The 112,503-nt window shown below is 69.8% G+C and carries 101 protein-coding genes, 1 tRNA gene and 1 other RNA gene (2 of these 103 running past the window's edge); 60 read left to right on the top strand and 43 right to left on the bottom strand.

All coding sequences use genetic code 11. The features are described from left to right. Nucleotides 1-468, top strand: a protein-coding gene (locus tag MMSR116_RS13145; protein ID WP_085988008.1) for an IS5 family transposase (it extends 338 nt beyond the left edge of the window). Within the gene, nucleotides 1-468 belong to an annotated coding region that runs on past the window's edge; the region does not span the whole gene. Between the two features lie 631 nt (nucleotides 469-1,099). Here MMSR116_RS13145 and MMSR116_RS13140 read toward each other — a convergent pair. After that, nucleotides 1,100-2,500, bottom strand: a complete 1,401-nt coding sequence (locus MMSR116_RS13140) for a hypothetical protein (RefSeq protein ID WP_083920180.1) — start codon at nucleotides 2,498-2,500, stop codon at nucleotides 1,100-1,102. A 179-nt stretch (nucleotides 2,501-2,679) separates the two neighbouring features. Continuing rightward, the gene (locus tag MMSR116_RS13135; RefSeq protein ID WP_244625655.1) at nucleotides 2,680-3,933 is read right to left on the bottom strand and encodes a polysaccharide biosynthesis/export family protein; all 1,254 of its coding nucleotides are present in this window, start codon (nucleotides 3,931-3,933) and stop codon (nucleotides 2,680-2,682) included. A 1,011-nt stretch (nucleotides 3,934-4,944) separates the two neighbouring features. On the opposite strand from MMSR116_RS13135, the gene MMSR116_RS13130 reads away from it, so the two are divergent. Next, nucleotides 4,945-5,021: transfer RNA gene (locus tag MMSR116_RS13130), tRNA-Pro, on the top strand. Between the two features lie 26 nt (nucleotides 5,022-5,047). Further along, on the top strand, nucleotides 5,048-5,359 hold the full coding sequence (locus MMSR116_RS13125; RefSeq protein ID WP_010682687.1) for an ETC complex I subunit: 312 nt from the start codon (nucleotides 5,048-5,050) through the stop codon (nucleotides 5,357-5,359). Nucleotides 5,360-5,363: 4 nt separating this feature from the next. Here the strand turns inward: MMSR116_RS13125 and MMSR116_RS13120 are convergent, their stop codons facing one another. The 3 genes from MMSR116_RS13120 to MMSR116_RS13110 form a co-directional block, all read right to left on the bottom strand. Then, nucleotides 5,364-5,822 (bottom strand): nucleoside deaminase, encoded by a 459-nt coding sequence (locus MMSR116_RS13120; RefSeq protein WP_010682688.1) that lies wholly within the window; start codon nucleotides 5,820-5,822, stop codon nucleotides 5,364-5,366. 50 nt (nucleotides 5,823-5,872) lie between these two features. Beyond that, a complete protein-coding gene (locus MMSR116_RS13115) occupies nucleotides 5,873-6,940 on the bottom strand; it encodes a spore photoproduct lyase family protein (RefSeq protein WP_010682689.1) in 1,068 nt (355 codons plus the stop codon). A gap of 136 nt (nucleotides 6,941-7,076) precedes the next feature. Further along, nucleotides 7,077-8,087, bottom strand: a complete 1,011-nt coding sequence (locus MMSR116_RS13110; protein ID WP_010682690.1) for an NAD-dependent epimerase — start codon at nucleotides 8,085-8,087, stop codon at nucleotides 7,077-7,079. 493 nt (nucleotides 8,088-8,580) lie between these two features. Here MMSR116_RS13110 and MMSR116_RS13105 point away from each other — a divergent pair, with 493 nt between their 5' ends. From MMSR116_RS13105 to MMSR116_RS13095, 3 genes are read left to right on the top strand one after another with little or no spacing between them, the layout of a single operon-like run. Next, a complete protein-coding gene (locus MMSR116_RS13105; RefSeq protein ID WP_010682691.1) occupies nucleotides 8,581-9,288 on the top strand; it encodes a glutathione binding-like protein in 708 nt (235 codons plus the stop codon). Nucleotides 9,289-9,295: 7 nt separating this feature from the next. Further along, entirely contained in the window at nucleotides 9,296-9,871 is a 576-nt protein-coding gene (locus tag MMSR116_RS13100) for an NUDIX domain-containing protein (RefSeq protein WP_010682692.1), read from the top strand. After that, nucleotides 9,868-10,809, top strand: a complete 942-nt coding sequence (locus MMSR116_RS13095) for an inositol monophosphatase family protein (RefSeq protein ID WP_010682693.1) — start codon at nucleotides 9,868-9,870, stop codon at nucleotides 10,807-10,809. The genes MMSR116_RS13100 and MMSR116_RS13095 overlap by 4 nt, the downstream gene beginning before the upstream one ends. A gap of 332 nt (nucleotides 10,810-11,141) precedes the next feature. Here MMSR116_RS13095 and clpB read toward each other — a convergent pair whose 3' ends face one another. Beyond that, nucleotides 11,142-13,766, bottom strand: coding sequence for an ATP-dependent chaperone ClpB (clpB, locus tag MMSR116_RS13090; protein ID WP_010682694.1), 2,625 nt, complete (start codon nucleotides 13,764-13,766; stop codon nucleotides 11,142-11,144). Between the two features lie 198 nt (nucleotides 13,767-13,964). Here clpB and MMSR116_RS13085 point away from each other — a divergent pair, with 198 nt between their 5' ends. Beyond that, a complete protein-coding gene (locus tag MMSR116_RS13085; protein ID WP_010682695.1) occupies nucleotides 13,965-14,735 on the top strand; it encodes an MOSC domain-containing protein in 771 nt (256 codons plus the stop codon). 153 nt (nucleotides 14,736-14,888) lie between these two features. Here MMSR116_RS13085 and MMSR116_RS13080 read toward each other — a convergent pair whose 3' ends face one another. Continuing rightward, nucleotides 14,889-15,479: a c-type cytochrome gene (locus tag MMSR116_RS13080; protein WP_010682696.1), complete on the bottom strand. Its 591-nt coding sequence runs from the start codon at nucleotides 15,477-15,479 to the stop codon at nucleotides 14,889-14,891. After that, a complete protein-coding gene (locus tag MMSR116_RS13075; RefSeq protein ID WP_010682697.1) occupies nucleotides 15,476-16,747 on the bottom strand; it encodes a PQQ-dependent sugar dehydrogenase in 1,272 nt (423 codons plus the stop codon). Before MMSR116_RS13075 ends, MMSR116_RS13080 begins: the two co-directional genes overlap by 4 nt. Before the next feature lie 546 nt (nucleotides 16,748-17,293). On the opposite strand from MMSR116_RS13075, the gene MMSR116_RS13070 reads away from it, so the two are divergent. Beyond that, nucleotides 17,294-17,947 carry a protein-L-isoaspartate O-methyltransferase family protein gene (locus MMSR116_RS13070; RefSeq protein WP_010682698.1) on the top strand — a complete coding sequence of 218 codons (654 nt, stop codon included), beginning with the start codon at nucleotides 17,294-17,296 and terminating at the stop codon, nucleotides 17,945-17,947. A gap of 78 nt (nucleotides 17,948-18,025) precedes the next feature. Here the strand turns inward: MMSR116_RS13070 and MMSR116_RS13065 are convergent, their stop codons facing one another. Genes MMSR116_RS13065 through MMSR116_RS13055 form a run of 3 tightly spaced genes read right to left on the bottom strand, consistent with a single transcriptional unit; the run spans nucleotide 18,026 to nucleotide 21,253 of the window. Further along, a complete protein-coding gene (locus MMSR116_RS13065) occupies nucleotides 18,026-19,495 on the bottom strand; it encodes a flavin-containing monooxygenase (RefSeq protein ID WP_010682699.1) in 1,470 nt (489 codons plus the stop codon). Beyond that, a complete protein-coding gene (locus MMSR116_RS13060; protein ID WP_010682700.1) occupies nucleotides 19,492-20,400 on the bottom strand; it encodes an alpha/beta hydrolase in 909 nt (302 codons plus the stop codon). The genes MMSR116_RS13065 and MMSR116_RS13060 overlap by 4 nt, the downstream gene beginning before the upstream one ends. Before the next feature lies 1 nt (nucleotide 20,401). Beyond that, the gene (locus tag MMSR116_RS13055; protein WP_010682701.1) at nucleotides 20,402-21,253 is read right to left on the bottom strand and encodes an SDR family NAD(P)-dependent oxidoreductase; all 852 of its coding nucleotides are present in this window, start codon (nucleotides 21,251-21,253) and stop codon (nucleotides 20,402-20,404) included. Between the two features lie 158 nt (nucleotides 21,254-21,411). Here MMSR116_RS13055 and MMSR116_RS13050 point away from each other — a divergent pair, with 158 nt between their 5' ends. Beyond that, nucleotides 21,412-22,002, top strand: coding sequence for a TetR/AcrR family transcriptional regulator (locus tag MMSR116_RS13050; protein WP_039892614.1), 591 nt, complete (start codon nucleotides 21,412-21,414; stop codon nucleotides 22,000-22,002). A 57-nt stretch (nucleotides 22,003-22,059) separates the two neighbouring features. After that, entirely contained in the window at nucleotides 22,060-23,307 is a 1,248-nt protein-coding gene (locus MMSR116_RS13045) for a NupC/NupG family nucleoside CNT transporter (RefSeq protein WP_010682703.1), read from the top strand. A 4-nt stretch (nucleotides 23,308-23,311) separates the two neighbouring features. Here the strand turns inward: MMSR116_RS13045 and MMSR116_RS13040 are convergent, their stop codons facing one another. The 3 genes from MMSR116_RS13040 to pqqA (MMSR116_RS13030) form a co-directional block, all read right to left on the bottom strand. After that, nucleotides 23,312-24,238 (bottom strand): class I SAM-dependent methyltransferase, encoded by a 927-nt coding sequence (locus MMSR116_RS13040; protein WP_039892615.1) that lies wholly within the window; start codon nucleotides 24,236-24,238, stop codon nucleotides 23,312-23,314. 187 nt (nucleotides 24,239-24,425) lie between these two features. Beyond that, nucleotides 24,426-24,515, bottom strand: a complete 90-nt coding sequence (gene pqqA / locus MMSR116_RS13035) for a pyrroloquinoline quinone precursor peptide PqqA (RefSeq protein ID WP_007559223.1) — start codon at nucleotides 24,513-24,515, stop codon at nucleotides 24,426-24,428. An 82-nt stretch (nucleotides 24,516-24,597) separates the two neighbouring features. After that, nucleotides 24,598-24,687: a pyrroloquinoline quinone precursor peptide PqqA gene (gene pqqA / locus MMSR116_RS13030; RefSeq protein ID WP_007559223.1), complete on the bottom strand. Its 90-nt coding sequence runs from the start codon at nucleotides 24,685-24,687 to the stop codon at nucleotides 24,598-24,600. Between the two features lie 434 nt (nucleotides 24,688-25,121). Between pqqA (MMSR116_RS13030) and mgtE the strand changes: the two genes are divergently transcribed. Continuing rightward, entirely contained in the window at nucleotides 25,122-26,492 is a 1,371-nt protein-coding gene (mgtE, locus tag MMSR116_RS13025) for a magnesium transporter (protein ID WP_010682706.1), read from the top strand. 12 nt (nucleotides 26,493-26,504) lie between these two features. On the opposite strand, the gene MMSR116_RS13020 is transcribed toward mgtE, so the two are convergent. The 4 genes from MMSR116_RS13020 to paoA form a co-directional block, all read right to left on the bottom strand. Then, on the bottom strand, nucleotides 26,505-28,046 hold the full coding sequence (locus MMSR116_RS13020; protein ID WP_010682707.1) for a class I adenylate-forming enzyme family protein: 1,542 nt from the start codon (nucleotides 28,044-28,046) through the stop codon (nucleotides 26,505-26,507). 250 nt (nucleotides 28,047-28,296) lie between these two features. Beyond that, the gene (locus MMSR116_RS13015) at nucleotides 28,297-30,519 is read right to left on the bottom strand and encodes a xanthine dehydrogenase family protein molybdopterin-binding subunit (RefSeq protein ID WP_010682708.1); all 2,223 of its coding nucleotides are present in this window, start codon (nucleotides 30,517-30,519) and stop codon (nucleotides 28,297-28,299) included. Between the two features lie 21 nt (nucleotides 30,520-30,540). Continuing rightward, on the bottom strand, nucleotides 30,541-31,515 hold the full coding sequence (locus MMSR116_RS13010; protein ID WP_010682709.1) for an FAD binding domain-containing protein: 975 nt from the start codon (nucleotides 31,513-31,515) through the stop codon (nucleotides 30,541-30,543). 10 nt (nucleotides 31,516-31,525) lie between these two features. Beyond that, nucleotides 31,526-32,176, bottom strand: a complete 651-nt coding sequence (paoA, locus tag MMSR116_RS13005) for an aldehyde dehydrogenase iron-sulfur subunit PaoA (RefSeq protein WP_039892352.1) — start codon at nucleotides 32,174-32,176, stop codon at nucleotides 31,526-31,528. 297 nt (nucleotides 32,177-32,473) lie between these two features. Here paoA and MMSR116_RS13000 point away from each other — a divergent pair, with 297 nt between their 5' ends. From MMSR116_RS13000 to lptB, 9 genes are all read left to right on the top strand, one after another. Further along, the gene (locus tag MMSR116_RS13000; protein ID WP_039892353.1) at nucleotides 32,474-33,304 is read left to right on the top strand and encodes an aldo/keto reductase; all 831 of its coding nucleotides are present in this window, start codon (nucleotides 32,474-32,476) and stop codon (nucleotides 33,302-33,304) included. Nucleotides 33,305-33,442: 138 nt separating this feature from the next. Beyond that, nucleotides 33,443-34,459 carry a quinolinate synthase NadA gene (gene nadA, locus MMSR116_RS12995; RefSeq protein ID WP_039892617.1) on the top strand — a complete coding sequence of 339 codons (1,017 nt, stop codon included), beginning with the start codon at nucleotides 33,443-33,445 and terminating at the stop codon, nucleotides 34,457-34,459. Next, complete coding sequence (locus MMSR116_RS12990) at nucleotides 34,456-35,979, top strand: L-aspartate oxidase (protein ID WP_039892354.1); 1,524 nt, start codon at nucleotides 34,456-34,458, stop codon at nucleotides 35,977-35,979. Before nadA ends, MMSR116_RS12990 begins: the two co-directional genes overlap by 4 nt. After that, complete coding sequence (nadC, locus tag MMSR116_RS12985) at nucleotides 35,976-36,848, top strand: carboxylating nicotinate-nucleotide diphosphorylase (RefSeq protein ID WP_010682714.1); 873 nt, start codon at nucleotides 35,976-35,978, stop codon at nucleotides 36,846-36,848. Before MMSR116_RS12990 ends, nadC begins: the two co-directional genes overlap by 4 nt. Before the next feature lie 161 nt (nucleotides 36,849-37,009). Continuing rightward, the gene (locus tag MMSR116_RS12980; RefSeq protein WP_010682715.1) at nucleotides 37,010-38,998 is read left to right on the top strand and encodes a potassium transporter Kup; all 1,989 of its coding nucleotides are present in this window, start codon (nucleotides 37,010-37,012) and stop codon (nucleotides 38,996-38,998) included. Between the two features lie 133 nt (nucleotides 38,999-39,131). Further along, the gene (gene htpG / locus MMSR116_RS12975; protein ID WP_010682716.1) at nucleotides 39,132-40,964 is read left to right on the top strand and encodes a molecular chaperone HtpG; all 1,833 of its coding nucleotides are present in this window, start codon (nucleotides 39,132-39,134) and stop codon (nucleotides 40,962-40,964) included. 221 nt (nucleotides 40,965-41,185) lie between these two features. Further along, entirely contained in the window at nucleotides 41,186-41,944 is a 759-nt protein-coding gene (gene lptC, locus MMSR116_RS12970) for an LPS export ABC transporter periplasmic protein LptC (RefSeq protein WP_010682717.1), read from the top strand. Beyond that, a complete protein-coding gene (locus MMSR116_RS12965; RefSeq protein WP_010682718.1) occupies nucleotides 41,941-42,615 on the top strand; it encodes an LptA/OstA family protein in 675 nt (224 codons plus the stop codon). Before lptC ends, MMSR116_RS12965 begins: the two co-directional genes overlap by 4 nt. 8 nt (nucleotides 42,616-42,623) lie before the next feature. Further along, entirely contained in the window at nucleotides 42,624-43,481 is an 858-nt protein-coding gene (lptB, locus tag MMSR116_RS12960; RefSeq protein ID WP_010682719.1) for an LPS export ABC transporter ATP-binding protein, read from the top strand. 99 nt (nucleotides 43,482-43,580) lie between these two features. Here lptB and MMSR116_RS12955 read toward each other — a convergent pair whose 3' ends face one another. Next, the gene (locus MMSR116_RS12955) at nucleotides 43,581-44,732 is read right to left on the bottom strand and encodes a DHH superfamily phosphohydrolase (RefSeq protein WP_010682720.1); all 1,152 of its coding nucleotides are present in this window, start codon (nucleotides 44,730-44,732) and stop codon (nucleotides 43,581-43,583) included. A gap of 199 nt (nucleotides 44,733-44,931) precedes the next feature. On the opposite strand from MMSR116_RS12955, the gene MMSR116_RS12950 reads away from it, so the two are divergent. The 5 genes from MMSR116_RS12950 to MMSR116_RS12930 all read left to right on the top strand — a co-directional run bounded on the left by MMSR116_RS12950 (nucleotide 44,932) and on the right by MMSR116_RS12930 (nucleotide 49,487). Next, complete coding sequence (locus MMSR116_RS12950) at nucleotides 44,932-46,245, top strand: MFS transporter (RefSeq protein WP_039892620.1); 1,314 nt, start codon at nucleotides 44,932-44,934, stop codon at nucleotides 46,243-46,245. A gap of 258 nt (nucleotides 46,246-46,503) precedes the next feature. Continuing rightward, entirely contained in the window at nucleotides 46,504-47,607 is a 1,104-nt protein-coding gene (locus MMSR116_RS12945) for a helix-turn-helix transcriptional regulator (protein WP_010682722.1), read from the top strand. An 83-nt stretch (nucleotides 47,608-47,690) separates the two neighbouring features. Next, entirely contained in the window at nucleotides 47,691-47,891 is a 201-nt protein-coding gene (locus MMSR116_RS12940; protein WP_010682723.1) for a glycine zipper 2TM domain containing protein, read from the top strand. A gap of 222 nt (nucleotides 47,892-48,113) precedes the next feature. Beyond that, nucleotides 48,114-48,644, top strand: coding sequence for a GNAT family N-acetyltransferase (locus MMSR116_RS12935; protein WP_039892362.1), 531 nt, complete (start codon nucleotides 48,114-48,116; stop codon nucleotides 48,642-48,644). A 216-nt stretch (nucleotides 48,645-48,860) separates the two neighbouring features. After that, on the top strand, nucleotides 48,861-49,487 hold the full coding sequence (locus MMSR116_RS12930; RefSeq protein WP_010682725.1) for a DUF2147 domain-containing protein: 627 nt from the start codon (nucleotides 48,861-48,863) through the stop codon (nucleotides 49,485-49,487). A 7-nt stretch (nucleotides 49,488-49,494) separates the two neighbouring features. Here MMSR116_RS12930 and MMSR116_RS12925 read toward each other — a convergent pair whose 3' ends face one another. Next, the gene (locus tag MMSR116_RS12925) at nucleotides 49,495-50,718 is read right to left on the bottom strand and encodes a serine hydrolase domain-containing protein (protein ID WP_010682726.1); all 1,224 of its coding nucleotides are present in this window, start codon (nucleotides 50,716-50,718) and stop codon (nucleotides 49,495-49,497) included. Nucleotides 50,719-50,798: 80 nt separating this feature from the next. Next, entirely contained in the window at nucleotides 50,799-51,305 is a 507-nt protein-coding gene (locus MMSR116_RS12920) for a DUF427 domain-containing protein (protein ID WP_010682727.1), read from the bottom strand. A 115-nt stretch (nucleotides 51,306-51,420) separates the two neighbouring features. Here MMSR116_RS12920 and otsB point away from each other — a divergent pair, with 115 nt between their 5' ends. The 4 genes from otsB (at nucleotide 51,421) to MMSR116_RS12900 (ending at nucleotide 53,942) form a co-directional block, all read left to right on the top strand. Then, the gene (gene otsB, locus MMSR116_RS12915) at nucleotides 51,421-52,164 is read left to right on the top strand and encodes a trehalose-phosphatase (protein ID WP_010682728.1); all 744 of its coding nucleotides are present in this window, start codon (nucleotides 51,421-51,423) and stop codon (nucleotides 52,162-52,164) included. A 77-nt stretch (nucleotides 52,165-52,241) separates the two neighbouring features. Continuing rightward, the gene (locus MMSR116_RS12910; RefSeq protein WP_010682729.1) at nucleotides 52,242-53,249 is read left to right on the top strand and encodes a glucokinase; all 1,008 of its coding nucleotides are present in this window, start codon (nucleotides 52,242-52,244) and stop codon (nucleotides 53,247-53,249) included. Nucleotides 53,250-53,316: 67 nt separating this feature from the next. After that, the gene (locus tag MMSR116_RS12905) at nucleotides 53,317-53,559 is read left to right on the top strand and encodes a type II toxin-antitoxin system Phd/YefM family antitoxin (protein WP_010682730.1); all 243 of its coding nucleotides are present in this window, start codon (nucleotides 53,317-53,319) and stop codon (nucleotides 53,557-53,559) included. Continuing rightward, nucleotides 53,556-53,942: a type II toxin-antitoxin system VapC family toxin gene (locus MMSR116_RS12900; protein ID WP_039892364.1), complete on the top strand. Its 387-nt coding sequence runs from the start codon at nucleotides 53,556-53,558 to the stop codon at nucleotides 53,940-53,942. The genes MMSR116_RS12905 and MMSR116_RS12900 overlap by 4 nt, the downstream gene beginning before the upstream one ends. A gap of 78 nt (nucleotides 53,943-54,020) precedes the next feature. Here the strand turns inward: MMSR116_RS12900 and MMSR116_RS12895 are convergent, their stop codons facing one another. Further along, complete coding sequence (locus MMSR116_RS12895; protein ID WP_010682732.1) at nucleotides 54,021-55,493, bottom strand: MFS transporter; 1,473 nt, start codon at nucleotides 55,491-55,493, stop codon at nucleotides 54,021-54,023. A gap of 158 nt (nucleotides 55,494-55,651) precedes the next feature. Here MMSR116_RS12895 and MMSR116_RS12890 point away from each other — a divergent pair, with 158 nt between their 5' ends. Together MMSR116_RS12890 and MMSR116_RS12885 are read left to right on the top strand one after the other, a co-directional pair. Further along, entirely contained in the window at nucleotides 55,652-55,942 is a 291-nt protein-coding gene (locus MMSR116_RS12890; protein WP_244625653.1) for a hypothetical protein, read from the top strand. A 442-nt stretch (nucleotides 55,943-56,384) separates the two neighbouring features. Beyond that, nucleotides 56,385-57,326 (top strand): 2-hydroxyacid dehydrogenase, encoded by a 942-nt coding sequence (locus MMSR116_RS12885; RefSeq protein WP_010682734.1) that lies wholly within the window; start codon nucleotides 56,385-56,387, stop codon nucleotides 57,324-57,326. Between the two features lie 24 nt (nucleotides 57,327-57,350). Here the strand turns inward: MMSR116_RS12885 and MMSR116_RS12880 are convergent, their stop codons facing one another. Beyond that, nucleotides 57,351-58,244: a LysR substrate-binding domain-containing protein gene (locus tag MMSR116_RS12880; protein ID WP_010682735.1), complete on the bottom strand. Its 894-nt coding sequence runs from the start codon at nucleotides 58,242-58,244 to the stop codon at nucleotides 57,351-57,353. 110 nt (nucleotides 58,245-58,354) lie between these two features. On the opposite strand from MMSR116_RS12880, the gene MMSR116_RS12875 reads away from it, so the two are divergent. From MMSR116_RS12875 to MMSR116_RS12860, 4 genes are all read left to right on the top strand, one after another. After that, nucleotides 58,355-59,107, top strand: a complete 753-nt coding sequence (locus MMSR116_RS12875; RefSeq protein ID WP_010682736.1) for an SDR family NAD(P)-dependent oxidoreductase — start codon at nucleotides 58,355-58,357, stop codon at nucleotides 59,105-59,107. Between the two features lie 161 nt (nucleotides 59,108-59,268). Then, nucleotides 59,269-61,230, top strand: coding sequence for a hypothetical protein (locus MMSR116_RS12870; RefSeq protein ID WP_010682737.1), 1,962 nt, complete (start codon nucleotides 59,269-59,271; stop codon nucleotides 61,228-61,230). 28 nt (nucleotides 61,231-61,258) lie between these two features. Continuing rightward, nucleotides 61,259-62,107 (top strand): oxidoreductase, encoded by an 849-nt coding sequence (locus tag MMSR116_RS12865; RefSeq protein WP_010682738.1) that lies wholly within the window; start codon nucleotides 61,259-61,261, stop codon nucleotides 62,105-62,107. A 420-nt stretch (nucleotides 62,108-62,527) separates the two neighbouring features. Further along, nucleotides 62,528-66,010 (top strand): AsmA-like C-terminal region-containing protein, encoded by a 3,483-nt coding sequence (locus MMSR116_RS12860; protein WP_010682739.1) that lies wholly within the window; start codon nucleotides 62,528-62,530, stop codon nucleotides 66,008-66,010. Nucleotides 66,011-66,274: 264 nt separating this feature from the next. Here the strand turns inward: MMSR116_RS12860 and MMSR116_RS12855 are convergent, their stop codons facing one another. Together MMSR116_RS12855 and MMSR116_RS12850 are read right to left on the bottom strand one after the other, a co-directional pair. Beyond that, the gene (locus MMSR116_RS12855) at nucleotides 66,275-68,410 is read right to left on the bottom strand and encodes a S9 family peptidase (RefSeq protein WP_051072123.1); all 2,136 of its coding nucleotides are present in this window, start codon (nucleotides 68,408-68,410) and stop codon (nucleotides 66,275-66,277) included. A gap of 384 nt (nucleotides 68,411-68,794) precedes the next feature. Next, nucleotides 68,795-69,535: a GyrI-like domain-containing protein gene (locus MMSR116_RS12850; RefSeq protein ID WP_010682741.1), complete on the bottom strand. Its 741-nt coding sequence runs from the start codon at nucleotides 69,533-69,535 to the stop codon at nucleotides 68,795-68,797. 197 nt (nucleotides 69,536-69,732) lie between these two features. Here MMSR116_RS12850 and dapF point away from each other — a divergent pair, with 197 nt between their 5' ends. Both dapF and mtaB read left to right on the top strand, forming a co-directional pair. After that, on the top strand, nucleotides 69,733-70,620 hold the full coding sequence (gene dapF, locus MMSR116_RS12845; protein ID WP_010682742.1) for a diaminopimelate epimerase: 888 nt from the start codon (nucleotides 69,733-69,735) through the stop codon (nucleotides 70,618-70,620). After that, a complete protein-coding gene (gene mtaB / locus MMSR116_RS12840; RefSeq protein ID WP_010682743.1) occupies nucleotides 70,620-71,846 on the top strand; it encodes a tRNA (N(6)-L-threonylcarbamoyladenosine(37)-C(2))-methylthiotransferase MtaB in 1,227 nt (408 codons plus the stop codon). The genes dapF and mtaB overlap by 1 nt, the downstream gene beginning before the upstream one ends. A 179-nt stretch (nucleotides 71,847-72,025) precedes the next feature. On the opposite strand, the gene MMSR116_RS12835 is transcribed toward mtaB, so the two are convergent. Further along, a complete protein-coding gene (locus tag MMSR116_RS12835; protein WP_158168876.1) occupies nucleotides 72,026-72,700 on the bottom strand; it encodes an RluA family pseudouridine synthase in 675 nt (224 codons plus the stop codon). A gap of 57 nt (nucleotides 72,701-72,757) precedes the next feature. Here MMSR116_RS12835 and ftsY point away from each other — a divergent pair, with 57 nt between their 5' ends. Then, nucleotides 72,758-74,098, top strand: coding sequence for a signal recognition particle-docking protein FtsY (gene ftsY / locus MMSR116_RS12830; RefSeq protein WP_010682745.1), 1,341 nt, complete (start codon nucleotides 72,758-72,760; stop codon nucleotides 74,096-74,098). A gap of 126 nt (nucleotides 74,099-74,224) precedes the next feature. Further along, nucleotides 74,225-74,833, top strand: coding sequence for a septation protein A (locus MMSR116_RS12825; protein WP_010682746.1), 609 nt, complete (start codon nucleotides 74,225-74,227; stop codon nucleotides 74,831-74,833). Between the two features lie 3 nt (nucleotides 74,834-74,836). On the opposite strand, the gene MMSR116_RS12820 is transcribed toward MMSR116_RS12825, so the two are convergent. From MMSR116_RS12820 to MMSR116_RS12810, 3 genes are read right to left on the bottom strand one after another with little or no spacing between them, the layout of a single operon-like run. Then, complete coding sequence (locus MMSR116_RS12820) at nucleotides 74,837-75,451, bottom strand: DsbE family thiol:disulfide interchange protein (protein ID WP_010682747.1); 615 nt, start codon at nucleotides 75,449-75,451, stop codon at nucleotides 74,837-74,839. After that, on the bottom strand, nucleotides 75,448-75,591 hold the full coding sequence (gene ccmD / locus MMSR116_RS12815) for a heme exporter protein CcmD (protein ID WP_010682748.1): 144 nt from the start codon (nucleotides 75,589-75,591) through the stop codon (nucleotides 75,448-75,450). Before ccmD ends, MMSR116_RS12820 begins: the two co-directional genes overlap by 4 nt. Before the next feature lie 10 nt (nucleotides 75,592-75,601). Further along, nucleotides 75,602-76,399: a heme ABC transporter permease gene (locus MMSR116_RS12810; RefSeq protein WP_039892369.1), complete on the bottom strand. Its 798-nt coding sequence runs from the start codon at nucleotides 76,397-76,399 to the stop codon at nucleotides 75,602-75,604. A 1,090-nt stretch (nucleotides 76,400-77,489) separates the two neighbouring features. On the opposite strand from MMSR116_RS12810, the gene MMSR116_RS12805 reads away from it, so the two are divergent. The 3 genes from MMSR116_RS12805 (at nucleotide 77,490) to MMSR116_RS12795 (ending at nucleotide 79,397) form a co-directional block, all read left to right on the top strand. After that, the gene (locus tag MMSR116_RS12805; RefSeq protein WP_010682751.1) at nucleotides 77,490-78,197 is read left to right on the top strand and encodes a class I SAM-dependent methyltransferase; all 708 of its coding nucleotides are present in this window, start codon (nucleotides 77,490-77,492) and stop codon (nucleotides 78,195-78,197) included. A gap of 175 nt (nucleotides 78,198-78,372) precedes the next feature. Further along, a complete protein-coding gene (locus tag MMSR116_RS12800; RefSeq protein ID WP_010682752.1) occupies nucleotides 78,373-79,047 on the top strand; it encodes a hypothetical protein in 675 nt (224 codons plus the stop codon). A gap of 38 nt (nucleotides 79,048-79,085) precedes the next feature. Beyond that, on the top strand, nucleotides 79,086-79,397 hold the full coding sequence (locus tag MMSR116_RS12795) for a hypothetical protein (RefSeq protein WP_010682753.1): 312 nt from the start codon (nucleotides 79,086-79,088) through the stop codon (nucleotides 79,395-79,397). 9 nt (nucleotides 79,398-79,406) lie between these two features. Here MMSR116_RS12795 and MMSR116_RS12790 read toward each other — a convergent pair whose 3' ends face one another. Beyond that, nucleotides 79,407-80,150, bottom strand: coding sequence for a tRNA1(Val) (adenine(37)-N6)-methyltransferase (locus MMSR116_RS12790; protein ID WP_010682754.1), 744 nt, complete (start codon nucleotides 80,148-80,150; stop codon nucleotides 79,407-79,409). Further along, a complete protein-coding gene (locus tag MMSR116_RS12785; protein ID WP_039892370.1) occupies nucleotides 80,150-80,374 on the bottom strand; it encodes a DUF2007 domain-containing protein in 225 nt (74 codons plus the stop codon). The genes MMSR116_RS12790 and MMSR116_RS12785 overlap by 1 nt, the downstream gene beginning before the upstream one ends. A gap of 168 nt (nucleotides 80,375-80,542) precedes the next feature. Between MMSR116_RS12785 and MMSR116_RS12780 the strand changes: the two genes are divergently transcribed. Beyond that, nucleotides 80,543-81,562: a polyprenyl synthetase family protein gene (locus MMSR116_RS12780; protein ID WP_010682756.1), complete on the top strand. Its 1,020-nt coding sequence runs from the start codon at nucleotides 80,543-80,545 to the stop codon at nucleotides 81,560-81,562. A gap of 10 nt (nucleotides 81,563-81,572) precedes the next feature. On the opposite strand, the gene MMSR116_RS12775 is transcribed toward MMSR116_RS12780, so the two are convergent. Further along, the gene (locus MMSR116_RS12775) at nucleotides 81,573-82,442 is read right to left on the bottom strand and encodes a protein-L-isoaspartate O-methyltransferase family protein (RefSeq protein WP_010682757.1); all 870 of its coding nucleotides are present in this window, start codon (nucleotides 82,440-82,442) and stop codon (nucleotides 81,573-81,575) included. A 40-nt stretch (nucleotides 82,443-82,482) separates the two neighbouring features. After that, nucleotides 82,483-82,911 (bottom strand): MarR family winged helix-turn-helix transcriptional regulator, encoded by a 429-nt coding sequence (locus MMSR116_RS12770; RefSeq protein ID WP_010682758.1) that lies wholly within the window; start codon nucleotides 82,909-82,911, stop codon nucleotides 82,483-82,485. A gap of 140 nt (nucleotides 82,912-83,051) precedes the next feature. Between MMSR116_RS12770 and MMSR116_RS12765 the strand changes: the two genes are divergently transcribed. Both MMSR116_RS12765 and MMSR116_RS12760 read left to right on the top strand, forming a co-directional pair. Further along, nucleotides 83,052-84,869 carry a chloride channel protein gene (locus MMSR116_RS12765; protein ID WP_010682759.1) on the top strand — a complete coding sequence of 606 codons (1,818 nt, stop codon included), beginning with the start codon at nucleotides 83,052-83,054 and terminating at the stop codon, nucleotides 84,867-84,869. A 68-nt stretch (nucleotides 84,870-84,937) separates the two neighbouring features. Then, nucleotides 84,938-85,348 carry a hypothetical protein gene (locus MMSR116_RS12760; RefSeq protein WP_244625652.1) on the top strand — a complete coding sequence of 137 codons (411 nt, stop codon included), beginning with the start codon at nucleotides 84,938-84,940 and terminating at the stop codon, nucleotides 85,346-85,348. 19 nt (nucleotides 85,349-85,367) lie between these two features. Here MMSR116_RS12760 and MMSR116_RS12755 read toward each other — a convergent pair whose 3' ends face one another. The 3 genes from MMSR116_RS12755 to MMSR116_RS31865 all read right to left on the bottom strand — a co-directional run bounded on the left by MMSR116_RS12755 (nucleotide 85,368) and on the right by MMSR116_RS31865 (nucleotide 86,704). Then, nucleotides 85,368-86,240, bottom strand: a complete 873-nt coding sequence (locus tag MMSR116_RS12755) for a 4-(cytidine 5'-diphospho)-2-C-methyl-D-erythritol kinase (protein WP_010682761.1) — start codon at nucleotides 86,238-86,240, stop codon at nucleotides 85,368-85,370. 66 nt (nucleotides 86,241-86,306) lie between these two features. Beyond that, nucleotides 86,307-86,546 (bottom strand): hypothetical protein, encoded by a 240-nt coding sequence (locus tag MMSR116_RS31870; RefSeq protein WP_039892371.1) that lies wholly within the window; start codon nucleotides 86,544-86,546, stop codon nucleotides 86,307-86,309. Then, nucleotides 86,531-86,704, bottom strand: coding sequence for a hypothetical protein (locus tag MMSR116_RS31865; protein ID WP_244625651.1), 174 nt, complete (start codon nucleotides 86,702-86,704; stop codon nucleotides 86,531-86,533). Before MMSR116_RS31865 ends, MMSR116_RS31870 begins: the two co-directional genes overlap by 16 nt. A gap of 167 nt (nucleotides 86,705-86,871) precedes the next feature. Between MMSR116_RS31865 and MMSR116_RS12745 the strand changes: the two genes are divergently transcribed. Together MMSR116_RS12745 and MMSR116_RS12740 are read left to right on the top strand one after the other, a co-directional pair. Then, on the top strand, nucleotides 86,872-88,026 hold the full coding sequence (locus MMSR116_RS12745) for an aminotransferase class V-fold PLP-dependent enzyme (protein WP_010682762.1): 1,155 nt from the start codon (nucleotides 86,872-86,874) through the stop codon (nucleotides 88,024-88,026). Between the two features lie 218 nt (nucleotides 88,027-88,244). Then, the gene (locus MMSR116_RS12740; RefSeq protein ID WP_010682763.1) at nucleotides 88,245-89,477 is read left to right on the top strand and encodes a hypothetical protein; all 1,233 of its coding nucleotides are present in this window, start codon (nucleotides 88,245-88,247) and stop codon (nucleotides 89,475-89,477) included. Nucleotides 89,478-89,494: 17 nt separating this feature from the next. Here MMSR116_RS12740 and MMSR116_RS12735 read toward each other — a convergent pair whose 3' ends face one another. The 3 genes from MMSR116_RS12735 to MMSR116_RS12725 form a co-directional block, all read right to left on the bottom strand. Then, nucleotides 89,495-90,634: a GNAT family N-acetyltransferase gene (locus tag MMSR116_RS12735; protein WP_010682764.1), complete on the bottom strand. Its 1,140-nt coding sequence runs from the start codon at nucleotides 90,632-90,634 to the stop codon at nucleotides 89,495-89,497. Between the two features lie 5 nt (nucleotides 90,635-90,639). Beyond that, a complete protein-coding gene (locus MMSR116_RS12730; protein ID WP_010682765.1) occupies nucleotides 90,640-91,629 on the bottom strand; it encodes a sterol desaturase family protein in 990 nt (329 codons plus the stop codon). Nucleotides 91,630-91,861: 232 nt separating this feature from the next. Next, the gene (locus MMSR116_RS12725) at nucleotides 91,862-93,133 is read right to left on the bottom strand and encodes a glycosyltransferase family 4 protein (protein ID WP_010682766.1); all 1,272 of its coding nucleotides are present in this window, start codon (nucleotides 93,131-93,133) and stop codon (nucleotides 91,862-91,864) included. A 100-nt stretch (nucleotides 93,134-93,233) separates the two neighbouring features. Between MMSR116_RS12725 and MMSR116_RS12720 the strand changes: the two genes are divergently transcribed. Together MMSR116_RS12720 and MMSR116_RS12715 are read left to right on the top strand one after the other, a co-directional pair. Then, the gene (locus MMSR116_RS12720) at nucleotides 93,234-94,439 is read left to right on the top strand and encodes a DUF1972 domain-containing protein (RefSeq protein ID WP_010682767.1); all 1,206 of its coding nucleotides are present in this window, start codon (nucleotides 93,234-93,236) and stop codon (nucleotides 94,437-94,439) included. After that, nucleotides 94,436-95,677, top strand: coding sequence for a cellulase family glycosylhydrolase (locus MMSR116_RS12715; protein WP_010682768.1), 1,242 nt, complete (start codon nucleotides 94,436-94,438; stop codon nucleotides 95,675-95,677). Before MMSR116_RS12720 ends, MMSR116_RS12715 begins: the two co-directional genes overlap by 4 nt. 7 nt (nucleotides 95,678-95,684) lie before the next feature. Here MMSR116_RS12715 and MMSR116_RS12710 read toward each other — a convergent pair whose 3' ends face one another. Both MMSR116_RS12710 and MMSR116_RS12705 read right to left on the bottom strand, forming a co-directional pair. Continuing rightward, complete coding sequence (locus MMSR116_RS12710) at nucleotides 95,685-97,013, bottom strand: VpsF family polysaccharide biosynthesis protein (RefSeq protein ID WP_244625649.1); 1,329 nt, start codon at nucleotides 97,011-97,013, stop codon at nucleotides 95,685-95,687. Continuing rightward, nucleotides 97,010-99,115, bottom strand: coding sequence for a GumC family protein (locus MMSR116_RS12705; RefSeq protein ID WP_039892374.1), 2,106 nt, complete (start codon nucleotides 99,113-99,115; stop codon nucleotides 97,010-97,012). The genes MMSR116_RS12710 and MMSR116_RS12705 overlap by 4 nt, the downstream gene beginning before the upstream one ends. A 274-nt stretch (nucleotides 99,116-99,389) precedes the next feature. On the opposite strand from MMSR116_RS12705, the gene MMSR116_RS12700 reads away from it, so the two are divergent. From MMSR116_RS12700 to MMSR116_RS12670, 7 genes are all read left to right on the top strand, one after another. Next, complete coding sequence (locus MMSR116_RS12700; RefSeq protein ID WP_010682771.1) at nucleotides 99,390-100,958, top strand: glucosamine inositolphosphorylceramide transferase family protein; 1,569 nt, start codon at nucleotides 99,390-99,392, stop codon at nucleotides 100,956-100,958. A 108-nt stretch (nucleotides 100,959-101,066) separates the two neighbouring features. Next, a non-coding RNA gene (ssrS, locus tag MMSR116_RS12695) (6S RNA) lies at nucleotides 101,067-101,223 on the top strand. Next, nucleotides 101,213-101,824: a 5-formyltetrahydrofolate cyclo-ligase gene (locus tag MMSR116_RS12690; protein ID WP_010682772.1), complete on the top strand. Its 612-nt coding sequence runs from the start codon at nucleotides 101,213-101,215 to the stop codon at nucleotides 101,822-101,824. The genes ssrS and MMSR116_RS12690 overlap by 11 nt, the downstream gene beginning before the upstream one ends. A gap of 3 nt (nucleotides 101,825-101,827) precedes the next feature. Next, on the top strand, nucleotides 101,828-102,646 hold the full coding sequence (locus tag MMSR116_RS12685) for a TIGR00282 family metallophosphoesterase (RefSeq protein ID WP_010682773.1): 819 nt from the start codon (nucleotides 101,828-101,830) through the stop codon (nucleotides 102,644-102,646). A gap of 200 nt (nucleotides 102,647-102,846) precedes the next feature. After that, nucleotides 102,847-103,824 carry a MotA/TolQ/ExbB proton channel family protein gene (locus tag MMSR116_RS12680; RefSeq protein WP_010682774.1) on the top strand — a complete coding sequence of 326 codons (978 nt, stop codon included), beginning with the start codon at nucleotides 102,847-102,849 and terminating at the stop codon, nucleotides 103,822-103,824. Then, nucleotides 103,824-104,837, top strand: a complete 1,014-nt coding sequence (locus MMSR116_RS12675; RefSeq protein ID WP_010682775.1) for a peptidoglycan -binding protein — start codon at nucleotides 103,824-103,826, stop codon at nucleotides 104,835-104,837. Before MMSR116_RS12680 ends, MMSR116_RS12675 begins: the two co-directional genes overlap by 1 nt. Before the next feature lie 239 nt (nucleotides 104,838-105,076). After that, nucleotides 105,077-105,541, top strand: a complete 465-nt coding sequence (locus MMSR116_RS12670; protein WP_010682776.1) for a methyl-accepting chemotaxis protein — start codon at nucleotides 105,077-105,079, stop codon at nucleotides 105,539-105,541. 288 nt (nucleotides 105,542-105,829) lie between these two features. On the opposite strand, the gene MMSR116_RS12665 is transcribed toward MMSR116_RS12670, so the two are convergent. Beyond that, the gene (locus MMSR116_RS12665; RefSeq protein ID WP_010682777.1) at nucleotides 105,830-107,671 is read right to left on the bottom strand and encodes an ABC transporter transmembrane domain-containing protein; all 1,842 of its coding nucleotides are present in this window, start codon (nucleotides 107,669-107,671) and stop codon (nucleotides 105,830-105,832) included. A 243-nt stretch (nucleotides 107,672-107,914) separates the two neighbouring features. Between MMSR116_RS12665 and rpmE the strand changes: the two genes are divergently transcribed. Both rpmE and MMSR116_RS12655 read left to right on the top strand, forming a co-directional pair. Beyond that, nucleotides 107,915-108,163, top strand: coding sequence for a 50S ribosomal protein L31 (rpmE, locus tag MMSR116_RS12660; protein WP_010682778.1), 249 nt, complete (start codon nucleotides 107,915-107,917; stop codon nucleotides 108,161-108,163). Between the two features lie 306 nt (nucleotides 108,164-108,469). Next, nucleotides 108,470-109,831 (top strand): diguanylate cyclase domain-containing protein, encoded by a 1,362-nt coding sequence (locus tag MMSR116_RS12655; RefSeq protein WP_010682779.1) that lies wholly within the window; start codon nucleotides 108,470-108,472, stop codon nucleotides 109,829-109,831. 12 nt (nucleotides 109,832-109,843) lie between these two features. On the opposite strand, the gene MMSR116_RS12650 is transcribed toward MMSR116_RS12655, so the two are convergent. Then, nucleotides 109,844-110,374, bottom strand: coding sequence for a DUF1465 family protein (locus MMSR116_RS12650; protein ID WP_010682780.1), 531 nt, complete (start codon nucleotides 110,372-110,374; stop codon nucleotides 109,844-109,846). Between the two features lie 457 nt (nucleotides 110,375-110,831). Here MMSR116_RS12650 and MMSR116_RS12645 point away from each other — a divergent pair, with 457 nt between their 5' ends. Together MMSR116_RS12645 and MMSR116_RS12640 are read left to right on the top strand one after the other, a co-directional pair. Next, complete coding sequence (locus MMSR116_RS12645) at nucleotides 110,832-112,130, top strand: L,D-transpeptidase family protein (protein WP_010682781.1); 1,299 nt, start codon at nucleotides 110,832-110,834, stop codon at nucleotides 112,128-112,130. A gap of 190 nt (nucleotides 112,131-112,320) precedes the next feature. After that, nucleotides 112,321-112,503: the 5' portion of a calcineurin-like phosphoesterase C-terminal domain-containing protein gene (locus tag MMSR116_RS12640; protein ID WP_010682782.1), read on the top strand. It continues 1,473 nt past the right edge of the window; the window shows 183 of its 1,656 coding nt (coding positions 1-183); it begins with the start codon at nucleotides 112,321-112,323; the stop codon falls past the right edge of the window.

The following is a 112,503-nucleotide window of genomic DNA, read 5'->3' as shown; positions in this document are numbered from 1 at the left end:
GGCTCTGCCACGGGCCCGAACCCGACGGATCGGGGCAAGCCGGGCACGAAGCGCCACCTCGTCACCGACGCGCGCGGCACGCCGCTCGGCTTCTGCCTGAGCGGCGCCAACCGACACGACAGCGTGATGATGGCCCAGACCCTCGACGCCATCCCGCCCCTGCGCAACGGGCGGCGCGGACGCCCGCGGCATCGTCCGGACAAGTTGCACGCGGACAAGGCCTATGATGCCAAAGCACGACGCCGGGAGTGCCGGGCGCGCGGGATCGTGCCGCGGATCGCGCGCAAAGGCATCGAGAGCAGCGAGAGGCTCGGGCGTCACCGCTGGGTCGTCGAGCGGACCCATGCCTGGTTCAACCGCTTCCGCCGCCTGCCCATCCGCTACGAGCGGCGCGGCGACATCTACGAGGCCTTCACAACCCTGGCCGCGAGCCTCATCACCCTCAAGCAGATCAAACGGTTCTGTTAGGCGCTCTTAGAGGTACGGCCGCTTCCAAGCCACCGAGCCTCAGCCCCGCTTGCGCCCGATCCGCCATCATCCACTTCGCCTCGTGCGTCCCTCGACGCGTGTCCCATCCTCCGCTTGGAGTGGGTGCTTGTCCGCGTGCCGGACCGATGCAAGGGGGGAAACCGGCGCCGCAAGCGCGCGTCGTGCCGGGGACCAGGGGCCGCTTCAGGGTTGGTCGTGTAACGGCGTTGTGGCTACGCATGTGGGTCTAAACACTGCCGCCGAGCGCGCCGGACCGGGCCAACGCTGGCAGAGACCGACCGTGACGACGGATGGTGAGGGCCTTCGCTTCGAAGACACGCTCCCGCCGCCTGATCCGCGACTACGACCCCTGACCACCACCTTGGCCACTTTGCCTCGTCGCTGTCAGCGTTCTGCTCCGGTTCAGGGCTGCTAAGTTTGCACACGTCCATGATAAGCTTGAATTTCAAGCCTGGACCCATGGAGACGGATCGATTTACGGGCGACCTATTGTTTGCCATTTACAGACAGGATGCGATGTACTGACTGTATTAAGCTGAGCCGATGAGGAACGGCAAACTTAATAAGATCCATCAAAAGTCCGGCTCTAGATTTTTTGTCTTAAAAATTATTATAGTTGATAAGCAGAAGCCATGCCATGGCTCGCCTCTTGCCGATCATAAGAAGCAGAACATGCGCAGCCAGCAAACACATAAAATAACAATCCCAAATCAACAGTCGTGCCAGATATCATGGCTCCGAATATCAATGAGATGCATCCCACTCTGGCCGCAGCGCGAATGTCGCCGGTATAACTGCGTGGGATTTCGTCTACATTGCGAAAAACTGAAACTAAAAACAACACATAGAAAATTGCTCCCGGGATCCCGACTTGGGAAAGTACAGCCAGCGGGAAACTCGAAGCACGACTGGTTCCTAAGCCGACCCCCAAGCCTCCAGAGTCGAAAAGGTTACGCAAGGCATAAGTGTTCCAAGTCCCGCGTTCGGCACCCGACTGGGTTGTGCTTTTGCTTATGACGAGTGTATCAACATAATCATATATCGCCGATCCCACGCCATCGATTGATAAAACAAGTACTATACAGATAATGAGCAATAGGGGGCAGGCGATAACAGTGGCAGCACTGAAGCGATCTTGTAGGCGGGTGCTGCATCGCATGAAAGCTATCATGTATAAAATTGATGCCACCATCGCCGACCCGACCAGTCCGGTCGATGATGTTGAGAGCACAATAAATAAAAGCGAAGATAATGCTAAAAGACCCGAAATTAGCGGCTTGCGTCCATAGAGAAATAAAGTCCCTGTGAAGCCGAACACACCAAGGGTGATCCAAGCGAAGGCGGATGCCTCGGTATAAGACCCGATGATCCGCCTCATGTTTCCCACGGTTTCGTCATCATGAAAAGTATACTGCGCGTTGCGTATAAATTTTAGTGCGTCCTGTGTTCCCGTTGCGGCGGTAATAACATCAATAAGTCCGAAGCAAATGTCGGCCAAACAGAAGGCGATGAGTGCCTTCGTAACCGTATCGATGCCTTCTCTCGTCGATCCCACGGCCGCGATTATCGTGAAGCATACTATGTTCCCCAGCATATAAATGGATTGATTAAGATTGCTCGATACGGGACCGAGTGGAACAGTTCCCTCGCTTGTCGGCAAGTTGGATGACGCGCCAAGGGGTATGATCTGAGTTTGACCGGCGAACAGTCGCGGCATGATATAACTGCTCGCGACGCCGTATAAAAACAGGCATAGCAGCCAGAATCCTGGCTCCGGAAATCGAAGTTGATTGAGAACTTTCGCGCAAACATCCCGATAGGATAAATTTGCGAGAACCAGAAATATCAGAAAAACATGGGCCGGTGCGATACCTGTGCTCCCAAACAGAATTGCCGCCGCCGAACCGAGAACGCAAACAACCAAGAACGCGATTACTATTGCCCGCGTGCCCAATAATAAGCAGATAAGGCCCAGGATAAATGTGATGGCCCCAATCGGCTCTATGCTCATATCGCATAGGCCCGCAAAATTTGAACGCTTGGTTGCGGCTGAGATTCGTCTGGGACGTGGCGCTGTGGCATAGTCCAAAAAACCCACTGAACGCGGCAATCTGCCTTAAGATTGGCTGACATGCGTTAAGATTGATAGAAAATTGAATATTGCTTGTGTCTATTTACTAAAATTCGCCGTCATGGAATTGTGTTCTCAGTGGCTCGGCGAGTGACTTCAGTTGAATACGTGCCGCTGCGACCGGGACTAACGCCGCCCGTCGACCGGCTGGGTGACGTCGCCACCATTGGCGTCTCGGTCATCTGGTTTGTCTGCGCGCCACGACCACGTTGAAGGCTGACCTTGACGACATCGCCAGGCTCCACGGATGTGTCCTCCGAGACGACCCAAGTCTTCGCGGCACCGTCAATGCCGCGGGTGATCTCAAAGCGGGCCACCGTATTGCCGAAAGCGTCGCTGGTGCTGCTGAGCATTTGCGATTCGGCGTTGCTCAAAAGGTTCTCGGCTGTGCGCGCTTTCTCTTCGTTCAGTGCCAACTTCTGGCGCGTCTCCGCGGCTTCGGACAGCGCTTCACGTCGGAAGCGAGCCCGCAGATCAATGATGTCGCGCTCCGCGCGGGCTAGGCTCTGTTGCGCCCGCAACATTGCCACTTGAACGTCAAGTCGGTTGCTCTCAAATGACGCTTGGCTTTGCTGCGCGGCCAGTCTCCGCGGCGCTATGCTTAAGCCTTTCGACACAAGATCGCTCACTAGATTGAGTTCGCTTTGACTCAGTTCAAGCTGACGATCGAGCGTCTTTGATTTGCTCTCTAGCACTGTCAATTCAGATTTGAGGGTATCGATATTCCTCTGAATCGCGAGAACCTCTGCTTTAGTAGCATTCCGCCGCGTCTCAAAAATAAGTTGCTCGTCGCGGATGGCTTGAGCCACTCTTGTCTTGTCGGAATTATTTTTGAGTTCCTCCGCAATCGTGATTGTATCTGCTCCAGCGATCTCTGCATCGAGGCGTTCGAGTCTCGTGATCAGCGCAACCCTTTCGGCGGCTAAGGTTTGCGTTTCTCCGCGCGAGGTCAGGGCATTGCGTTGCATGGCCAATGGATCGGAGCCGCGAACAAAGCCCTGCGCGGTGCTGACGGCTTGGATCACGGTCAACCCAGGCTGATACTCATACTTGCCGGGTTGTTGAACGGCGCCAGTGATGTAAAATGGCCGATACGTCGCCACTTCGACCGATGCGGCAGGCCTTTCTGCGAGATCGGCGGCTTGTTTGAGCGCGACGCCGATCGCAGTCGCAAGATCGCCTGGCGTTCCACCTTCGGCTTTGATTTGGCCAATAATTGGAAGTGAGACAGTCCCGTCTGCCGCAACTAAAAATTGGCCATTGAGCGCGACCCAGGAATAGGCCTCGCCAGTGTTTCGGCGCAAGTCATACACTCTGATATTGATACGATCTTGCGGGCCGAGAAGATAACGACCCGGAGTTTCGCCAGCAACGACACCATGAGTGCAGATTATACTTGCACAGTAGAATGCAAAAACTCGAGGCCACAAAGACATAAAATTCTCCTCGTTCTTAACGAAATTTTAGCGATAAAGCAGCGGCAGTGCAAACTTTCTACACCCGGAACAGGTGAAAATTCGGCTACCATCATCTTACAACATGTTAATTGACGATCATATTTAGCCGCAGTCTTTCGGTTTTGGAGAGGCCGTCAGCGATCCATAATCGAGCGCCTCGATGCTCATCCGAGCTAAGACTCTAACACTCCGCACGGATCCATAACCAGCGGCCGATAGTAGCCATGAGCTAGACAGGTGTGTGGCAAGGCGGAGCAATCGATGCGGGGAATGATGTGGCGGTCGTCCACAGAGCTGCGCCCGATCATGGATCAGCGACCACGTCGCCCCCGCGTCGTGCTGCGGCGAGGCAGTTGCGGCACGTCCTACGCGGCGATGCGAGCGCGCATCCGCTGCGTGGTAGCCCCGGGGATGAGCGTAGGGACGCGCTGCGTTGTTCCCGACCACGCGCTTGTGCTTCGCGAGCAGCTTCTCATCCTGGATAAGTCGAACGATCGATGGGTTGTAGTCGCGGGAAAAGGGGGAGGGGGATGAGCCGTGCTTCCGCCGCCTCGATCGCCTCTCGCACGCCTGCCACCGTGTGCCTTCAAGGTTGTCTTGGATGATTCTATAGCCATACCCTGGCAGCGGAGCCACGGTGTCATCAACGTAGACGCGACAACGGCCGCCGTTCGCTCGGCCGACAACCATCCCGGGCATCGGCGCACTCAGCGCGACCGCACAGCCTGTGGAAGCGCCGGATCCTTCATCGCACCGCTCGGTCTGACCAGCCACCATTCGTTTCCCGTGTGTTCCAAATTCACCGCATCGGCGCAGTTGCGCCGGAACAGCCAAAGCGTTAGGCCTCTTGGCCCTCTATGAGGGTGTCGGGGTGTGGCGCAGTCTGGTAGCGCACCTGGTTTGGGACCAGGGGGTCGTAGGTTCGAATCCTATCGCCCCGACCATTCTTTCAGGAGCTTGTCGACCGCAGATGCCGAGCGCCCGCATCTTCCGACCGTCCCGCGATGCCACGCAGTCCGGCCTCGCCCGGACCAAGCAGTGGATCCTGGAATTCGACCGGACCAGCCCGCGCGAGATCGACCCCTTGATGGGCTGGAACGGCTCGTCCGACATGCTGCAGCAGGTGCGCCTGGAATTCGACACCGAGGACGAGGCGGTGGCCTACGCCAAGCGCGAGGGTATCGCCTACCGGGTCGAGCAGCCGGCCAAGCCCGCCGCCCGCAAGGGCCTCTCGTACTCGGACAATTTCAAGTTCAACCGCACGGCGCCCTGGACGCATTGAGGCGTCATCGTTTCCGTCGCGCCGCCCAGGCGGCGTAGGGCGACTCGCCCGCGGGCCGGACCTGGCTCAGACGCATCGGCTGCGACTCGAGGGGCTGGCAGAGTTCGGCGTAGATCGCCGCGCTGCCGGCGTCGTGCCGCTCGGCCTCCTCGGCCGAGTAGGCGAAGTAGCCCCGCTTGAAGCCGGCGAGCCGCATTGCCGCATGGCACATGGGGCACGGGCGCCCGCTCGCGTACATCACGCAATCCGAGAGGTCCCGGCGTCCGAGGAGCCGGCTAGCCTCGCGCAGGGCCACCATCTCGGCATGGGCGCTGGGGTCGTTCGTGGCGTGCACGGTATTGGCCGCGCGCACGAGGATCCCTCCGTCGCGCACGATCACCGCGCCGTACGGGGACCCTCCGACCGCGACATTCGCCTCGGCGAGGGCCACGGCTTCCTGGATGTAGGTCTCGTGCGTGGCCATGACGACGCTCTCCCTCCGCTGGCGCTCCAACGCCGCGCGGGACCGGGAGTTCAGAACGCGTAGCGCACTGTGCAGTAAGGCATGGTCTCCGCGAGCAGGGCCTTGAACCGGCCGAGCCACCGGCCCTTCCAGCCCGTCCGGTAGCGCAGGTTGGTGCCGCCGCCCTGCGAGACCTTCGCTTCCTGGATATCCGGACGCCAGAGGAAATCCTCCGCCCGCGGATGCCAGCCGAGATTCACGGCGTGGAGATCCGCGTTGTGGGTCAGCATGATGATCTCGCACTTGAGCTGCGCCTTGGCGGCGTCCGACAGCGTATCGTCAAGCTCGGCGAAGAGCGCCCGCCAGTCGTCCTCCCAGCCCTCGTACAGGATGACCGGCGAGAAATTGGCGTGGACCTCGTAGCCGGCGGCCACGAAGTCGTCGATGGCGGCGATCCGCTCGGGGATCGGGGCGGTGCGCACGTCGACGACCTTGGCGATCCGTGCCGGCATGAGCGAGAAGCGGATTCGGGTCTTGCCCTGTGGGTCGTAGTCGAGGAGGTCGCGGTTCACCGCCTTGGTGGCGAAGGACGCCTTGGCGTTCGGGACGGTGCGGAACAGCTCGACGAAGCGGCGCACGCCGCTGCTCACGGCGGCATCTACCGACAGGTCGCCGTTCTCGCCGATGTCGTAGACCCAGGCGGCCGGGTCGATCAGGTCCGGCTCAGGGAGGGGACCTTGCCGCCCGGCATGCCGACGGATCGCCGCGCAGGCCTGCTCGACGTTGACGAACAGGGAGATCGGGTTCGAGAAGCCCTTGCGCCGCGGGACGTAGCAGTAGGCGCAGGCCATGGCGCAGCCGTTGGAGGTCGACGGGGCGATGAAGTGCGCGCTGCGGCCGTTCGGACGCATCGTGAGGCTCTTCTTCACCCCCAGGACCAGCGTCCAGCGCTTGATCCGCACCCAGTCCGCCACCGATCCGGCATTGCCGTGCAGCTCCGGGATGTTCCAGTGCGACGGCACCGCGATGCGCTCGGCATCGGGAAAGCGCGCCAGGATCTCTTGGCCGAGGGGAAAGCCCTCCACCGCCGGCTCGTGGTAGATCGTCCGGATATCGAGGAGGTCGCGGGTCAGGGCCATGCGGGTTCCAGGGCCCGAGGCTGGCCCGACATCCGATATGGGGTCGGGCGGCGTCCCCGGAATGGCTTGCGACGTGTCGTCCGGGCATGGCCTCCGGCGCCGCCGGCCGGTCGGCCGACGATCGCCGCGCCCGCGGTCAGACGCGGTAGTACGCCCGGTACCAGCGGACGAAGCGTTCCACGCCGATCTCGATGGGGGTGCTCGGCGCGTAGCCGGTCGCCGCGGCGAGGTCGTCCGTGTCGGCGTAGGTCTCCGGCACGTCGCCGGGCTGGAAGGGCAGGAACTCCTTGATCGCCTTCCGGCCGAGGCAGGCCTCCAGCACCTCGATCAGGTGCAGAAGCTGCACGGGCTCATGGTTTCCGATGTTGTAGACCCGGTACGGGGCCGCGCTGCTGCCGGGATCCGGCGCGCGCGGGTCCCAGGCCGGGTTGTCCTGCGCCGGCTTCGCGGCAAGCCGCACGATGCCCTCGACCACGTCGTCGATATAGGTGAAGTCGCGCATCATCTGCCCGTGGCCGAAGACCTTGATCGGCTCGCCCGCCAGGATCGCGCGCGTGAACAGGAACAGCGCCATGTCCGGCCGGCCCCAGGGTCCGTAGACCGTGAAGAAGCGCAGCCCGCTGCACGGGATGCGGTAAAGATGGCTGTAGCAGTGAGCGAACAGCTCGTTCGATTTCTTGGTGGCCGCGTACAGGCTGATCGGATGGTCGACGTTCTGGTGCACCGAGAAGGGCATCTGCGTCACCGCGCCGTAGACCGAACTCGACGAGGCATAGAGAAGGTGCTCGACCGGGTTGTGCCGACAGCCTTCGAGGATGTGCAGGAAGCCTTCGACGTTGCTCTTCACGTAGACGTGCGGGTTCTCCAGGGAGTAGCGCACACCCGCCTGCGCGCCGAGATGGACGACCGTGCCGAAGGCGTGCGTGCGAAACAGGTCCTCGATGGCGGCGCGATCCGCCAGATCGACCGTGCGGAACGCGAAATTCGCGTGCGCCGTGAGTTGCCCGAGGCGGCTCTGCTTGAGCGCGACGTCGTAATAATCGTTGAGGTCGTCGATCCCGAGGACGGTCCGACCCTCCTCCAGATAGCGCTTGGCGACGTGGTAGCCGATGAACCCGGCCGCCCCGGTCAACAGGACAGGTTTCATCGCGCTTCCCTAACGGGTTCCCCGGACTCGGTCCCGGTATGGCGGAAGTTCGGGAGCCGTCACAGCGACCTCTCGGTCAGGGGGAGGGACATGTCCAGGCCGTCCGGCATCGCGCCGCGGGATGAGATCGGGTCGGGTGTCCGCGGCCACGCCGCGACTTTGGCGCCGCCATCCGCCGCCGACAAGCCTCGGTGAAGGCGCATCTGTCGATCCGGGACCGCGCAGCAGGCCCCGGCAACCAGGACCGCGGCACGCGTTCGCCACTGTAGCGTCGGCAGATCTCGATCCGTCGTCTTCCGGTGCGCCGTTGCAGGATTGGACGCAGGAGCAATGCCAGGATGGCCCCCGTGGGCCGTCGACGGTGATCGAAATGCGGACGGGGCGCAGCGGATCGACCCGCATTCGCCGCCCCGACGGCGCCAGGTCCGTCCTTGACCAGGGGCTGCGTGCGGCCCACTTCTCGTCCGCTGGGGGCGCAGCGGGACGCGGACTGATGATCAATCTCTATTACTGGCCGACGCCGAACGGCCACAAGATCACGATGTTTTTGGAAGAAGCGGCGCTACCCTACCAGATACATGCTGTGAATATTGGTAAGGGCGAGCAGTTCAACCCCGATTTTCTCAAGATTGCTCCGAACAACCGCATGCCGGCGATCGTCGACGATGAGCCGGCGGGCGGCGGTGCGCCGCTCACGCTGTTCGAATCCGGCGCGATCCTGCTCTACCTCGCCGAGAAGACCGGGCGCTTCATCCCCACCGATCTGCGCGGCCGGGCCGACGTGCTGCAATGGCTGTTCTGGCAGATGGGCGGCCTCGGGCCGATGCTCGGCCAGAACCACCACTTCTCGCAGTATGCGCCGGAGAAGATCGACTACGCGATCAAGCGCTACGTCAACGAGACCAACCGGCTCTACGGCGTCCTCGACCGGCGGTTGGCTGATCGCGCCTTCGTGGCCGGCCCGGACTACTCCATCGCCGACATGGCCTGCTATCCCTGGATCGTGCCGTACGAGAAGCAGGGCCAGAACCTCGACGATCACCCGAACCTCAAACGCTGGTTCACCACGATCGCGGAGCGGCCGGCCACGCAGGCGGCCTATGCCCGCGCTCCCGAGGTCAATCCCGATTACGGCAAGACCATGAGCGAGGATGCCAAGAAGGTGATGTTCGGCCAGACCGCCGCCAACACCAAGCGCTGACCGCCCGATGACCGACACCGCGCCCGCCCTGCCGCTGGAGGTGCTCCACCGCGGCTGGAACACCTTCGGCCTCGCCACGCTGACGCTGCCGGACGGCAGGACGGTGCGACGCGCCTTGGAGGATCACGGTCAGGCCGCCTGCGTGCTGCCCTACGATCCGGGGCGGCGGGTGGCCCTGCTGGTGCGGCAGGCCCGGGTCGGCCCGGCCTTCTGGGGTGAGGCGGCGGATCTCGACGAGGCGCCCGCCGGCGGTCTCGACGGCGGCACGCCGGAGGCGACCGCGATCCGCGAGGCGATGGAGGAGGCGGGCGTGCGCTTAGCCCGGCTGGAGCCGGTGGCGCACGCCTACACGATGCCCAGCGTGTCCTCCGAGCGGCTCTGGCTCTATCTTGCGCCCTACGGACCCGCCGACCGCGTCGGTCCTGGCGGCGGCCTGCCCGAGGAGGGCGAGCAGGTAGCGGTTCTGGAGGTGCCGCTCTCGGAACTGGCGGACCAAGCCCGGACCGGCCGCCTGCCCGACCTCAAGACACTGGTCCTGGTCCAGGCCCTGATGCTCCGTGCCCCGGAGCTGTTCGCCGCATGACCAAAGCGCCCGACACGCCCGCGCGGGACGTCCTCGCGCGGATGCTCGCCTTCGCCGAGGAGGCGGCGCCGCTGGCGCTGGCCCTGCGGGCGCGCGGCCTGGACATGACCAACAAGGGCCCGGATCTCGGCCAGGCCTTGACTGAGGCCGACCTTGCCGTCAGCCGGCTGCTACACGATCGGTTCGGCCCGGACCTGATCGAGGAGGAGACGGCAGAGGAGCTGGGAAAGCCGGCGGCGCGGGCGCTGCTGGACCGGGACGCCTGGACTTTCGTGGGCGATCCGATCGACGGGACTCGGCCCTTCGCAGGTGGCCTTCCAGGCTGGGGCGTGATGGTGGCAGCCTGCCGCGCCGGCTGGCCCCGCGCCTGTGTACTGAGCCTGCCGGCCTGGAACGAGGATCGCACCGGTCCGGCCCGCACCGAGCGTGCCGAGGCGGCGCAGGGTCTTCTGCTCGCGGCGTGCGATGGTCAGGCCTTCTGGGCGCCGACCCGGGGTGGGCGCCGGGCCGGATCGCTGCGGCCGCTCGAACCGTCGGCGCGCCGCACCGGCCATGTCGGCTGGCTCGCCGTGGCCGCCCAGCGCTTCACGCTGGATTACGGGCGGGGCTGGTTCCCCTGGGGGGAGGGCGGTGCGATTGCCGACGCCGCGCTGCTCGCCACGGGCCGCCTCGACGCCACGCTGAGCAATCACAGGCTCTGGGACTTGGCCCCACTTCTTCCGCTCTATGAAGCGCTGGGCTTCCGTCTCTATCACTGGCCTGACCTCGCCGATCCGCCGGCTGCCCTCGTCGACCTGTTCGACGCCGAGCTTTCCGCCCACGACGATCTCTGGCTGGTCTGCCGGGACCGGGCGCAGGCGGCGGATCTGGCCGGGGCCATACGGCTGGCCGGGCCGGTCCGGATGCCCGGACCAGTCGCTCACGCAGCGCAGGGCTGACCCGGCGCGCAGCCTCGCGGCCTCTGTTTCATGATGGCCGCGATCCCGGGAACTCTGGCACCGGCTCCCGTCGCGGACGCGAGCATCAACCCGGCGTCCCGCAAGATCGTGAGGTGACGCGTCATGCTCGGAGCGAGGCACACGCTGCCGGCGAAACGGTCGCCCGATGCGTGCCCGCGTCCCGTCCCTCGGAACGGTCACGCCACTCAGCCGCGTGAGGTCGCCGAGGATGAGCCGGATCCGCCGACAGGGCGCAGTCCCGATGGACCAGAGACGAGGAGGGCGGCGCGTCGTGCGGTGACGCGCCGCCCTCAGCCATTCCGGCGATACGATCAGTTCAACGTCGCGTGAACCGGCCGGCGCTCGGTGCCGACCGTGACGTCGCCGATCATCAGGCCCATCGGGCCGAGGCGGACCGGCACCGTCTCGCCGTCATGGACCCTGCCGGAGAGTACCAGCTCGGCCAGCGGATCCTGGACGTTCTTCTGGATCACCCGCTTCAGCGGCCGCGCCCCGTAGGCCGGATCGTAGCCCTTGTCGGCGAGCCAGTTCTTGGCGTCCTCGTCGACCTCCAGGGTGATCTTGCGATCGTCCAGGAGCCTCTGCAGGCGCCCGAGCTGGATCTCGACGATCGCCCCCATCTCCGACCGCGCGAGGCGGTGGAACAGGATGATCTCGTCGACCCGGTTCAGGAACTCCGGCCGGAAGTGGCCCCGCACCACGCCCATCACCTCCTCGCGGACCGCGTCGCTGTCCTGGCCCGCAGGCTGGTTGACCAGATACTCGGCCCCCAGATTCGAGGTCATGATCAGCAGCGTGTTGCGGAAGTCGACCGTCCGCCCCTGGCCGTCGGTGAGCCGCCCGTCGTCGAGCACCTGCAGCAGGACGTTGAACACGTCCGGGTGCGCCTTCTCGACCTCGTCGAACAGCACGACTTGGTAGGGCCGCCGGCGCACGGCCTCGGTGAGGGCGCCGCCCTCCTCGTAGCCGACATAGCCGGGAGGCGCGCCGATCAGCCGGGCGACCGCGTGCTTCTCCATGTACTCGGACATGTCGATGCGCACGAGCGCCGTGTCGTCGTCGAACAGGAAGCCGGCCAGAGCCTTGGTCAGCTCGGTCTTGCCGACGCCGGTCGGGCCCAGGAACATGAACGAGCCGATCGGCCGGTTCGGATCCTGCAAGCCCGCGCGGGCACGCCGGACCGCGGTCGAGACCGCCTCCACCGCCTCGCGCTGGCCGACGACGCGCTTGGACAGCGCCTCCTCCATGGCCAGCAGCTTCTCGCGCTCGCCCTCCAGCATCTTGTCCACCGGCACGCCGGTCCAGCGGGAGACGACCCCGGCGACGTGGGCGGGCGTGACTGCCTCCTCCATCATCGCGTCGCGGCCGTTCTCCGACTTCGCCTCGATCTCGGCGAGCTGCTTCTCCAGGCCCGGGATCACCCCGTAGGCGAGCTCACCCGCGCGCTGGTACTGACCCTGGCGCTGCGCCGCGGCCAAGTCGTTCCGCGCCTCGTCCAGCTTCTTCTTGAGGCCGGCGGCCGTGCCGAGCTTGTCCTTCTCGGCCTTCCAGCGGGCAGTGATCGCCGCCGAGCGCTCCTCGAGGTCGCCGAGCTCCTTCTCCAGCCGGACCAGCCGGTCGCGGGAGGCGGAATCGGTCTCCTTCTTGAGCGCTTCGGCCTCGATCTTCAGCCGGACGATCTCGCGGTCGATGTTGTCGAGTTCCTCGGGCTTCGAATCGACCTGCATACGCAGGCGCGAGCCGGCCTCGTCGACGAGATCGATCGCCTTGTCGGGCAGGAAGCGGTCGGTAATGTAGCGGTTCGAGAGCGTCGCGGCCGCGACCAGGGCGGAGTCCTGGATGCGCACGCCGTGGTGCTGCTCGTACTTCTCCTTCAGGCCGCGCAGGATCGAGACCGTGTCCTCCACGGTCGGCTCGGACACGAAGACCGGCTGGAAGCGCCGGGCCAACGCCGCATCCTTCTCGACGTGCTTGCGGTACTCGTCGAGCGTGGTCGCGCCGACGCAGTGCAGCTCGCCGCGGGCAAGAGCGGGCTTCAGCAGGTTCGAGGCGTCCATCGCCCCGTCCGCCTTCCCGGCGCCGACCAGCGTGTGCATCTCGTCGATGAACAGGATGATCCCGCCCTCGGCCGCCGTGACCTCGGAGAGCACGCCCTTCAGCCGCTCCTCGAACTCGCCGCGATACTTCGCACCGGCGATCAGCGCGCCCATGTCGAGGGCGAGCAGGCTCTTGTCCCGCAGGGACTCGGGCACGTCGCCGTTCACGATGCGCAGGGCCAGACCCTCGACGATCGCGGTCTTGCCGACGCCGGGCTCGCCGATGAGGACCGGGTTGTTCTTAGTGCGCCGGGACAGGACCTGGATGGTTCGCCGGATCTCCTCGTCGCGGCCGATCACCGGGTCGAGCTTGCCGTCCCGGGCGGCCTCGGTGAGGTCGCGGGCATACTTCTTCAGCGCGTCGTAGGCGTTCTCGGCCGAGGCGTTGTCGGCGGTGCGGCCCTTACGGAGCGCGTTGATCGCGGCGTTGAGCGAGGCCGGGGTGACACCGGCCGCCTGGAGCGCCTTGCCGGCCTCGGAATCCTTCTCCACCGCGAGCGCGAGGAGCAGCCGCTCCACAGTCACGTAGGAATCGCCCGCCTTCTCGGCAGCTTTCTCGGCGGTGTCGAACAGGCGCATCAGCTCGCGCGTCGCCTGCGGGGCGGACGCGTTTCCGGAAACCTTCGGCTGCTTGGCGAGCCACTGCTCGGTCTGGGCCAGCGCCACGCGCGACTGGCCGCCCGCGCGGTCGATCAGGCCGGCGCAGAGGCCCTCCGGATCGTCGAGCAGCACCTTCAGAAGGTGACCCGGCTGAAGCTGGGGATGCCCCTCGCGCATCGCGAGGTTCTGAGCCGCCTGCACGAAGCCGCGGGCGCGCTCGGTGTACTTTTCGAAATTCATGCACAACCCTCCCGTACCGGCATCCGCCGCCCGATGAGAGGCGCGGCGCCACCGAAACGTCGCCCTCCGGCTTTCCGCCGCGCGAGGGCCCCGGCGCCGTGGTGGCCGCCGGTAGACCCGATGTGGTGTTGCAATTGAGCACCACAAGGGGCGGCGAAGCCCTTGCGCGCCGGATCATTTCAGGGCCACGCTCGGCGCATGACCGCATTGATTCATGTCAGCGCCCTGTACCGCTATCCGGTGAAGGGCCTGAGCCCGGAACCCGTTGAGCGAGCGGAGCTCGAGACCAGCGGATTCTTTCCCGGCGACCGCCTCTACGCCATCGAGAACGGTCCCTCGGGCTTCAACGCAGTCGCACCTCGGCATCAGCCCAAGACCAAGTATCTGATGCTCATGCGCGACGAGGCGCTCGCCCGCCTGCGCACCCGCTACGACGACGCCACGGCGACGCTCACCGTCGAAGGTTTCGGCGCGGTGCGCGCCTTCCGCCTCGACACCGAGGGCGGCCGGGAGGGCCTCGCGGACCTGATGCGGCACTTCATCCCCGAAAGCCTGCGCGGTGAGCCGAAGGTTCTCGCCGCTCCGCCGCAATACCGCTTCACGGATTCGCCGACCGGCTACGTCTCGCTGATCAACCGCGCGAGCGTGGCGGCGGTGGAGGATTACATCGGCGCGCCCGTGGACCCGCTGCGCTTTCGCGGGAACCTCCTCGTCGATGGCCTCGCGCCCTTCGCCGAGTTGGAGATGGTGGGACAGGTGGTGGAGGCGCCGAACGGGCTGCGGCTCAAGATCACCAAGCGGACCGTGCGCTGCGCGGCGACCAACGTCGATCCGGCGAGTGGCATCCGCGACTGCGACATCCCCTGGACGCTCGACGCACGCCTCGGCCACCGCGACCTCGGGGTCTACGCCGAGGTGATCGCCGGTGGGGAACTGGCGAGGGGCGATGCGCTGCGGGTGGTGGGGTGACAACCGACGGGTGATGCCATCGCCCCGGCGCGGCCATCATCGCGGGCGCGGCACAGCAATCCAGGCCACGCCACGCTGACAAGCAGCGCGTCGCCCTAGGTCCCTTCGCTGCCTTCGTGATGACGGGTCGGCGCGGTCAAAGGGGCGTTCGAGTCAGAGCCGCGACACGTAAGCCGCCAGATCCTTGATGTCGGCCTCGTTCAAACCTTGCGCGACCTCGTTCATCGCGGGATCGTAGCCCGGCCGGCTGTTCGACTTGTAGCCGGTCAGCGCTTTGGCCAGATAATCCTCGCGCTGCGCCCGGATCCGCGGGATCGCGTCCCGCCCGGCGAGATCGGACCCGTGGCAGGAATTGCACTGGTGCTTGGCGACGAGCGCCTGCCCCCGCTCCGTCAGGGCCGGATCGGCGGCCGCTTCGGACCGGGTGGGCGGCGGCAGCGTCGCCACCGCGTCGGCGTAGCTGCGCAGGTCGTCGTCCGAGAAGCCGGCCGCGATGTCGTTCATCGGCGGCGCCTCACGCTGCTTCTCCCGGAACTGGAAGAGCTGCGTCACCACGTAGTCCGGCATCTGCCCGCCGAGCGAGGGCACGCCCTCCGTCTCCGACGTGCCCGCCCCGTGGCAGGCGATGCAGGGGGCGAGGCGCTCCTGCATCGCGGCGTCGGGCGCAGCGAGGGCCGCACCCGTCAGAAGCACGCCGAGGGCAGGGGCGAGCCCTAGGATCACGCGCACAGGCCAAGGCATCATTGGCCGTAACTGACGCGGTAGATCGCGCCGTTGTAGTCGTCCGACACGAGCAGCGACCCATCCTTGGCGACCAGCACGTCCACCGGACGGCCGACATACTTGTTGTCCTGGAGGAAGCCAGTCAGGAACGGCTCCACCGAGGTCACCTTGCCGTCAGAGCCTGGCTTGGCCATCACCACGTCGCCGCCGAGCTTGGTCGTGCGGTTCCACGAGCCGTGCCGCGCGACGAAGATCGCGTCCCGGTAGGCGTCCGGGAACTGCGTGCCGGTGTAGAAGCGCAGGCCCAGCGAGGCCGTGTGCGGGCCGAGGAGCGCCGCCGGCGCGGTGAACTCCGCGCAGGAATGGCCCCAGCCGTATTCCGGATCCGTGAACGTCCCCTGGTGGCAGAACGGGTAGCCGAAATGCTGCTTGCCTGGATCGGTGATCACGTTCAACTCGTCGTTCGGGATATCCTCCGACACCCAGTCGCGGCCGTTGTCGGTGAACCAGAGCTGCTTGGTCTTCGGGTTCCAGTCGAAGCCGACCGTGTTGCGCACCCCGCGGGCGATGACCTCGGCGTTCTTGCCGTCGAGGTCGATCCGGCGGATCTGCGCGTGCGTGTCCGGAGGCATCAGGATGTTGCCCGGCGCGCCGATCGGCACGTACAGCTTGTTGTCCGGACCGATGGCGATGAATTTCCAGCCATGGGCCTCGTCCTTCGGCAGGTCGTCGTAGACGAGGGTCGGCTTCGCGGCGCCGTCGAGGTGATTGGCGATGTCATCGTAGCGCCAGATCTTCGAGAGCTCGGCCACGTAGAGCGCGCCGTCGTGATAGGCGACGCCGTTCGGCCGGTGCAGGCCGGACGCGAGGGTCTTCACCTCCCGCTTCCCGTCCGCGTCCGCCTTCGGCAGGACCGCGTAGACCTTGCCCACGGTCCGGGTGCCCACGAACAGCGTCCCGTCCGGCGCCTGGGTCATCTCGCGGGCATTCGCGAGGCCGCTGGCATAGACCTCGATCTTGAAGCCGTCCGGCACCTTCAGCTTGTCCAGCGGCAGCTTGGCGGCGGGCGTCGCGAGTGGCGGCCCCGCGACCGGCGCGAGCTTCGCAGCCGCGCCGCCCTCGGGCCGGCCGTAGAGGGCGTCGCCGCGCTCGACCGCCTTCACGCTCGCCGGCGGAGCGGCGGAGGCAGGCGTCTCCTGGGCGAGCGCGAGGCGGGGAACCGCCACGCCCAGGCCCAGGCAGGCAAGGGCGGCGGCGAGGGGCAGGGTCGGCTTGCAGATCGGCGTCATGGTGTCTCCCGATGCGGCCGGCCCTCCGGCAGGACCGCTTGTTCTGAACTCTTTATTCAACGATCCGTACGAGGGCGCGACCCGTCAGACCGCCCGGGGCGGAACAGCGCGATGACGACGTAACCTCCTGCGCGGCGATGACCGCTGAGGTCCCGGACGGGCGCCCGCCATGATCCCGCGCCTTGGGTGCCACATGCGCCGGCATGAATTTCAGCGCGACGGCGCGGGACCGAAGACGCAGCCGAACACCCCTGAGTCTCCCGCATGTTCCTTCGCTGTCGATCATCAGCCCTCGGCATCGATGTAAGCTACTGCGACGGTTGCCTGTCGACAGCATTCCCCGACCGAAACTTCACGTCCGCGTCACCGGGCCGATCGGGGCCCTCCGCGGCGGTCCGGGATTCGATCCGGCCCTCGCCTTGCGTTTTGCCGAATGATCTCCGAAAACGCCCCCCGTCCGGGAAGCTTAGGCTTGGCCGCGGATGCCGGTCGCTGGCCGGTGCCCGGCCGATGCGGCATTCCGATCCGGTTCGAGGACACGGTTCGATGATCGATTACGCGCAGGCGCGACGGATGATGGTCGATTGCCAGTTGCGGACCTTCGACGTGAACGACAACACGGTGCTCGATGCCTTCGATACCGTGCCGCGCGAGGCTTTCGTGCCCAAGGGCCGCGAGGCCTTCGCGTATATCGACCAGACCCTGAACCTCGACGCGCCGGGCGGCGAGGCCCGATGCCTGCCGGCCCCGATGGTGCTCGCGCGCATGATCCAGGCCGCCCGGGTCCGCCCCGGCATTTCCGCCCTCGATGTCGCGAGCGGCACCGGCTACGCGGCGGCGATCATGGCGCAGCTCGGCGCGCAGGTGACGGCGCTCGAATCGAGTCCGGACCTCGCCGCCGAAGCCCGCACCCGTCTCGGCACCACGGCCGAGGTTGTGGAGGGCCCGATCGCCGCCGGGGCGCCCAAGCAGGCGCCCTTCGACGTGATCCTGATCAACGGCCGTGTCGAGGTGCGGCCGCAGGCCCTCTTGGAGCAGCTCAGGGACGATGGCCGTCTCGTCTGCGTGATGGGCCCGCACCGCAACGCCAAGGTGATGCTGTTCGTACGCGCCGGCGATGCCTTCGGGGCCCGTCCGCTGTTCGACGCCTCGCTTCCCGGCCTCGACGCCTTCGCGGCCGAGGCCGGCTTCGCGTTCTGAAAGCAGGGCGCCGTCCTCGCGCTGCCCTCAGTCGACCCGATGCGCCCGCGACGCAGGAGCGCGTAGCCTGACCCGCCCTCAGCGCAACCGGTAGTCGCCGAGCCGAGCGCGCCGGGCGCTCCGGCGGTAGGCCATCACCGAGTCGGGCCACAGGGTCGTGTTGCGCCCGTTCGCGTCGAGGTACCAGCTGCGACAGCCGCCGGCCTGCCAGATGCTGTCGGCCATCCGGGTACGGATCCGGTCGAGGAACCGCGCCTGCGCTTCCGGGCGGACCTCGATAGCCCGGCCGCCCTTCCGCAGCGCCTTCAGGCAGTCGATCACGTGCTGCACCTGGATCTCGATCATCGACACGACCGAGTTGTGCCCCAGCCCCGAATTCGGCCCGAGCAGCATGAAGTAATTGGGGAAGCCCGCGACCGTGATGCCCTGGTAGGCTCCCATACCGTCGGACCAGGCCTCGGTCAGCCGTAGGCCCTCACGGCCGACGAGGTTCATCCGCGCGAAGGTCGCGGTGACGTCGAAGCCGGTAGCGTAGACAATCGCGTCGAGGTCGTGAGCCCGCCCGGTCTCCGTCACGACACCGGCCTCCGTGATCCGGGTGATCCTATCCGTCACCAGGGTTACGTTGTCTCGCTGAAGCGCCGGGTAATAGTCGTCGGAGATCAGCACGCGTTTGCAGCCGAGCCGGTAATCAGGCGTCAGCTTCGCCCGCAGGTCCTTGTCCCTGACGGCCTTGGCGAGATGCCGACGGGCGACTGCCTCGGCCTGACCGGTGAGCTTCGAGACCTTGGTGAAGCCCAGGAAGGCGCGCACCTCGTGCAGCCAGAACAGTCGGGCTCGCTCCAGCTGCCGAGCAAGGGGCAGGCGCCTGTAGCGCGACCGTGCGCGTTCGGGAATGGCGTGGTCGTTCTTGGGCATGATCCAGGGCGGGGTGCGCTGAAACAGGGTCAGCTGCGCCGCGACTTTGGCGAGTTCCGGCACCACTTGGATCGCGCTCGCCCCGGTGCCGATCACGCCGACGCGCTTGCCCGCAAGATCGACGGAATGGTCCCAGGCCGACGTGTGGAAGGCCGGACCCGCGAAGGCGTCGCGGCCGGGAATGTCCGGATAGGCCGGGTGGTGCAGGCCGCCCATGCCGGAGACGATTGCCCGCGCCAGGATCGACCCGCATTCCGTCTCCACGCGCCAGACGGCGCGATCCTCATCCCAGGTCGCACCCTCGAAGGTCGTGCCGAGCCGGATCAGGGGCAGCAGCCCGTGGCGCTCGGCGGTGTCCCGCAGGTAGGCCAGGATCTCTGCCTGCGGGGCGTACAGGCGGCTCCAATCCGCCTTCGGCGCGAAGGACAGGGAGTAGAGGTGCGAGGGAATATCGCACGCCGCGCCCGGGTAGGTGTTGTCGTGCCACGTCCCGCCGATGCCGTCGCCCTTCTCGATCACCAGCAGCGGGCCGATCCCGGCCTGACGGCAGCGGATCGCCATCGCGAGGCCGGAGAAACCGGCCCCGACGATCAGGACGGCAAGGGGGGATGCGGACGCGGTCTCGGTCATCGCGCGTGGCTCCCGGCCTTCGCGTGGGACGGTGGGGCATGCGCTTTCAGGAACGCCGCGGCTTCGTCGAGGGAGGTGCGCGCCTCCGGCAGCACGCCGGCGGCGAACTGCCAGGCGTGGGAGACGATCGGAAAGACCTTCAGGGAGGTCGCGATGCCGGCGGCCCGCGCCCGCTCCGCCATGCGGACCGAATCGTCGCGCAGGACCTCGCGCTCGCCCACGTGGAACAGCAGGGGCGGAAAGCCGGTGAGATCGCCGGAGATGGGCGAGATGCGCGGATCCGCCGGGTCGGCCCCGCCGAGATACATCGCCCGGATCGCCGTCAGCGCCTTCGGGTCGAACATCGCGTCACGCCAGGCATTCGTGACCCGCGAGCCATCCTCGGACACGAAGTCGGTGGCGGGGGAGAACATCGCCGCGGCCCAGGGCATCGGCAGGTTGCGGGCGCGGGCCTCGCCCATCAGCACCAGCGCGAGGTTGCCGCCGGCGGACTCGCCCGCCACGCAGGCCGCGCCTTCGGCGCTGAGCGCCTGCCAGACGGCCGTGACGTCCTCGACGGCGGCCGGGAAGGGATGCTCGGGGGCGAGCCGGTAATCGGGGACGAACACCGTGAATCCGCGGGCCGCCAGGGCCCCTGTCACGGGACGATGCGTGCGCGGCGAGCAGGCGATGAAGCCGCCGCCGTGGATGTAGAGCATCCGCCGTCCGGGTCCGGCTTTCGGCCGGACCCACTCGCCCCGCACGCCGCCGATGGTCCCGGCCTCGTAGGTCACGCCCTTCGGATCCGGGAAGGTCGGCGCCTCGAAGATGCGCCGGAAGGCAGCCGCATCCCGCGCCCGGGCGAGGGGACCGCGGACCCGGCTTCGCACCATGTAGGCGCCGAGATAGGCGCGCAGGCTCGCCATCTTAGAGCGTCCCGCCGGAGAGTCGCACGATCATGTTCCAATACCCTGCCGGCATCAGCCGCTGGATCAAAGCCGCGTTTCTAGCATCCTTGCCGATGACGACGCGCGGCGCCCGGGTCTCAATGCCGCGGATGATCGCGGCCGCGGCATCGGCGGGCGCAAGGGTCAGAAGCTTGCCGAAGGCCTCGCGGGCCTTCTCGTCCTCGACCGCGGCGCGCTTGGCCGCCTCGGGATCGCTGGGCGGACGGCGGCCGCGGGCGTTGCGGGAGATGGCGGTGGCCACCCCACCCGGATGGACTACGGTGACCCCGAGGCCCGTGCCCGCATATTCGTGTCGGAGGGCCTCCGAGAAGCCCCGCACCCCGAACTTGCTGGTGCAGTAGGCCACTTGGCCGGGGGGCGCGATAAGGCCGAACAGGCTCGACAGATTGACGATCTGCGCCGCCGGCCGGGCGCGCAGCATCGGCAGGAAGGCGTGGCACATCCGCACGACCGCGCGGAGGTTGATGTCCATCAGCCACTCAAAATCTTCGAGATGCGTCTCGTCGAACCGGCCGCCGAGGGCGACGCCCGCGTTGTTGATCAGGATGTCGAGGCGCCCGAACCGATCCTGCGCCCATTCCGGAAGGGCGCGGATCGCGTCCGCATCCACGAGGTCGATGACGCGCGTCTCGATCGCGATGCCCCGGCTGCGGGCTTGGCTCGCCACAGCCTCGAGGCCTATGGAATCGCGGTCCACCAGCAGGAGGCTGCAGCCCCGCGCCGCGAGACCCGTCGTAAGGGCTGCGCCGATGCCGCTCGCCGCGCCGGTGATCAGCGCGACCGCGCCTGCGAGCTGAAACCTCTGAGCCAAGCGTCGCCTCCCGTCTCGCCGGTTGGTCCGGGCCTTGATCGAGGGATAGCCCCCGGCCCGGAGATTGTCTAGGGTGAGCACCCTAGACGAGGCGGGCAGAGATGGCGCGAGGTGGAAGCCGCGGATCACCGGACGACGGCACGGCCGGCGAGCAGGCGATGCCGCGCACGCGCGATCGGATCCTCGCGGTGAGCTTGGCGCTGTTCAATGCTCGCGGCCTCGGCCGGGTGACCACGGCCGAGATCGCTGCCGCGTCCGGCATCCGCGAGGGCAATCTGCAGTACCACTTCCCGCGCAAGAGCAATTTGGTGGAAGCTGTGTTCGCGGGCTTCGAGGCCGAGGCCATCGCGGTCGCGGGCCGGCTGCCGGCGGATCCCGCCGCTCCGGAGGCGCTGCTCGGCTATCAGCGCGCGTGGTTCGACCTGATCTGGCGCTACCGCTGCGTCTACCGCGACGGCATCGCCATGGTGGAGATCGCCCCGGGCCTGCGTCCGCGCGTCCACGCCCTGCGGACGCGGACGCAGGCGCTGGCCCGCGGCGTCTTCGAGGCGGCGATCCGGGCCGGACGCCTCCGGATCGGCCCGGACGCCCTCGGGCGGCTCATCGACAACGCCTGGATCGTGTCCAGCCACTGGATGAACCATCGCCTCCAGGGCGGCACCGAACTCACCGAGGCCGACCTCGACTGGGGGTTTGCGCAGGTCCGCGACCTGTTCGCCCCCTATCTGGCGCCCCATCGTCCGGGTTGACGGTCGCTGGCCCGAACCTTCCATGGGCACCGGCCAAGCTCGAACCCGAAGGACGCGATGCTCGACCGCCTGACCCATGCCGGCCTCAGCCTCCTGCTGCTGCTCGCCGTCGCGGCCCTGTTCTCCACGAACCGGCGGGCGATCAGCCCGCGAGTGGTGCTGACGGGGATCGCGCTGCAGGTGGGACTTGGCGCGCTGGTCCTTTTCCTCCCGGCCGGGCAGGCGGCGTTGAGGGCTGCTGCGGACGGGGTGGTCACGGTCCTCTCGTACGGTGACCGCGGCACGGCCTTCCTGTTCGGCGGCCTCGTGGAACCGAAGATGTTCGAGCTGTTCGGCGGCTCGGGTTTCATCCTAGCACTGCGTGTGCTGCCGCAGATCCTCTACGTCTCGGCACTGATCGGCGTGCTCTACCATCTCGGGGTGATGCAGACGCTCGCCCGAGGCCTCGGCGCGGTCCTCCGGCGGATCCTCGGAACCTCACCCATCGAGTCGTTCTCCGCAGTTATCACCATCGCGATTGGCCAGAGCGAGATCGCGGTGGCGCTCCGGCCGTTCCTCGCCGTCCTGACAGGAGCCGAACTGTTCGCCGTGATGTCGAGCGGCGCGGCCTCCACCGCCGGGTCGATCCTGGCCGGCTACGCGGCGCTCGGCGTCCCGATGACCTACCTGCTCGCCGCCTCGGTAATGGCGATCCCCGGCGGCCTGCTCTACGCCAAGATACTGATGCCCTCCACGGAACCGACCCGGATCACGACCACCCGGGTGGAGTTCGGGGAGACGCGGGCCGCCAACATCATCGAGGCCGCCGCCGACGGCACCCAGAAGGGCCTCGTCGTCGCCGTCTCGGTCGGAGCCATGCTGATCGCCTTCGTGGGCCTGATCGCCCTGGCGGACGGCCTGTTCGGCGCCGTCGGGGGGCTCGTCGGCTATCCGGGCGCCTCCTTCGAGGGCGTGCTCGGGTGGGGACTCGCCCCGCTGGCATGGCTCCTCGGCGTTCCCTGGGAGCACGCGACCCTCGTGGGCGCGGCGATCGGCCAGAAGCTCGCCTTCAACGAGTTCCTGGCCTACGCCAACCTGTCGCCGACCCTGAAGGCCGGCACCCTCGATCCGCGCTCGCAGGCGATCGTCTGCTTCGCCCTGTGCGGCTTCGCCAACTTCGCCTCGATCGCGATCCAGCTCGCGAGCCTCGCCAGCCTCGTCCCGGAGCGGCGCTCCGAGGTCGCCCGCTACGGATTGCGCGCGATCCTCGCGGGAACGCTGTCGAACCTCACAAGCGCGGCGATCGCGGGGCTGTTCGTGGCGTGAAAACTCAGGACGCCTTCCGCGCCACCAGCAGCAGCGCGTTCGGCCGCGTCCGCTTCGGGACCGGCAGCCACCGGTCGAGGAGCGAGCCAATCCGGTAGGAGACGGCGAGCGCCGCCACCCACGGCCAGGTCTGACGGAAGAAGCGGTCGCGACAGCGGACGGGCGTGACCTTGGCCATCCAGTGGATCAGCGAATCATGCCGGTCCATGCCGATCTCGTGGACCGCCTCGGGCCTGCAGCCCAAGGTTCGGGCCAGCGTTTCCAGGGCGCCCGTCGTCCACCACGTCAGGTGGTGGGGCGGGGCATTGATGACGAAATTCGGGATCGTGGTGTTGGGCGAGGGCCAGAGCGGCGTGCCGATCAGAACCAGGCCGCCGGGCTTCACGCAGGCCGCCAGCGCCTTGGCGAAGCCGAGCGGGTCCGCCACGTGCTCGATCACCTGGAACGCACAGGCCACGTCGTAGACCGGACCGAGCCGGGCCGCGTGCGCCTCGACGGTCTCATCGAGGATCGCCCCCGTCGGGTCCTCGGCCGAGAAATTCGGGTCGAGGCCGGTGTAGGTGGCATTCGGCACGTAGGCGCGGAAGCCGCCGTGGCCGCATCCGACATCCAGCACGTGGGCGCCGTCCGGCACGTGGGCAGCTGCGCGCCGGAACTCCAGCCGCTCCGTCTCCGGGCCGGCCAGCTTATCGTGCGCGGCGATCTCGCCGTAGAAGGCCCGATAGAAGGCTTCGTCGCCGGCCACCGGCGGGTCGAAGAAGATCAACCCGGTGGGTGATTCCCAGAGCCGGAACGTGCCGGCGGGCAGCAGTAGCTTCCCGACATCGACGCGGCCCGAATATCGCCAGAGCAGCGTGAGGAATGCCGCGTCCAAACGCTCGACGCAGCGCCGCGCGGGGGCGCCGGTGATCGGGCAGGGCGGGATCGTCATCTCAGCTGCGTCCGCGCCGTCCGCCAAATCCATCACCACCCGCTCCGCAGGCGGTCGCGCCTGCTCGTGCGTCAGCGGTTCAGGTTTTTATCCGGAGCGTCAAGCCGTGACGCAGGCCCTTGGCATGCGCGCAAAAGAAAAGCGCCGCTTCGGGTGAAGCGGCGCTCAGAAACGACCTGTCGACGTCTCAGTTGAACGTGTCGATCTCAGCCGACTCGTAGCTGGTGACTTCCATGCCGACGCAGATCTCGGACACGATCGGGGCAGACCAAGCCATGATTTCCTCCACTTGAGTTTCGAGGGTTAAAAATGAAATCCGTCCGAACCGGGGGTATGACCCGCGCCGGTTCGAAGACGCCTCAGTTGAACGTGTCGATCTCAGCCGACTCGTAGCTGGTGACTTCCATGCCGACGCAGATCTCGGACACGATCGGGGCAGACCAAGCCATGGCGTTTCTCCTCGCTGTTGATGGGGTGCATATAGGCAATATCTTGGACGCAATACAAGTGAGCGCAACACTTATATTTCTCATATGGAGCCTTGCGCAGCCCTCGGAAGAGGCCCTGGTGCCGCCTTGCGACACCCGTGGCGGACCCGCCCCGGAAAGCCCTCAGTAGGAACGGTTTCGGCTTGACGGACATTCCCGGCGGGCGCACGACGCACCCGCGCGACGGCGTCTCCGGCGGCGGCGCGCCCCCTTTTCAGCAGCGACCCGCGAAGCGACGTGCCAGACCGATCGTGCCTGCCGTGCCCGGCCACGCGCCGTCTTCCCGCCTGAGCCGCTGAAGGGGCCTGGCCGCGGGGCGACCGGCGCGGCGGCCGGTCACGGCCCTGACCAGGATGACCGGCGACGCGTCGCCTCGTAACCCACGAGGCGAGGCCATGAACGAGATCGCCCCCTTCGATACGCGCGTCGATCCCTCCGTGCTGTCCGCCCGCTTGTCGGACGAACGGGCCCCCGACATCGTCGAGAAGCTGAACGAGGAGGCTCCTGAGGTCGCCGCCGCGATCCTGCTCGGCCTGCCGATGGATCGCGCCGTGGAGGTGCTCGATCAGCCGGAACTCGACTGCGCCGCCGACATCATCGAGATGCTGCCCCGCGACCGGGTGGCCGCCTACCTGTCGGGCATGTCGGCCGACCGTGTGACCGATGTCTTCCGCGAGATCGAGGAGCCCGGACGCTCCGACCTGCGTGCCCGCCTCGACGCCGAGACTCGCGGCGCCGTGGACCGGCTCTCGGCCTACGGCGAGGAGACGGTCGGCTCGCTGATGACCACCGAGTTCGTCACGGTTCCGGGTACCTGGACGGTCGGCCAGACGCTGGAGCACATCCGCCACGTGGAGAAGACCCGCGAGACGATCTACGCGATCTTCGTACTCGACCCGCGCACCCGCGCGCTCACCAAGGCGGTGCCCCTGCGGCGCCTGATCTCGGGGGATCCGGGCGACAACGTGCTCAGCGTTGCACCGGGGCGTCGGCCGCTCGCCGTCTCGCCGACGGCGAGCCGCGAGGAGGCGGCCCGGCTGATCTCCAAATACGACCTCCTGGCCCTGCCGGTGGTCGACGCCGTGGGGCATGTCATCGGCATCGTCACCGTCGACGACATGATCGACGCGATGATCGAGAAGCAGACGCAGGACGTGCAGCGCTTCGGCGGCATGGAGGCCCTGCCGGAGCCCTACATGGATATCGGCTTCTTCACGATGATCCGGAAGCGGGCCGGCTGGCTCTGCGCGCTGTTCCTGTCGGAGATGCTCACGGCCTCGGCCATGCAGGGCTTCGAGGGGGAGCTGGAGAAGGCGATCGTCCTGACGCTGTTCATCCCGTTGATCATGAGCTCGGGCGGCAATTCGGGTTCACAGGCGACCTCGCTGCTGATCCGGGCGCTGGCGCTGCACCAGATCCGCCTGCGCGACTGGTGGCGGGTGGCGCTGCGGGAACTGCCGACCGGTATCGTCCTCGGCGCGATCCTCGGGGTGATCGCGGTGATCCGAATCGTCGCGTGGCAGAAACTCGGGCTCTACGATTACGGCGAACACTGGCCTCTGGTCGCCGCCACGGTGGGCGCGGCGCTCGTCGGGATCGTGACGTTCGGGTCGCTGTCGGGCTCGATGCTGCCGTTCCTGCTCCAGCGGATCGGCTTCGACCCGGCCACCGCCTCGGCGCCTTTCGTGGCGACCCTGGTCGATGTGACCGGGCTCGTGATCTACTTCTCGGTGGCGCTGCTGATCCTGCGCGGGACGCTGCTGTAGGGCAGGGGCGACCTACCCCGCCACCGCCTCGGCGAGCCGCTTCCTCTGCACCTTGCCGTTCGGCGTGCGCGGCAGCGCGTCCAGGAAGCGGATCTCCCGGGGGCGCTTGTAGGCGGCGAGCCGCTCGGCGCACCACGCGAGCAGCGCCTCCGCGTCGGGCTCGGCGTCGGGCTGGAGCACCACGAAGCCGCAGATCACCGACACGTCCGCCCGCACCGATAATTCGGCGACGCCCACCTCCGCCACGGAGGGATGGGCGGACAGCACGACCTCCACCTCGTTGGGCGAGACCCGGTAGCCCATCGCCTTCATCAGGTCGTTGTTGCGGCCCTCGAACCAGAGGTAGCCGTCCTCATCGAGCCGGGCGAGGTCGCCGCCCACGAACCAGTCGCCGCGCAGCACCTCGGCCTCTTCCTCGGGGCGGTTCCAGTAGCCGAGCATCAGCGCCGGCTCGGAGCGGTGGACGGCGAGCAGGCCGGGCTCGCCGACCGGCAGCGGCACCGGTTCACCCTCCACGGGCAGGATCGCCACCCGGCGCCCGGGCTGCGGCTTGCCGGGCGAGCCGGGGCGGACCGGAATGGTCGGGCCGCTCGAGATGTAGGTCGAGATCTCGCTCATCCCGAGCGCCTCGTAGAGGGGCTTTCCGGTGGCCGTCGTCCAGGCGTCCAGAAGCTCGACCGGGAGCGGCTCCCCCGCCGTGCAGCCATGGCGCAGGCTCGACAGGTCGTGCGCACCGAAGTCGCCGTATTTCAGGATCTGCCGGTAGAGAGTCGGGACCGCGGCGAACAGCGTCGCGCCATACTGGGCAATGAGCTGCGGCCAGACGGCCGGGTCGCGCGGCCCGTTGTAGAGCACCGCGGTGGCGCCCACCGACCAGGGGTCGCTCAGGCCGACGCCCAGCGTGTAGGTCCAGTTCATGGTGCCGGCATGCAGCATCACGTCGGATTCGCTGAGCCCGAGCCAATGGTCGAGCATCGGCCGGCGGCCGTAGGCGGCGCGGTGGGCGTGGAGCACGCCCTTCGGCCGACTGGTCGTGCCGGAGGTGTAGATCAACATCGCCGGATCGTCGGCGGCGGTATCGGCGTAGTCGGGAAGGGGAGGGCCGGCCTTGAAGGCGGCGATGGCGGCGGCATCGAGGAGCAGGCGGCCGCCGAGCGCCTCCGGTGAGACGGTGCAGCCGCTGCCGATCACCACCGCGGCGGCGCCGGAATTCTCCATCAGGAACGCCGCCTCGCCTTCGGTGAGTTGCGGCGAGGAGGGCAGTGCCACCAAGCCGGCCGCCAGGGCACCGAAATAGACGAGGACGTAGTCGGCCTCGTTGCCCATCCGGATCATCACCCGGTCGCCGGGCTTCAGGCCGAGGCCGAGCAGGCCGGCCGCGATCCCCCGGACCGCCCGCTCGACGTCGCCGAAGGTGAGGCGATCCGCCGTGTCGTCGCCGACCATGATGAGCGCGGTCTTGTCGGGACGAAGCCGTGCGTTCTCGGCGAGGCAGTACCGCGCGGCATTGAAGCGGGCCGGCGGATGGCGGTCACTGGGCAGGCTGTCGGACACCGGGCGCTTCCCCCAAAGCAAGCTTTTAGCCCGGTGTCCTGCCTGAACTTGCTTGCGTCAACTGGGGGCTTTGGGGAGCCGCTTCGCAGCGAGTCCCGTGCTGGATCCTGGGTCGCATTCCGCTTTCGCTTCGCGCGCGCGGGAAAACATGGCGCTTCAAATGGAGCTGCCCCCGTCCCCGGACAGGTGGCGCGTCAGCGGAACCTGATCCGGACCCGGCACGAAGAGCGCCACGAAGCGGCTCCGGACATCATGTCCGCCGCTGCGCCTGCCCCTCCTGCTCCTCGAAACCCTTCAGCATCTTGTCGAGCGTCAGCGGGTATTCGCGCACGCGGATCCCGGTGGCGTTGTAGATCGCGTTGGCCAGCGAGGCCCCGGCGCCGCAGATGCCGAGCTCGCCCAGCCCCTTGCTCTTCAGCGGGTTCGCCTTGTCGTCGAGTTCCGGCAGGAACACCGCGTCGATCTTCGGAATGTCGGCGTGGACCGGCACGTGGTACTCGGCCATGTCGTGGTTGACGAAGTAGCTGTAGCGCGGATCGATCACCGCATCCTCCATCAGCGCTGCACCGACCCCGAAGGTCATGCCGCCGATCGCCTGGCTGCGCGCCGTCTTGGCGTTGAGGATGCGCCCGCCGGTGAACACGCCGAGCATCCGCCGCAGACGGATCTCGCCGGTATCGACATCGACGCCGACCTCGGCGAAGTGCGCGCCATAGGAGTATTGCGAGAATTTCTGCTTCATCTCCCCCGGCTTGATCTCGCCCGAGGCCTCCAGCCCCGATCCGGCGAGGTCGGTCAGCGCCTCCGTGCGGTTGCCCGAGGTGACCGCGCCGTCGCGGAACGTGGCGCCGTCCGGGTTGAGATCGCCGGCCTTGAGCAGCGCCTGCCGGAGATTGTCGCAGGCGACATAGAGCGCCGAGCCCGACGAGGCGGCGCCGAACGAGCCGCCCGAGCCCGAGGCGAAGGGGAAGTCGGTGTCGCCCATCTCGACCCGCACCCGCTCCGCCGGCAGCCCCAGCATCTCGCCGGCGATCTGCGTCAGGATGGTGTAGGTGCCGGTCCCGGGATCGGTCATGGCCATGCGGACGACCAGCACGCCGTCCGGCCCGAGGCGGACCTTCGCGGCGGACGGCATCAGCGGGTTGAGGCGCGCGGCCGCCGACATGCCCATGCCGACGAGCCAGTTGCCCTCACGGCGGCTGCCCGCCGCCTGCCGCTTGTCCCAGCCGAACAGGCGCGCACCCTCGCGCATGCAGGGCACGAGCTGGCGCGTGGAGAACGGCACTTTCTTCTCGGGATCCTCGGCCGGCTCGTTGCGCACCCGCAGCTCGATCGGGTCGATCTTCAGCTGCTCGGCGAGCTCGTCCATGGCGCACTCGAAGGCGAGCTGCCCCACGGCTTCGCCGGGGGCGCGCATCGCCGAGGCGATCGGCATGTTGAGGTTCACGAGCCGGTGGCGCGTCACGCGGTTCTGCGCCGCGTAGAGCGACCGGGTGACGTTGGCCGAGGTCTCGAAAAACCCGTCGCCCTCGGCGGTGTCCGACCAGGATTCGTGCGCAATCGCCGAGAGGCGCCCGTCCTTGTCGGCGCCGAGGCGGATCCGCTGGATCGTGTCGGTGCGGTGCGTCGCGACGTGGAATTCCTGCTGGCGGGTCAGCGCCACCTTCACGGGACGCTGGATCAGCTTCGCGGCCAGCACCGCCAGGGTCGCTTCCGGCTGGACCTGCAGCTTCGCGCCGAAGCCGCCGCCGATATAGGGGCTGACGATGCGGACCTTCTCGGGTGCCAGCTTCAGCACCGAGCCGAGGGACTTCTGGCCGCGGTTCGGCATCTGGTTGGCCGTATAGAGCACCGGTCCATCACCCTCCCAGGCGGCGATGGTGGCGTGCGGCTCCATCTGCGCGTGGATCTGCGGCGGCGTGACGTACTCGACGTCGAGCTTCACCGGCGCGTCCGCGAACGCGGCGTCGAAGTCCCCGAGCTTGGAATCCGGGGGCGAGTTGACAGGCTTCGGCTCGTAGGCCGCCGCGACGTTGTCCTTGAGCAGCCCCTTGGGCTTGCCTGCATCGTACTGGACCTTGACCAGCATGGCGGCGGCGCGGGCCTGCTCGAAGGTCTCGGCCACCACGAAGGCGACGGGCTGCCCGTAGAACTTCACCTCCCGGCCCTGGAGCTGCGGCCAGACCTGCTCCTTCTTCTCACCCTGCTCGGGCACGTTCTCGTGGGTCAGGACCAGGATCGTGCCCGGCGCCCGGCGGGCGGCCTCGGCGTCGATCGCCCGGATCGTCCCGGCCGCGATCGTGGCCGGGACGATGAAGCCGTAGGCGGGGTTCTTGAGCGCGCGCGTCTCGTACGCGTAGGGCGCGTGGCCCGTGACCTTGAGCTTGCCCTCGACCCGGTCGAGAGGCTTGCCGACGAGGCCGTCGGGACGGTCGTCGAGGGGCGTCCGGCCGATCGGCTGGTTCATCTCCATGGGGACGGTCCTTCGGCGTTCTTACGCGCGGGTAGCCTGCGCCACGACGGCGCGCAGGGTCCGCCGGGTCAGCGGGATCTTGAAGTCGTTGCTGCCGTAGCCGCGGGCGCCGTTGAGCACCGCGTCGGCGGCGGCGTCGGCAGAACCGGTCTGCACAAGGGCGGTCTCGGCCTCGGCCACACGCCAGGGCTTGTGTGCCAACCCGCCGAAGGCGAGGCGGGCTGCCTGAGGCTTGCCGCCCTCGGCGCCCGCGATCACGGCGGCCACCGACACGGTGGCGAAGGCGTAGGAAGCCCGGTCGCGGACCTTGCGGTAGATGTGCGTGCCGGCCACCGGCTTGGGCAGCGTGACCGCCGTGATGATCTCGCCCTTGCGCAGGTCGGTCTCGATCTGCGGCGTGTCGCCGGGGAGCCGGTGGAAGTCGGCGATCGGGATGCGGCGCGCCTGTCCATCCGGATCCATGGTCTCGACGGTGGCGTCGAGGGCCCGCATGGCGACGTTCATGTCGGAGGGGTTGGTGGCGATGCACGCCTCGCTCGCGCCGACCACCGCCATGATGCGATTGAAGCCGCCGATCGCCGAGCAGCCCGAGCCCGGCTCGCGCTTATTGCAGGGCATGGCCGTGTCGTAGAAGTAGTAACAGCGGGTCCGCTGGAGCAGGTTGCCGGCGGTGGTCGCCTTGTTGCGCAGCTGCCCCGAGGCGCCGGCGAGCAGGGCCTTCGCCAGAACGGCGTAGTCCTTCCGGACCCGTGGGTCGGCGGCGAGGTCGGAATTGCGCACCAGGGCTCCGATGCGCAGGCCGCCATCCTGCGTGGCCTCGACCTTGTCCAGCGGCAGCCGGTTGACGTCGACGAGTGTCGCCGGGGTCTCGATCTGCAGCTTCATCAGGTCGAGGAGGTTGGTGCCGCCGGCGATGAACTTCGCGTTCGCCCGCTCGGCCGCGAGCCTGGCGGCGTCCTGCACGGTGGCGGGACGCTCGTAGGTGAAAGCCTTCATGTCCGCCTCCTCAGAGGTTGCTGGCGGCGGTGTCGCGGATCGCCGCGACGATGTTCGGGTAGGCGCTGCAGCGGCAGATGTTGCCGCTCATCCGCTCGCGGATCTCGGCGTCGCTCAGCGTCGGGGTCGAGGCCAGATCCTCGGTGACGTGGCTCGGCCAGCCGGCCTTGGCCTCGATCAGCATGCCGACCGACGAGCAGATCTGGCCCGGCGTGCAGTAGCCGCACTGGAAGCCGTCATGCTCCAGGAAGGCGGCCTGCATCGGGTGGAGCTTCTCGCCGTCCGCGAGTCCCTCGATCGTCGTGACCTGGTCGCCCTCGTGCATCGCCGCCAGCGTCAGGCAGGAATTGATCCGCCTCCCGTCGACCAGCACCGTGCAGGCGCCGCACTGCCCGTGATCGCAGCCCTTCTTGGTGCCCGTCAGCGCCAGATGCTCGCGCAGCGCGTCGAGGAGCGTGGTGCGGGTATCGAGGTTGAGATCGTGCGGCTGCCCATTGATGGTGAGACGCACCGGCATTGTCTGCGGCGCGGGATCGCCCGGTGCCGCCGCCGCGGGTGCTGGCCGGAACCCGAAGGCGCCGAGCACGCCGGCCGCGGCGCAACCCTCCACCACGGCGCGCCGCGTCAAGGCGAACGGCGTCTTCGGTGTCGCGTCTGTCATGCTGCTATCCCGCTCGTGCGCGGCGCATGGGACGCGGCGCAGCCTGGAATCCGGTGCGCCAACGTCCGGCTGCAAGGATTAGATCCGATCCAGACTGCGCCCGTTCAGCGCGGCCGGGTCAGGCACGGCGTCGCCCGCCGTCTTTGCGAACGCAGCGAAGCAACCCAGGGCCGCGCGACTTCGCAGAACGTGGCGCCGCTGGATTGCTTCGCTGCGCTCGCAAAGACGGGCGCTTTCGTCCGCGGCACAGCGCAACGATATAGATGGGTCTTGTGCCAGCCCTCGGAGCCTCGCCGCATGGCCGCAACCGTCCCGACCCTCGCCCTCAATGACGGACGCCGCATCCCGCAGATCGGCTACGGCTGCTGGCAGCTCTCGGATGCCCAGGCGCCTGACCTCGTCGGTCGGGCGCTCCAGGCCGGCTATCGCCTGATCGATACCGCCGCCGTCTACGGCAACGAGGCCGGTGTCGGCCGCGGCGTCCGCGATGCGGGCGTCGCGCGGGAGGAGATCTTCCTCACCACGAAGCTCTGGAACGATCGCCAGGGGCGCGACGAGGCGCGGCGCGCCTTCGACGAGAGCCTGCAGCGCCTGGGCCTCCCGTATGTCGACCTCTACCTGATCCACTGGCCGTGCCCGCAGCGGCGCCTGTTCGTCGAGACCTGGAAGGCGTTGATCCAGCTCCGCGAGGAGGGGCGGGCCAAGTCGATCGGCGTCTCGAACTTCGCGGCCGAGCACATTGCCACGTTGGTCGGCGAGACCGGCGTCGCACCGGCCGTGAATCAGATCGAGCTGCACCCGCATTTCCAGCGCAAGGCCCCGCGGGCCGACGATGCCCGTCACGGCATCGTGACCGAGTCGTGGAGCCCGCTGGGCCAGGGCAAGGAGCTGAACGACCCGATTATTCTCGCGATCGCGAAGGCCCGCGGGAAGACGCCCGCGCAGGTGGTTTTGCGGTGGCAGATGCAGATCGGCTGCGTGGCGATCCCCAAAACCGCCCGACCGGAACGCATCCTCGAGAACATCGCGTTGTTCGACTTCGAACTCGGCGCCGACGAGATGGAGAGGATCGCAACCCTCGATCGGCCCGACGGCCGGATCGGACCCGACCCGGCGACCTTCTGCTGATCGCACGGGTCTTCGGCGGCGCAGCATAACACCGCGCCGCAAAAGATTTATGCTCACAGCTAGCATATCTAGACAGGCGTCCTCGGCCCCCATAAGTTAGGCGGCACAATGCTCAAACTGAGCATAATGGAGGACGCCATGGCGGCGACCGTTGCACCCGTCTCCCGCACGACGATCCCGGGCCTGCCCCTGCCGGATCTCTACGCCCGCGTCAGCCGGCACGTTCCGGCGATCGAGTGGCCGGCGCTCGCTCCGGACATCGAGGCGATCCTGCGCCTGAAGCGGGAGCGCAACGCCGTGATTCTGGCGCACAACTACCAGGCACCGGAGATCTTCCACACGGTGGCGGACATCGTCGGCGACAGCCTCGCCCTCGCTCGTGAGGCGGTAACCGTCGATGCCGACGTGATCGTGCTGGCGGGCGTCCACTTCATGGCCGAGACGGCCAAGCTCCTGAACCCGGCCAAGACCGTGCTGATTCCCGACATGGGCGCCGGCTGCTCCCTGGCCGACTCGATCACCGCCGCGGACGTGCGCGGCCTGCGCGCCAAGTACCCGGGCGTGCCGATCGTGACCTACGTGAACACCTCGGCGGCCGTTAAGGCCGAGTCAGACCTGTGCTGCACCTCCGGCAACGCCGTCGCAGTGGTGAAGTCGCTGAACGCCCCGCGCGTTCTGATGATTCCCGATGAGTTCCTTGCGCAGAACGTCCAGGCCGAGATCCCGGAGGTCGAGATCCTCACCTGGGCCGGCCACTGCGAGGTGCACGAGCGCTTTACGCCCGCCGACATCCGCGATGTCCGCGACAGCTATCCCGGCGTCACGGTGATCGCGCACCCGGAATGCCCGCCGGACGTGGTGGCCGAATCGGACTTCTCGGGCTCCACCGCGATGATGATGGACTTCGTCGTCGAGAAGCGGCCGAAGCAGGTGGTGCTCGTCACCGAGTGCTCCATGGCCGACAACATCGCGGCGCAGAACCCGGACATCGAGTTCATCAAGCCCTGCAACATGTGCCCGCACATGAAGCGGATGAGCCTGCGCAACATCCGGCGGTCGCTGGAGACGATGACCCACGAGGTCACGGTCGATCCGGCGCTGGCCGATCGCGCCCGGGCCGCGGTGGAGCGCATGCTCCAGGTGCGCACGCGATGAACGCCGTCTCACCCACCATGGCCGACCGCGTCGTCGTGGTCGGCGGCGGTGTCGCAGGGCTCAGCGTCGCGCTGCGCCTCGCACCCCGTCCCGTGATGCTGGTCACCGCGTCACCCCTCGGCCTCGGCACCGCCACCGGATGGGCCCAGGGCGGCATCGCCGCCGCGGTCGGTGTCGACGACGCGGCTGCGCTCCACGCGGCCGACACCGAGGCGGCCGGCGCCGGGCTGACCGAGCCCGACGTCGCGCTCCGGGTCGCGCAGGAAGGGCCGGCGCTGATCGACTGGCTGGTGCGGATCGGCGTCCCGTTCGACCGTGCCGAGGACGGCGCACTGGCCCTCGGGCTCGAGGCGGCCCATGGCCGCCGCCGCATCGTCCGCTCCGGCGGCGACGCCACCGGGGCACGCGTCCTCGAAGGGCTGGTCCGGGCCGTTCTCGAAGCGCCTTCGATCGAGATCGTGACGGCGCGGGCCTGCGACCTGTTGCGGGACACGAACGGGGCGGTGGCCGGCATCGTCGCCGAGCGCGACGGCGCCCTGTTCCGCATCCCGGGCCGCGCGGTGGTGCTCGCCACCGGCGGCGTCGGCGCCCTCTACGGGGCAACCACGAACCCGCCGGGCGCGGTCGGCCGCGGGCTGGCGCTGGCCGCCCGGGCTGGGGCTGTGATGCGCGACATGGAGTTCGTGCAGTTCCACCCGACCGCCATCGCGGTCGGCGCCGACCCGATGCCGCTCGCCACCGAGGCCCTGCGCGGCGAGGGCGCCCGCCTCATCGACGAGGCCGGCGCGCCCGTGATGGCCGGCATCGCGGGCGGAGACCTCGCGCCGCGCGACGTGGTCGCCCGTGGCATCTTCCAGGCGCTGCAGCGGGGGCGGACCGTCTACCTCGACGCCCGCGGGGGTCTGGGCACCGCGATGCCCGACCGGTTCCCGACGGTGGCGGGGCTCTGCGCCGCCGCCGGCATCGACCCGGCCGTCCAGCCGATCCCGGTCCGCCCGGCGGCGCACTACCACATGGGCGGCGTGAAGGTGGACGCGTACGGCGCGACCTCGGTGCCGGGCCTGTATGCCTGCGGTGAGGTCTCCTCCACGGGGCTTCACGGCGCCAACCGCCTCGCCAGCAATTCCCTGCTGGAGGGGCTCGCCTACGCGCGATTCATCGCCGACGGGCTCGATGCGCCGCCGCCCGCCGCCATCGTGCCGGAGGCCGTGAGCATGCGTGCGGGCAGCCATCTGCCGGCACTCCGTGACATGATGGAGAGCAAGGTCGGGGTCGTGCGGTACGACGCGGGTCTCGCCAGTGCCGTCGCTGCCCTGGAGCCGCTGGCGGAATCCTGCGACGCCGCCCTGGTGGCCTTGCTCATCGCCCGCGGCGCGCTTGCCCGCCGGGAGAGCCGCGGCGCGCACTGGCGCAGCGACTTTCCCCATATCGCCCCGGCGGCCCACACCGAGACCACGCTGGCCGAGCTGGTTGCCGCGCCTCATGCCATCCCGTCCGCCGAGGAGGCGCTGACGCCATGACCCGATCGGTTCTCCCCGAAGAGATCCTCCCCTTGCCGCGGCTCCTCGTGGAGCCGGTAGTCCGTGCCGCCCTGCTGGAGGATCTCGGCCGGGCGGGCGACATCACAACCGACGCCATCGTGCCCCCGGGCGAGCGGATGCGCGGCGTGATCGCCTCCCGGCAGGACGGCGTCATCTCCGGCACCGACGCCGCGGCCATCGCGTTCGCGCTGGTGGATCCGGCCGTGACCGTGACAGTCGAGCGCGGCGACGGCGCCCACGTTGCGCCGGGTGACGTGGTGCTGCGCCTCGATGGGCCGGCCCGGGCGATCCTCACCGCCGAGCGCGTCGCCCTCAACCTGCTCTGCCGGATGTCGGGCGTCGCCACCGCCACCCACGGCCTCGTCGCGGCGGCGCGTCCGCACGGCAAGGCGTCGATCGTCTGCACCCGCAAGACCACCCCGGGTCTGCGCGCCCTGGAGAAGCACGCGGTGCGCGCGGGCGGCGGCTCGAATCACCGCTTCGGCCTCGACGACGCGGTGCTCATCAAGGACAACCATGTGGCGGTCGCCGGCGGGATCGTGCCGGCCATTCAGCGTGCCCGCTCGCGCGCTGGCCACCTCGTGAAGATCGAGTGCGAGGTCGACAGCCTGGAGCAACTGGAGGAGGCCCTGTCGGTCGGCGTGGACGCCGTGCTCCTCGACAACATGAGTCCCGAGCAGCTCTCTCGCGCGGTGGCGATGATCGACGGCCGCGCCCTCTCGGAGGCTTCAGGCCGGATCACCCGGGAGACGGTGGGGGCGGTCGCGGCCTCGGGCGTCGACCTGATCTCCTGCGGCTGGATCACCCACTCGGCGGCGATCATCGACCTGGGCCTCGACGCCGCCTGAGCGGTTGCCGCGGCTCCCGCCCTCGGAGCTGACATTCCCCTGTCATCACGTTCGGGTGACAAGTCTTCGGCGTGGTCGCGTCGGAGTTGATGCGAGTCTATCGCCGCACAACCGACTTGCTATGGTTTCGCCAAATGCGACGCCATTGACGAGACCTGCCCGTGAGCCAAGCCCTGCATTCCGCGGCTGCCCCGGCGGTCGCCCTTCCGGCAGCGCGGGTGCCCCGCAAGCCCGGCGCGGTCAGGCAGGGTCCCGGTGCGGCGCTGATGCTCGGCGCGCTGGGTGTGGTGTACGGCGACATCGGCACGAGCCCGCTCTACGCGTTCAAGGAGGCGGTGAAGGCGGCGACCAGCGGGGGCGCCTCGGTGCCGGCGGCGGCCACGGGCGCGGTGTCGCTGATCCTGTGGTCTCTGATCCTGATCGTGTCGCTGAAATACGCCGTGCTGATCCTGCGCGCCGACAACCGCGGCGAGGGCGGCATCGTGGCCATGCTGGCGCTGCTCGGGGCGCGGCAGGCGCGTCCGGGCACGTGGAAGGCGCTGCTGCTGGTGGTGGGCCTTGTGGGCGCGGCGCTGCTCTACGGCGACGGGGCGATCACGCCGGCGATCTCGGTTCTGTCGGCGATCGAGGGCCTGAAGGTCGATGCACCGGCGCTCGGCCCCTACGTGGTGCCGATCACGCTGGTGATCCTGATCGGGCTGTTCCTGGTGCAGCACAAGGGCGTGGCCGCCATCGGCCGCGTCTTCGGCCCCATCATGCTGGTCTGGTTCGTGGTGCTGGTTCTGCTCGCTATCCCGAGCATCCTGCGCACGCCGGAAATCCTGGGAGCCGCCAATCCCTGGCGGGCGGTGGACTTCCTGGTCCATGCCGGCTGGCATGTGAGTTTCCTGATGCTGGGGGCGGCGTTCCTGGCGGTGACGGGCGGCGAGGCGATGTACGCCGATCTCGGCCATTTCGGCGCCCCGGCAATCCGCATCGCGTGGTTCGTCCTCGTGCTGCCGGCGCTGCTCATCCACTATTGCGGCCAGGGGGCTCTTGTCATCGCCGACCCGGGCGCCATCGAGAACCCGTTCTATCTGCTCGCCCCCGATTGGGCGCATTACCCGCTGGTGGCGCTGGCCACGATGGCGACGGTGATCGCCTCGCAGGCGGTGATTTCGGGCGTCTATTCGCTGACCCAGCAGTCGATCCAGCTCGGCTTCATGCCGATGATGCGGGTGGTCCACACCGACCGGGACGAGCGCGGCCAGATCTACGTGCCCGCTGTCAACTGGCTGCTTGCTGCCGCGACGCTGACGGCCGTCGTGGTCTTCGGTTCGTCGGACGCGCTGGCGGGCGCCTACGGCATCGCGGTCTCGGCGCTGATGGGCATCACCACTCTGCTCGCCGCGCTGATCGCGCTCCGGTGGGGCTATAATCCGATCCTGGTCGTCGCGGTGAACGGCTTCTTCCTCGCCATCGACAGCGTGTTCTTCGCCGCCAACAGTGTGAAGCTGTTCGAGGGCGGCTGGTTTCCGCTGCTGCTCGCCGCCGCCGTGGCTTTCCTGATGCTGACCTGGATGAAGGGCAACCACGTCCTGGAATCCGTCCGCCAGACCATGCGCATGTCGGAGGCCACGTTCCTGACGCGCCTCGCCACGCACCCGCCGGTCACGCTGCCCGGCACCGCGGCGTTCCTGACGGCCGCCACCGAGGGAATCCCGATGGCGCTCGGCCGCCTGCTGGAGCGCAGCCGCTGTCTCCACGAGCGGATCCTGCTGATCACCGTGCTGTACGAGGAGGAGCCCGTGATCCCCGCGAGCGAGCGGGCGCAGGTCACGCTGGTGGCCCAGGGCATCCGCAAGGCGATCTCCAAGTACACGCCCGGCATGGAGCGCGTCGTCCTGCGCTACGGCTTCATGCAGACCGCCTCGATTCCCGAAGGCCTGCAATGCGCCGTGGCCAGTGGCCTGCTGCCGCCGGAATACCTGGAGGACATGACCTACTTCGTCGGCCACGAGGTGGTGATCCCGTCGCCGAGCAATCCCGGCATGGCGACGTGGCGCGAGGGCCTGTTCGCCTTCATGAAGCGCAACGCCGAGCGCACCGGCGCTCATTTCGGCCTGCCGACCCGGCAGATCGTCGAGGTGGGAACCGAGATCGAGATCTGACTTCTCGAGGCACACAGGAACACGCCGCGAAGCGGCACCTGCCTGCCCGCAGCCGCCCGGCCTACGCATTGCAAACGGCGTCGTTCGCCAGCATATCGCCTCCGCCATTTTCCCCACAGCGGAGACACCACCCGTGAGCGAGACGATCGAGCGGCACGAATTCGGGGCGGAGGTCGGACGCCTCCTCGACCTCGTCGTGCACGCGCTCTACTCCGACCGCGAGATTTTCCTGCGCGAACTCGTCGCCAACGCCGCCGACGCCATGGACCGGCGGCGGTTCGAGGCCCTCACCTCGGCGGCGAGCGCCCTGCCGCCGGACGCCAAGGTCCGCATCGCCCCCGACAAGGAGGCGCGGACCCTGACCGTCTCGGATGCCGGCATCGGCATGACCAAGGAGGATCTCGCCACCAACCTCGGCACCATCGCGCGGTCCGGCACCCGGGCCTTCTCGCAGACGCTCGAATCCGCCAAGGCCGAGGATCGGCCGAGCCTGATCGGCCAGTTCGGCGTCGGCTTCTACTCGGCCTTCATGGTCGCCGACCGGGTGACCGTCACGTCGCGCCGTGCCGGCAGCGAAGAGGCCTGGACCTGGGCCTCGGAGGGGCAGGGCAGCTACACGCTGGAGCCCGCGACGCGGTCCGAGCCCGGCACCGACATCGTGCTGCACCTCAAGGAAGACGCCGACGAGTACCTGGAGCCCTACCGGCTCGACCACCTCGTGCGGAAATGGGCGGACTTCATCACCGTGCCGATCGCCGTCGTGCGCGACGGCAAGGACGAATCGGCCAACCAGGCCACCGCCCTCTGGCGCAAGCCCAAGTCCGAAGTCACCGAGGAGCAATATGAGGAATTCTACCGCTCCGTCGGCATGAACTTCGACAAGCCCTGGGCGACGCTGCACTGGCGCGCCGAGGGACAGCTCGAGTTCTCCGCGCTGCTGTTCACTCCCGGCGCGAAGCCCTTCCAGGCCCTCGACAACGACCGGCAGAGCAAGGTCCGGCTGCACGTGCGGCGGATGTTCATCACCGACGAGGCGGAGCTGCTGCCGCCGTGGCTGCGCTTCGTCCAGGGCGTGGTCGATACCGAGGACCTGCCCCTCAACGTCTCCCGCGAGATGCTGCAGTCGACGCCGGCGCTCGCGCGGATCCGTCGGGCGGTGACCGGCCGCGTCGTCTCAGAACTCGCCACCCGGGCCAAGGACGCGGAGGGCTATCAGCCGTTCTGGGAGAATTTCGGCGCCGTCCTCAAGGAGGGCATCTACGAGGATTTCGAGCGCCGGGGCGAGATCGCGCCGCTCCTGCGCTTCCGCTCCTCGGCGGCGGAGGGCTGGACCTCGCTGCCCGACTACGTGTCCCGGATGAAGGACGGGCAGGAGGCGATCTACTACCTCGTCGCCGACGATGCCGAGGCGCTGAAGTCGTCGCCCCAGCTCGAGGGATTCAAGGCGCGGGGCCTGGAGGTGCTGCTCCTCTCCGATCACGTCGACGCCTTCTGGCCGGACCAGCTCGGCACCTTCGAGGAGAAGCCGCTCCGCTCGATCACCAAGGGCGGGCTCGACCTCTCGAAATTCGCCTCGGACGGCGAGCAGCCGGCGGCCCCGGAGGGGATCGACGCCTTCGTGGCTGCCGTGAAGACGGCGCTCGGCGCTGAAGTCTCGGACGTGCGCACCACGGACCGGCTGGTCGATTCGGCGGTCGTCCTCTCGGCCGGCACCGGCGGTCCCGATCTGCAGATGCAGCGGCTGATGCGCCGGGCCGGACGTCCCGGCGCCGGTCAGCCGGTCCTGGAGATCAACCCGCGCCACCCGCTGATTCGCGCCTTGGCTTCGGCTCCAGAAGCCGAGCTACCGCAGGCGGCCGGCACGCTGCTCGATCTCGCCCGGATCCAGGATGGTGACAGCCCCCGCGATCCGGCCGCCTTTGCCCGGACGGTGGCGGCGGCTCTGGCTGCGGCCCGCGGCGCCTAGAAGAAGGGGGACATACGCGGCGGGAATGCTGCCCGCCGCGTGTGTCTCCACACACATCCGTTCCCGATGATTGCGGGTTCGGTTGATCATTCGGAAATGGTCAAGCCATAACTTCGCCACCGGTCGGGCGCATGCCCGCTCGATGGCGCGGGCGCGGTGGGGGCCGCACGCGTCTCAGCCGAACCCTTTCGCGCGCATCGGGCGCGCCTCACGGACGCTGCATGAATCCGGTCGAGGCTCAAGCCGGCAACGGACAGGCGGTCGCGGCGGCGCGGACGCGGGCACATGCCCAGGCCTACCGCCACAGCGGCCGCGTGCGCGCGATGCGTCGCCTGATCCCGGTCGCCGCCGGCGGCTCGGTGGTGGCGCTGCTCGCCTACCTGTTCAACCCCTTCGCGGCCAATCTTCCGGGTGTCTCCGTCGGGCCCGTGACCCTCGCCGGCTCCAAGGTGCGGATGGAGAATCCGCGGCTCGCCGGCTTCCGGCAGGGCACGCGCGGCTACGAGGTGACGGCCGACGCCGCTCTGCAGGACGTGCGCAAGCCGAGCCAGATCGAGCTCCAGCAGATGCGCGGCCACATCGCCACCGACGACCAGGGTGGCGTGGCCCGGCTCTCGGCCGCCTCCGGCCTGTTCGACACGGCCCGCGAGGCCCTCGACCTCAAGGACGACATCCGGATCTGGACCGACAAGGGCGAGGAGGCGCGGCTGCGCTCCGCCGCCGTGACGTTCAAGACCGGCGCGATCAGCTCGCAGGAACCCGTCGTCGTGTCGAGCCCGCGGGCTACGGTGAACGCCGACACCCTCGACGTGGTGGAGAGCGGCAAGCGGATCTCCTTCGTCGGCAACGTCCACGTGGTCATCGTGAACGACGATGAGGTGGCCAAACCGGGCGACAGGCCGTCCGAGAACAGGCCGCCCGAGAAGGTGCCCTTGCGCATCCAGACCTCGGACGCGCAGCCGGCGGACGGCACCCGATGAGCGCTGCCCGAATCCTCTGCGCCGTCCTGGCGGCGGGGCTGATGCTCGGCGGCCCGGCGCTCGCCGAAAAGTCGGCGGCGCGCAAGGACTCGCCCTTCGGCAATATCGGCGGCGGCGGCAAGGACCCGATCAAGATCGACGCCGACCGGCTCGACGTGTTCGACAGGGAGAACCGGGCGGTCTTCGCCGGCAACGTGGTGGCCGTTCAGGGCGACAGCACGATCCGGTGCTCGACCATGACGGTCACCTACAAGCGCGGCAAGGACACGCCCGGCAAGGCCGCCAAGGGCGAGATCGCGGAGGCGTCCGAGGCGGCCCCGCCGCGCAATCCGGCGGAGAACGGCATCCAGAAGGTCGATTGCGCCGGCCCGGTGACGGTGGTGCAGAAGGATCAGGTCGCCACGGGCGACCATGCGGAATTCGACCAGGACGCGAAGCGGATCGTTCTGACCGGCAACGTCGTGCTCAGCCAGTGCCAGAACGTCACCCGCGGGCAGCGGCTGGTCTACGACATGAACACCGGCCGCGCCAACATGGACCCGGTGCCGGGCGGGCGCGTCTCGGCCCTGTTCGTGCCGGGCGAGAAGGCCGAGGCCAAGGACGGCAAGGGCAAGGGCTGCACGCAGCCGCCGGCGGGTCCGTCGGCGAAGCCGCGGACACAGGTCAATTGAGCGGCGCCGTGGCATTCCAGGCTGGTCCGCAACCATCCGCGGGCCGCGCGACATGGCTCGGCCGCCTGTTCGGCCGGCACGCGCGACAGCAGGACGATCCCGTCATCGGGGCGGATGGCTGGTCCGCCGCCGACGCAGGCGGCCCCGGCATCCTGAGCGTGCGCGGCCTGCGCAAGAGCTACGGCGCCCGCACGGTGGTCCACGAGGCGGGGCTCACGGTCCGCACCGGCGAGGCGGTCGGCCTGCTCGGACCGAACGGCGCCGGCAAGACCACGATCTTCTACATGATCACCGGGCTGGTGGCGGCCGACCGCGGCGATATCACCCTGGACGGCCTGCCGATCACGCATCTGCCCATGTACCAGCGGGCCCGGCTCGGGATCGGATACCTTCCGCAGGAGGCCTCGATCTTCCGCGGGCTGACCGTGGAGGACAACATCCGCGCCGTGCTGGAGGTGGCGGAGCCCGACCGCAAGGAGCGGGCGCGCAAGCTCGACGCCCTGCTGGAGGAGTTCGATATCGCCCGCCTGCGCAAGTCGCCCTCGATCGCGCTCTCGGGCGGCGAGCGGCGCCGCTGCGAGATCGCCCGGGCGCTCGCTTCCTCGCCGACCTTCATGCTGCTGGACGAACCCTTCGCGGGCATCGATCCGATCGCGGTGGGCGACATCCAGGACTTGGTGAAGCACCTCAAGCAGCGCGGCATCGGCGTGCTGATCACCGACCACAATGTCCGCGAGACGCTCGGCCTCATCGACCGGGCCTACATCGCCCATTCCGGCCGAATCCTCACCGAGGGCACGCCCGAGGAGATCGTGGCGAACCCCGAGGCGCGGCGCCTGTATCTCGGCGAGGATTTCAGGCTCTGAACCGGTTCTCCGGTCCAGGGCACAAGGTATCCCCGTCTGCGCGAAGAGAGCGAGGCGAATCAGGCCTCGCGACGACGGCGCGACCGGGGCGGCGACCGCTTACCCCTTCCAGTTCTTCAGCGCCGCGAACGGGCTGTCCGACCCGGCGGGCTTCTCGGGATTGAGCACCGGTTCCACCTGGGCGATCGCGTCCGCCATCGAGAAGGCCGAGCCGCTCTGAAGTCGGCCGCCCGCCGCGTCCCTGTGGCCGCCGCCGCGGAACAGCCGGGCGCCGTCGAGCGCCGTGCTGTCATTCGAGCGGAACGACAGCGTGCCCATCCGCTGTACGTTGACCACGCGCTTGGCCCGCCCCGCATCCATGATCAGGTCGGAGACCCGCTGGAAGGTCCCCGCGTCGAGGGCGAAGGACAGGAGCGTGCCGTCCTTGAGCGGGCGGAAGAGGGCGTCCGATCGGGCGAGCGCCCGGGCGAGCCGCATGCGCGTGGTGAGCGCCGGATCGTCGTCGGGAGCGTCTCGAAGCAGGGCGTCGACCACGCCCGTGCGGATCGCCGTGGCGCGCCGCTCCAGATCGGCCGGGTCCGCGCCATCCCGCAGGGCAGCGGCGGCCGCGAGCAGAATGTCGGACACGAAGCGGTCGTGCCAGGGATGACCGACCGGCACGTAGCTGGAGACCACGTCCCAGAACAGCTCGTCCAGCGCGAGGCCGCCGCGGAAGGCCGGGCTCTCCTTCCGCCAGAGGTCGAGGGCGTCCACCGCCGTGAGGAAGCTCGCGAGATCCGTCGCGGGCTCCTGCGCGGCGAAGAGCGCCCGGTGTTCGTAGGTCATCCGCGTCGCGCAGATGTCCTCCTCGATGAGGATCGCGATCTCGGGGTCGTTCAGGTCGATCCGGTGGAGGCCCGGGCGCGCCGGATCGGCGGCCGGCTCCAGGCCAAGGCGCCGCAGCTGGTCCAGCGACGAGGCATGATGGTCGAGAACGACGAGGCGGTGCTTCCGGCCCTCCTCGCGGCGGCGGTTCAGGGCGGCGAACTTCTTCAGTCCCGCGATCGTCTGCTCCTCCAGCCCGAGGTCGGTCATCAGGAGGATCTCGCTCTCGGCGGCGCGGCCGAGGCGCTTGATCTCGTCCTCGAAGACCGGGCCGACATCGCTGTAGCGGGGCACGTGCACGACGCGGTCGACCGGCGCGCAGGCGGCCGCCACCGTGGAGGCCCCGTAGCCGTCGAGGTCGTGGTGGGTGATCTGGGTCAGGCGCAACGGTGCTGTCTCGAACGGTGAGGGTGACGGGCGGTCTACGACGCCCCGCGCCGCGAGGCGAGGGGCGACGGACTCTTCCCCCCGATCCGGTTCGGTGCAGAATGGGACCGGGCCCTCACGAGTCGCGCGCGACCGGTGGGACCCTGGAGACCCCGAAGGGGCCCGTCAGCTTGGGGAGGACACGATGGCCGAGGATACGATGGTCACGGCCGCGACGCCGCGCCTCCGGCGTATCCAGATGATCTCGCTCGCGCTCCTCGTGACGGCGGGCGTCGTCAACTACGTCGACCGCGCCACCCTGGCGGTGGCCAACCCGCTGATCCGCGAGGATCTCGGCCTCTCCATCCCCGACATGGGGCTGCTGCTCTCGGCGTTCCTGTGGGCCTACGCCTTCGCGCAGCTCCCCGCGGGCGCCCTGGCCGACCGGCTCGGCCCGCGCCTGACGCTCACCCTCGGCCTCACCTGCTGGTCCCTGGGCCAGATGCTCGGCGGCGCCGTGACGTCGTTCTGGCAGTTCGTGAGCGCGCGGATCGTGCTCGGTGTCGGCGAGGCGCCGCATTTCCCGACCTGCGCCCGGGTCTCCCGCGACTGGTTCAACATCCGCCAGCGCGGCACCGCCACGGGGATCTGGAACTGCGCCTCGTCGCTCGGCACCTTCCTGGCCCTGCCGCTGCTCACCTTCCTGATGGTGAGCTTCGGCTGGCGGGCGATGTTCGTGATCATGGGTATCGCGGGGCTCGGGCTCGCCGCCATCGTCTACCTCGTGTTCCGCAACCCGCGGGAGTCCGACCTGACGCCCGGGGAGCGCGCCTTCCTGGAGGAGGGCGATGCGCCGAACGCGAGCAGCGCGGTCACCTGGAGCGCCTGGCGCCGGCTGTTCGGGTTCCGCACCAGCTGGGGCATGATCGTCGGCTATTTCGGCTGCATCTACATGACGTGGCTCTACACCGCGTGGCTGCCGAGCTACCTTGAGATCGAGCGGCACTTCACCCTGCAGAAGACCGGCCTGGTCGGCTCGATCCCGTTCGCCTTCGGGGTCTTGGGCGGGATCCTCGGCGGCCGTGTGGTGGACGTGCTGGTCCGGCGCGGCGTCGACCCGATCCGCAGCCGCAAGATCCCGATGGTCGCATCCCTGGTGGCGACCGCGGCCTTCACCGTGGTGGCCGCCCTGACGCCGAGCGACACGCTCGCCATCGCCTGCATCTCGGCCTCGCTCTTCCTCGTCTACATGAGCTCGTCGTCCGCCTGGGCGATGGCCTCCGTGGCGGCGCCCGCGAGCTGCACCGCCTCGCTCGGGGCGATGCAGAATTTCGGCGGCTATATCGGCGGCGCCCTGGCTCCGACCGTCACCGGCTTCATCGTCGGCGGGACCGGCCATTTCTCCATGGCCTTCATCACCGGCGCCGCGATCGCCCTGGTGGCCGCCCTCGGCTACTGGACCCTGATCCAGGAACCGATCGCCGAGGAGGTACCGGCGGCCCCCGTCATGGGCGGTCTGCACGCGGCGCCCTGAGGCGATCCTGGTGTCACGCGTGCCCCGCGGCGATGCTGGGGCGAGCGATGCGGGCCGGCTCGATCAGTCGGTCCGGCCTCCGGAGCGGGCACACGGTGGCGAGGGCCTCTGGCTGACCAGATCTTCGGAGATCAGCGGACGATTGCGCGAGCACGAATATACGATCTACATTCGTGCCGATCGGTGGCGCGTATTTGGGATGGGATCTGGGCGGCCTCATGCTGATCGGCAGGATCCGGCGGCTCGGAAGCAGGTCCGATGCCCAGCCTGATCCGCGATCCTGTCGCGCGCTTGCGCGACGATCTTGAGGCCGGGTTCCAGCAGGATCTCGAAGAGGCGGTGTTCGACGCCGCGCGCTGGCCGGACCTGATCGAGCGGGCCTCGCGTGCCTCCGGCAGCGAGGGAGCCCTGCTCCTCCGCTCGGATCGGATGGGGCTCGACGCGATCCACACGCCGTCCCTGGACGATGCCGCGCAACGCTACTTCGGCGAGGGCTGGTACCGCGAGGATTATCGCCTGCGCGGCCTGCCGTTCATGCGCACGCGCGGCATCGCGGTCGATCAGGACTTCACCACGCCGGAGGAGATCGCGCGGCTGCCCTTCTATCAGGATCTGCTCGCATCCCGCGGCCTGCGCTGGTTCGCGGGGATCGGCTTCGAGGTGAAGGGTCGGCTGTGGTGCCTGTCGCTCCAGCGGACGGTGGCGCAGGGCCCCTACGAGCCGCACGAGCAGGAACGGTTGGCGACCCTGTCGCCGCTTCTGCGGCGTGCCGGCCTGCTCACCGCGATCGTCGAGAAGGCCCGTCTGGCCGGGCTGACGCAGGCCTTCGAGGTCATCGAGCGGGCCGCACTCGTGCTCGACTCCGAGGGCCGCGCGCTCCGCTGGAACGAGGCGTTCGGTGCGTTGCTCGGCACGGATCTGAAGCTCGCCGGCGGGCGACTGGTTGCGGAGGATCCAGAAGCGGCGCGTCACCTGGAGGCTCTGGCACGCCCGTACGGCCGGCCGCCGTTCTCCGCCGTGGCGGTGGAACGCCGGGACGCGCCGCCGATGGTGCTCCATGTCGTCCCGCTGGTCGGGCCGAGCCGCGGATTGTTCGCGGGCGGATGCACGCTGCTCCTGGCGCGGGTTCCGGGGGCCGCCACCGTACCGGCCGCGGCGCTTCTTCAGGTCGCCTACCGGCTCACGCCCGCGGAGGCGCGGCTGGCCCAGGCCCTGTCCGGAGGCATGTCGCTCGCCGAGGCGGCCTCCCGCTACGCGATCACCGCCGCGACCGCCCGCTCACAGCTCAAAGCGATCTTCGCCAAGACCGGAGCGACCCGCCAATCCGATCTGGTCCGGCTGGTGACGGGGCTCGCGCGCTGACCGGACAACCCGTCGTGACCGGCGATTGCGGAACGGGTCCGGGCGCGGAGCCGTTTCGACAGGGACAACAGGAGAAACCCGCGATGACCCATCGGATTGCACTCGTCTCCGCGCTGACCATCGGCGCCCTGCTGGCCGGCGCGCCGGCCGAAGCGAAGGGATGCCTCAAGGGCGCGGTCGTCGGCGGCGTCGCCGGGCACATGGCCGGCCACGGCAAGATGGGCGCCGCCGCGGGCTGCGCCGTCGGCCACCACAACGCCAACAAGAAGGCGAAGCAGGGCTGATCGGACCCGCATTCCCTCTCGGCTGAAGGCCGGTCGCAGCGTCGAGCCCGGCGCCGACCTTCATGATACCGAAGCCGGATCCCCAGCCAGGATCCGGCTTCGCCGCGTCAGGCTCGCCGGCAAACCGGCCCTTCCTCGCGGCGCCCGTCCTCGCCCGCCGCAATGCGCCGCAATGCGCCCCGCGCATTGCCGGACCAGAGCGGTCTCGCATATCCTGGCGCCGTGACAGACGCGATACGCCCAGCGAATGCGGCCGACCTCCCGGCCATCACGGCGATTTACGGCGAGGCCGTCGCCACCACCACGGTCAGCTTCGAGACAGAGCCCCCGGGCGTGGACGAGATGGCCCGACGCTTCGCCCTCCTGCGCGACGGCGGTTTTCCCTATCTCGTCGCCGAGCGGGACGGCACAGTCGCCGGCTACGCCTATGCCGGCCCCTACCATCAGCGCGCCGCCTATCGATCCACCGTCGAGGATTCGATCTATGTCGCGCGCACCTTCCGGGGCGGTGGGGTCGGCCGCGGCCTGCTGGCGGCGCTGATCACCGCCTGCGAGCGCATCGATTGCCGGACGATGGTCGCCGTGATCGCCGAGAGCGGCTCTCCCGCCTCCGTCGCGCTGCACGCGAGCCTCGGCTTCACGCCGGTCGGCACCCTGGCGGCAGTCGGCTACAAGCACGGACGCTGGCTCGACGTGAAGCTGATGCAGCGCCCCCTCGGGCCCGGTCGGGGCGCCCCGCCGACGCGGACCTGACGGGTCCCGGACGCCCGGCCGGACCCGCCGCGCCGCTTCAGCCCTAAGCTGCGTTGTCATGATGCGGACAACTTCGCGCGGGAGAGGGCGGGCATGAAGCGCATGCCCGCCCGGCGCGGGCGCGAGGACGCGGGCAAATGACTCCGACCGCACGCGAACGGTTTTCGCGAAGGCGGTCGAGTCTCCATCACGGCGCGCGAGGCAAGGAGTTCGGGAATGAGGTTTTCTTCGATCGGCCGCCGGGTCGCGCCCCTCGCGGTCCTGGCGGCCGCGGCTCTGGCGGGTCCGGCGCACGCCGCGACCCCGACCGACCCCAGCGGCACCTACCTCACGGAGGATGGCCGCGCGCGCGTTCGCCTCGAGAAGTGCGGGACCGCCGGTGACCGCCTGTGCGGATACGTGGTCTGGCTGAAGGTCCCGCTCAACGAGAAGGGCGAGCCGCGGATCGATTTCAAGAATCCCGATCCGAAGAAGCAGACCCGTCCGTCGCTCGGCCACCAGCTCATCATGGGGCTGAAGCCGAACGCCGACGCCCATTACGAGGGCAAGATCTACAACTCCGAGGACGGCAAGTCGTACGACGTCACCATCTGGACGGACAAGCCCGGCGAACTCACCGTCCGCGGCTGCCTGATCGCGTTCCTGTGCAAGTCGCAGACTTGGAACAAGGTGACCGATCTCGCTCCGGGACAGCTCGCCGGTCCGACCAATGGCCCGAGCGGTCCGCACAGCGATCCGGAATTCGCCGGGCCGGCCGCCGCCACAGCCGGCGCGAGGCCGACCGCGAAGGCCGGCGCCAAGCCGGCCCCGAAGCCGGCCGCCGCGCCGCCGGCCCAGGAGTGAGCGGGGCTCAGTCCGTCAGCGCCGCGTAGGTCAGGACGCGCAGCTCGCGCCGGATCGGCAGCGCCGAGGACGGCACGAGCTGTGTCATCAGCACCACCGACAGGTCCTCGGCGGGGTCGATCCAGAACGCCGTCGAGGCCAGGCCGCCCCAGGCGACCTCGCCCGGTGTGCCCAGGATCTGGGCCCGCGCCGGGTCGAGCATCACCGAGAAGCCGAGGCCGAAGCCGATCCCCGTGTAGGACGTCTCGGCGAAGCGCGGCGTGCCCATCGCGGCGAGGTCGCCGGACAAGTGGTTGGCCAGCATCAGATCGACCGTCTTCCGGCCGAGGAGCCGTGTCCCGTCGAGCGTCCCGCGGTTGAGGATCATCCGGCAGAAGCGCTGGTAGTCGGCCGCCGTGGAGACGAGGCCGCCGCCACCGGAGGCGATGGCGGGGGGCTGGGCGAAGGCCGTCTCCACTGAATCGTCGAAGAGGCTCAGCCGGCGCTCGCGATCGTAGATGTAGGTCGCACAGAAGCGCGTCATCAGCTCGGGGCGGACGTGGAAGTCCGTGTCGGCCATGCCGAGCGGGGCGATGACGTTCTCGCGAAGGTAGTCGGCGAAGGGCCGGCCGCTCAGCACCGCCACGTACTGGCCCAGGACGTCGGTGGCGACGCTGTAATTCCAGGCGCTGCCGGGCTGCGCGAGCAGCGGCATCCTGGCCACGCGGCCGGTCATCTCGGCGAGCGTGCCCTCGCGCGCCAGGAAGTCGATGCCCTGCGCCCGGTACTGCGCGTCGACCAGCGTCGCCTCCATGAAGCCGTAGGTCAGGCCGGCCGTGTGGGTGAGGAGGTCGCGGACGGTGATCGGCCGGCGTGCCGGCTCGGTCTCGAGCTTCGCTCGGTTGCCGCCGACGGCGACGCGCATCTCGGCGAATTCGGGCAGCACCCGCGAGACCGGGTCGTCGAGTTGGAACAGACCCTGTTCGTAGAGCTGCATCACCGCCACCGAGGTGAGCGGCTTGGTCATCGAGTAGATCCGCGTCACCGTGTCGAGGGTGAACGGCGTCTCGCGGGCAAGGTCCGCCTGACCGCAGGCGCGCGCGAACGCCACCCGACCCCGCCGCGCCACCGACACCGAGAGGCCGGCGAGGCGTCCCTCCGCCACGAGCCGGTCCATCCAGGGCTCGATCCGGGCGAGCCGCTCCGCGCTGAAACCCGCGCCTGTCGGATCGATGTCGGTCAATGCGCTCATCCTGTCTCGCTCGCGCCCACGCTCGGTCGGCCGTCGCCCGATGGTTAGGGTGTGGCGGGGCAAAAATCACCCATCGGGCATTACCAGCCCATCGTGCCCGGACCGCCCTTGAACGGACCGACGATGCCCGGCGTGATCCAGCCGCCGTAGAAGCTTCCGGGCTGGGGCGTGACCCGGGCCTCGCCGACGAAGCAGGCATCCATCGGGCCGGCATAGAAGGCGATGTAGCCCGCTAGGTCGCGGAATGCCGGTGTCGGATCGGGGTAGGTCCAGGCGGCTCCGGGTGCGCGGCGGTCCCCGCCCTGCACGTCGAACAGCACGGCCTGCCCCTTCCACTCGCAGACGCCGCCGCGCCGCGGGCTCGCCAGGGCGCCGGCCGCGACGGCGTCCGGCGGGAGATAGTAGGTCGGCGGATGGGAGGTCTCGAGGACGCGGAAGCCGGCTTCCGTCTCGGCGATGACGCCGCCGAGCATCACGCGCAGCCGCACCGTCACCGGCTCCAGGCGCGGCGGGCGCGGATAGGCCCAGACGCTCTCCTCGCCGGGCCCGGCCGGATCCGGATCGGGCCGTGTCGCCGTCCACGTCATATCGAACCTCGCGCAAATCGCTCGCGCGGCGATATAGGGCGGTGCGCGCCCGGTTTGTCGGCGCGCCGCCCCGTGCTAGCCCCGCGCCGACGCTCAAGCCACGGAACTGCCCGCGATGGACATCGCCCTCTTCCTCGACTTCGACGGCACCCTCGCCGAGATCGCGCCGCGGCCGGACGCCGTGCAGGTTGAGCCCGGGCTCGTGGAAACCTTGGAGCGGCTCCGCGGCCGCCTCGACGGCGCGCTGGCGATCGTGACGGGCCGGCCCGTCTCGGTGATCGACGGTTTCCTGGCGCCGGCCCGCCTCGATGCGGCGGGCCTCCACGGCGTCGAGCGTCGGATCGCCGGCGCGATCAGCGGCGGACGGGCAGAGGATCACCCGGATCTGCGGCGACAGGTGGAGCGCCTCCACGCGGAGAGCGCCGCGCTGGCGAACGTGCTGATCGAGGACAAGGGCGCCTCGGTGGCGGTCCACTGGCGGCTCGCGAGCCCGGACGATGCCGGTCGGGCCGAGGCGCTGGTGAAGGCGGCGGCCGAGACCCTCGGAGGAGCGTACCGCCTGCAGCTCGGCAAGGCGGTCGGCGAGATCGTTCCGGCGCAGGCCACCAAGGCCCACGCCATCCGGGCCTTCATGGAGCAGGCCCCCTATGCCGGACGGATCCCCGTCTTCCTCGGGGACGACCGGACCGACGAGATCGCCTTCGCGTCGGTGACGGAGGATGGCGGCGTCGCCGTCCGCGTGGGCGACGGCGAGACCGCCGCGAGCCGGCGCCTGCCCGACCCGGCCGCCGTCCGCGCGCTGCTGCGCGCCTGGGCCGAGGGCGGCGCCATCGATCCCGAGGCGCTGCCGCCAGCCTGAGGATGCCCTATCATCGCAACCGCAGGGATGGGCACGCGTCCTGCCTGCACCGGACCAGCTAGCAGGGACACCTTTCGATGTTCGAATTCCCGGTCCTGGTCGGCGACATCGGCGGCACCAATGCGCGCTTCGGCCTGATCGAGAAGAGCGGCGACCAGCCGCGGCTTCTCTCGCACGAGGCCACGGCCGACCATGCCGACCCGTCGAGCGCCATCAAGGCCTCCCTTGCCAAGAGCGAGGACCGGTCCCCGGCACCGCGTTCGGCGATCCTGGCCATTGCCGGGCGGGTCGACGGGCCTGAGATCCAGCTGACGAACGCCCACTGGAAGATCGCCGGTCAGCGCATCGCCGAGGATTTCGGGCTCGCCTCGGCGGTGGTGGTGAACGATTACGTGCCGGTCGCGGCCGGAGCCGCCGACATCGAGCCGCACGACCTCTCGCCGGTGGGGCCGTGTCCGCCGGTGCCGGGCGGCGCCCGGGTTGTGCTCGGGCCGGGGACGGGCTTCGGCGCGGCGGCGCTGGTGCCCTATTCCGCGCATCTCGCGATCGTGTCCACGGAGGCCGGGCACACCGATTTCGGGCCGGCCGACGCGTTCGAGGAGAAGGTCTGGCACGCGCTGGAGCGGGTCGAGGATCGGATCACCGTGGAGGCGGTGCTGTCCGGGCCGGGGCTGTCGCGGCTGCACGCGGCGGTGGCGCATGTCCGCACCGGGAGGCCGCACGAGAAGATCGATCCGGCGGCGGTGACGGAGGCCGGGCTCAACGCCTCCGATCCCCATGCCGCCGAGACGCTGGAGCTGTTCGGCCGCCTGCTCGGCCGCGTCTGCGGCGACCTCGCCCTGACCTTTCTGGCCACGAGCGGCGTCTACATCGGCGGCGGCATCGCGCCCCGGATCCTCAAGGTCCTGCAGGAGAGCGGGTTTCGCGACGCCTTCGAGCGCAAGGCCCCCTTCGCCGACATGATGCGCAAGATCCCGACGAGCGTCATCACCGTCCACGATCCCGCCTTCCGGGGCCTCGCGGCCCTGGCGAACCAGGGCGCGAAGTTCGTCTACCACGGGCAGGTGTGGCGGAAGGAGAGCTGAGCGACTATCATCCGGCCGCGCGCCGCAGCTCGAACTGCCAGACGCGCAGCGCCCACGGACGGGTTCGATGCGCACGATCACTCTGGACGAGGCGGAGACCGACCTGTCCCGGCTCGTCGATCAGGCCGCCTCGGGCGACGCGTTCATCATCGCCCGGGATGGCAAGCCTTTGGTCCGGGTCGTCCCGTTCGAGGGGCCGCACGCCCCCGGAAAGCAGCGGATCGGCTTCCTGGCAGACCGCGTGCGCGTTCCGGACGACTTCGACGAGATGGGCCGTTCCGGGATCGAAGCGCTGTTCGAGGGCCGGTGAGCCATCTGCTCGACACCCATATCCTGCTCTGGGCTGCCGCGGGATCGGATCGCCTCCCCGGTGCCGCCCGCGCCCTGATCCAGGAACCCATGAACACGCTGGTGTTCAGTGCAGCCAGTCTCTGGGAAATCGCGATCAAGAGCGGATTGGGGCGAGCTGACTTCCGGGTCGATGTCCGTCTCCTGCGCGATGGTTTATTGAGCCACGGATATGTCGAGCTGGCTGTGACAGGAGTTCACGCGGCCACCGTCGCGACCCTTCCTGCGATCCACCGGGACCCGTTCGACCGTCTCCTCATCGCCCAGGCCATGGTGGAGGGGCTCGAGCTCGTGACGGCCGACAGCATCGTCGCACGGTACGGCGCGACGATTCGGCTCGTCTGAGGTGGACTGCAAGGCCTCGGGCGCAGCCGCGCCGTGAGAAGGCACGGCTCGGCGCAACACCCTTGAAGGACCAGACACTCACGCCGCGGCCAGCGGCTTCGACACCTCCTCCAGCGACTTGCCTTCGGCGGCCGTCCCCCAGATCCCGCCGACGACCGCGGCGACCAGCATGAGCACGGCGCCGAGCCCGTAGCCGAACAGCACCCAGTCGCGCGATCCGGTCTCCACCAGGGTCCCGAACAGGAGCGGGCCCGACACGCCGCCGATGCCCGTACCCACCGCGTAGAAGGCCGCGATCGCCAGCGCCCGGATCTCGAGCGGGAAGGTCTCGGAGACCGTGAGATAGGCCGAACTCGCCGCCGCCGAGGCGAAGAAGAACACCACCATCCAGGCTCCCGTCTGGCCGACCGCCCCGAGCACGTCGAGTCGGAACAGCAGGCCGACGCCGGCGAGCAGCAGCGCCGAGATGCCGTACGTGAAGGCGATCATGGTGCGCCGGCCGATCGTGTCGAACAGCCGCCCGAGGAGAAGCGGGCCGAGGAAGGATCCCAGCGCGAAGGGCAGCAGGTACCAGCCGACATGGTTGCCGGGCACGTCGTAGAAGCGTTCCAGCACCAGCGCGTAGGTGAAGAACAGCGCGTTGTAGAAGAAGGCCTGCGCGATCATCAGCGCAAGGCCGACCATCGTCTCCTTGCGGCTCGTGACGAACAGCGCCTTGAACACCTCCGACAGCGGGGTGTGGTCGCGGGTGCGGACCTTCATGCGCTTACTCTCGTCCACCGGAGGCAGGGTGACGCCCTCGTCGGTGAAGCGCTTCTCGATGCCGGTGACGACCCGATCGGCCTCCGCGGCGTAGCCGTGGGTGGCGAGCCAGCGCGGGCTCTCGGGAATCCAGGTGCGCAGCAGCAGGATCACGAGGCCGATCGCGCCGCCCGTGAAGAAGGCGACGCGCCAGCCCCAGGCCGGGTCGATCACTTCGGGCTTCAGCAGAACGATCGACATGAACGAGCCGAGCGCCGCGCCGATCCAGAACGACCCGTTGATGACGAGGTTGGTCCAGCCGCGGACCCGCGCCGGGACCAGCTCCTGGATGGTCGAGTTGATGGCCGTGTACTCGCCGCCGATCCCCGCGCCCGTGAAGAAGCGGAAGAGACAGAAGCTCCAGATGTTCCAGGACAGACCGGTGGCTGCCGTGGCGACCAGGTAGAGGGCCAGCGTGATGAAGAACAGCTTCTTGCGGCCGATCCGGTCGGTGAGCCAGCCGAAGCCGATCGCGCCGGTGACGGCGCCCACCAGATAGCAGGAGGCGGCGAGCCCGACGTCGAACTCCGAGAAGGACATCGGCGGCTGGCGCAGGGCGCCCACGAGGGAACCGGCGAGCGTCACTTCGAGCCCGTCCAGCACCCAGGTGATGCCGAGCGCGACGATGACGAGGACGTGGAAGCGGCCCCAGGGGAGGCGGTCGAGGCGGGCGGAGATGTCGGTGTCGATCACACGGCCGATTTCCGCCCGCTCCGGGGTCCCGGAGCCTCCCTCGACCTTGCTCGCCATGCCCGCACGCCCTCCCGGTCTGTTGTTTACCCTGCCTGAACAGCCCGCATTTACCGCGACCGGAGGCAGGTGTTGGCAACGACTTGGGAATCGATTCGGTTCGATCCCGTCTTCATTGGCGGCGCGCAGAACAGAGGCGTCCACGCGGTGCCTTGCCCATGCCTCCTCGTCCTGCCCCCTTCCTCCTCCGGCCCCTGTGCCGTTTCGCGATGCTCGCCGCGATGATCGTAGCCGGCCTCGCCACAGTCCCGACGGAGGGCGCCGACCGCCACCTCGAGCGGCCCAAACCCCGCATCCAGATGCCGGCCGCCGACCGCTGGCGTCTGCGCCCCGCTGAGCCGGTGACACCGAGCACGACGGGCAGCATCCGCGGCCGGGCCGAAGTCCAGGCTCCAGCCGAGCGCCGCAACGTCCGTCTCGTCTACCCGGCGCTGATCGAGCCCCGCTGATCCGGCCTTCGGGCGGCGGGCCGAAGTTCGAGAGGATGTTGAACGAGCAGTCCGGCATCCGCCCGCGCCTTCCCTCCCACTCCGCGCACGGGGTTGAACACCTTAGAAAAGTCGTCTCCGTCTCCATGATCTCCGACCTGAGATCCAACCCCGTCATTCCGGATCGCCAAAGGCGAGCCCGGAATCCAGAACCGCTGTCAGTGCAGGTTCCGGGTGCGGTGGCGGATCTGGATTCCGGGCTCCGCTGCGCGGTCCGGAATGACGGGGAAGCGGTGGTGATCCGTCTTCACCAATCCGAAGGCGCGCGACTATCGGGATCCGGCAGGCGCGCACGGCAGCCTTCAACCCCCTCCAACATGCCCTCGACGATCCGCGCGCGCTCAGGCACAGCCCCTGCGTCGTCTCCGGTGGATGACGGGTTCGGGTCGGCGCGGAGTATCGGATGGCAGAGCCAATCGCCCTCGTGGGGTGCAAGAGCCCGGGTCAGGAAGCGGAATACCTGGGCATCCTGTCGGCCGCGATGCCCGAGGAACGCCTCATCCCGTTCCGCGCGATGGGCGAAGCGGACCGTGCGGCGGCCCGGGTCGCCGTCGTGGCCAATCCCGATCCGGCCGAGGTCGCGGCGCTGCCGGGTCTCGTCTGGGTCCAGAGCCTGTGGGCCGGCGTCGAGAAGCTCGTCGGCGCCTTCGACCGGCCGCTGCCGATCGTCCGGCTCGTGGACCGGGAGATGGCGCGGACCATGGCCGAGGCGGTGCTCGCCTGGACCTACTACCTGCAGCGCGACATGCCGGCCTATGCGCGCCAACAAAGTGCGCGGATCTGGAAGCCGCACCCCTACCGCAAGCCCGCGGACACGACGGTCGGCCTGCTCGGCCTGGGCGCGCTGGGGACAGCGGCGGCGGACCGGCTCCTCGGCGCCGGGTTCACCGTGGTCGGCTGGAGCCGCTCGCCGAAGGCCGTGCCCGGCATCGAGTCGTTCCACGGTTCAACCGGCCTTCCGGAGATGCTCGGCCGCTGCGACATCCTCGTCTGCCTGATCCCGCTGACGCCGGAGACGCGGGGCCTCGTCGACGCCGGGTGCCTGTCGGCGCTGAAGCCCGGCGCGGCGCTGATCAACTTCGCCCGTGGGCCGATCGTGGTGGCTGGGGATCTCTGTGCGGCCCTCGATTCCGGGCACCTCTCCCACGCCGTCCTCGACGTGTTCGATCAGGAGCCGCTGCCGGCGGACTCGCCGCTGTGGTCCCATCCCGGCATCACGGTGCTGCCGCACGTCTCGGGCCCGACCGACATGGAGTCGGCCGCCGCCACGGTGGCGGCGAACCTGCGGGACTACCGCCGGACCGGACAGCCACCACAGGGCGTCGACGCCGCGCGCGGGTATTGAGAGCGGCCGCGGCGAGCCGCGCGCTCAGAGCTTCGGAAAGACCGCCGCCAAGTGGTCGATCAGCGCGCGCACGGCCGGCGGCAGCCCGCGCCGGGTGGTGAACACGAGATGGACGATGCCGGGCGCGCTGCGCCAGTCCGGGAGGACATGCACCAGCCTGCCTGAGGCGATGGGCTCGGCGCAGGCATGGTCGGGCAGGAAACCGATCCCGATCCCTGCCGCGGCCGCTTCGCAGACAGCCGCGAAGTCGCCGCAGGTCATGCGCGGCTCGTGGCGGACCGCGTATCGCGTCCCGTCCTCCCGCTCGAGCCGCCACGTGATCTCACCCGGGTCGTCGCTCGTGCCGAGCGTGGGGAAGGCCGCGAGGCCGGCGATGTCGGCACCCAGCCGGCTGGCGAGCTGCGGGCTCGCCACCAGGATCCATCGCGAGAGCCCGAGCGAGCGCATGGTCAGCGAGGCGTCGCTGGTCAGGTCCCGCCGCACCCGCAGCGCTACGTCGATCCGCTCCTCGATCAGGTCGACCGCCCGGTCGGTGGCGATGAGCTGCAGCCGGACCTTCGGGTACCGGATGAGAAAGACGCGCAGGCTCGCCGACACGACCTCGGTCAGCCCCGTCGGGCAGCTCAGGCGGATCCGCCCGTGCGGTTCGGACTGCGCCTCGGCGACGAGCGCTTCGGCGCGCTCGGCCTCCAGCATCATGGCCCGGCAGCGCTCGTAGAAGCTCTGGCCAACCTCGGTCACGCGGAACCGCCGGCTCGATCGCTCGATCAGTCGCACGCCGAGGCGCGTCTCCAGCGCCGCAATCCGGCGGCTGAGCTTCGATTTCGGCTCGCGCAGGGCGCGTCCGGCCGCGGCGAAGCCGCCATGGGCCACGACCTCGGCGAAGTAGGCGTAGTCGTTCAGATCCGCGCGCGCCATCGTTCCTCTGATGGAACGCTAAGTGCCATATCTGGCGGCTACTCGCATCACCGTTCTGGATGCATCTCTCCCAGCAACGGCGCAGCGGCGCCGGTTCTCGGAGAACGACGATGACCGACCGGTTTCAGAACAAGGTGGTGGTGGTGACCGGCGGTACGAGCGGCATCGGGCTCGCCGCCGCGAAGGCCTTCGCCGATGAAGGCGCGTCGGTCTTCATCACGGGCCGGAGGCAGGAGGCCCTGGACGCGGCGGTGCGGGAGATCGGCGGGCGGGTCACCGCCGTCCAGGGCGACATGGGGCGCCTCGCCGATATCGACCGGCTCTACGACGCGGTCCAACAGAAGCACGCGCAGATCGACGTGGTCTTCGCCAATGCCGGCGGCGGCGAATTCACCCCGCTCGGCGCCATCACCGAGGCGCATTACGACGCCACCTTCGACACCAACGTGAAGGGCGTGCTGTTCACGGTGCAGAAGGCGCTGCCGCTCCTGAAGGACGGCGGCGCGATCGTCCTCAACGCCTCCACCACCAGCATCTCGGGCACCCCGGCGCTGAGCGTCTACTCGGCGACGAAGGCTGCCGTGCGCAGCTTCGCCCGCAGCTGGATCCTCGATCTCAAGGACCGTCATATCCGCGTCAACGCCGTCAGCCCGGGCGTCACCGAGACCGCCGGCCTCGACGCGCTGTTCGGGGGCGGCGATCAGGCGACGGGGACGAAGGATTACTTGGCGAGCCTGATCCCCGCCGGCCGGGTCGGCCAGCCGGAGGAGATCGCCCAGGCGGTGCTGTTCCTGGCCTCCGATGCCGCGAGCTTCGTCAACGGCGTGGAGCTCTTCGTCGATGGCGGGCAGGTGCAGATCTGAACCGGTCCGGCTCGGGGAGCCGCGCGAACAGGCCCGAGCGGGCGCGCGCGACACCCGGTCCCGGCCGCCGGGATGAACCCTGGCGCCGCGCGGCGGTTGAGAGCCCGGCCGCCCGCTCCGCAGATCCGCGGGGTGGTCGGTCGGGAGGTAGACCACGTTCCATGGGTTGGCCACGCCGCATCCTGATCGCCGCCGGTCTCGCGACCGCCGCGGCCGGTGTCACCCTGGCGGTCGGGCGCTTCAGCTACGCGCCGATGCCCGACCGGGCGGACCTGCTCAACCCGGACCGCTACCCGATCCAGACAGCCTTCGACGTGCTGGGCCGCCGGCTCTCGCGCGCGGAGGCCGACAGCCTCAACGCCACGGAGAGCGGCCGTAAGCAACTCGCACCGGAGAGCGGCGCGGTGGCGATCGATCCCGCCATGGTCGAGCGCGGCCGACAGGCCTTCTACCAGGAGACCTTCGGCAACGAGGTCTTCCTCACCGACGTGATGGGCATGCTGGACGGCGGCCTGACGCCCACGGAGGTCGCCCTGGCGGTGGCCAAGCTCGGCGGCCAGGGCACCACCAACCTCCAGGTCGCCATGGCCCGCGACGTGCGGATCGGCGACCGGGTCTACAGGAAGGGCGAGCTGGTCCCGACCGGCCTCGACGTGCCGAAGGGTGGCGCCTTCATCATCGGGATCAAGACCTTCTCCGACCGGGGCCATCTGCGCATGGGCATCACCTGCGCGCTCTGCCACGCCGCGGTCGATCCCGGCACCGGCAAGGTCGTGGAGGGGGCGCCGAACACCGACCTCAATGCCGGGCTCCTGATGGCGCTGGCCAAGAATTCGTCGGCCTACTTCATGCACGCCAGCGTGCCGGAGGCCGATGCGCGGCCGACCGCCGACCCGCAGCATACCGGCTCGACAACGTCCGGCCCAGCGCTGCCGGACGCGGCGGCGGTCGAGGCGGCCACGAAGGTCCAGGTGGCGAGCTGGCCGCCGGGCAGCTTCGACTCGTCGGCCGATCGCGTCACCAACCCGACCTCGATCCCGTCCAGCTTCTCGGCCCACGGCGAGCCCTACAGCTGGAGCGGGCGCGAGGCGATCGGCCCGTTCGCGGGTCTGTCGTCGCTCAACAACAACGTCCACGCGGCCAATTCCGACACCACCCAGCTCGCGGCGGCCGCGCCCTGGCTGTTCGGCATGGATCCGGAGACGTATCTCGGCATCGTCCTGCGCGGGGCGGCGACGCAGACGTTCCGCTACAAGCCGGACGGCGCGGCGAAGCCGTCAGAGGTGCTGCGCAGCGTCGATCCGACGCCGGATTCGCCGGGCCTCAACAGCTACGCGGTGCTGCCGACCTACCCGGCGACCAACTACGTCACCGACAACGGCCTGTTCACCTCGGTCCCGGGCGAGCCGGTCAACCACGCCAACAACGCCATGTCGGCGTTCCAGAACCTGCTGCACCCGCCGGCTTCCGGGCAGGGGGCCGGCACGGTGCAGGCCGGCCGCGCGGTGTTCGAGAAGGCCGGCTGCGGGACCTGCCATTCCGGCCCGGCGCTCACCAACCACCGGATCATCCCGGAGGCCGAGATCGGAACCGAGCCGACCCGGGCCCGGGCCGGAGCCAAGATGGAGGCACGCCTGTCGCCGCCGACGCTCTTCGCCACCGACACGCCGTTCCCGGTGCCGGCGAACCCGGTGATCGTCCCGGTGCCGCTCGACGGCGAGAAGCGCGCCCAGGTCCAGCTGGCCTGGGGGCAGGGGGGCACCGAGGGCGGCTACAAGGTGCCGAACCTCGTCGGCCTCGCCTGGACGGCCCCCTACCTGCACGATTCGGGCGTGTCGGTCGGACCCGACGCGGAGCGCCAGCTCGGCGTGCCGGGCACGCTGTACGCGGGCGTCCCGGCCGACCCCGCCAACAGCCTGCGCGCCCTCGTGGACCGGGACCTGCGCGCCAAGGTCGTCGCCGCGAACGCGGCCTCGGATACGGCGCGGATCGCCCGCGTTACCGGCAAGGGGCACGCCTTCTGGGCGGATGCCGGCACGGGCGTCTCGCGCGAGGAGCAGACGGCGCTGGTCGCCTACCTGCTCTCGGTCGATCGTCTGACGGAGCCGGCCGCGACGCCCTGAGACCGACGCGACGATCACGGACGCCATCATGACGCAGAACACGAACCCGGTCTGGTTCATCACCGGCTGCTCCACCGGCTTCGGCCGAGAACTCGCCAAGCTCGTGATCGCGCGGGGCTGGCGCGCGGTCGTCACGGCCCGCGACCGCGGCAAGGTCGCCGACCTCGCACAGGGAGCCGGGGACCGGGTGCTGGCCCTTGCCCTCGATGTGACCGCGACGGGGCAGATCGCCGAGAGCGTGCGCGCCGCCACGGACGCGTTCGGCCGGATCGACGTGCTCGTGAACAACGCCGGCTACGGCTATCAATCCTCCATCGAGGAGGGCGAGGAGGATAAGATCCGCGCCCAGTTCGATGCCAACGTGTTCGGGCTGTTCGCTCTGACGCGGGCGGTGCTGCCGGTCATGCGGGCGCAGCGCGCGGGCCATATCCTCAACATCACGTCGGTGGCGGGCTTCGTGGGCTTCCCGGCCTCGGGCTACTACGCCGCCACCAAGCACGCGGTGGAGGGATTCTCGGATTCGCTCGCCGCCGAGGCCGGGCCCCTCGGCATCCGCGTGACCTGCATCGAGCCGGGCCCGTTCCGCACCGATTGGGCGGGGCGCTCCCTGGTCCAGACGCCCAGCGCCATCGCGGATTACGCCGAGACCGCCGGCGCGCGCCTTAAGGCCACGGCGGAGAAGAGCGGCACGCAGGCCGGCGATCCGGTGCGGGCCGGCGAGGCCATGATCCGGGTGACCGAAACCGAGAACCCGCCGCGTCACCTTGTGCTCGGCGCCTGGGGCTTCGAGGCGGTCACGAGCCGGCTGAAGCAGCGGCTCGCCGAGATCGAGGCGTGGCGCGAGACGAGCCTCGGGGCCGACTATCCGGAGGGGTGATACCGTTTCCGGTTGAACGCTTCGGTCGGTGCAGCCCGCTCCGTCTTTGCGAGCGCAGCGAAGCAACCCAGGGCTGCGGGACCTCAGGGAGCGTGGCGCGATCTCGATTGCTTCGCTGCGCTCGCAAAGACGGCGGAACCGACCTGATCGACCGGAAATGGTGTGAGACCATCCCCGCGATGAGATCTCCGGGGCCGACCTGAAAAAGGGTACCCGCGCCTCGTTCGGCATGGGCATGTCCACCGACCCCGTCCCAACCCCATCGGGAACGGCGGCCGCGCCGCGCGGGCGCTCTCCAAACCTCGGATGACCGCTGGCGCCCTCCACGCCTGATCGTGCTATGGCCGTGGCGGCTTGCCGGCTTGGGCACGCGGAGCGGCGTCGGGCCGCCCCCGCGCGGGATGGGGCGGAACGGGTACGGTGCGTGATCTTCTGACCGCGCTGGCGGGCGCCGTCATCCTGGTTCTCGTGGCGGCCCTCGCCGTCCCGCCCTTCGTCGATTGGCAAGCCCATCGCGCCCTCGTCGACCGGGCGCTCGCCCGGTCGCTCGGCGTCCCGGCCCGAACGGACGGGCGGATCGAGGTTCGCCTCCTGCCCTCGCCGCGGCTGCGGGTCGACCGTCTGCACCTCGGAGCCGATCCCGACCGCCCGAGCCTCGATGCCCGCTTCGTCAAGGCCGAGGTTGCGCTCGCCCCGCTCCTCAAAGGCGAGTTCCGCTTCACCGAAACCCGGGTCGGCCGGGCCGAGATCAAGCTCCCCGTCGCGGGCCCGGACGCCGTGAAGCTGCCGGCCGATCTCGGCGAATCCCTGCGCGCCCGCGACTTCGCGATCGAGGCCCTGCACATCCAGCAGTTCCTCGTCACCACGCAGGTGCCGGCCACGGGTCGGACCGATCAGCTCTACGTTCAGGACCTGACCCTCCAGGCGCCCGCCCTCGTGGGTCCCTGGCGGGCCGAGGGGTCGAGCGGCGGCATCCCGTTCCGGGCCGTCAGCGGCACGCCGGGGGCCGACGGGCGCCTCCCCGTGAAGATCTCCGGCGGCGGCGACGCGCATCCCCGATTCGAGGCGGATGCGCGCTTCGGCCTCGTCACCGCCGAAGCCGGCCGGGCTTCCATGGTCGAGGCGGAGGGCACCGCCCGGCTCGTGGTCGGTCCGCCGACCCAGGCCGCGGGCGCCTATCTGCCGTTCTCCATCGGTGGAAGCTTCAAGGCGCGGGGAACCCAGGTGCGGTTCGAGGGGATCGACCTCGCCATCGATCCCGGCGGCCGGGCGTTGCGGCTCGGCGGCACCGGTCGCCTCGACCTGCGCCAGTGGCGCGCCGGCCTCGCCCTGGAGGCCCGCCGGCTCGACCTCGACGCCTTCCTGGCCTCGGCCGAGGGGCAGGCCCTGATCGCCCGCGGCCCGCCGCGTTGGGCCGGCGGTCTCCCGGCCATGCTCGACCTCGATCTTACGGTGGGCAGCGCCGTGCTCGGCGGCGAGGACTGGTCGGATCTCGCCCTCGCCGGCACCGTCGAGCGCGCGGGCGGAATCCTGCTGCGCCGCCTCTCCGCGACCGGACCGGCAGGCGCGAGCCTGAACGCGAGCGGACAGATTGAGACGGCGCCCCTGCGCCTCACGGGACCCGTCAGCCTGAGCGCGCCCGACTCGGAGGCGCTCGGCCGCTACCTCCGCCGCCTCGGCCTGGAGGGGCCACTGCCCGCGCTCCTCGACGGTCGGCGCGTCGAGGCCGCGGCCGATCTGTCCGCGGCTGCCGACAGCCTATTCCTGCGCAACCTCCGCCTGACCCTGGGGACAGCGCGGATCACCGGCAACGCCCGCTACACGGCCGCGGAAGCCGGCGTGCGCGGCCGCTTCGAGGCGCAGATCCGCGCCAGCGGCATCGACATCGCCAATCTGCCCCCGCTCGGTGCGACGCTCGGCAGTCTCGGCGAACACGACCTCGCCCTGACCCTGGAGGCGCAGGACGTGCGGTTCGGTGCGGCGACGTCCGGCACGGGCACCATCGCGGCGCGCATCCAGTCGGACGGCGGGAGCCTCGTGGTCGACAGCCTGGACGTGACCAACCTCGCGGGCGCGAGCGCCAAGCTGTCAGGCCGGATCGGCGCCGACGGGACCGGCCGCGTCTCCGGCCGTCTGAAGGCGTCGGTGGCGGCGCCGCTGCTGGGCCTGCTGGAGCGGGTCTGGGTCGGCGAGATCCGCCTGCTCCCCGCCTTCCTGCGCGACGCGCCCCTCGATCTGGCGGTGACCCTCGACCGAGAGGGCGGCGCCGCGGAGGCCCTGCGCACGCAGGCCAAGGGCGACGCGGGCGGCGGCACCCTCGACCTGTCCCTGGTCAGCCGCGGGACTCGGATCGTGGGCGGGACCGCCGCGCTCGCCGGCCCCCGGGCGGGGCAGTGGTTCGGCCGGCCCGATATCCCGGGACTTCGGCGACCCGCCGAACTGCGCCTGAGCGCCGAGCGGGCGGCGGGGGAGGCCCTCGCCGTCAAGGTCGACGGTACGGCGGCGGGCCTCAAGGTCGCGACCGGGACACCCCTCCTCGTCGGGACCGATGCCGCGCCGAGGGGCGGCGTCCTGCGCTTGGAAACGGCCGACCTCGCACCCTTCCTGACCCTCGCGGGAGCCGCGAGCCTCCAGCCGGGCGCGTGGCCGGCCGACCTTGCCGTCACGCTCGCGGGAGACGGGGGCGACGTCACCGCCGACCTCACCGGGACCGTGGCGGGCAACGCGCTGAGCGGGGCAATCAAGCGGGCGCCGGGGGGCGCCGTGAGCGGCCATCTCTCCCTCGACCGCCTGTCGCTGCCGCAACTCGCGGCCGCGACCGTGCTGCCCGCGGAGGGGAACGGGCGCTTCGGGGCGCCGTCCGCGCTGCCCAGCGTCGCCCTCGACACCCGGGTGGCCAGCCTGGATCTCGGACACGGCCTCGTGGCGACGGATGCCAGCGTGGCCATCGGCGTCGCCGACGCGAGCCTGACCCTGCGCAACCTGAGCGGCGCCCTCGCCGGCGGGCGCGTGGCCGGATCGGTCACGCTCGCGCGGCTCGGGGCCGCCGCGGCAATCTCCGGGGCTGGCCGCCTCGACTCGGTCGCGATTCCGGCCCTGGCCGGCGGCCCGATCGGTGGCCGGCTCACCGCGGACCTGCGCTTCTCCACGACGGCCGAGACGAGCCCGGGGCTTGCCGAGAACCTCTCGGGCAGCGGCACCCTGGCACTCGCCGATCTCACGATTCCCGAGGCCGACCCCGCGGGTCTCGGCCGTGCCCTGGCACGGGCCGCCGAGATGGACGACCCGCTGCGCGAGGGCCGCCTCCAGGCCGTGGTCGCCGAGGAACTCGCCAAGGACAGCGCGCAGGCGCGCGGTCCCGCGCGGGCCGCCGCTACCCTCGTCGGCGGCGTGCTGCGGGCCGGGCCCCTCGATATCGACCTCGGGTCCGCGCGCTGGTCGGGGACGCTGGGCTATGATCTGCGCGCCGGTCGCCTCGACGCACGCGGGACCCTCTCGGGCGGTCCGGTGCCGCGGGGCTGGAGCGCGGGCACGCCCGCGATCCAGCTCGGGATCACGGGGCCGCTCGCCGCGCCGGAGCGGGTCCTCGACGTCGGCGCCCTGTCGAACGGGCTCGCCGCCTTCGTGCTCCAGCGCGAGCTGGAATCGATCGAGCTCTCTGAAGCCGATCAGGTGGAGCGGCAGCGCCGCCGCGCCCGGATCGAGATGGACAAGGCGCGCGCCGCGGCGCTCAAGGCCGCCGCCGAGAAGGCTGCGGCGGAGAAGGCTGCGGCGGAGAAGGCGGCGGCGGAGAAGGCGGCCGCCGAGAAGGCCGCGGAGGACGCCGCACGGCGGGCCCGGGCGCAGGGCGACGGGGCTCCGATCGACGGCGAGGGTGCGCAGCCGCCCGCGGCGAGGCCCTGACGGGGCTGGCCTTCGCTGCAATGAGCCCTTGTGCGGGGTCCTTGTGGACGCTCTGGTCGACGCGATCTCTCCGTCATCGCGAGCGCAGCGAAGCGAGCCCGAGCAGCGCGACGCGTGTCAGCGTGGCGCAGCTGGATTGCTTCGCTCCGCTCGCAAGGACGGTGCGGCGTCGGCGCGATCCCTCCGGAGTCCCGCTCTTTGGACTCGCAGGTCAGTGCATGGACCTGCGCGTCGGGCCAGTCCCGGCCCGTCGCGCCGCCGAGCCTACGCCTTACCCACCACCGCGAGCGCGAAGGCGTAGATCAGCGCCACCTCCTCCAGGCGGTCGAACCGTCCGGCGGCGCCGCCGTGGCCGGCCTCCATGTTGATCCGCAGGAGGACCGGCCCGCCGCCCGTCATGGTGGCGCGCAGCCGCGCAACCCACTTGGCCGGCTCCCAGTAGGTGACCCGCGGATCGGTGAGGCCGCCGAGCGCCAGGATCGCCGGATACGCCTTGGCGGCGACGTTGTCGTAGGGCGAGTACGACAGGATGGTCCGGAAGGCGGTCTCGCTCTCGGCCGGGTTGCCCCATTCGGGCCATTCCGGCGGGGTCAGCGGCAGCTCCGCGTCGAGCATGGTGTTGAGCACGTCGACGAAGGGCACGTCGGCGACGATGCCGGCGAAGAGGTCCGGCGCCAAGTTGGCCACCGCCCCCATCAGCATGCCGCCCGCCGAGCCCCCGTGAGCGACGATGCGCTTCTCGGCCGTGTAGCCCTGCGCGATCAGCGCGTGGGCGCAGGCGATGAAGTCCGTGAAGGTGTTGGGCTTCTTCTCGCGCTTGCCGTCGAGGTACCAGCGCCAGCCCTTCTCGGTGCCGCCGCGGATATGCGCGATGGCGTAGACGAACCCGCGGTCCACGAGGCTCAGGAGGTTCGTGCGGAAGCCGGCCGGCATCAGAGTGCCGTAGGAGCCGTAGCCGTAGAGAAGGAGCGGCGCGCTGCCGTCGAGCGTCAGGCCCCGCCGGTGGAGCAGCGAGATCGGGACCTGCTCGCCGTCCGGCGCGGTGGCGAAGAGCCGCCGGGTCACGTAGGCGGCCGGATCGTGCCCGCTCGGCACCGCCTGCCGCTTGCGCAGGACGCGGGTGCGGGTCGCGCAATCGTAGTCCCAGGTCTCGGACGGCGTCGTCATCGAGGCGTAGACGAAGCGGATCGCGGCCGTGTCGAAGGCGAGCCCGGCGCGCAGGCCGAGGGAGTAAGCCTCCTCGTCGAAAGCGACCGTGTGCTCGGCCCCGTCGGCGAGGTCGCGCACGACGATCCGCGGCCGCGCGTTCTCGATCTCCAGGCGGATCAGGTGGCCGGCCAGCAGGTGGAGATGGCGGACCATCACCCCCGGCCGGTGCGGCACGAGGTCGGTCCAGTTGGCCCGGCCGGGATCGTCGACGGGCGCGGTGACGATCTTGAAGTCCTCGGCCCCGTCCGCGTTGGTGCGGATGAAGAGCCGGTCGCCGCGGTGCTCCACCCCGTAGATCAGCAGCGGCTCGCGGGGGTGGACCAGGCGCAGCGCGGCGTCCTCCGCGTGCCGGTCGAGCAGCCGGACCTCGGAGGTCTCGTGGTCGCTCGCCGTCACGTCGAGGAAGGTCCCGGACTGGGTCTTGCCGATATGGACGAAGTAGCCTGCGTCGGCCTCCGTGTAGACCGTCTCGTCCGCGCTCTGCGCGTTGCCGAGGCGGTGGCGCATCACCTTGGCGGGGCGGTGATTGGCGTCGACCGCCACGTACCAGAAGCTCTCGCCGTCCGCTGCCCAGACCGCCTCGCCGGAGGTCGCCTCGACCCGGTCGTCGCGGTCGAGGCCGGTGGCGATGTCGCGGACCCGGATCGTGTAGAGTTCCGAGCCCTTGGTGTCGGCGCTCCAGGCGAGCCGCGTGTGGTCGTCGGAATGCACCGCGGCGGCGATCTCGAAGAACGGCAGGCCCTCACCCTCGCGATCGCCGTCGATCAGGATGGTCTCGTCCGGGTCCGGAACGGATTCGGGCACGTCGGGCGAGGTCGCAGGCCTGCGGCAGATCAGCGGGTGCTGACCGCCTTCCCGGTGGCGCGTGTAATACGCGAAGGGCCCGTCCGGTTCGGGGACGCCGCTCTCGTCCTCCTGGATCCGCCCGCGCATCTCGGCGACGAGCCGCTGGCGCAGCTCCGCGGTCCCGGCGAGCGCCTCTTCGGCGAAGGCGTTCTCGGCCTTGAGGTAGGCGGCGATGTCGTCCGGTAGGGCTGCCGGATCCTTGAGGACCGTCTGCCAGTTCTCGGCCTTCAGCCAGGCGTATGGGTCGGTGATTTCCTGCCCGTGGACGCTGAAGCTGCGCGGCCGGGCCTCGGCGACCGGCGCTCCGGTGCGGTGGGCGAGCAGGCCGTGGCCGATCTCCGTCATCGTGTCTCCCGTCGGATCCCGTCGCATGCGGGTCTGGGCATGTGTCCCGCCGGGCGCCGGGATGCAAGACGGGTCGGCGCAGGGCTGGGACCCGAGGGCCCCACGACGGGGCACTCCCAGCCGAGGTTTCAGATGCAAATCTTTGGGGTGTTCGGGGATGCCCGCACATGAGCACAGACGCTCTCCTCCCCCTTGTGGGGAGGAGTTGGAGGTGGGGGTGGTGCAGGATCAAGCGTGGTGGTGCCTTCTGCACCACCCCCACCCCTACCCCTCCCCGCGAGGGGGAGGGACTTGCGCTGCATTCTCAGTAAGTGAGGGCCGTCAATGGCGATCCCGGCATCCGGCTAAAGCAACTTGAACGGGTCGCGGCTCAGAGCGCCTGCTTCATTTCACCAAGGCGTAGATGTTCACGTCCAGATTGTCGTCGGTGCTGTCCTTGAGGTCGGTGGCGTATTCCTCGACGAACCGGTCCTGCACGACGATGTCCTTGGCATCGAGATAGGCGGTCAGCGTCTCGTAGGTGCCGTCGATCGATTCGTAGGAGCCCTTGTGGGCGAAGCGCAGGGCCTTGCCGGAGGGCGTCGTGCCGAAGCGCAGGCCGTCGCCCTCCGCCGGCGCTGGGCTCGGAGCGGACGCGACCGGGATCATCGCCTCGAACTCGAAGCCGTCATCGTCGGTGCGGGTGAAGACCGCGAGCGGCCGGCCGGCGGGCGCGACGCCGATCTTGGCGAGGTCGCCCTCGATCCGCGCGAAGGCCTGCTTCAGGTTCGACACGGCCTCCTCCCACTTGGTCTTGCCCGAGAGGATGGCGGCCGGCTTGGCGGGCAGCGTGACCTCGTCGACGTCGCCGGCTTCGCCCGCCTTGTCGATGAGGGTCGGCCGCGCGGGCGAGCCCACTGCGGCCTGACCGGCGGGCGGTGGCGCCACCGATTGCTCAGGCGCCGGCGCCGGGCTCTTGCCCGGATCGGGCGCCGGGTTCGGTGCCGTCGTGGTCGGCAGCGGATCGGTCTGCGCCGGTGCGGGGGCCGTGGAGGGCGGCGGGGCAGCCTGCTGCGCGGCGACGGGCGCGCCGGAGGCGAGCGCGAGAGCGGCCGAGAGGGTGACGAGCGGTCGAAGGCGGATCACGGTGGGCGCTCCGGTCGAGGCCCGCGGGTGATTGCGCGGGCTCTCGCCCCGTAACCTAATGGCGAACGGGACGGCCCGCGAGACCAACATGGATGAGAGCTGCGGGTGCGGCGCATCTGCCACGCCGCTGTCTCCCCTCGCGCCGGGCGGAGGGTTTTGCCATATAGCCGGCCGATCCTCTCGAATTGCGGGACCGCATGAGCGCACTCGCCCACAGACGCTTCCTGAAGATGCACGGCGCCGGCAACGCGATCGTGGTCTTGGACCTGCGCGGCTCCCCCGCAACGGTTCAGCCGGAGGAGGCGCGGGCGATTGCGCAGGATCCCGGCTCGGCCTTCGACCAGCTGATGGTCCTGCACGATCCCGTGAGCTCCGGCACGGACGCGTTCATGCGGATCTACAACACCGACGGCTCGGAATCCGGCGCCTGCGGCAACGGCACCCGCTGCGTCGCCTACGCGATGCTCGACGATCCGGCCATGGCCCGGCCCGCCGAGGGCGGCCGGCTCACCCTGGAGACCGCAGCCGGCCTCCTCGGCGTGCGCCGGGTCTCGGAGCGGGCCTTCACGGTCGACATGGGCCGGCCCCGGCTCGCCTGGGACGAGATCCCCCTGTCCGAGCCGTTCCCGGACACGCGCCGGGTCGAGCTTCAGATCGGCCCGATCGACGATCCGGTCCTGCACTCGCCGGGCGTCGTGAACATGGGCAATCCGCACGCGGTGTTCTTCGTCGAGCCGGATCCGGACACCTTCGACCTCGCCCGGATCGGCCCGATGCTGGAGAACCATCCGCTGTTCCCGGAGCGCGCCAACATCTCGGTCGCGCAGGTGACGGGCCGGGAGGCGATCAAGCTGCGGGTCTGGGAGCGCGGCGCCGGGCTCACGCTCGCCTGCGGCACCGCCGCCTGCGCCACCGTCGTCGCCGCCGCGCGCCTCAAGATGATCGGCCGGCAGGCGACCGTCGCGCTGCCCGGCGGCGAGCTCTTCGTCGAGTGGCGGGCCGACGATCACGTCCTGATGACCGGCCCGGTCGCGCTCGTCGCCGAGGGGACCCTGGCGCCGGAGCTGTTCGCCGGCGCGGCCTGATGGCAGTCGAGACCCTTACCTTCGGGTGCCGCCTCAACACCGTCGAGTCCGAGGCGCTGCGGGTCCATGCCGGCGCGGACGGGCGGGATCGCGTCGTCGTCAACACCTGTGCGGTGACCGCCGAGGCCGGGCGGCAGGCCCGCAAGGCGATCCGCCGGATCGCGCGCGAGCGGCCGGGGGCCGAGATCGTCGTCACCGGCTGCGGCGCCGAGGTGGAGACCGAGGCCTACGTGGCGATGCCCGAGGTGGCGCGACTCATCGGCAACGCCGAGAAGCTCCGACCCGAAGGCTGGTCGGCGGCGGGGACCGGACCGGGCGCCGTCATGGCGGCGCGCCACGCCGAGCCGACGCGGACCACCGCAATCACCGGCCATACCCGCAGCTTCGTGCCCGTGCAGAACGGCTGCGACCACCGCTGCACCTTCTGTGTCATCCCGTTCGGGCGCGGCGCCTCGCGCTCGGTGCCGGCGTCCGACGTGATCGCGCAGGTCGAGAGCGTCGTGGCGCAGGGGGGATGCGAGGTGGTGCTGACGGGCGTCGACCTCACGGCCTATGGCCGAGACCTTCCGGCGCCTGCCCTGTCCCTGGGGGGCTTGGTTCGGGAAATCCTGCGGTCGGTGCCCGACCTCGCACGCCTGCGCTTGTCCTCCATCGATTCCGTCGAGGCCGACGACGCGCTCCTGAGGGCCATCGCGGAGGAGGAGCGGCTGATGCCGCATCTCCACCTGTCCCTGCAGGCCGGCGACGACCTCATCCTCAAGCGCATGAAGCGGCGGCATCTCCGCGCCGACGCCATCCGTTTCTGCGAGACGGTGCGACGGCTGCGGCCCGACATGGTGTTCGGGGCCGACCTCATCGCGGGCTTCCCAACCGAGACGGAGGCGCAATTCGCCCGCTCCCTCGACCTCGTGTCGGAATGCGGGCTGACGCATCTGCACGTCTTCCCGTACTCGCCGCGCCCGGAGACGCCCGCCGCCCGCATGCCGCCGGTGGACCCGGAGGCGATCCGCGCGCGGGCGGCGCGGTTGCGCGAGGCGGGCGCCGACGCCCTGCGGCGGCACCTCGACGCGCAGGTCGGACGCCGCCTGACGGTCCTGGCGGAGCGCGGCGGCGTCGGGCGAAGCGCGGATTTCACCGCGGTGCGGCTGCCGGCCGACAAGGCGCCCGGGACGTTCCACAGCATCGCCATCGCGGGGCACGATGGGGCGCGGCTGATCAGCGCTTAGCGCTCGGTCACGGCGGGTCGCACTCCGTGCCGGCCCCAAAAGGGCAGGTCCGGTCCACGCGCAGCTTTGGTCACGCCCGTCGGCGTCTCTGCGCGCGGGGCGAAGCAATCCAGCGGCGCAACGTCATTTGACGTCGCGCTGCCCTGTGTCGCCTCGCTGCGCGCGCGATGACGCGAGGCTCACGCGCGCATGGCCGCCACGGCCTCGTCGATATGCGGCGGGGGCGGCGCCGTCACCGCGATGGCCTCCCGCTTCGGGTAGAGCGGGATCGACAGGCCTCGCGCGTGCAGGTGCAGCGCGCTCCCGCGGGGCGCGCCGCCGTAGACCGCATCCCCGAGGATCGGCCAGCCGGAGGCGGCACAGTGGACCCGGAGCTGGTGGGTGCGGCCGGTGACCGGCTTCAGCTCCAGCCAAGTCCGTCCCCCGGTGCGCCCGAGCACCCGCCAATGGGTCAGCGCCGGATCGCCGGCCGGATCCGCCTTCATCCACCAGGAGCGCGGATCGTCCGAGCGTCGGGCGAGCGGCAGGTCGATGCGGCCGGCCTCATCGACGGGGCCGCCCTCCACGATGGCCCAGTAGGTCTTGTCGACGGCGCTGCCGGAGAACAGCTTGCCGAGCCGCGCCAGGGCCTTGGCATGCCGGCCGAGCGCGAGGCAGCCCGACGTGTCGCGGTCGAGACGGTGGGCTGCCTCGGGGCGGCGGGGCAGGCCGAACCGGAGGGCGTCCAGGTGGTCGGTGAGCGTCTCGCCACCGCGCGGCCCGGGATGGACCGGCAAACCCGCCGGCTTGTCGATGACGAGCAGCAGGGCATCGCGGTAGAGGAGGCGCGCGCCTATGTCGAAGGCGTTGGGCATCCGGATCGGCTAGAGGGTCGGTGTCGGCGGGGCAAGGTGGGGCGAGGACGCGAAGTCATGGCGAGCGAGGAGAAGCCCGGCTGGTTCGGACGCCTGTTCGGGCGCAAAGGTCAGGACACGGCCGCGGACAAGCCCGAGGCCGAGCTGCCCGCGGAGGCGGCCTCGCCCTCCGAGGGCGAGCCCGATTTCGCCACCGGCGCGGAGGACGTGGAGCACATCCCGTTGCCGCCCGAGGAAGCGCCCGAGCCGGTCGCCGACGTCGTGGAGGGCGCGGACCTGCTCCCGATCGAGGGCGAGCCCGAGCGGCCGCCCGCCGGAACGGCCGGCGATGATCCGGCCCACGGGGCCGACCCCGTCGACACGGGCGATGCGAACCGGGAGCCGGCAGTCGAGCCGATGCCCGACATCCAGCCGGTCGACAGCGCCGCGGCCCTCGCCCACGACGCGGGCGCGGGACCGGACCGCGAGCCCGAGGCCAAGGGCTGGTGGAGCCGCCTCACCTCCGGGATGAAGCGGACCTCGACGGCGCTCTCCGACCGGGTCACCGGCCTGTTCACCAAGCGCAAGCTCGACGCCACCACCCTGGAAGATCTGGAGGACGCGCTGATCCAGGCCGATTTCGGCCTGGAGACCGCGATGCGGGTTTCGGAAGCCGTCGGCAAGGGCCGCTACGAGAAGGGCATCTCCCCCGACGAGGTCCGGGCGATCCTCGCCGCGGAGGTCGAGCGGGCGCTCGAGCCGGTGGCGGTGCCGCTCACCATCGACGCGAACAGGAAGCCGTACGTGATCCTCACCGTCGGAGTGAACGGCGCCGGCAAGACCACGACGCTCGGCAAGCTGGCCTCGAAGCTGCGGGCGGAGGGGCGCACCGTGATGCTGGCGGCGGGCGACACGTTCCGGGCGGCGGCGATCGACCAGCTCAAGGTCTGGGGCGCGCGCACCGGCACGCCGGTGGTGAGCGGCGCGCAGGGGGCTGACGCGGCGGGCCTCGCCTTCGATGCGTTGAAGCAGGCGGCCGCCGCCGGAACCGACGTGCTGCTGATCGATACCGCGGGTCGCCTCCAGAACAAGGCCGGCCTGATGGCCGAGCTGGAGAAGATCGTCCGCGTGCTGCGCAAGCAGGATCCGGAGGCGCCGCACGCGACCCTCCTGGTTCTCGACGCCACGGTCGGCCAGAACGCGCTCAGCCAAGTGGAGCTGTTCGCCCAGGCCGCGCCGGTCTCGGGACTGGTGATGACCAAGCTCGACGGGACGGCCCGGGGCGGCATCCTGGTGGCGCTGGCGGCGAAGTTCGGCCTGCCGGTGCATTTCATCGGCGTCGGCGAAGGCGTGGAGGATCTGGAGCCCTTCGCGGCCCGGGATTTTGCGCGGGCGATCGCCGGGCTGGAGAAGGATTAGGACGCGGCCGCCCGCCGATCTTTGGTGCGCGATGTCATGGACATCGCGCGCCCCGCGTTACACACACCGCGACGAAACCAGTCCGGCGCCGCCAGCCCATCGCGCGCGCCGCATCCGAGCCAGCGCATGCAGATCGAATCCGTCCCCCCGCAACGGCACCTGCCGCCACTCGTGAAGCTGGCGCTGGAACTCGGCCCGCTGGTCCTGTTCTTCCTCGGCAACGCCTATTCCGAGCGGTTCGGCGTGGCGCCCGACCAGAAGCTGTTTGTCGCCACGGGCGTGTTCATCGCGGCGACGGTCGTCGCCCTGACGATCCACTACGTGATGGTCCGCCGCCTGCCGATCATGCCGCTCGTCTCGGGCGTGGTGGTGGTGGTGTTCGGCGGCCTGACCCTGGCGCTGCAGGACAAGACCTTCATCATGGTCAAGCCGACCATCGTGAACGCGCTGTTCGGCACCGTGCTGCTCGGCGGCCTCGCCTTCGGGCGCTCGCTCCTGTCGGTGGTGCTCGACTCGATGTTCAGCCTGACCGAGGAGGGCTGGCGCAAGCTCACCTTCCGCTGGGGCGTGTTCTTCTTCGTCCTGGCCGCCCTCAACGAGGTGGTGTGGCGGACCCAGACGGAGGATTTCTGGGTGAACTTCAAGGTGTTTGGCATCATGCCGATCACCGTGCTGTTCGCCCTTGCCCAGACGCCGCTGCTGACGCGGTACGAGCGCAAGGCGCCGCAGCCGTAAAGGCTACTGCGCCGCCGCGACCTTGCCGGCCGCCCGGATGCGGGCGAGCACGCTCGCGAAGTTCTCGGGCGTGAGGATGCCGACGAGCTTGTCGCGAATCACGCCGTCAGGCCCGATGATAAAGGTCTCGGGCACGCCGTAGACGCCGAAATCGATTGCCGCCCGACCGCTGGCATCCGCCCCCACCGCGCTGAACGGCACCCCGTGCCGGGCGAGGAAGCGCTGGCCGGCCTCGGGGTTCGGCTCCTTGTAGTCGATGCCGACCAGCCGGATCCCCGGCTCCTTGGCGAGCCGCATCAGCATCGGGTGCTCCACCTGACAGGGCGCGCACCACGAGGCGAACACGTTGAGCACCGTGATCTGCCCCTTCATGTCGGCGCTCGCCAGGCCCGGCACGGGGGCGCCGGCTGCCGTCAGTCCCGGGACGGCGGGAAGCGTGAAGCTCGGCACCGGCTTGCCGATCATCGCCGAGGGCAGGGCGGCCGGGTCGGCGCCCGAGCGCAGACGCAGGAACAGCACGGCTGCGAGGGCCGCGAAGGCGAGGGCCGGCACGATCAGCAGGAGGGAGCGCCGGACCGGCAGCGGCTGCCCGGTCGCATCGTCGACGGGAGCGTTCATCGCCGCTCCTCGCCGAACCCCTTGAGCGCGCGGACCTGCGCCCGCCGATCCCGGATCGCGTTGCCGACGAGGCCGAGCATGACCAGAGCCGTGAAGGCGTAGGCGGCCAGGATGAAGCTGCCGTGAGAGCCGAGATCCATCGCCGCGTTCCTAGACCGGTTGTCCGACCGGCATCGCGGCCGGCGTCGGGGTGATGCGGGGCTGGGCGCGGTCGAGGCGCTCGGCCTCGCGGATGGTCAGCGTCCGCACCCGGCGGCGCATGATCTCGGTGCGCATGGCGTAGAGGTGCAACGTCGTCCCGCCGAGCGTCGCCGCGCCGATCATCAGCAGCAGCGGGTAGAGCATCGAGGGATCGATGGTCGAGCCGCCCATGCGCAGGATCGAGGCGGGCTGGTGGAGCGTCGACCACCAGTTCACCGAGAACTTGATGATCGGCAGGTTCACCGCACCGACGAGGGTCAGGATCGCCACCGCCCGCGCGGCGCGGTTCGGATCCTCCAGGGTCCGCCACAGGGCGATGATGCCGCAGTAGATCAGCAGCAGGATCAGCATGGAGGTCAGGCGCGCGTCCCAGACCCAGTAGGTGCCCCACATCGGCTTGCCCCAGAGGGACCCGGTCACGAGGCAGATCAGCGTGAAGGCCGCGCCGATTGGGGCGGCGGCGCGCTGCGCGACGTCGGCGAGCGGATGGCGCCAGACCAGCGTGCCGATCGCCGACAGGCTCATGGCGCCGTAGAAGAACACGCCGAGCCACGCGGCCGGGACGTGGATGTACATGATCCGCACGGTCTCGCCCTGCTGGTAATCGGGCGGCACCACGAAGAAGGTCAGGTACAGCCCGACACCGAGGGCGACCAAGGAGAGCGCGGCAAGCCATGGCACGAGCGCGCCCGACCACCGCATGAAGTGGCTAGGATTCGACAGGCGGGTCCAGAGGGAAGGCGTCATCGCGGCTGCGGTCTCGGACATCGTGACCGTGGGTCTACCCTAGGGTGCGGTGCAGCAACAATGCGGGGTCTCGGCGCAGCCGTCGGGGTCGCAGAAACGTGCCCTTCCTTTGCAGCCGAAGATGAGCATGGGCTGGACATGAAACCGGACGCCGACGTGCCGCCAGTCCCCAAGACGTGCGCGCGCCTCTTCCTCCCCCTTGCGGGCTACGGGCGACCCACGGGATGATTTTCATAGTACATTCGGGCGGATCGCTCGATCCTCTTCTCTAAGGAAGAAGGAGCGGGATGCGCGCGTCTCCCTCCCCCCGCACAGGGGGGAGGGGAGCCGCGGTGCCGTTCATGGCCGTCCCGACAGTGACGTGGGACCATCGACGCCCACGGATGGTCGAGCTTCCGCGTCCCGAAGCGCCTCATATCTTGACAATGTTCCTATTTTGTGCTTCCTGACCGCACCTGCCCGTGGCGCTTCGGGAGCGATCCTGTGGCGTCCTTCGCGGGGCCCGTCCGGTGGCTGACCGGGCGGGTCCGCGGGCGGGGCGGTGCCCGCGTCGGTGGCTCTCAGCCGCCATCGCCCCGGGCGGCGGACCGGCACGGGGCGTGTCTCGGAGGCGGGCGTGAGACCGGGCGGCCCTTGGCCCGGCGGGGTGAGGAAATGCCCCCGCGCCGACCCGCCTCTGGGCGTGCCCGAAGCCCCCTGCGGACCCGCCCACTACGAGGCGGGGGACGGCTGGAAGGCCACGGCGCTGAAGGGCGGGTTCCGGAGGTGCGTGCACCTCGTCCGAGACCGCCGGCAGCGAGGCGCAGGACCGGGACGTCGGCAAGACACCGCGACGAGAAAGACGGCCGCGATCGGGGGCGATGCCCGGTTGCTGCCGCGGGCGCCGCGGGGATCGGATCCCGCGCGTTTTGGCCGACACCTGGGTTCCCGCGGCGTCCCGCGTCCCGCGTGTTGCTTCCTGGGCCATGCCCCCGGCGCCGAAAGGCGGGTGGGGACGATGGCGCACATGCCTCGTCCCTGTATTGTTCGGGCGTCCACGTCTCACCCATAGGGTCCGTATCGCACGACTCGCCGGAGCGGAGCAAAAGCGATGCAGACTCGAGACAATGGATGGGAAAAATCCGCATCGGCCTGGATCTCGGAAATCGGTGAGCAGGGCGATTACGGCCGGACATACGTACTTGATACGCCGATGCTTGAACGGGTTCGGAGTCGATCTTTCGGCCGGGCTCTCGATATCGGATGCGGGGAAGGCCGGTTCTGCCGGATGCTGCGGGCGGAAGGTATCGTGTCGGTCGGTATCGAGCCGACGCCCACCCTGCGCGACGCTGCGATCGCCCGCGATCCGTCGGGCACCTACCTCGCCGCCAGGGCCGAAACCCTTCCGTTCGCGGACGGCGCGTTCGATCTCGTCGTGAGTTATCTGACGCTGATCGATATCGACGGTCTCGAAGCAGACATCGCCGAGATGACCCGCGTGCTCCGGCCCGGCGGCTCTCTCCTGATCGCCAATCTCAACAGCTTCAACACTGCGGGTGAATGGCATGAGCGCGACGACGGATCCCGCTCTTTCGTGCTCGACAATTACATGCTCGCGCGCTCCGAGTGGGTGAGTTGGCGCGGAATCACGATCCGGAATTGGCACCGCCCCTTCAGCGCGTACATGAAAACCCTGCTCAACTCAGGCTTGCGCCTGATCCACTTCGACGAGCCGCTTCCAACCGGCGGCGATCCCGAACGGGTTCGGCAGCACTTTCGAGCCCCGTACTTCCACGTCATGGAATGGCAAAACCGCTGAAGACGGCCCGACCACGGCGTCCGCCTCGGCGCGACGCGGTCGGATGTGGAGCGAGCGCGCCCCTTGCGCAGGACCGGCCGATTACGCATATAGATACGAACAAAAAGAGAACAAAAGCGCGTCGTCCAACAAAGCTGTGGACGGCGCGGCCTCCTCCCGCCGGTACGAGCCCCGCATGCGAACCGCCGACAAGCAGATCGCCGACATCCTCGTCCGCTACGGCGAGCCCTTCGGGGGCAACGTCTGGCGCGTGCAGGGCACGGCCGTGATCTATCACAAGACCCTGGAGCGCATCGCCGCGCAGGCCGGGATCGTGTTCGAGCCGCCGACCATCATCCGCGCCGAGCGGGACGAGGCCGTGATCCTGGTGACCGGCCGGCTGCCGGGGACGAAGCCCGGCACCGAACGTGTCGAGTGGTCGCTCGGCGAGGCGCTGGTCAACGTGAACTACCGCGTCTCGGGCAAGCAGGCGGCTTACGTCTACGCCATGGCCGAGAAGCGCGGAAAGGACCGCGTGATCCTCAAGCTCATCGAGCTGCACGGCCTCGTCTACAGCGAGGAGGAAGCCGACGAGTTCCGCGCGCACCAGATCCCCGTCCGGGCCGTGGACGAGGATTTCGAGGAGCCGGCCGCCTTCGACGAGGTCACCGAGGCCGAGGGCGATCTCAAGCGCCGCATCGACGAGGCCGAGACGATCAACGCCGTCACCGACCTGATGCTGGACGGTGCCACCCAGGCGATCCTGGCGACGATGCCGGCCGGCACCCGCGACGAGGTTCGCGACTACGCCAAGGCACGCCTTGTGGCCCTCGGCTGGCCGAAGCGGGCCGGGCGCCGCAGCGCCGCCTGACCCTCAGCACACCTTCACCCCAACCGCAGGAGACCGCCATGCATCGCGCGACGAGCCGCCGCACCATGAAGGCCCGCCGGGACTCCCACCAGAGCTGGAGCATCGAGACGCTGTCCTACAGCCCGACCCGGATCGTGCGCCTCGGATCCGAGAAGGTGGCGATCCTGTTCCCTCCGGTCGAGCCCGGGGCGGCCTGGCAGCTCTATCCGCATCCCGACGCGTTCCCGGGGCTCAACTTCGAGGGTCTGCCCGAGCCGTTGCGGCCGGAATTCCTCGCCTTCCCGGACCTGCCCGAGGTCGAGCGCTTCCTCGGCATCCGCGACGCGCAGCCCACCGCCCTCGCGGCGTGAGGGGTTCCATCAGGCCAGCGGCCAGGGTGCTCCGCGATGGAGTGCGTCGGCCTCCGGCGTGAAGCCGCCGTCGGGTTCGTGCAGCACGAGGCCCGGAAGCAGGCGCGGCGCCGCGCGGCTGCCCCGGATCGCCGCGATCAGCACGCGGATCGCCGGCGTGTCGCCGCGGGCATGGACGGGACGGATCGCCACGGCGCCGTAGCGCCCCTTGAGCGCGTCGAGGGCAGCGGGCAGCGCGTCGGCCCTGTGGATGAGCCCGAGCCGGCCGCCCGGCCGGAGGATCCCCGTGCAGGCGCGGATCCACAGGTCCAGGCTGCCCTCCGCGAAGGTGTGGGCCGCGGCCCGCCCCGGATGCGGCGAGGCGCGGTGGCTGCCGGCCGCGAAGAACGGCGGGTTGGTGAGCACCACGTCGAGTGCGTCCGGCGAGAGACCTGCGGCGCGGCGTTCCGCCGCTGGCGCGAGCACATCGGCCACGATGACACGGGCGTCGATACCGTTGAGCGCGGCATTCGCTCGGGCCAGTTCGGCGAGCATCGGATCGCGCTCCACCAGGGTGGGCTGAAGCCCCCGCGCCAGCGCGGCGCAGGCGAGCCCGACCGCGCCGGTCCCGGCCCCGATGTCGCAGACCCGATCACCCGCGCTCACGGGGAGCAGCCGCGCGAGCAGGACCGCGTCCGTCCCCGCCCGATGGGCTCCCCGCGGCGGCTGGTGCAGGCGCAGCAATCCGCCCAGGAAGGCGTCCGGCTCAGCCATCACGGTTGGCGCAGTTCGTGCCCGATCCCGGCATCGGCGAGCAGGCGACGGGCCTGGGCCTCGTGGTCGCGCGGCACCAGGAGGCGCTGGCCGAACACGCCGATGGAGCCCTCCATCAGGCTCATGTGGCTGTCCGCCACGAGGACCGGGATCTCGGCGGCTTCGAGGACCGAGCGCGCGAAGCCGATCAGTACGATATCGTTGGCCCGGATCAGCTCAATCATCGCGCACTTGTCGTCATCAACAGGCACATCGGCGGTTTCGTCGCGCGAGATCCGCGTTGCCGGTACACCATATCCCTCCGGGGACGATGTTGCGGCGCCGCGGGACGCGTGCGAAGGGATCGCCCACCCGGCGACGGGCAACCGGTCTGGAGGCTACGGATCTTGGGTATGGCCCTCTCCATCGAGAACCCGAAGCCCGAGGCGGAGGCGGGGCTGAACGACCTCGTCGCGCTCGTGGCTGACGGCATGGCGCGGGTCAACACCACGATCCTGTCGCGGACGGGATCCGACGTGGCGATGATCCCCGAAGTCGCCAACCACCTGATCGCCTCCGGCGGCAAGCGCCTGCGCCCGATCCTGACCCTCGCCTGCGCCCAGCTGTGCGGCTACGCGGGCGGGACCGACGGGGACGTCAAGCTCGCCGCCAGCGTCGAGTTCATGCACACCGCCACGCTCCTGCACGACGACGTGGTCGACGAGAGCGACATGCGCCGCGGTCGCGTCGCGGCCCGGATCAAGTGGGGCAACGAGGCCTCGGTGCTGGTCGGCGACTTCCTGCTCGGACAGGCCTTCCGGATGATGGTTGAGGTCGGCTCCTTGAAGGCCCTCGACATCCTCTCGGCCGCCGCCACGGTGATCGCCGAGGGTGAGGTGATGCAGCTCACCAACGCCAAGAACCTGGAAACCGACGAGGCCGCCTACCTCGCGGTGATCCGCGGCAAGACCGCCGAGCTGTTCGCCGCCGCCTGCGAGGTCGGGCCTGTGCTGGCCGGGCGCCCGGAGGCCGAGCAGGCCGCGGCGCGCGCCTATGGGATGAATCTCGGCATCGCCTTCCAGCTGATCGACGACGTGCTGGATTACGGCGGAACGTCGGCGGAGCTCGGCAAGAATGTCGGCGACGATTTCCGCGAGGGCAAGATCACCCTGCCGATCGTTCTGGCCCATCGCCGGGCCAGCGAGGGCGAACGCGGCTTCTGGCGGCGGACCCTTCAGCAGGGCGAGATCCGCGACGGCGATCTGGAGACGGCCCTCGACCTGCTCCAGCGGCACGGCACCCTCGAGGAGACGGTGGCCCGCGCCCAGCATTACGGCGCCGAGGCGCGCGCAGCCCTCGACATCTTCCCCGACGGCGCCGTGAAGGCGGCGCTCCTCGGTGCCGTGGAGTTCTGCGTCGCGCGGGCGCGCTGAGAACCGGTGCTCACGCGTCCAGCGTTGACAGCCACCAGTCTCCGCCATCGTACCAGCAGCTCGCGTCGCGCGCGCCGGTGAAGCGGAGCGACCGCACCGCGAACAGTCCGCCTCCGGCAAAAGCCGCGTTGAGCCGGACCGCATCGCCGTCGTCGGCATCCTGAAGCGCGATGAACGTCGCCAGGGACACGAACCGAGCCGGCCACGCCGCGTCGTTGGCCGTCCGGCGGACCAGCAGCAGGCCGCCCCGCCTCTGCGGGCCCTGGAGCGGGAAGAGCAGCCGTCCATCCGGCCTCAGGGCATCGAGCCACGCGCGGGCCGGCCGCGCCGTCCCGGCATTGACGTAGATCGCGTCGGCCGGCGGCAATCCCGCCGTGACCCCGGAGCGCGCCGCGACCTGCGCCCAGGGCCAGGGTGCGAGATTGGCGGCCGTCCGGGCGGCGAGGTCGGGATCGATCTCGTAGGCGTGAACCCGACCTCCCGGACCGACCAGATGGGCCAGCAGCGCGGTGTAGTAGCCGCTGCCGCTGCCGACCTGGATCACGGTTTCGCCAGGACGCAGCCCCAGCGCGGCGAGGCATAGGGCGTGGAGGCTGGGCTGTCCGATGTTGACGCCCCGCTCCGGGTCGAGGGCGACGAGCACGTCCTGGTAGAGGAAGGCCGGATCGGCGTCGGGCGTGCGGACGTAATGCGGACGCTGCTCCGGGGATCGGACGATCGTGGCGCAGGGGATCGACCAGGGTCCGGGCCCGGCGAAGATCTCCCGCGGGATCGCCGCGAAAGCGGCCGTGATCTCCGGCGCGGCCCGGCCCGTGACGAGTTCGGCGTAGAACCGCCGAAGCTTGACGGTGCGCGACTTCGCCTCGTCCATGTCGGTCATTTCGGTCTCCCGGGAAGCCCGTTCGCCGGCGCCCGTCGCGTCAACGCCCCACGGGCGCGAGCGCGTCGGTGAGGGCCGGTGCCAGCCCGCGCAGCTCCTCCAGATGGGCGTTCGTCAGCGTCCGCAGCAGCGCCTCGGCGCGGGGCGTGAGCGCCAGTTCGCTCCGCCGCCGATCCTCGACCGCGCGCCCCTTGGTCAGCAATCCGCCCTCGACCATCCGGGCGACCAGCTCGGCGGCGCTGTGGGGGGCGATGAGCAATTGTTCCGCCAGCAGCCCCACTGTGGCGGGTGCGCGCCCGGCATGACCGGCGAGGGTCAGCAGCGCCTGATGCTGCTGCGGCGGCAGCCCGACCCGGGCCGCCGCGGCTTCGCTGAAGGCCAGGAAGCGCCGGAGCCGGAAACGGAAATCCGCAAGGGCTGCGTACTGCTCCGCGGTGAGCGCGCCGGTCTCCGGCATGTCGACCGTCATGATCGCCTCTGCGGTGGGTTCAGCGGACGTACCAACGCGACGCACCGTTCCACAACGTGCCGCGCCACGACCGCAGCCGGCCGTTGTGGAATATATCGTAACCCGACATAAATGACAGACTCTGCACAGGGGAGACTTGAATGAACGGCCGGCTCGAGACGGCGCGCGGCGGAGACGGGCCGCGGCGGCGGACGCTTGGCGATTTCAGTGCCGACCGGCGCGTCCTCACCCTTGCCGGGATGGCGGTCATCACCGGCACGGCCGCGAGCGGCACCGCCTGGATCCTCCTCACCCTGATCGGCCTCGTCACCAACTTGGTCTGGTTCGGCCGCTTCGATACGGCGCTGACATCCCTTGCCGGCGCCACGCCCGGCCCCGGGATGGTGGCCATTCCCGTGATCGGCGCCCTCGTCGTCGGGGCCATGGCGCGCTACGGCTCGGAAAAGATCCGCGGCCACGGCATCCCGGAGGCGATGGAGGCGATCCTCATCGGCGGCAGCCGGATGTCGCCCAAGGTGGCGGTGCTCAAGCCGCTCTCCTCGGCCGTGGCGATCGGGACCGGCGGCCCGTTCGGCGCCGAGGGACCGATTATCGTCACGGGCGGTGCGGTCGGCTCGCTGTTCGCCCAGTTCTTTCATCTGAGCGCCGCCGAGCGGAAGACGCTGCTGGTGGCGGGCGCCGCCGCCGGCATGACGGCGATCTTCGGGACACCGGTGGCGGCCGTGCTGCTCGCCGTCGAGGTTCTGCTGTTCGAGTGGCGGCCGCGCAGCCTCGTCCCGGTGACTGTCGGCGCCGTGACGGCGACCTGCTGGCGGCCGGTGCTGTTCGGCGCCGGTCCGCTCTTCCCCTTCGCCGACAACCCGGCGCTGCCCTGGTGGGGGTTGCCCGCCTGCGCCGCCCTCGGGATCGCCTGCGGCCTGATCTCGGGCGTGCTGACGCGCGCGCTCTACGCCCTTGAGGACGGGTTCGGCCGGCTGCCGCTGCACTGGATGTGGTGGCCGGCGCTCGGCGCCGCCGTGGTCGGGCTCGGCGGCCTGGTCGAGCCGCGGGCGCTCGGCGTCGGCTACGATGTGATTCACGATCTGCTCTCCGGGCACATGCTGGCGAGCGCGGTGGTGATGATCCTGGTGGTGAAGGCCGTGATCTGGCTCGCAGCCCTGTCGTCGGGCACGTCCGGCGGCGTGCTCGCGCCGCTGCTTATCGTCGGTGGTGCGGTCGGGTGGCTGATCGGGCTGCTTCTGCCCGGCGCGCACGGCTTCTGGGCGCTGATCGGCATGGCGGCGATGCTCGGCGGCACGCTGCCAGCGCCCCTGACCGGCGTGGTCTTCGCCGTCGAGATCACCGGCGACGTTGCCGCTCTGGCGCCGCTGCTGGCCGCCACCATGGCGGCCTACGCGGTCACCGTCCTGCTCCTCAAGCGCTCGATCCTCACCGAGAAGATCGCCCGGCGCGGCCAGCACGTGACCCGCGAATACGGGATCGATCCCTACGATCTCGCCCGCGTCGAGGCCGTGATGACGCGCACGGTCGAGACCCTGGCAGCCGACCTGCCGCTCGCCGAGGCGCTCGCCGCCATCGAGACCGGCGCCCACCATGCCTATCCCGTGGTCGATGGGGCCGGCCGTCCCGTAGGGCTGGTCTCGCGCGGCGATGCCCTGGACTGGGCGATGGAGGAGCGTGAAGGGGAAGAGGCAGAGGGCACCCTCGGCGAGCGGGTCTCGGATGCCGACGTTGCGGTGGTCCATCCCGGCGACGTGGTCTCGCACGCCCTCGACATGATGCTGTCAGCCGGGCAGGGGCGCCTGCCGGTCACCGATCCGGTGAGCGGCCGGCTGGTCGGGCTCCTGACCCGCAAGGATCTGCTGCAGGTGCGTGCCACGGTGGTCCGCTCCGAAGCCGAGCGCCGCGCGTTCTTCCGGAAGGGCCGGCTCGAGCGCCGCGCAGAAACGGGAGCCTGATCATGGGCCGTCGCGATCCGGGGACGACACACCGTATCGCTCGGCTTGGCCCCGGGACCGTGTACCTGATGGAAGACCAAAGCAACCGGGACCTTGCCCTCATCGTGTCGCGCGCGGGACGGCGGGAGGCCCTGATGCTGAACCGGCGCGACGGGTTGGGAGGCGACCTGCCCCTGGTGTCCGATCTCGCCATGGACGCGGAGGTCACGGTCCTGCGTGGCGCCTTCCTGGCGCCCGCTGGCCCGCTCGCCGCCACGGCGTCCGGGCCCAGGGTTCGGATTCCGGCCGCGCTTCACTTCGCCGAAAGCAGCGCCTTCCTATGCGGCCGTGATCAGGCCGGCCAGCTGGCGACCTTCGATGTCCAAAGCGGTGCGGCCAGCGCGATCGACGTGGCCGGGCTGCCGCAGGCGGCCCGCTGGCGGGTGATGATCCCACAGGCTGGCGGCGTCGTCACCGTCTACGCGGCCGAGCCGGGCTGAGATGCGTGCCGCAGGCACCTCACCGCAGGAAGGTCGGCGCCACCCACCAGCCCGGATGCGCCGCCCGCAGCACCGTCGCCGCCCGCACCGCTCCGCGCCGGTCGGCGAACAGGGCGAAGACCGTGGCGCCGGAGCCCGACATCCGCGCCAGCCTGCAGCCCTGTGCGCGCAGGGCCGCGAGCGCGGCGCCGATCACGGGCGCTACCGTGAGGGCCGGCGCTTCCAGGTCGTTGCGGGCCGGGGCGATCGCGGCCACGAGGGCCTCGCCGCCGAGATCCGGGGCGATGTCGGGGTGGGTGGCTCCGTCGAGGCTCTGACCGGGCTTGAGGCCCAGGGCCTTGAACACCGGCGCGGTGGGTACCGGAACGCCAGGATTGATCAGCACCGCCGGTTGCGGCGCGAGGCCCAGCGTTGGTCCGATCTCCTCCCCGACGCCGCGCATCATCCGGGCCCGCGGATCGAGGCAGACCGGCACGTCGGCGCCCGTCTCTCGCGCGGCCGCCACGACTGCGGCGTGATCGAGGGGCAATCCGTTGAGGCGGGCGAGCAGGCGCAAGGCCGTGGCGGCGTCGGAGGAGCCGCCGCCGATGCCGGCCGCTACTGGAAGGCGCTTGACGAGGTGGAAGGCGCCCGTCCGCAGCTCCGGCACCCGCCCGGCGAGCCCGCGTGCGGCGCGCAGGACGAGGTTGTCGCCTGTTGGGCCGGCCGGTCCGGCCGTGGGGCCGCTGACGGTGAGGCCGAGCGGCGCGTCGGGATCCAGGGTCAGCCGGTCGGCGGTGCCCGCGAAGGCCACGAGGCTCTCCAGCGCGTGGTAGCCGTCATCCGCCCGACGCCCGAGGATGTGGAGCGTCAGGTTGACCTTGGCGGAGGCGCGGTCTGCGAGAATGGGCACGGGGTCTCGGTCGGCTGATGATGACGGCTCCCGAGGCTCTACAGTTTCATGGCCGCAAACAACAGCTCAGCCCATATTGCCCTGCGGCGTGTATGGCAGCGCATCGCCCGGCCGGATCGTGATCAGATCCTCGGCGAGTTCGACTAGCCCGACACTGGCCGCGAGGCCGGACAGTGCGCCGGCAGGCGCCGGGACGGCGTGCGGCATCCCATTCCCATACGGCTGCAGGCAGACCCGCAGGGACTCGCGCTGGCCAGGGCGCTTCTGCGTGGCGAAGCCGCTCCGCACGATCAGGGCCGGCGCCAAGTCGCGCGCCCCCCGGACAGGTGCAGCACCAGCGGCTTCAGCACCGCCGGCGCCGTGACGTAGGCGGCGGGCGGGTTGCCTGGCAATCCGGCGAAGGCCGTCTCGGCGACCTGCCCCAGCGCTACGGGCTTGCCCGGCTTGAGCAGGCGGGTCTGCACGGGCGACCTCGCGGGTGTGGCGCGCCCGCTTGCGGCATCGGGGCCGCGCGATCAAACCCGCGGGGATGTCCCGGATCGCTCGACGCGCGGTCGAGCGATCCGCATCGTCGACCTGCCTCATCCCTGTCGTGGCCTCGGGCCGCCCGATCCTCTAGTCTCCGGTCGCCATGTCGACCGCCGCGCTTCCCGGCCAGCGTCACCTGTTCGAGGTGCCGGCCGATGTCAGCTACCTCGACGCCGCGGCATGGTCGCCGCTGCCGCGATCCGTCCGGGCCGCCGGCGAGGCGGGCATGCTGTTCAAGAGCCGCCCCTGGGATCATCCCCGCGCGGCGATTCCCGCGATGGCCGAGCGAGCCCGTGCGGCGGCCGCCCGGCTCATCGGGGCAGCCGTGGACGACGTGGCGATCGTCGGCTCGGTGAGCCACGCGATGGCGACGGCCGCGCGGAACCTCCACCCGCGTCCGGGCGGTCGCCTCCTCCGGGTGGCCGAGGAGTTTCCCTCCCTGCGCTTCGCCTTTGATCGTTTGGCCGCGGTCAACGGCCTGACGGTCGAGGAGGTCGCGCGACCCGACGACGGCGATTGGACGGCGGCGGTGCTGGCCGCGCTCGCCCGCCCGGGCGCAGCGCCGCTGGCGCTCGCCACCCTGACGCCGCTGCACTGGACCGACGGCGTCCGAATCGACCTCGACGCTCTTGCACCCGCCGTCCACGCGGCGGGGGGCAACCTCGTGATCGATGCGACCCAGGCCGTGGGTGCCGTCCCGGTGGACGTGGCGCGCTGGCGGCCCGACTTCCTGGCTTTCCCGACCTACAAGTGGGCGCTCGGGCCTTACGGATTCGCCTGCCTGTACGCGGCGCCCCACCGCCAGGACGGCGCGGCGATCGAGGCGCATGTGGGCAACGTGCCGCCGGCCGTCGGGGCCCGCCGCTACGATCGGGGCGAACTGAACGATCCGGTCGTCCTCGCCATGGCGGCGGCGGCGCTGGAGCTGGTCGCCAGCTGGGATACGGCGTCCGTCGCGGTCCGGCTGCGCGCGCTGACGGATCGGCTCGCGGCCGGAGCGGAGGCTCTGGGGCTTGCGGTCGCGCCGCATCACCTGAGAGCCCCCCACATCCTCGGTTTGCGGCGGCCCAGCGGGTTGCCCGCCGGCCTCGTCAATCGCCTGAGCGAGCGGGGCGTATTCGCCAGCGAGCGCGCGGGCGCCTTGCGCCTCAGCCCGCATGTCTGGAACGACGACGATGACGTCGCGCGCTGCCTGGCGGCGCTCGGCGAAGCGCTGGGCGGCTGCCGCAGCGACAGCACGGAAACACAGGGCCGCTAAGCCGAGCCCGACCGATGAGATGCGGGTGCCCCGCCCGGGATCGCGCCTAGATGAGCCTTTGGCGCCGATGGCGCCGGTGTCTGAGGAAAGCTTTTCCAAGCCGCATGTCAGGATCGATGCCGCCTCCGGGTGAGATTATCCGCACACCGGATCAGCGTGGCGCCGGTCGAACGCGGCTGTCGCGCGCCATCCGGGCCGGTTCCTCGGGACGGTTTGCCGTGATCCTCTCAGGCGAACTGATCCAGAGCCTGTTCCACTTCGTGCTCAACATCCTGCTGGTGCGCGAACTCGACGCGCACGATTACGGCTTGTTCGCGATCGTCTTCGCGGTGGGCGCCGTCGGGATCACCTACATCCGCGCCCTGGTGGCGGTCCCCGCGACGCTCCATCTGGCCCGGAGCCTCGGTCGGCCGGCGGCTCTGGGCTACGACGTCATGTTCGGCTCCGGGGCGGTCCTCGTCGCCGGCCTGTTGGGCCTCGGAGTCGGCGCGGCCTTAGTGCCGGTGATCGGCCTCGGCGCTCTGGCGGGCGGGGCGTTCGTGGGCCTCTACGCCTTCCGCAGCTATCTCCGGATCGTGCTCCTCGCTCGCGGGCGTCCGCGGATCGCCGGCATGAGCGACCTCGTCTACGCCGTTTGCGGCGGTCTGTTCGTGGCGCGCGGCCTCACCGGTGCCGGCACGGCGCTGCTCGACCGGGCCTTTGTGGCAATCGCCGTGGCGCACGCGATCGCCATCGCGGTGGCTTACGGGGCGGTTCGCGAGCGTCTGCGATTCTCGCTGCACGCGCGGGCGCGGGCGCGCTACCGGGCAATCTGGCGGACGCTGGCGTGGTCCCTGGCGGGCGTCACCAGCCTCACCGTGCAGGGCCAGGGCCTCACGCTCCTCTTCGGCGTCCTGGCCGGGCCCGCCGCCTACGCGCCGATTGCCGCGACGCTCGTCCTCTACGCCCCGCTGCGCATTCCCACGAGCGCGCTGATGAACATGGTCCTGCCCGAGATCAGCGGGCTGCTGGCCAACGGCGAGGTCCAGGCCGCGCGCCGCCTCGTCGTCCGCCATATGGTTTTGCTCGGCTCCGCCTGCCTCGCCTACGGGGCGGTTATGGCGTCGGCCCTGCCGCTGATCGAGGAGATCCTGTTCAAGGGGCGGTTCGCGGGCGAGCCGATGGGCTGGATCGGGCTCGGCGTCTGGGCCGTGGTGACCGTCTCGCTGCTCTACGCGATCCCGCGCGCCTATCTGGAAGCGTCCGCGGATTTCCGGACCATCACGGCGGGTGCGGTGGCGAGCGCCGCCATCGGATTCGCCATCATGGTGCCGGCCCTGCTGATGCTGCCGCCGGCCACTGCACTCCTGGGCCTCATCGCCTCCGAACTCGCCACCCTCGCCTGGTCGGTGGAGGCGTTCCGCGGCCGCGCGCGCGGGCTAAGCCTCCGGCGGGCTGCCGGGTCAGCCTGACCGCGCGCACCCAGGCCTCAGGCCGCCACTTCCGCCGCCGGTGCTCCGCCGCTCTGCGGCGCGGTCCCGCCGAAGCGGCGCCGTGCCGCGTGCCCGACGCTGTCGGCGACGCGGGCGGCCAAGCCCAGCGGCGTACGCGCGCCCATCATCGAGGCCAGGGTCAGGTTCTGCGTGCCGAAGCGACCCTTGAAGCCCTCGTCGCCACAGAGGAAATCCACGGTGTGCAGCCCGCGGTCGATTGACCACATGATGTAGTCCATCATCAGCACCATGCCCGGCGAGCCGCGCTCGACGGCCGGATCGTAGGTGGTGACGAAGGCCATCATCGTGCCGGCCTGGACGAAGTTGATCGACACCGCCACGACCTCGCCGCCGCATTCCAGCACGAAGGCGTGGAGCAGCCCCGTCTCGGCCAGCACCCGCACCATGGCGGGCAGCGCCTGGGAGCCCTCGTCGTAGAACGCCGTGGAGGCGAGGGCGTGGGTCGCGAGCCAGGCCCGCTTGAAGGTCGTCAGCCGGTCGAGGACCGGGCCGAGCGGCTCCTCCAAGCCGAGCAGGCGGAAGGCGAGGAGGCCGCGTTCGCCCATGAACTTCTGGCCGCGCCTGTAATTCTGACGCGTCTTCTTCGACTGCGCGTCGAACCACGCCTGCCCGGTCTTCCAGGGGCCGCGCACCCGCCAGTTCGCCTCATCGCGATGGTTCAGATGCAGCCGGATCCCGCCGCTTGCCGGTTCGAGCAGCGTCCGCGCCGCAGCCTCCGGAAGCAGCCGGTTCAGATAGGCGAGATCGAAGCCGCCGGTCCGGCCGGCATGGCGCCACATCCTCCGCACGAGGTCCCGGTCGGCTTCCGGCGCCAGCAGCGCGTCCCCGAAGTCCGAGCAGTCCTTGGCGGCCCACTCGAGCACACGGAAGCCCTTCCGCCGGACGGTGGCGAGGGGCATCACGCCGATGAGGTCCTGGCCTCGCCAAGCCAGCGCGATGGCCAGGGTGCGACGGTCCCTGTCGGCGGCGCTCGCCCACCACGCGGAGATCCAGGCATGACTCTGGAAGATGAGCGCGCCGCTGCGCGCCCACAGGTCGCTCCACGCGGGTCCGACCTCAGCCAGGCGCTCGGCCGTGCGGATCGTCTCGAAGCGTTCCTGCATGCGGTCCTGCATCGCGGTCACGCGCCTGGTCGGGACTGGGCGGGCACGCCGCGCAGGCGCCGCACCTGCCGGGAGATCCGCTGACCCATCTTCTTCAAGGGCAGCACGTACAGGCCCGAGAGGGATTGGTAGTCGGCCACATCCCGATCCATGAGGCCGAACTTGAAGTCCTCGTCGGGGTGCGGGACGCACAGGGTCCCGAACAGACGGTCCCAGAACGAGAACAGGAGACCGAAATTCTTGTCGTAGTGCTGCGGCGCCGTCGAGTGGTGAAGCTGATGCCAGTGTGGACACAGGACCACATTGTTGAGCGGCCCGAACGAGATCTTGAAGTGCGTGTGCCGGACGAAGTCCATCATCAGGATGTTGCGCATGATGTAGACGTTGATGCCAAACACCGTCAGCTCGACCGGGTTCAGGGACAGGAGGCTCCAGATCCCGAAGCAGATCCCGGGGATCACCCCGTCCCAGGCGCGGTTCATCAGCTCATCCAGCGGGTGCACCCGGTCCTTGGTGATGCCCACCATGACCTCGGCCGAGTGGTGGACCTTGTGCAACTCCCACAGGAACGGGAATCGGTGCTGGGCCGTGTGATAGAGATAGTAGGACAGGTCGTAGGCCAGCAGCATCGTGGCGGTGAACACCACGATGGTGATGGGCCCGGGCTCGCCGAAGACCGGATGGTCGATGCCGAACAGCGCGCCCAGGAGCCGGTTGGTCGCGTAGCCGACCGCCACCACGAAGGTCACCCCCGCCGGGATGAGCAGGAACGGCATGATTGCCTTGCGGGTGACGTAGAACAGCAGGTCCGCGCGGGCCGAGGGATGGGTGATCACCGCGCGCGGGAGCGCGAACTCGAAGAACTCGGCGAACGAGTACCGCTCCGCCGTCCGCAGATAGGCGATCAGCGCGCAGCCCAGCGCTGTCGCGAACAGCAGGCCGGCGGCGAGCATGTTCTCGCCCGAGAGCTTCTCGGCGATCTGCTGGATGAAGTGGGCGACATCCATGAGTGCGCGTTCCCTTCGCCGAGCCCGTTCCCTCGCTATCGCCGCACAGTCGCCGCCGGATCCGATTCTGCCTCAGCAGGCAGAAAGGTCTGCGAACCGGGCTTCCAGGAGCTTAGTGCCGCGCGACTTGTCCACCAAAAACCGAATCCGTCATCCGTGCGCCGGGATACAGCCAACGGGCTGAACTTTTGTTAAACCGGCGCCGGATATACGTGCCGTTCTCGCCCACTCCTCAGAGGCTCGGTCGCGTCGAATGTTGCGCCTCCGGAGCCGCCGTGCGCGGCCCGCCCAGGGTCGTTCGGACCATGGCGGCGATCCCGTCCGCCGCAGACTTCCCGGAGAACACGCTCTCGTAGCGCGCCCGTGCGGCCTGGCCGAAACCCCGCCAATGCTCAGGATCCGAGATCATGCGCATCAGGGCCTCCGCGATCGGCTCCGGCCCGCCGGGCGGTACGATCCACCCGGTCTTGCCGTCCTCCACGACCTCCGGCAGACCACCGATCGCGGTCACCAGAGGCGGTACGCCGTACGACATGGCCTCGATCGCGACCCGGCCGAGGGATTCGGGCTTCTGCGACGGCATCGTGACCACGTCGGCCCAGCGATAGAGCGGCGCCGGATCGGACACGAAGGGCTGCAGGCTGACATGCTCGGAGAGGCCTGCCGCCTCGATCTGCGCCGTCAGGGCCCGCTCACGGGCCTCGTCCTCGAAGGCGCTCCCGACGATGCGCAACTCGATCCGCCGCCGCATGGCCTCGGGCAGCGAGGCAAGGGCCTCGACCAGGACATCCTGACCCTTGATCCCGCTGATCCGCCCGAGCATCAGCATCCGGAGTGGACGGCGTCCATCGTAATCCGCCGGCTTCGCCCCCGGCGGTCCGGCGATCCCGTTGTAGACCACGCAAGCCGTCACCTGCGCCGGAAGCGCATAGACCCGCTCGGTGGCGCGCGAGTTGAACACGACGTGGGCGCCGCTCCACAGGATGAGGGCGCGCAGAACCTTCAGCACGACCCCGTCCGGAAGTTCGTGGACGTGCACGATGCTGCGGCCCGGCCGGAACCGCGCGGCCAGGAGGTAGTCCGCCACCACGGTCGTGTTGATGTAGACGAGGTCGCTGGCGCGGAGACGCCGGTACGCGCGCAGCACCGCGAGCGGCAACACCATCAGACCTAGGGTGGCGAGACGTGCGAGGTCCTTCCGTCGCAGGATCCACAGGGGCTCGATCGACACCCGGCTCGCGAAGGGCGTCAACGCCGCCACGATCGGGCCGCTGCGCGGCAGGACGACATCGATCTGCGCGGTCGGATGGATGGTTCGGAGGGTGCAGACCGTTTCGACGAAACACCGGTCGGAACCGTAGAGTTCGAAACCCTGATGCACACAGGTGATGCGCAGGCCCGAGCCGACGTCGCTCGCGGATCGCGCGTCCCCGGCTGTTGTCCTCGCTGCCCCGCTTGCTAGGTAAGTCGTGCGCAAGATCGTCTCGTTTGTCAGAGGGATCATTAATAAAATTAACCTACAACCATAGGTTGCAATATCGATTTCGCGACGATATTATTGTGATACTTTTATATTAGGATGGGCAAAATGGGAAGGAAGGACCATGCCTGAACGCGCGCCGACGGTACTTATTCTCGGAACGCGCGGGCTTCCGGCAGCCCATGGCGGCTTCGAGACTTTCGCCGAGCGTCTCGCGATTTACCTTTCCGGCCGCGGCTGGCGCGTCGGCGTGTACTGCCAGCGCGATGTCGAGCGGGTAGAGACCCGGGTGGCGTCCCGGATGTGGAATGGCATCGAGCTGATTACCGTAGAAGTCGGTCTGCGCGGCCCGGCCGCGACTCTCGCCTTCGACGCCGTCTGCGCCCATGACGCGGCGGCGCGCGACGGCGTTGCCCTCGTGCTCGGCTACAACGGCGCGGTGTTTCTGCCCTATCTGCGCGCCCGGGGCGGACGGATCCTGACCAACATGGACGGTATCGAGTGGCGCCGGCCGAAATGGCCGCTTCCGGTCCGGGCCTTCTTCTATGCCAGCGAATGGATCGCGGCTTGGTCCTCGCAGCGGCTCGTGGCCGACCACCCGATCATCGCCGACCACCTCGCCCGGCGGCGGCCTCGACGCGACATCGCGACGATCCCCTATGGCGGCGACCCGCCACCCGAAGGCCTCGGGCCACCTCCGCTCGGCCTTGAGCCCGACCGGTACCTGATCTCGATCGCCCGCATCGAGCCGGACAACAACATCCTCACCCTGGTCGAGGCGTTCTCGCGCCGACGCCGTGGCGCGCGGCTCGTCGTGCTCGGCGCGATGAGGGTGGGAAACCCGTACCACCGGGCGGTGGAGGACGCCGCGTCGGAGGAGGTCCTGTTCCCCGGCGCGATCTACGAAGCCGAGAAAGTGCAGGCCCTGCGGGTGCACGCGCGCGCCTATCTCCACGGACACACGGTGGGCGGCACGAACCCTTCGCTGGTCGAAGCCCTCTGGGCTGGGAGCGCCGTCGTCGCCCACGACAACCCATTCAACCGCGGCACGGCCGGAGAGGGGCAGTTCTACTTCTCGGACGTGGATTCCTGCGCCGCCGTCATCGAGCGGGTGCTCACCGACACGCCGACGGTCGCTGGCGCACGCGCGGCGGCTCGGGAGCGGGCCGAGAACTTCCGCTGGGACGACGTGCTGGCCGCCTACGAGGACACGCTGCGGCAGGTTGGCAATTATCCGCCCGCACCGACCCGCGCGGTACACCACCCCGGGGCCGTGGCATCCGCGCCGCGGCCGGCGCCGGTCGGTGCCACGACCGGGACGGGCTGGTGAGGGCGAGCCGGCGGGCGCTGCTGGCGGGCAGCGTGGCTGCGGCGGGCGCGCACGGCCTCCCGGCCCGCGCCGCCGAACCGTTGTCGCTGCGCCGGGGCATCGCGCTGTGGCCCTGGTTCTCGCTCACCACCGAGTACCCGGCGCCGCGGACCGAATACGCGTGGCCGCCTTTCCAATCGGATCGGCCGACACCCACGGACTCCGATCTGCGCCGCCTCGCCGCCCTTGGGTTCGACTTCACGCGGCTTCCCCTCGACCCCGGTCCCTTCGTGGCCTTCACGGGCGCGCGGCGGACCGAACTCCTCGCCAGCCTCTCGGCGGCGATCGACGCGGTGCTGGCGACCGGAATGCGCGTGCTGGTCAACGTCCAGGCAAACGCGGCGACCCATCACTACACGCCGGACGCCTTCTACGGCTCCGATCGTGCACCCCTGTTCCCGCTCTACCGGGATCTCGTGGCCGAACTCGCCCGCCTGTGCGCCCGCAAGGGCCTCGACCGGGTGGCGCTTGAGCCGGTCAACGAGCCGCCGCAGGCCTGCGGCGCCGACGCGTGGAACCGCGTCCAGGCCGCACTCCTCACCGCCGCCCGGGCGGCGGCCCCGTCGCTGACCCTTGTGGCGACGGGCTCCTGCGGCAGCCTGGTCGCCGGGCTGACGGCCCTCGACCCGGCCGCCCTCGCGCGATACGCGCCGCTCCTCTACACCTTCCACTTCTACGAGCCGTACCTGTTCTCCCACCAGGGCGCACCGTGGCTCACCGAGGAACCGTTCTACCGCTGGCTCAACGCGGTGCCCTGGCCTGGTCCGCGCGGCACGCTCGCGGAGACCCTGGCCGCGGTGCAGGCCCGGATCGATTCCGACCAGACGGTCTCCTCGGCCGAGAAGATCCGCGACCGCGCCGTGATCGAGGGGAAGCTGCGCGAGTATTTCGAGGCCCGGCCCGGGCCCGACTACCTCGCCGCCGCGATGGCGCCGGTCTCGACCTGGGCCGATCTCTACGGCATCGCGCCGCGGCACGTGCTCATCGGCGAGTTCGGAGCCCTGCGAACCGATGCCCGCTACACGGCGGCGCGGTCGATCGACCGGGCGGCCTACATCCGAGACGTGCGCGAGGCTGCGGAGCGAGCCGGCTTCGCGTGGTCGTTCTGGAACCTGTTCGACGGTCTCGGCCTCATGGACGAGGCGCACATACCCGATCCCGCCCTGGTGGCCGCCCTCGGCCTGCGGGCGCGGCCCTGAGCTTCCGTCAGGTCCGGGCCCGGTCCGTCCCGATCGGAAACAGGACGATGAGCATCAGGACGAACTTGGCCAGCATCGTGGTCTTCCCGGCCAGCCCCTCGAAGGTGTTCACCAGGATCACGAAGGTCAGGATCGGCAGCCAGACGCCCCGGCGGCACGCGCGGGCGACCTCGGCGAGGTAGAGGCCCACCGCGACGACCAGAAGCGCCGTCACCAGGATGCCGTGATAGAGCAGGTCCGAGACGATCGAGTTCTCGATCCCCCATTCGAGGCCGTAGATCCTTCGCAGGGTGCTGACCTGGAGGATGTCCGGGCCGATGAGGAGATCCCGGAACGGGATCGCGCTGAAGATCGCCAGCATGTCGACCCGCGCCTGGGCGCTGCCGCCGTCGGACACGAACCGCTCCAGCAAGGTATCGAAGAAGCCCGCGGCGGCCAGGACGGTTACCGCCACCGGCAGCATCGTCAGGGCGAAGCACGCGCAGGCCGCCGCGGCGAGCGGGATGCGGCCGCCGCGCAGGCTGCGGTGGAGCGCGAAGAGGCCGACGCCGGTGCCGAGGACCAGAGTCGTCACCGTGGCGGAGCGACCGCCGAACACCACGAGGGCGACGACCTGCAGGGCGATCATTCCGGCGCGCAGGGCCGGGCCGAGCCGGCCGCCATCCTTGGCCAGGGCCAGGATGTAGCACGCCGTCATCGTGGCGTTGACGAGGGGGTGTCCCTGAAGCGCCGCCGAGCGGGTGTCGGTCTCGAAGGCCATGCCGTCGAAGCGGAACGGAAAGAAGCGCTGGCCGCTGACGAACTCGAACAGCCCGAGCAGGGCGTTGGCGAGCATCACGAGGTGGAACACGGTCTCCAGGCGCCGCAGCGTCGCGGCATCGCGGTCCATGAGCAGGATCGGAACGAGGCCGGCCAGCACGAACGTGTCGATCGAGCCGGCGAGGCCGGTCCCGCCGCGGGCCGCGATCAGCACGAGGAGCAGGACGCCGCAAAGCGCCAGCAGCACGCAGGCGGGGCGGCGGTTCAGCGCCCGGACCACGGGGAGCACCGGGTTGCCGGCGCGCAGCAGCGTCCAGCCGGTCAGAGCCACTGCCAGATAGGTGGCCGGGTGGATCTTGGACGGCGCCGAACCGCTGATCCCGTCGTAGTTGATCCCCAGCGCCCAGAGCAGGCCCCCCGACACGCCGACGAGGATCAGCGTCCAGAGGACGAAGGCGAGGGATTCGATCCGCGCCAGCCCGCGCGGCAACGGTCGCGGGAGCCCGCGCCGGATCGCGATGCTCCTCGGCGACGCGGCGGAACGGCGGGCGAGGCCCTGCGGTTGGGCTGCCCTCACGCGCTCCGCCTCTTCAGGAGCAGGGAACCGGAGATCGGCCGGCCGAGGGCTTCGGAGGTGTCGACCAGGTCGATGAGATCGCGCTGGCGCGTCGCGCCGTTGCAGGCGACGAGCAGCACGCGGTCGGCCGCCGCGGCGACGGGGCCGAGCCGCAGGTTTTCCGTGAGGACGCCGCCGTCCAGGATCACCAGCTCGAACCGGCCCTTCACCCCCGCGAGAAAGCGGGTGATGTTGCCGGGCGTCAGGGCGTCGCGGATCGGCTTCCCGGTGTCGCCGAGGCCGATCTGGCGCGCGCCCGTCTTCGGATCGGTCTGGGTCACGGCGTTCAGGCTCTGCTCGCCGCGCAGGATGTCGAGGAGCCCGCCCGCACCGGAGCCGTCGCTCCGCAGGTCGGCATCGACGAGCAGCACCCGGTCACCGCGCCCGACCGCCACGGAGGCGAGCAGCTGGATGACCGCCCGGCGCTCGGCCTCGTCCGACTCGCCCGAGGTCACTAGGAGCGCCTGCGAGGGGCCCGCGGTGCCCGACGTCGCCGCGAGGTGGTCCAGCGTGAGGCTCGCCGCCGCCGCATTGGCGCCGCGCGGCCGCAGCCCGGGGAGAACCGCCATCACCGGCGCGTTCGAGATCCGCTCCAGCTGGCGCGGTGAGAGAACCGTCGGCGCCACGTATTCCCGCGTCAGCGCGAGGCCGGCGCCGAGCCCGAGGCCGCCCACCAGCGCGGCCGCCACCAGGATCAGACGCGGCGGCCAGCTCGGATCCTGCGGCGGTCGGGCCGCCGTGATGATCCGGGCGTTGGAGCTGTCGATGCTGGTCTGCTCCTTGATCTCGCGGGCGCGCACCAGGAAGGTGTTGTAGACCGTGCGCGACGCCTCGACCTCGCGCTCCAGCTCGCGGAGCTGAACCGACGACTTGGCGGTCGTCGCCGATTGCCGCTGGAGCCGCTCCAGCTCGGCCGTCAGCGTCCGCTCGTTGGCCTGAGCCCGCTGGTACTCGGTCTCGGCCGCGCCGGCGATGCGGTTCAGCTCGGCGTCGATCAGCCGGCGGACGTCCTGCATCTGGGTGCGCACCGCGGCGATGAACGGATGGCGCTCGCCCAGGTTCGTGCGCAGATCCGCCTCCTTGGCGGCGAGTTCGGCATACTGGCCGCGCAGGCGGTCGATCACCGCCGACTGGACCGCCTCCGGCATCGCGCCCGACCCGATCGCCTGACCCCGCGCGTCGCGGATGCCCTGCAGGCGCGCCTTGGCCTCGGCCGTGCGGGCCCGGGCCGCGACGAGGCGGGCGTTCGAATCGGTGAGCTGCTGCTCGTTCACGAGCCGGCCGCTGGAGGTGATCAGGCCGTTCTGCGCCTTGTAATCCTCGAGCTTCTTGTCGGCCGCGCTGACCGCGTTGCGCAACTCGTCGAGGCGGCCGCGCAGATCGCCCGCAGCCCGCTTGGCGGCGTCGGAGCGGGCTTCCGTCTGGTCGGCCAGATAGGCGCCCGCGATGGCATTGACGATGCGCGCCGAAAGATCGGGATCCGTCGTGGTGACAATCACGTCGATCACGAAGACCTTGTCGGCGCGCTTCACCGCGAGCTTCCGGCGCAGCTGGTCCAGGGCCCGGCCTCGCGGATCGACGCGTCGCTCGGATTTCGGGCCGACGACCATCGCGCGCAGCGACGCCAGGGTGCGCGCAACGGCGCTGTCCTGGGGGACGCCGAATCCCGGCTCGGTCTCCAGCCCCGCCTGAGCAACGGCGCGCCCCAGGACCGCGTCCGACTCGATCACCTTCACTTGGCTCTCGACCTGCGCGATGCCGCCGTCCGGCGATAGCGCGCCCGGGTTGACGTCGTTGGAGACGACCTGCCGGTCCCGCGGATCAATCAGGATCTGGGCGGTCGCCGTGTAGAGGGACGGCGCGATGACAGCGTAGGCCAGGACCGCGAGGCTGAGCAGGAGTGCCGTGCCGAACACGAGCGTCTTGCGTCGCCACAGGATTCGCCACAGGTCGCCGAACTCTGCGGTGGTATCCGGCCGGCCTTGGGCCGGTCGCTCCGGGTGCGGTTCCTGCATGGGAGACAGCCAGGTCGCGACAGCGATGTTATGGTCGATCTGTGTCACGATCGGTCACCGTCGTCTCGATCTGGTTCAGCCCCGAGCGGGTAACACCCCCTCCCGCAAGAGTCGCGCAGGCGAGAGGCGCGCAGGCAACTGGCAAGCCGTCAAGACTGCGGTGGCTCCATGAATGCGCCGTCTTTACTGGAATGATGGTGAACATTCCCGCGAAGTCCGGTCTCCTCCTCCTGGGTTATCACTCCCGTTACGGTTCAGGTCGTAGACGGGAACCGTGTTCGTGATCGACGAACCTCCGCGCCGAGCGGGAGCGCGAGCATCGATGCATGTGAGAGTTCGCCTGGACGGTGCGCGGCCCGTCCGATGGCACGCCGCATTACTGCGGCGCATCTCCGGGTTGCCGGGGATCCGCGCCGTGAGCATCGACGATGCACCCGCGACCGAGGTTTGGCCGGCGACGGCAGACCTGCTGTTCCGTCTTGAAGCCCTGGTCCACGGCCTGCGCCCGGTGGGCTCGGCGGCGCTCGCCGCCGCCGAGCTCGACCGGTGGCGCCGGACCGACGCCGCGCCCGATCTCCTGCTCGACCTCTGCGGCGACGCGCCGACGGGGCCGGGTACCTGGCAGCTGGCCTACGACGGACATAGCGGCGCGGCGGCGTTGCTCGCGAGCCTGGTCGCGGGAGGGGTGCCGCGGCTCGACCTCGTCGAGAACGGAGCGGTCGTCGCCGTGGGCCGCCTCGGTGCCGATCGGCCGGGGATCGTGCTGGCGAGCTTCGACGACGCGCTCGCCCGCACGGCGACGGTCATCGCCGCTGCCCTGCGGCGCCGAGCTTCCGGGCAAATCGCACCGGTCTCCGCGGCGGACGGGCCGGCCCCGCGCGCCGTCTCGCTGCCGATCCCGGCGCTGGGGGCGCGCACCGGCCGCATGCTCGCTGGCGCGCTCGTTCACCGGTTGTACCGGCTCTGCTACAACGCTCCCCACTGGCGCTGTGGCTGGCGCCGCCTGGACGGGCCCGACCTGATCGCGCTCGGGCATCTCCCCGACGCGGCCTGGACCGTGCTCCCCGACGACGGCCGGCGCTTCTACGCCGATCCCTTCCCGATCGCCGTCGGCGGAACGACGCACCTGTTCGTCGAGGATTTCCCCCACGCCACCGGCAAGGCGATCATCTCGGCGGTCCGGTTTGGTCGGGATGGTCCCGAGGGGGCGCCCATCCCCGTCTTGGAGGAGGCCCACCACCTCTCGTACCCGTTCGTCTTCGAGCGCGACCGTCACGTCTGGATGGTGCCGGAGAGTTCGGCCGCCGGCACGGTCGACCTGTACCGAGCGACACGCTTCCCCGGCGGCTGGGTGAAGGAGGCGACGCTGCTGTCCGGCGTGGTGGCGAGCGACGCCACGCTCGTCGAGCATGGGGGGATCTGGTGGATCTTCGCCACCGTCCGCGACGCGGAGCCCGGGGCGCCGGCCGGGTCGGGCTCCTTCCACGACGCGCTGCACCTCTGGTCCGCGCCCGATTTCCGGGGGCCGTACACGCCGCATCCGGCCAACCCGGTGCTGGTGGATCCCGCCTTCGCGCGCCCGGCCGGGCAGATGGTCGCGCGGGACGGGGCGCTGATCCGCCCGGTCCAAGACTGCGCCGAGGGCTATGGCCGCGCCCTGGCGCTGGCGCGGATCGATCGGCTCGACCAGGAGGGGTTCGCCCAGACCATCACTGCGCGCATCGGGCCCGGACCGGCGTGGCCGGGCAGTCGCCTCCACACGGTGAATGCGGGTGGCGGGATTGAGTGCATCGACGGGTCCGCCCGCGCCCTCCGGTTCCGAAGACCGTCCCGACACGGACACGCCTCGGTCAGCCGCGAAGGCCGAGTGCCCGGCGCGGATTGTCGATGACCGGACTGACCGCTCGTCCCGGACGGGCACTGTCCGGAACGCACGATGCGTCCGATTTCCACCGGCGCGGCCCTGGCGGGAACGCGCCCGGACCGCTACATGGTGTCGGCGGGGCTGCAGAGTTCGTCAGGAGCACTTTCCCCGGGGCCTTATCGACTCCCTCGGGAGCTGTCCCTGGCCTCGTCCCTGGACTTGGCCAACACGGCGCCCACCTACGCTGTAGGTTTCCCGGGATCGATCCTCCAACGGCTCACGTGGCTCCGCACTCATCCTCTTCAGAAACCGGCGACTCGGGCGCGGCACGCAAGGCCGGACTCCGTCAGGCAGCGCTGGCTGCCCGCGATGCCCTTGACCCGGACGCCCGGCAGGCCGCTTCCGCGGCGATCGTGCGTGCGCTCCTCGCGCTGCCCGAACTCGCCAGTGCCCATCTCGTCGGCGCCTTCTGGCCCATCCGCAGCGAGGTCGATCCGCGTCCCGCCGCCCAAGGCCTGCTCGGCCGCGGCCAGCGCGTGGCCCTGCCGCACGTCACACCGGATGGCCTCGTGTTCCGGGAATGGCGCGCCGGGGACGCGCTCGTCGCCGGACGCTTCGGCCTCAGCGAGCCCGATCCGTCGCTGCCGCCCGTCGAGCCTGACGCCCTTATTGTGCCGCTGGCCGCCTTCGACCGGGCCGGCCAGCGCATCGGCTACGGCCGCGGTTACTACGACGGCGCGATCACCCGCCTGTCCCGCTTCCGCCCCGTCCTCACGGTCGGCATCGGCTTCGCCGCGCAGGAGGTCGAACATGTGCCCGCCGAGCCGCACGACCGGCCGCTCCGGTTCGTGATCACTGAGGCGGGTGTGATCCGCTGCGACGGGGCCGCCTGACCGATGCGGCTGCTCTTCCTCGGCGACGTCGTAGGGCGGTCCGGCCGCACCGTGGTCTGCGAAAACCTGCCGCGCCTGCGTGAGCGCTGGCGCCTCGACTGCGTGGTCGTCAACGGGGAAAACGCGGCCGGCGGCTTCGGCATCTCCGAGGCGATCTGCGACGAGCTGATCCAGGCCGGTGCCGATGCCGTGACGCTCGGCAACCACAGCTTCGACCAACGCGAGGCGCTGGTGTTCATCGCCCGCCAGCCGCGTCTCGTGCGTCCGGCGAACTACCCGCCCGGGACTCCCGGCCGCGGCGCGACGGTCATCGAGACGCAGGGCGGCGCCCGGGTGCTCGTGGTCAACGTGATGGGCCGCGTCTTCCTCGACGCGATGGACGATCCCTTCGCGGCAGTGGAGCGTGAGATCGAGGCCTGCCCCCTCGGGGCGGCGGCCGACGCCGTTGTGGTCGATGTCCACGCGGAGGCGACCAGCGAGAAGCAGGCCTTCGGCTACTATCTCGACGGCCGCGCGAGCCTCGTCGTGGGCACCCACACGCACACGCCGACCGCCGACCACCGCATCCTCCCGGGCGGCACCGCCTACATGTCGGATGCCGGCATGTGCGGCGACTACGATTCGGTGATCGGCATGCAGAAGGACGAGCCGATCCGCCGCATGATCCAGAAGACGCCGGGCTCCCGCTGGGAGGTCGCCGTCGGGGAGGCGACCCTCAGCGGCATTGCCGTGGAACTGGATGCGCGCGGCCTCGCCACGCAGGTGTCCGCGCTCCGTCTGGGTCCGCATCTTGAGCAGAGCCGGCCGCATTTCTGGGACTGACGCTCGCGTCTCCGTATCGGCTACCGGTTCGGCAAAGGGGCAAGTCGTCTAGAAGGTTGGCGTTGACCGCGATCGCAACACGGGCCGGGATGGGCACTGGCGTGTCCTTCGCGTGACTTGATCGCGTGCGGGCCTCACACCACAGTGGCCGCAACGGACGCCGCCGGCGACCGAACCACGAGATCAGGCTAGAGCGATTGATGGCCGCCCGCGATACCGGCGAAGTCAAGAGAGAGCCGCTGGCGCGGCCCGGGATCTATCTCGGACGCATGCTGGTCTTTCTGATCCTGGTCGGCTTCCTGGCCTTCATCCTGTTCAAGCAGATCACGCCGGCCTTCCTGGCCAATCCCGGGCTCAACGGTCTCATCCTCGGTGTGCTGCTGATCGCCGTCCTGATCGCGTTCGGGCAGGTCATCCGGCTGTTCCGCGAGACCAGCTACGTCAACGCTGTGGCGAGCGGCGCGCAGGCCAAGCGGCCGCCGGCGCTGCTGGCGCCCATGGCGCCGATGATCGCCGCGCGTGCCGCCGGGACAACTCTGCCGGGCACCGCGGGCTATCTGGACACGATCGCGGCGCGTCTCGACGAGGGGCGCGAGATCCTGCGCTACATCGCCGGCATCCTGATCCTGCTCGGCCTGCTCGGCACGTTCTGGGGCCTGATTGACACCCTCTCGGCGGTGGGCGGCGTCATCAAGGGCATGCGCGGGGGCGGCGATGCCGGCGTGATGTTTGACGAACTGAAATCTGGCCTCGCGGTGCCGCTGTCCGGCATCGGCCTCGCGTTCTCGGCCTCGCTGTTCGGCCTCGCCTCGTCGCTGATTACGGGCTTCCTGGAATTGCAGGCGGGCCAGGCCCATGCCCGATTCCACAACGACCTGCAGGACTGGCTGATGTCGGGCGACGCCGTTGCCGACACGGCGGGCGCGCCGGCCGTATCCACCACGCTTGGCTCGCAGGAGCTGAAGGAGGCCGTGGACCGCCTGACCGCCCTGGTCGCCGAGGGCGGCAGCAGCCGTGCCGCCACCCTCGCCATGACCAACCTCGCCGAGGGTATCCAGGGCCTCGTGCAGCACATGCGGGCCGAGCAGCAGATGATCCGCGACTGGGTCGAGGCGCAGGCGAGCCGCGAGCGCGAGCTGAAGCAGGTGCTCGACCGGCTCGGCCGGGAGCGGGTCTGATGGCCTCCACGGCGGCGCGATCCCGCCGGACCCTCAACGTCTGGCCCGGCTACGTCGACGCGCTGGCGACGCTGCTTCTGTCGGTGGTGTTCCTGCTGACGGTGTTCGTGGTCGGCCAGTTCTTCCTGTCCCAGGAGCTGACCGGCCGGGACGAGACACTGGCCAAGCTCAACCGGCAGATCGCCGACCTCACCGATCTGCTGGCGCTGGAGCGCTCGAACCGCCGCAATCAGGAGGACGAGGTCCGCAACCTCCGCACGACGCTGGCCGGCGTCGAGAGCGAGCGCGATCAGGCCCGGACGCAGGCCGAGGCCGCTACCGTCAGCCAGGGTGCTGCGGCTCCGCTCGACAAGCAGCTTGAGGCGGAGCGCGGTGCCACCAAGCGGGCGCTGTCGCAGATCGATCTGCTCAACGAGCAGATCAGCGCCATGCGCCGCCAGCTCGCCGCCCTGGAGGACGCGCTGGCGGCTTCGGAGAGCCGTGACCGCGAATCGCAGGCGCGCATCGCGGAGCTCGGCAGCCGCCTGAACGTGGCGCTGGCCCAGAAGGTCCAGGAACTCGCCAGATATCGGTCCGACTTCTTCGGACGCCTGCGGCAGATCCTCGGCAATCGCCCCGATATCCGCGTCGTCGGCGACCGGTTCGTGCTCCAGTCCGAGGTGCTGTTCCCCGCGGGTTCCGCGACCTTGAAGCCCGAGGCCGGACCGGAGCTCGACCGGATCGCCGGCGCCATCTCGGATCTCGCCAAGCAGATCCCTTCGGATCTGCCCTGGGTCCTGCGGGTCGACGGCCATACCGACGCGCGCCCGATCAACACGGCGCAATTCCCGTCGAACTGGGCGCTCTCGGCCGCCCGCGCCATCGCGGTGGTGCAATACCTCGCCGGCAAGGGCATCCCGCCGCAGCATCTCCTGGCCGGAGCCTTCGGCGAATTCCAGCCCCTCGACGCCGGCACCACCGAAGAGGCTTACGCGCGCAATCGCCGGATCGAGATGAAGCTCACCGAGCGGTAGCCAGTGCCTGCGCGTGCGAATATTGATCTGCCTGTCACGACGCAATTTGCATGAGTTATGGGTCGAAGCCGGATCATTTTGACTCGAAGGCTGATCTTTTCAGATGCGGCGGGCTCCGATCAAGACTGATTGAGAAGAAAGACCTTCGAAGCATGGCTTGGATCTCAGGTCTGTGTTAGATTAACGCTTCGTTATCCATGGCTCAGCATGGTGCTGGCATCCCGCGGAGGATGCCCACGATGTCGAGTCTCATCAGGTCTGCACGTCCCGACGAAGCGGAGACGTTCACTTCGGGCACGCCGTCGGCGGCGGTCCTGGTCGAGGGTGCTCCGGGCTACGAGGCCGGCGCCATCGCGGCTGCGATGCAGGTCTTCGAGGACGGGTTGGCCCATCTGATGACGCGCAGGCCGGATGCCGTCGTCTCAAATGCCGGCTGTGCGGAGGACGTGACCGGCCTGTTGGCCGCGATCGCCAGCCAGACGAGCCTGATGGCGCTCAGGGCCTCGATCGAATCGACCCACGACGGTGCGGCGGGACGGGGCTTCGCGGCGGCCGCCGCCGATGTGCGAAGCCTGGCCCGGCAGATGGCGCGGGCCACCGACACGCTGGTTTCGCAGGCCGGCCAGATCCAGGCTGCCGCCGAGCGGGCGCAGGACGCATTTGCTGCGGAGCGTCGCGGACGCGCGAATAGCGTCGCGGCCTAAGTTCCTTCACTTTTCGGCCGCGCCACCCAAGCGGTGTGGCCCCGGTCAGCCCGCCAGTGCCGCCCTTTAAGAAGAGATTCCGGACGTTATTCCGGCGATCAGGAGCGGCACCGCCGTGCCCGGCCGACAGCGTCCGGCGCGCACGTCGTGGAGCAGGCCCGCAAAGACCTTCACTGTCGGTCGGGCCGACCTGCCGACGCTCCTGACGCGCCAACCCAGCGGGTGCCGCGCGCGGTCGCGCGTCGGCAGGGCGGCAGTTCATACCGCGGCGGGAGGGCCCGTCTCTGCCTACTCCCCGGCCGGCAACCGCTCGCCGCGGGCACGGGGTTCCTTGCCGCGGGCGGTCTCGTCCAGAGCATCGGTGAACTGCAGGTTCGCGAGCTGCGCGTAGAGCGCGCCTTGGGTCAGCAGGCTTTCGTGGGTCCCGGTCTCGACGATGCGGCCGTCGTCGAGGACGAGGATCCGGTCCGCCGCGCGGATCGTCGCGAGTCGGTGGGCGATCACCAGGGTGGTGCGGCCCTGCATCAGCGTGTCGAGGGCCGCCTGCACGGCGCGCTCCGATTCCGCGTCGAGCGCCGAGGTCGCCTCGTCGAGGAGCAGGATCGGCGCATCCTTGAGGATCGCCCGGGCGATGGCGATGCGCTGGCGCTGGCCGCCCGACAGTGTCACGCCGCGCTCGCCGACCTGGGTCGCGTAGCCCTGCGGCAGGGCCGTGATGAAGCCATGCGCGTTCGCGAGTTCGGCGGCGCGCCGCACGTCCGCCTCGCCCGCCTCGGGGCGGCCGTAGCGGATGTTCTCGCTGACGCTCCCGGAGAACACCACCGGATCTTGGGGGACCAGGGCGATACGGGCGCGGAGGCGCTCCGGGTCAACCTTCACGATGTCGGCGCCGTCCACCAGGATCCGGCCGCCCTGCGGGTCGTAGAAGCGCAGCAGCAGCTGGAAGACGGTCGACTTGCCGGCTCCGGAGAGGCCGACGAGGGCGATGCGTTCGCCGGGCGCGGCCGCGAAGCTGAGGCCGTCGAGGGCAGCATGCCCAGGCCGCGTCGGATAGGTGAAGCGCACGGCCTCGAAGTCCACCGCGCCGCGGGCGGGTTCGGGCAGCGGAAGCGCCGGCAATGGGGCCTGGATCGCTGGCTCCGCGGCGAGGATTTCGGTCAGCCGCTCAGCCGCCCCAGCCGACATGGCGAGATCGCCGTAGACCTCGGAGAGCTGGCCGAGCGCCCCGGCGCCGAAGACCGCGTAGAGCACGAATTGCGAAAGCTCGCCGCCGGTCATCGTGTGGTTCAGGACACCCTGCGCCCCGTACCACATCACCCCGACCACCGAGGCGGAAATCAGGAAGATCGCCACGCCCGTGAGCAGCGCCCGCGCCCGGACCGAATCGCGGGCGGCCGCGTAGGCATCCTCGGAGGTGGCGGCGAAGCGGGCGGCCGTGCTGGCCGAGCGCCCGAAGGCCTGCATGATCCGCACGGCCCCGACCGCCTCGGCGGCGTACGCGGAGGCGTCGGCCAAGCGATCCTGCGCGGCCCTGGAGCGGCGGCGGACCCCGCGGCCGGAGACGATCAGCGGGAAGACGATCACGGGGATCGCCGCAAGCACCATCACGGAGAGGCGCGGGCTCGTGATCACCATCATGGCGGTGGCGCCCACAAAGAGAAACAGGTTGCGCAGCAGGATCGAGACCGAGACGCCGAAGGCGGACTTGATCTGCGTGGCGTCCGCGGTGAGCCGGGAGACGATCTCGCCAGATTGCGCGCGGTCGAAGAAGGCGGGATCCAGGATCGTCAACCTTGCGAAGACGGCGCTGCGCAGGTCGGCCACCACGCGCTCGCCCAGGGTCACCACGGTGTAGACGCGGGCCGCGCTCGACAGGGCGAAGGCCGCCACGACGCCGAGGAGCGCCAGGAAGTAGGCGTCGATCACTTCGGAGCCATCGGCTGTGAAGCCGTGGTCGATCACTCTGCGCATGGCGATCGGCACGACGAGCGTCGAAGCCGAGGCACAGATGAGGGCGATCAGTCCGGCGACGATCCGGCCGCGGTAGCGCAGCGCGAACGGAAGCAGCGGCCGGAGCGCGCTCAGCGGGGCTTTTGGGCGGCCTTCGGTGGCCTTGTTCTTACGAGCCATCACGCCTCACGTGTCAGTCGATCTTCCGGTCCGCGGCGCTTGTGACCGGAGAGAGCCTGCGGTATACGCCGCCGCTCATCCGATTGCGTGTGTTCAATGGCCGCGGGCCGCCACCACGGTCGGCTTGGACGTGCCGTTGCCACGAACCCATGGTTCGGTGCAACCGGTGATATCTTCCGCATTCCGGGCCGGGCGGCGCCTCCTGCGCTTCCCGCCGGCGTGCCAGATCAGGGACCACAGGTCATGGCGAAGGACGCGGCCGCGAAGGCCAAGGGGACCGAGCACCCCGACTACCACTTCATCAAGGTCGTGATGACGGACGGTACCGAGTACCGGACCCGTTCGACCTACGGGAAAGAGGGTGACACCCTCAACCTCGACATCGATCCGCTCACCCACCCGGCCTGGACGGGCGGCGAGCAGAAGATGCTCGATCGCGGCGGCCGCGTCTCGCGCTTCAACTCGCGGTTCGGCAACCTCGGCAAGCGCTGAGCACACGATGATTTTGCCGCGATGGGCGGCGTTTTGGCGGGCGGTCTCCTGGCGAGGCCGCCCGTTCTCGTTTGTACGGCCTAACCAACATCTACAAGATGTCCTGGCCGGCATGGTAAGAGGTTCCGATAATCGCAGAAGTTTTGCTGCCGGTAATATGCTATTTTGAGTTATTATATGCGTTCAGACTTATGTCTTAATGCTTTCCTCATCATGAACTTGTAATGAAGCCGTGCATGCGACGTGCGGCGCGGCATGTCGTCCCCGCCGTGTCTGGTTTCCGGATGTCGAGGGACGGTTGAGGCCATGAGCGGAGGTCCGTCGACTGGCAATGTCGACCGCACCGACGTCGAGCACCGCATGTCGATCCGGAGGCCGGCCTTAAGGGCGCCGCGCTACGCCTATCCAATTGCCGTCGCGGCGGTCCTCACGGCGCTGGTGGCACGCGCCGTCGTACAGCCCGGCCTTCCATTCATCACATTCTACCCGGCCGTGATCCTGACCGCCTATTTCTGCGGGCTCGGTCCTGCGATCGTCTCGGCGCTCCTGTCCGGTCTGGCTGCGTGGCACTTCGTGCTGCCGTCCAACCTTCCGGCGACGGGGGGATCGTCGGCCGCCGTCGCCCTGGGGCTTTACGGCGCCGTCGTGGGCATCAACCTGATCCTCATCGACCGGGTGCAGCGAGCGGCGGCTGCCAACGCAGCGCTGGCCAAAACCGAGCGGAGACTTCGCCTCGAACTGCAGCGCGAGACTGAACTGCGCGTCGCCAACGAGCAGCTTGCCGAGAAGACATTGCTCCTCGATCTCGCCCTGCAGGCCGCCGATGCCGGCACGTGGCGCTATTGCGTCCGGACCGGGCGGGCTCAGCTGTCGGAACGCATGGCGCGCCATAACGGGTTCGGGGATCGAGCCATCGAGATCGACGTCGAGCGGGACTGGCGTCCCCGCGTCCATCCCGAAGACGCGGATCGGACCCTCTTCGACCTACAGGCAGCCATCGCGGCGCGGACGAAATTCGTGACGGACTTCCGCGTCCTTCTGCCGAATGGCGGGGTGCGCTGGATCGCCGGATTAGGGCAGGTGGAGACCGATTCCGCCGGAATCGCGACCGAGGTCGTTGGCCTGAGCCTGGACATCACCGCTCGCAAGGAGGCGGAGGCGAAGATCGCCCATATGGCCTGCCACGATCCCCTCACAGGGCTCGCCAACCGTGCGCTGTTCGACACGCGTCTCCAAGAGGAGTTCGCCCGGATCCGCCGGCGCGGCGCCGCCTTCGCGCTCTTCTGCCTGGATCTCGACCGGTTCAAGGCCGTGAACGACACCCACGGACATCTGATCGGGGACGAACTGCTCCGGATCGTCGCCGACCGCTTCCGTACCGCGATCCGCCTGGAAGACACGTTGGCCCGGATCGGCGGTGACGAGTTCGTGATCATCCAGACCGAGGCCGATCAGCCCGACAGCGCGGCTGTGCTCGCTGAGCGCCTGATCGCCGCCGTGCAGCGGCCGCTCGACATCGATGGGCGTCGACTGTCCGTCGGCCTCAGCATCGGGATTGCCCTGGCCCCAGCCTGTGGCGCGGATCCCCTGAGCCTCTACAACAGCGCGGATCGTGCCCTGTACAGTGCGAAGGCGCAGGGCCGAAACACCTTCCGATTCGCCGGCTGAGCGTCGAAGCCGTCAGCCCTCGCTCATCCGGAAGGCCATCCGAAGAAGTCCCTGCTGCTGGGCCACCGGGCTCTCCACCGGGGCCGGCGTCGGACGATCCTCGGCGATCAGCGAATCGAGATGCATGATTCGTGTGTGGAGGCGCCGCGCCCGCAGGATCAACTGCTGCAGGCGGACCGGCAGCTGGTTGAAGTCGTTCGGCTTCGACGGCTCGCCGCTGCCGAGCTTGACTCGATGCTTCTCAAGCAGCGCTTCGGCCGGCGTCATCTCACCTTCGGCCACGGCGCGCTGCACGAGTAGCCAGGAGGCGATCTGCATCAGCAGCGTGGTGAGGCGCATGCTCTCGGCGGCGTAGCTCAAGGTCGCATCGCGGGAGATCAGGCGGGATTCGTCGCGACCCTCGCCGTCGAGGTAGGCCGCCGTCTCCTCGACGAGCGTCATCCCCTCGCGGAACAGCGTCTTGAAGGCATCCGAATTGACGTAGGACTTGCCGAAATCCACCCAGTCCCGGTCGTCCCGGAACGTGACATCGAAGCCGTTCATCCTGCCTCTCCTGTGCCGTCCGACGGCCCGGTCCGTCCGGATCTGGGACGCTGCGTCCTTGACTGTCCGACGACGCAGCAATCCTAGCGCCGATCGGCGGCAACATCAGGGTTCATCCTTTCTTAACCTTAATGAGCCGTCAGACGCCAATAAGGCCGCCATAATCGCGCGTCAGCGCTCGCGACCACGCCGCCGCCGGCACAGAGACGGGCCGCATCGTCGCCGGCCAGCGACCGCATCCGGTCGATTTGGAGGGACGCTATGGCATCAGCGCCACAGGCGCGGGTTCGTGCATGTTGCTCGGTTGCCGCATCGGGCCGGAGCGTGCGCTTGCGCACCCCGATGCCACAATCCGGCCCCTTCGATAGGGACTCTTAACGCCATCCCGACACCGTGGCGCACGAGACAATCCGCTCCCGTCACGACCTGACGAACTCCGGACCAGAGCCAGCGACCGATGCGCATGAAGGCACAAAACCGGTTCACCGCACTGCTGAGCGTCGCCGCCCTCGGGGCGCTCGGTCTCGGCGCCGCCGAAGCCCGCGAGCAGGGCAACTACGCCCAGGCCGAGTGGGCGCAGGACTACGCCTCGCCCGCCGGGATGCAGGTGCAGCGCGAGACGGTTCCGATCCTCTCGCCCCAGACCGTGGCGGCGACCGAGCAGATGGTCGAGCGCTACAAGGACATCGTGGCCCGCGGCGGCTGGCGCCCGGTCTCCGGCGCCGATCACCTGCGGGTCGGTTCGCGCGGCCCGGCCGTGGCGGCGATCCGCCAGCGCCTCATCGTCACCGGCGACCTCGATCAGGCGGCCGGCGGTTCGGGCGTCTACGATTCCTACGTCGCGGCCGGCGTGAAGCGCTTCCAGGCCCGCCATGGCCTCAGCCAGACCGGCACGATGAGCCTCGCCACCCAGCAGGCCATGAACGTGCCCGCCGACGTGCGGCTGCGCCAGCTCGAGACTAACGTCGTCCGCCTGCGCTCCTACTCGGGCGATCTCGGCCGGCGCTTCGTGATCACCAATATCCCGGCCGCTCTGGTCGAGACGGTGGAGAACGGTCAGGTCGTCACCCTTCACGCCGCGGGCGTGGGCAAGATCGACCGGCAGTCGCCGATCATGAACACCAAGGCGACGCAGATCAATTTCAACCCAACCTGGACGGTCCCGGCTTCCATCGTGAAGAAGGACCTGATCCCGAAGATGCAGAAGGATCCGAACTACCTCACGGACAACAAGATCCGGATCCTGTCGAACGGCTCCGAGATCTCGCCGAAGTCTGTGAACTGGTTCTCCGACGAGGGCACCCGGTTCACCTACCGGCAGGATTCGGGCGCCGACTTCAACTCGATGGGCATCGTGCGCATCAACATCCCGAATCCCTACGGCGTGTTCATGCACGACACCAACACCAAGGGCGTGTTCGGCGACGACTTCCGCTTCATCTCCTCGGGCTGCGTCCGCGTCCAGAACGTGCGCGAGTACATCACGTGGCTCCTGAAGGATACGCCCGGCTGGGATCGCCAGAAGGTCGAGGAGGCGATCGAGAGCGGCAAGCGCGTCGACGCCAACATCGCCCAGCCGGTGCCGGTCTACTGGACCTACATCACTGCCTGGTCGACCCCGGACGGCCTCGTGCAGTTCCGTGACGACATCTACAAGCGCGACGGGGTGAACGTGCCCTCCACCATCGGCGCTCCGACGCCGGTCGCCAGCGCCGAGCCGATGCCGCAGACCTTCGAGCCCGGCGACGAGGAGTAATCCCGCCTCAGACCCGCGAACGCGAAGGTCCCGAGGCCCGTACCTCCCACCGAGGTGCGGGCCTCTCGCGTTTCAGGCGCTCGTGTCATCCGGCGGTCAAACACCTCTGCTTGGCCGCTGGGATCGTCGCCGCCGCATCGGCAAAAGACCCCGCGGGCGATCGGTCCGGATGTCGAGCAGGAGCCCGCCCATGTCGCGAGAACCACAAATCGGCGACGCACGTCTGACCCGCCGGGCGACAGTCGCTGGCCTCGCCGGACTGGGGCTGGTCTCGGCTCGCGGCGTCGCGCAGGAAGCGGGGCAGGCCACCGGCATCGTCTTCGCCGCGGAGGCGGGCAGTACCGCTCGGACTCCCCTGCCAGGAGTCCTGATC

This window comes from Methylobacterium mesophilicum SR1.6/6 (assembly GCF_000364445.2).
Lineage (GTDB): Bacteria > Pseudomonadota > Alphaproteobacteria > Rhizobiales > Beijerinckiaceae > Methylobacterium > Methylobacterium mesophilicum_A.
Note: the sequence above shows the minus strand (reverse complement) of the source record. Positions and strands in the feature narration are given on the sequence as shown.

Coding starts and splice junctions, on each gene's coding strand:
- MMSR116_RS13140 (WP_083920180.1), bottom strand. CDS start 2,500: ATGAGCATAGAGCCGATTGGGGCCATCACATTTATCCTGGGCCTTATC.
- MMSR116_RS13125 (WP_010682687.1), top strand. CDS start 5,048: ATGCCGAGCGCCCGCATCTTCCGACCGTCCCGCGATGCCACGCAGTCC.
- MMSR116_RS13120 (WP_010682688.1), bottom strand. CDS start 5,822: ATGGCCACGCACGAGACCTACATCCAGGAAGCCGTGGCCCTCGCCGAG.
- MMSR116_RS13115 (WP_010682689.1), bottom strand. CDS start 6,940: ATGGCCCTGACCCGCGACCTCCTCGATATCCGGACGATCTACCACGAG.
- MMSR116_RS13110 (WP_010682690.1), bottom strand. CDS start 8,087: ATGAAACCTGTCCTGTTGACCGGGGCGGCCGGGTTCATCGGCTACCAC.
- MMSR116_RS13105 (WP_010682691.1), top strand. CDS start 8,581: ATGATCAATCTCTATTACTGGCCGACGCCGAACGGCCACAAGATCACG.
- MMSR116_RS13100 (WP_010682692.1), top strand. CDS start 9,296: ATGACCGACACCGCGCCCGCCCTGCCGCTGGAGGTGCTCCACCGCGGC.
- MMSR116_RS13095 (WP_010682693.1), top strand. CDS start 9,868: ATGACCAAAGCGCCCGACACGCCCGCGCGGGACGTCCTCGCGCGGATG.
- clpB (WP_010682694.1), bottom strand. CDS start 13,766: ATGAATTTCGAAAAGTACACCGAGCGCGCCCGCGGCTTCGTGCAGGCG.
- MMSR116_RS13085 (WP_010682695.1), top strand. CDS start 13,965: ATGACCGCATTGATTCATGTCAGCGCCCTGTACCGCTATCCGGTGAAG.
- MMSR116_RS13080 (WP_010682696.1), bottom strand. CDS start 15,479: ATGATGCCTTGGCCTGTGCGCGTGATCCTAGGGCTCGCCCCTGCCCTC.
- MMSR116_RS13075 (WP_010682697.1), bottom strand. CDS start 16,747: ATGACGCCGATCTGCAAGCCGACCCTGCCCCTCGCCGCCGCCCTTGCC.
- MMSR116_RS13070 (WP_010682698.1), top strand. CDS start 17,294: ATGATCGATTACGCGCAGGCGCGACGGATGATGGTCGATTGCCAGTTG.
- MMSR116_RS13065 (WP_010682699.1), bottom strand. CDS start 19,495: ATGACCGAGACCGCGTCCGCATCCCCCCTTGCCGTCCTGATCGTCGGG.
- MMSR116_RS13060 (WP_010682700.1), bottom strand. CDS start 20,400: ATGGCGAGCCTGCGCGCCTATCTCGGCGCCTACATGGTGCGAAGCCGG.
- MMSR116_RS13050 (WP_039892614.1), top strand. CDS start 21,412: ATGCCGCGCACGCGCGATCGGATCCTCGCGGTGAGCTTGGCGCTGTTC.
- MMSR116_RS13045 (WP_010682703.1), top strand. CDS start 22,060: ATGCTCGACCGCCTGACCCATGCCGGCCTCAGCCTCCTGCTGCTGCTC.
- MMSR116_RS13040 (WP_039892615.1), bottom strand. CDS start 24,238: ATGACGATCCCGCCCTGCCCGATCACCGGCGCCCCCGCGCGGCGCTGC.
- pqqA (WP_007559223.1), bottom strand. CDS start 24,515: ATGGCTTGGTCTGCCCCGATCGTGTCCGAGATCTGCGTCGGCATGGAA.
- pqqA (WP_007559223.1), bottom strand. CDS start 24,687: ATGGCTTGGTCTGCCCCGATCGTGTCCGAGATCTGCGTCGGCATGGAA.
- mgtE (WP_010682706.1), top strand. CDS start 25,122: ATGAACGAGATCGCCCCCTTCGATACGCGCGTCGATCCCTCCGTGCTG.
- MMSR116_RS13015 (WP_010682708.1), bottom strand. CDS start 30,519: ATGGAGATGAACCAGCCGATCGGCCGGACGCCCCTCGACGACCGTCCC.
- MMSR116_RS13010 (WP_010682709.1), bottom strand. CDS start 31,515: ATGAAGGCTTTCACCTACGAGCGTCCCGCCACCGTGCAGGACGCCGCC.
- paoA (WP_039892352.1), bottom strand. CDS start 32,176: ATGACAGACGCGACACCGAAGACGCCGTTCGCCTTGACGCGGCGCGCC.
- MMSR116_RS13000 (WP_039892353.1), top strand. CDS start 32,474: ATGGCCGCAACCGTCCCGACCCTCGCCCTCAATGACGGACGCCGCATC.
- nadA (WP_039892617.1), top strand. CDS start 33,443: ATGGCGGCGACCGTTGCACCCGTCTCCCGCACGACGATCCCGGGCCTG.
- MMSR116_RS12990 (WP_039892354.1), top strand. CDS start 34,456: ATGAACGCCGTCTCACCCACCATGGCCGACCGCGTCGTCGTGGTCGGC.
- nadC (WP_010682714.1), top strand. CDS start 35,976: ATGACCCGATCGGTTCTCCCCGAAGAGATCCTCCCCTTGCCGCGGCTC.
- lptC (WP_010682717.1), top strand. CDS start 41,186: ATGAATCCGGTCGAGGCTCAAGCCGGCAACGGACAGGCGGTCGCGGCG.
- MMSR116_RS12965 (WP_010682718.1), top strand. CDS start 41,941: ATGAGCGCTGCCCGAATCCTCTGCGCCGTCCTGGCGGCGGGGCTGATG.
- MMSR116_RS12950 (WP_039892620.1), top strand. CDS start 44,932: ATGGTCACGGCCGCGACGCCGCGCCTCCGGCGTATCCAGATGATCTCG.
- MMSR116_RS12945 (WP_010682722.1), top strand. CDS start 46,504: ATGCCCAGCCTGATCCGCGATCCTGTCGCGCGCTTGCGCGACGATCTT.
- MMSR116_RS12940 (WP_010682723.1), top strand. CDS start 47,691: ATGACCCATCGGATTGCACTCGTCTCCGCGCTGACCATCGGCGCCCTG.
- MMSR116_RS12930 (WP_010682725.1), top strand. CDS start 48,861: ATGAGGTTTTCTTCGATCGGCCGCCGGGTCGCGCCCCTCGCGGTCCTG.
- MMSR116_RS12925 (WP_010682726.1), bottom strand. CDS start 50,718: ATGAGCGCATTGACCGACATCGATCCGACAGGCGCGGGTTTCAGCGCG.
- MMSR116_RS12920 (WP_010682727.1), bottom strand. CDS start 51,305: ATGACGTGGACGGCGACACGGCCCGATCCGGATCCGGCCGGGCCCGGC.
- otsB (WP_010682728.1), top strand. CDS start 51,421: ATGGACATCGCCCTCTTCCTCGACTTCGACGGCACCCTCGCCGAGATC.
- MMSR116_RS12910 (WP_010682729.1), top strand. CDS start 52,242: ATGTTCGAATTCCCGGTCCTGGTCGGCGACATCGGCGGCACCAATGCG.
- MMSR116_RS12905 (WP_010682730.1), top strand. CDS start 53,317: ATGCGCACGATCACTCTGGACGAGGCGGAGACCGACCTGTCCCGGCTC.
- MMSR116_RS12895 (WP_010682732.1), bottom strand. CDS start 55,493: ATGGCGAGCAAGGTCGAGGGAGGCTCCGGGACCCCGGAGCGGGCGGAA.
- MMSR116_RS12890 (WP_244625653.1), top strand. CDS start 55,652: ATGCCTCCTCGTCCTGCCCCCTTCCTCCTCCGGCCCCTGTGCCGTTTC.
- MMSR116_RS12885 (WP_010682734.1), top strand. CDS start 56,385: ATGGCAGAGCCAATCGCCCTCGTGGGGTGCAAGAGCCCGGGTCAGGAA.
- MMSR116_RS12880 (WP_010682735.1), bottom strand. CDS start 58,244: ATGGCGCGCGCGGATCTGAACGACTACGCCTACTTCGCCGAGGTCGTG.
- MMSR116_RS12875 (WP_010682736.1), top strand. CDS start 58,355: ATGACCGACCGGTTTCAGAACAAGGTGGTGGTGGTGACCGGCGGTACG.
- MMSR116_RS12870 (WP_010682737.1), top strand. CDS start 59,269: ATGGGTTGGCCACGCCGCATCCTGATCGCCGCCGGTCTCGCGACCGCC.
- MMSR116_RS12865 (WP_010682738.1), top strand. CDS start 61,259: ATGACGCAGAACACGAACCCGGTCTGGTTCATCACCGGCTGCTCCACC.
- MMSR116_RS12855 (WP_051072123.1), bottom strand. CDS start 68,410: ATGACGGAGATCGGCCACGGCCTGCTCGCCCACCGCACCGGAGCGCCG.
- dapF (WP_010682742.1), top strand. CDS start 69,733: ATGAGCGCACTCGCCCACAGACGCTTCCTGAAGATGCACGGCGCCGGC.
- mtaB (WP_010682743.1), top strand. CDS start 70,620: ATGGCAGTCGAGACCCTTACCTTCGGGTGCCGCCTCAACACCGTCGAG.
- MMSR116_RS12835 (WP_158168876.1), bottom strand. CDS start 72,700: ATGCCCAACGCCTTCGACATAGGCGCGCGCCTCCTCTACCGCGATGCC.
- ftsY (WP_010682745.1), top strand. CDS start 72,758: ATGGCGAGCGAGGAGAAGCCCGGCTGGTTCGGACGCCTGTTCGGGCGC.
- MMSR116_RS12825 (WP_010682746.1), top strand. CDS start 74,225: ATGCAGATCGAATCCGTCCCCCCGCAACGGCACCTGCCGCCACTCGTG.
- MMSR116_RS12820 (WP_010682747.1), bottom strand. CDS start 75,451: ATGAACGCTCCCGTCGACGATGCGACCGGGCAGCCGCTGCCGGTCCGG.
- ccmD (WP_010682748.1), bottom strand. CDS start 75,591: ATGGATCTCGGCTCTCACGGCAGCTTCATCCTGGCCGCCTACGCCTTC.
- MMSR116_RS12810 (WP_039892369.1), bottom strand. CDS start 76,399: ATGACGCCTTCCCTCTGGACCCGCCTGTCGAATCCTAGCCACTTCATG.
- MMSR116_RS12805 (WP_010682751.1), top strand. CDS start 77,490: ATGCAGACTCGAGACAATGGATGGGAAAAATCCGCATCGGCCTGGATC.
- MMSR116_RS12800 (WP_010682752.1), top strand. CDS start 78,373: ATGCGAACCGCCGACAAGCAGATCGCCGACATCCTCGTCCGCTACGGC.
- MMSR116_RS12795 (WP_010682753.1), top strand. CDS start 79,086: ATGCATCGCGCGACGAGCCGCCGCACCATGAAGGCCCGCCGGGACTCC.
- MMSR116_RS12790 (WP_010682754.1), bottom strand. CDS start 80,150: ATGGCTGAGCCGGACGCCTTCCTGGGCGGATTGCTGCGCCTGCACCAG.
- MMSR116_RS12785 (WP_039892370.1), bottom strand. CDS start 80,374: ATGATTGAGCTGATCCGGGCCAACGATATCGTACTGATCGGCTTCGCG.
- MMSR116_RS12780 (WP_010682756.1), top strand. CDS start 80,543: ATGGCCCTCTCCATCGAGAACCCGAAGCCCGAGGCGGAGGCGGGGCTG.
- MMSR116_RS12775 (WP_010682757.1), bottom strand. CDS start 82,442: ATGACCGACATGGACGAGGCGAAGTCGCGCACCGTCAAGCTTCGGCGG.
- MMSR116_RS12770 (WP_010682758.1), bottom strand. CDS start 82,911: ATGACGGTCGACATGCCGGAGACCGGCGCGCTCACCGCGGAGCAGTAC.
- MMSR116_RS12765 (WP_010682759.1), top strand. CDS start 83,052: ATGAACGGCCGGCTCGAGACGGCGCGCGGCGGAGACGGGCCGCGGCGG.
- MMSR116_RS12760 (WP_244625652.1), top strand. CDS start 84,938: ATGGAAGACCAAAGCAACCGGGACCTTGCCCTCATCGTGTCGCGCGCG.
- MMSR116_RS12745 (WP_010682762.1), top strand. CDS start 86,872: ATGTCGACCGCCGCGCTTCCCGGCCAGCGTCACCTGTTCGAGGTGCCG.
- MMSR116_RS12735 (WP_010682764.1), bottom strand. CDS start 90,634: ATGCAGGACCGCATGCAGGAACGCTTCGAGACGATCCGCACGGCCGAG.
- MMSR116_RS12730 (WP_010682765.1), bottom strand. CDS start 91,629: ATGGATGTCGCCCACTTCATCCAGCAGATCGCCGAGAAGCTCTCGGGC.
- MMSR116_RS12725 (WP_010682766.1), bottom strand. CDS start 93,133: ATGATCCCTCTGACAAACGAGACGATCTTGCGCACGACTTACCTAGCA.
- MMSR116_RS12720 (WP_010682767.1), top strand. CDS start 93,234: ATGCCTGAACGCGCGCCGACGGTACTTATTCTCGGAACGCGCGGGCTT.
- MMSR116_RS12700 (WP_010682771.1), top strand. CDS start 99,390: ATGCATGTGAGAGTTCGCCTGGACGGTGCGCGGCCCGTCCGATGGCAC.
- MMSR116_RS12685 (WP_010682773.1), top strand. CDS start 101,828: ATGCGGCTGCTCTTCCTCGGCGACGTCGTAGGGCGGTCCGGCCGCACC.
- MMSR116_RS12680 (WP_010682774.1), top strand. CDS start 102,847: ATGGCCGCCCGCGATACCGGCGAAGTCAAGAGAGAGCCGCTGGCGCGG.
- MMSR116_RS12675 (WP_010682775.1), top strand. CDS start 103,824: ATGGCCTCCACGGCGGCGCGATCCCGCCGGACCCTCAACGTCTGGCCC.
- MMSR116_RS12670 (WP_010682776.1), top strand. CDS start 105,077: ATGTCGAGTCTCATCAGGTCTGCACGTCCCGACGAAGCGGAGACGTTC.
- MMSR116_RS12665 (WP_010682777.1), bottom strand. CDS start 107,671: ATGGCTCGTAAGAACAAGGCCACCGAAGGCCGCCCAAAAGCCCCGCTG.
- rpmE (WP_010682778.1), top strand. CDS start 107,915: ATGGCGAAGGACGCGGCCGCGAAGGCCAAGGGGACCGAGCACCCCGAC.
- MMSR116_RS12655 (WP_010682779.1), top strand. CDS start 108,470: ATGAGCGGAGGTCCGTCGACTGGCAATGTCGACCGCACCGACGTCGAG.
- MMSR116_RS12650 (WP_010682780.1), bottom strand. CDS start 110,374: ATGAACGGCTTCGATGTCACGTTCCGGGACGACCGGGACTGGGTGGAT.
- MMSR116_RS12645 (WP_010682781.1), top strand. CDS start 110,832: ATGCGCATGAAGGCACAAAACCGGTTCACCGCACTGCTGAGCGTCGCC.